Here is a 114111-nt window from a genome sequence, read left to right on the forward strand (position 1 = left end):
CTTGGCTAGCTCAAGCGCGTCCCCTCTACCAAGCCAAACTCTGGAATGGTCAATACTACCGCCTCGACAGTGAAAGTGGCTCGGATGTAGTGATGGCCGACCAACTCTGTGGTCAGTTCTACGCGCGGTTGCTCAGCTTGCCAGATGTCGTCCCTCTAGACTGCGCCCAGTCAGCCTTAAACACCGTCTACGAAGCCTGCTTCTTGAAGTTCTTTGAGGGGAAATTTGGAGCGGCCAATGGAGTCAAACCCGATGGCTCACCAGAAAATCCTCAAGCCACCCATCCGTTAGAAGTTTGGACTGGAATTAACTTCGGACTCGCTGCTTTTTTGCTACAGATGGAGAGGAAGGCTGAAGCATTCCAACTGACCGAGGCAGTAGTCCAGCAAATCTATACTCACGGTTTGCAATTCCGCACACCCGAAGCCATCACTGCTAATGGTACCTTCCGAGCTAGCCATTATTTGCGGGCAATGGCGATTTGGGCGATCTATGGCGTGCTGACTGGATTCGATACAGAGTCCTAGTTGCGACAATCCGTAGATTGTTTAAATTTGCGCTATTTCCCCCGTTATTTGGGGATAGCTTTAGTATGAATGCTTCATTTAATGGTGCAGGAGTTTTCCCTACCCTCCCGCACCGTTTACCTTTTCGTCATTGGCAGTAGGGGCGTAGTGGGTGAAATGAAAAAGTTTTCGTTCTATATCGCTTTTCTCTGTGGCCTATTTCTATTTGTAGGAGTAGGTCTAGTCCAGGCTTACGAACCCAATGTCAGCACTCATGCAGCGATCGCGCCCAACCCCACACTCGTAACAAGCGCTCCAGCCACTATCCAACCCCTGGTCGAGCCAACCATAGATCAGGCTTTGGATCAGGCAGGGGGAAATGCTGAAACCTTGGTTAACTCCAAACCCTTCGCGATCGCCGCAGCGGACGATTCCTCCGAAGACGCAGACGAGGCATCAGACTTACTTGATCTGCAATCCTTCGATAAAGTCATTAAGAAAACTCAAAAAATCAGCGGGCTGTTTACCCTCTACCGCAACAAAGAGACAGGTAAACTCTACGCTGAAATCAAGCCAGGACAGTTGAACCAAAACTTCTTGGCCACAATGACTTTAGAATCTGGAATCGGGGAAAGCGGGCTCTACAGTGGCTTGCCCACCGGAGACTTTCTCTTTCAGTTTCGCCGAGTCAATCAGAACATTCATTTCGTGGTGCCCAACACCTATTTCCGCACCCGCGCTGGTGATCCACTCCAACGATCCCTTGACCGATCCTTTAGTGATTCTGTCCTCGCGTCCCTACCGATCAAAAGTATCCATCCCAAACGCAAGACTGTCTTGGTCGATTTAGGTCCCCTCCTACTCAATGACTTTGCCAGCCTCTCTCCAGTCGTAAGCTGGATGCTAGAAAGCCCCTACAGCATCGATTCCAATAAGTCTTACTTCGGTCCAGCCAAGGCGTTTCCGTTCAATGTGGAAATTGAGTCAGTGTATGGCTTTTCTGGCGGAGGCGGAGAGGGTGCTCCCTCCTATATCAATGCGTTACCTGACAGCCGCGCCTTAACCTTACGAGTTCATTACAGCTTCTCAGAGCTGCCCAAAAACAATCCCTATCGACCTCGGATTGCAGACGATCGCGTGGGTTACTTCATCACGGCCTATCAAGATTTTTCCGATGACAACCGCCGAGAACCGTTCGTCCGCTACATCAACCGTTGGGACTTGCAGAAACAAGATCCCGATGCAGCGCTGTCACCTCCCAAGCAACCGATTGTCTTCTGGATTGAGAACACAGTGCCGCTGGAGTACCGCGAGGCAGTCCAAGAAGGCGTACTGATGTGGAATCGGGCCTTTGAGAAAATTGGCTTCCTGAATGCGATCGAAGTCAAGCAGATGCCTGACAACGCCACTTGGGATCCTGCTGACATTCGCTATAACACGATTCGCTGGTTCAACTCCTTCGACAGCGCCTTTGCGATGGGGCCTTCTCGCGTCAATCCGCTCACAGGCGAAATTCTCGACGCTGACATTATTGTCGATGGCAACTTCATTCGTTATCTCAAGCAAGGTTTTCAGGCCTTGGTGTCCCAAAGCCAACCTTCTGGTCAGCCCTCTGGTCAGCCTTCTGGCCCAGCCACTGCCAAAAACTTATGTGCACTAGGCGGAGTTCAGCCTCGTTACTTGCGGGCCATGCAATCTGACTCTGCGATCGCTCAGCCTGCCATTCCCCCTGCGGTGGCTCGGATCGTGCAGCAAACCCACGAGCAAGATGCTTGTTATGGCATGGAGCTAGCCCACCAGTTTGCGGCTGGGCACCTCTCCCTCTCCTTGTTGCAGAATGCTATGCCCAGTGGGGCGGAAATGCAGAAATATATCCATCAGTTCATGCGAGAGCTGATTGCTCATGAAGTCGGGCATACATTGGGGTTGCGGCATAATTTCCACGGCAGCACAATGATTCAGCCCCAAGACCTCAACAATACTAAACTCACCCAATCTCAGGGCCTAGTTGCCTCGGTGATGGACTACAACGCTGCTAACCTAGCTCCTCAAGGCGGCAAGCAGGGAGACTATTTTACTGAGGTGGTCGGTCCTTACGATGAGTGGGCGATCGAGTACGGGTACAAGCCCATTATCGCAACGGTGCCGCAGGCAGAAATTCGGGGGTTACAAGCGATCGCCCAACGCGCTCCGCAAGCTCACCTAGCCTATGCCACCGACGAAGACGTCATCGCAGGTCTCGATCCAGAGGTAAACGCCTTTGATTTGAGTGGCGATGTTTTGCTCTACTCACAATGGCAGATGGACAACGCTCGTGAAATGTGGAAACGGCTCGATAAGCGTTATCCCGTAGCAGGAGAAAGCTATAGCGAAGTTCGGGACGTCTTCGACACCATCTTTTTCTACTACTTGGGCTACGCCCTCAATGCCAACAACTTCATTGGTGGTCAATCCTTAAGTCGTTACCACGGGGGAGATGCAGCTGGGCGTTTACCGCTAGAACCGATTCCGGTGGAAAAACAGCGGCAAGCCTTAGCCCTGGTCCAGAAATATGTGTTCAATGAAGAGTCCTTCCAGTTCTCGCCCCGACTCCTCAACAAGTTAGCTCCTTCACGCTGGAACCATTGGGGCACCAACGTTCCAGTGTTCAATCTGGATTATCCCATTCACGATCGCGTCTTGTTTCTCCAAAGCATTGTGCTGCGAGATCTCCTCTCTGCCGATCGCCTCAGCCGACTGCAAGACACAGAGCTCAAAACTGAACCTGGAAAAGCTTTAACGCTGCCAGAACTATTTGATACCCTCCAAACCAGCATTTGGCAAGGAGTGGTACGACCTAGTGACCAGCCGATGAAATTCTCCAGCCTCAATCGCGCCCTACAACGCGAGCATCTCAATCTCTTAACTGCGATGGTGCTGCGGAAGCGGGAAGCTCCAGAAGATGCCCGAACCCTAGCATGGTATGAGCTACGACAATTACATGGCTCGCTGAGCGATACCTTACGCAAACAAGGCCGCAAGCTAGACACGTATACCAAAGCTCACTTAGAGGAAACCCGCGATCGCATTGCTAAAACCCTAGAAGCTCAATTGCAAACTAACTGAGTGCTTGTCCTCCGTAAGCATGACAGCTCCCCTCAATTTATACTGAACCTGAGAAGGGGAGCACGTTAGCCTTTCGAGACAGGATTTGTCCGGAGTCTTGGCGCATCTTTAGAAATATCTATTGGCTCAAGTTCGTGTCACGACACTTCATGGGCTGACATGGAATGACGAATTCAAGAGAAGACCATGTTTGCAGACTCCAAGCCAACTGCACTTCTAGACAAAAACAAATTTCCTGAGCAAGACTCCCCACTCGATATTGCGGGTGCCTTTGATCCATTTCTCAGCTTTGGAGCCATTGATGGCGATGCTGAAAGCTGGACAGAGCTACTTGCTTACTCTTGGGGCGTTGATTGGAATACTTCAGATTCTTCTGTTAACGATGAATCAGTTGGTGTGTAAGTACACTCAATCGCAGCAACGCCAGAAACCATCACTCAGGCTTTAAGGCAGCCTCAACCAAGATTCACCCACAATTGCAAATTAAATACTTTCTAGCGATCGCCCTTTGTCATCCCCCTAGACAAAGCGGCGATTATTTTTTACTGCGAGGTTGGGCATACTGAATCTTGGACTCTGAGCCTTTATCTGTGGGCCAAGCCTTCCAGACGAGAGCAATTTCTGCAATTTTTTACTCCTCAGGAACAGTATAAATTTATACTTCGTCTATTCCTGTATAAGAGAGATTTCCCTTCCCTTCGTTCAGGTCTCAGGCTTCGTTCCCGCTGCAATTCGCGATCGCTAGAACATCAACCATTTCTAAGCTTCTCCAGACAACCATGAAGAAATTACTGTATTCGGGCATGATCATTGTCTGCCTTGCCGCCGTGACAATGCCTGCAATGGCTAAGGGCAAACCACAAAAGCAGCAAAAGCCGCAAAAAACGGAGAAGATTTCTGAGCAGCCTAGCTCAACCGCTCCTAATCCTCTGCCATGTCAACAACAGAATGCTCTAAACGCTGCGGCTAAGGATTCTAACCTGCGCTCCAACAAAGGCGGGAAACTGCGCGGTCAAGAGCGGGCTCAATATGTCCATCAACTCAACCAAGCCAAAAAGAGCCAGCGCTTAGCAGGACAAGTGCCTAGTGCCTGCACAGGGTTGCCGCAACTACCACCACAGCTTGCTCCTACTCCATCCCCTTCCTCCAGTCCTACTCTTTAATCAGACCGCTTAAACCCAGGCCCAATAAATATCTGAAAGAATGTAAAAAGCTGATAAAGAGAGCCAGAATAGATGGGTTCCAATCGAAAAACTGTGTTAAATGAGGAGAAACAAACAGGAGTAAGCTACCTCTCAGCTACTCCATCATCTGACGCTCTCCTCATCCATGACTAACAAGCTGCCACCTGTCTACTTCTATCTCCCTCAAGCTGACTGGACAGATGACATGACAGATAACGCTGACACTTATTGGGTAGGTTTTAGGCGAGGAGTCTACTGCTGGACATTGCAGACGTACTTGCGTTTGAATGCAAGTGGCTTCCCATGCCAACTGATTAGCACCTTACCTGATGAAGGCATTATCCTGGCTCATTGGGACTCTTTACCGCCTGACCTACAACCTGGCCCTAAGCAGATGATTGTTTGCTTTCAGGCAGATCGCGCAAGGCACCCTTACGCTCAGATTCACGTTGTCCAAAATCCGCTAGCCCTCTCTCTCAAAACCATGACGCTAGGCGATCGCTTCCTATTACCTGGCGATCGCTACTTTTTGCCCCTTTGGCCTCAACCTGGCTTGATTCCTCGCGACCCAAGCCGAGGCGATCGCTTTGAAAATATTGCCTTTTTCGGCCTTGAGGAGAATATAGTTCCTGAACTAAGAACCGCATCCTGGAGAGAACAACTTGCTAATTTAGGATTGAATTGGCGTGTAGTCAGCGACTTTGACCTTTGGAACAATTACAGCGAGATTGATGCCATTCTGGCGATACGTAGCTTTGGCCGTCAGGAGTATTCTTGGAAACCCGCATCTAAGCTGTACAACGCTTGGCACGCAGGTGTGCCCGCCATTCTGGGATACGACTCAGCCTTCCGCCACGAGCGTAAAAGTGAGCTGGATTACTTAGAAGTTTTGTCCTTAGCAGACACACTTCAAGCTCTGGCAAAGCTCCAAGGCAACTCAGAATTACGCCGAAATATCATTCAGAATGGAAGATGCCGAGCTGTAGAAACCTTTCCAACTGAGTTAACAAAACGGTGGCAAACCTTCCTGGAAGCTGTTGCTATTCCTGCCTATCACCGCTGGTGTACTTCTCCAAATCTAGTCAAAAAGAGCTTTTTGCTACGTCGTCGTTTAGCAATCCAAACTAAAGACTCTCGAAAAAACTTACAAAAGCTACGGAACAGGTTCGGAATTCGTAGTCGACTAAAAAGCTTAATCCCAAAAGCCTAACTCAGCCACAACCTTTGGCGGTAGGAATAGCTGTTGACGATGCCGCATGCCTTATTGAATATGGAGTTCGCTTTGGGTCTTGTTGCTACTTGGGGTATGGATTAACGTTTCAATATCCGCCATTCAAGAAATTTGTTGTTAGACTCGTGCTAGCAGCTGGTAGCTACACAACTGATTTAGTAAGCACATTGACTAATCTCTTACCCTCCAAGTATCCAACTGACTGCCATTTCTTTACAGCAGATAAACCTCTTCTCAACACGCTGCGAAAGCTGAAAATTTTCTAGAACTGCTGGCTCCATGTCTGTTTCTACGCATTGAGCGTCTATGAATTGAGCAGAATCAGACACTTGAGGCACTTGGGGTATTTGAGTCAGCCAAGGCGAGCTAGATGAGCTACCTCATTTGTGTTCAACGGGAGGTTGGATATGGGGCTCGCAACGATTAACCCAGCCACGGGAGAGACGCTCAAGACATTTGAACCCCTTACAGACGCAGAACTAGAAGCTAAACTTCAGCAAGCAGACCAAGCCTTTCAGCAGTATCGAAAAACTGCGATCGCGCAACGGGCGGAGTGGATGCAAGCCGCGGCGCAAATTCTGGAGTCGAACAAAGAGCATTTTGGCAAAATCATGACCCTGGAAATGGGCAAAACTCTTAAGTCAGCGATCGCTGAAGTAGAGAAATGCGCCTGGGTCTGTCGCTACTACGCGGAAAATGCCGCAGAATTTTTGGCGGATGTACCCGCTCAAACTGATGCCAGTCAGAGCTTTGTGCGCTATCAACCCATTGGGGCAGTGCTCGCGGTGATGCCGTGGAATTTTCCCTTTTGGCAAGTTTTCCGCTTTGCCGCACCCGCTCTGATGGTAGGAAATGTTGGCTTGCTTAAACATGCCTCAAACGTGCCCCAGTGCGCCTTAGCCATCCAAGACGTTTTTGATAAAGCTGGTTTTCCGCCTGGAGTATTCCAAACGCTGCTGATCGGCTCGGATCGCGTGGCGGCTCTAGTTGCTGACGATCGCGTCAAAGCAGCCGCCCTGACTGGAAGCGAACATGCGGGTGCTAGTCTCGCCTCTGCTTGTGGCAAGCAAATCAAAAAAACTGTGCTGGAACTGGGTGGCAGTGACCCATTTATTGTCTTAGAGAGTGCGGATCTAGAAGCAGCAGTGACCACCGCTGTAACTGCGCGTCTCATGAACAACGGCCAATCTTGCATTGCTGGCAAGCGCTTTATTATTGCTGATGCGATCGCCGATCAGTTTGAGCGCCGCTTAGTCGAGCAGTATCAGGCGCTGAAAGTGGGCGACCCGATGAATCTCGACACTGATATTGGTCCCCTAGCTACCCCTGACATCCTGCAAGATTTAGACCATCAGGTGCAGGCTTGCCTAGAAAAAGGTGCAAGAGCGCCAGTGGGTGGGCATCCTATAAAAGAGCGCCCTGGCAATTTCTACGCTCCTACAATTCTCACCGACTTTCCCCCTGGTACCCCTGCCGACCAAGAAGAATTTTTTGGTCCGGTGGCACTGCTATTTCGGGTGAAAGATATCGATGAAGCGATTCGCCTCGCTAACAGCACTTCTTTTGGCTTGGGAGCCAGTGCTTGGACCCAAGTCGCAGACGAAGCCAGCCGCCTGATCGAAGAACTAGACGCGGGTGCTGTATTTATTAACGGGCTTGTCAAATCCGATCCGCGCTTGCCTTTTGGTGGCATTAAGCGATCGGGATATGGGCGAGAGTTAGGCATTCAGGGCATTCATGAATTCGTCAATATCAAAACCGTTTGGGTGAAATGACATGGGTGAAACGACAGGTCAAATCAACACTGCTGAACTGTTGGTTAAGTGCCTAGAAAATGAGGGAGTTCGCTACGTTTTCGGCTTACCCGGTGAGGAAAACCTCCACATGCTGGAAGCCTTAAGCCATTCCTCAATTCAGTTCATCACCACTCGTCACGAGCAAGGCGCTGCTTTTATGGCAGATGTCTATGGTCGTTTGACGGGGAAAGCGGGAGTTTGCCTCTCCACCCTCGGCCCTGGTGCCACCAACTTGATGACTGGTGTGGCAGATGCCAATTTAGACCGCGCCCCGCTCATTGCTATCACTGGGCAAGTTGGCACTGATCGCATGCACATTGAGTCACACCAATACCTCGACTTGGTGGCCATGTTTGCGCCTGTAACCAAGTGGAACGCCCAAATTGTTCGCCCTAGCAATACTCCAGAAATCGTCCGCAAAGCGTTCAAGATCGCTGAAAGCGAGAAACCAGGTGCCGTTCACATCGATTTCCCAGAAAATATTGCCGCCATGACGGCTCCAGGGCAACCCCTGTCCAAGTGCTCGATGGAGAAAGTCTACGCTTCATTCCACAGCATTGAGCAAGCGGCATTGGCGATCGCTAATGCTAAAAATCCGATCATTCTGGTAGGTAACGGAGCAATTCGGGCGCATGCTAGCGAAACCTTGACTAAGTTCGCCACAGAACTCAATATTCCTGTGGCGAATACCTTTATGGGCAAAGGGGTGATTCCTTACACCCATCCTTTAGCTTTGTGGTCAGTGGGTTTACAGCTGCGCGACTACATCAGTTGTGGCTTTGATCGCGCTGACTTAGTAATTGCGATTGGTTACGACTTAATCGAATATTCACCCAAGAAGTGGAACCCCAACGGTACGATTCCGATTGTGCATATTGGCGAAACCACCGCAGAAGTTGATAGCAGCTATATGCCGATCGCCGATGTCGTGGGAGATATTTCTGATTCCCTGGAAGAAATCTTGAAGCGCTCTAACCGCCAAGGTCAGCCAGAGCCTTATGCCATTAGCTTACGGGCAGACATTCAAGCTGACTACGAGCAGTATGCCAAGGATGATGGTTTTCCCATTAAACCCCAAAAGCTAGTCTACGACCTACGGCAAGTCATGGGGCCAGAGGACGTGGTGATTTCCGATGTGGGTGCACACAAAATGTGGATGGCGCGGCACTACCACTGCGATCGCCCTAACACCTGCATTATCTCCAATGGGTTTGCGGCGATGGGCATTGCCATTCCAGGCGCGATCGCGGCTAAGCTGGTGCACCCAGACCGTAAGGTAGTCGCGGTAACTGGAGATGGTGGTTTTATGATGAACTGCCAAGAGCTAGAAACCGCGCTACGAGTCGGCACCGCCTTTGTCACGATCATTTTTAATGACGGTGGCTATGGCTTAATCGAATGGAAGCAACAGAACTACTATGGCCATTCTGCCTTTGTCAAATTCACCAATCCTGACTTTGTGAAGCTGGCTGAAAGCATGGGCTTGAAAGGCTACCGAGTTGAATCTGCAACCGATTTGATTCCCACCTTGAAAACCGCTTTAGCTCAGGATGTCCCAGCCGTGATCGATTGCCCAGTGGACTACAGCGAAAATCTGCGCTTTACCCAAAAAGCTGGAGATCTAAGCTGTGCGATGTAGTTGGTGACTTGGACGGGTTCTGACGGCGTTGCTTGAGCTTCTGCCAGAGCATCACCACCAGTTCTTTTTCTCGGGGGGCGAGGTCTGTCATCTCGCGCCCCCAAAACTTAGTCACCTCATCCTGGTTAATATTGTCTCGTTTGGGAGCGCCACTTGTAGCCATAAGTTATGCTCCGTGAAAAGCTACAACAACGGACTGAGTTAATCTCTTTGATATTTAATAAAGATTTAATTAATTTTGCTGTGAGACACATCACAATCAGAAGAATTTTGTACTTTTCTATCTAAAGGAAATATAGCAATCCTAAATGATTGATCAATTTGATGGGTTGTGGGAGGTGCACCCCATCTAGGATTGCTCTACCTAAACAAGAAAATAATCCGCTGCTTTTATTGCGTTGCAAAAAAACAATATCAAGATTGTCAGCCGAATTTTGATAAGCAAATTTACTCATTAGAAAACACAAAGTTAGGCAGAAGATCAGACTTGTAAATCCTAGCTATTTCATAAATCTGGCGAAACAGAATAGGGAATTGCCCCCACTACAGCTGAGGTAAGTGATAGCAAGTCATTAAAAGCTGGGACGATGTACGAAATCACCTTCGCCTGGACTGAGTCAGGTCTGACCAAAACTCAAACGCTGCATCCCTTTCAACCTACCAAGAATGCGGGCGGTTTCCGGGTTGGGCGTGATCCAGAACGCTGTGATTGGATACTATCGCACCCTACTGTCTCTGGTTTGCATGTTGAGATTTTCTGGCAACCGCGCCAGCAGCACTATTATTTGCGCAATCTGCGAGATCAAAATCCTCCTGTAATTGATGGTTTGCCTTTGATGCAGGGCGAGGCAGCGCTCAAGGTAGGTAGCCAGATTAGGTTAGGTCAAGTAGATCTCACCGTTACTGCGATCGCGCCAATTATGGCCACGCTGCTTTTAACACCCCAGTTTTTTGCCACTCCTATGACTCCTGCTCTCACTCCTGTTCACACTTCTGCTTCCAGTCCACTGCCCGCTGTGGTTCCGGTAGCTAGTTCTGTCTACGGCCTCAAGTGCCCCAAATGCCACCAAGTTTTAGCCTATGAGCATGTAGCGGCAGGGTGTCATTGGTGTGGGGCTTCCTTAGCAGCGGCAGTCAGTGTCATACTGGCGCCAACGTAGCCATCAGGTGATAGGAGTTGCCCATGATGGGGGCTGCACCATTCCAAATTCAATTGAGCTGGGAAGAACCTGTTACAGGAGAGCGGCGATCGCCAGTTTTGATGGTGCCGATCGCTCTGGGACGAGAATTTGCTCACATGCCCGCTCTGGTCGGCGAACAACGAGTTTGCCGAGTTGTTCTAGCCAGTGACGATATTTCTCGCTTCCATGCATTGATCACTTTCGAGCCAGATGGCTTAGTCGTGACCGATCAAAGCAGCATTAATGGCACGCTAGTCAACGGAGTGCTGCATCATCGCAGTTTCTTAGCCAACGGCGACACGATCCAGATTGGCCCCTATGCGATCGCCATTTCCTTCGCCGTCACTCCTCCGGCACCTGCCACATCTCCTTCAACTCCACCTTCTCTGGCGGCAACTCAGTTACCTGATCCTCGTTTTGCCGTCACAGAGTTGCCGAGTCCCGACGAGGTCAATCTAACTGATGCATCTTTTCCACCCGCTCTGTTTCAAAATCAGCAAGTCTCAGTACAAGATTTGTTTGCCACAGGGTTACCCGTTCAAGAAACTGACTACGCTGCGATCGGAGCAGGGTTAGGTAGCCTTTGCTGGGTTGATTTGTTGCGGATTTGTGGAGTCCACACAGCCCAAATTATTGCTTTAGGCATGGAGCCTCAGCCCTATGCTCGCTATCAACGTCTCTGCCTCAACTCTCAGATTCCCTCGCATGAACGGCTGCGCTCCAACTCTGATTCTTGCCCGGACAATATTTGGGGCTGGCCCAGCTATGCGTTGCGGGAAGCTTGGCACGACTTGAGCAAAGGCAGACTTCTTGCAGCACTGAAATATCTGTGGCAGGTATTTGCCGAGCCAACCTTTGCTGAAACCTATACCCCACGGGCTAGCAATGTCTTTGCATCTCTCGATCGCGAAGCTAAACGGATCGGTTGGGAACAAATGTTTCTCTACGGGCGGGTGCGGGGAATTCGCAAAACCAATGATGGACGGTACGCGATCGCCTATTCTCGCTCAACCTCGCAGCAACGCGATCATGCCTTCCTGGTGGCCCGCTATGTGCAACTCGCCACCGGATACCCTGCAATTCAGTTTTTGCCTGACTTGCAAGCCTATCGCGAGCAAACGAAAGACTTTAAATCGGTGGTGAATGCTTACGAAAATCATGACCATGTGTATGAACACTTGGAACGGCAGGGGGGCACTGTATTAATTCGAGGGCGGGGCATTGTAGCCTCGCGGATTGTGCAACGGCTCTACGAAGCGCGGCAAAAAAATCCTCACATTGCGGTTTTGCATTTGATGCGATCGCCCAAACCGCAAGGCAACAAGTTCGGCTTCGCCCAACGCCACGTCGAGAATCATTACGAGTTTCAACCATTTAATTGGCCGAAAGCTTGCTGGAGCGGGGAGTTGCGAACCATGCTAGAGCAAGCCGATCCGCAACAGCGTCAGAGTCTTTTAGCAGTTTGGGGCGGCACGACTACAGCCGATCGCGGAGATTGGCGACGCATGGTAGAAGAGGGGCTGAGTCAAGGTTGGTACCAAATTACTTTTGGGGAAGTCGAGCGGGTAGAACAGGATGCTCGCGATCGCCCTGTGACTTACATTCAAGAACAAAACTTGAAGGGGCAGATGCGCCTGGAAGCAGATTTTGTCATTGATGCCACAGGTTTAGAAGCAAAGATCAAAACAAACCCGCTTCTAGATGATTTGGTGACGCAGTACAGTTTGCCGCTCAACCCGTTAGGTCGCTTGAGTGTAGCTAATGATTTTGAGCTGGTAGAAATGCGGAATGGTCGAGGGCGCATGTATGCAGCGGGAGCTATGACGCTAGGTGGCCCCTACGCGGCGGTCGATAGTTTTTTGGGCTTACAATATGCGGCTCTTTGCGCAGTGGCAGACTTAGCAAAAATGCGCGCTCCTAGTTTACAACGCTTACACCCTGTGCGATCGCTGAGTCAGTGGTTCAAGTGGGTGATTGGGCAACCTCCCTCCTAGCAGCCACCTAGTTGAATAGCTCCGGAAGCGAATCTTTGAGGAGGGCGATCGTCCCTTCGGCAATGAACTGTACTGCGATCGCCAAAATGAAAAATCCTAAAACGCGGTTGAAAGCGCCCACGCCACTCTTACCTAAACGAGCCATGACGCGATCGCCTACGGAAAGGCAAAAGTAGATCATGCCACCTAGTAGCAGAATTCCGATCAGAGCGCCTAACTGGTCCAGCAAATGGCTTGATCTCGCTGACAAACCCATCACTACACCAATCGCACCCGGACCGCTCAACATGGGCACAGCCATTGGCGTGAAGGAAATATCTTCTTTTTCTGCAACTTCCTCTCGTTCTGGGGGAGTGAGCCTGGGTCGTACAGTCACCATTTCCCAAGCCGTGTGTGCGATTAGCAAGCCCCCCGCAATTCGTAAGACTCCTAAGGAAAGATCAAAAAATTCTAAAATCAGCCTGCCCGCTAGAAAAAAGATAATCAAGACGCAAATCACATTCAGTGAGGTTTTCCGAGCCTGCGCCTGACGATAAGCTTTGGAATCTAAAGCGGTTAAGCTATAGAACAAAGGTACCGCCCCAACGGGGTTGGCAATGGGGAGTAGAGCCAGAAAAGTAGCGGTGACTTCAGCTAGAAGTTGCTGCATGAAACTCGATATGCTCAGCCATAGCAGATTAGATTTAACAGTTCTGTAATATCCTTTACCTACTGGTTTTTCATCAATCTAGTGGCTGAGGTCCTCAAATTGAGGGTAAAAGCATGACACCTACCTTATTTGGACGCTGGCAAACTCGGTTATTTCTTTTCGCCACAGTCGGTGTCCTGGTGACTCTGCCGTTTGCGCTCGGCTACATTGGCCCCGGTGCGAGTGCCCAGTTTTTCTGGGTGCTGCTCTATGCAGCGCTGTTTGGGCTAGGGTGGGATGCCTTATACACCTACTTGCAAAAGTTGCGTTGGGACCGCGACTGGCCGGGAGCCTTGCAACTGTTAGCGGGGCTATGGGAAGCGGTGTTTATTGTGTTGTTACTAAAAACAGTGGGTTTATTTGGCATTGATCGCAACTTATCCATGTCCGGTTTTTTGTGGCACTACAGCTCAATTTGGCTCGCGATTTATCTAGCGGCTCACAGTTTGATGCGAATTCTGTTTCCGCGATCGCGCTTCCGGGGCGGGCAGTGGCTTTTCTGAACGCTGCTCTCAGCAGATCCGGGCAACATGCGCCAGAATAGGATTCTTTGTCAGTGACACGACTATGCGTACGCGCGATCGCCATCGTTCCGGGTCTCGTCCTCAACCCCTAAGGCCCTGTAGCTGGCCCATTGAACAACTGCCAGGTCTAAGCCAAGAAGACCAAACTCGCTTACAAGGCCACGGCATTCACACTACTCAACAGCTATTGCAGCAAGCTGCTACACCCGCTCAGAAACAGCACCTAGCGGCTCAACTGCAAATCCATATTCAGCATGTCAACAAATGGGTGGCTTTAGCTGACCTAGCGAAAATTCCCAATGTGGGCTGTCAATATTGCGGGCTGTTGCTGCATGCAGGCATTGCCTCTTGCACTCAACTCGCTCAAACGCCTTTGCATCGGCTGCATCCCCAAATTATGCGGCTGCAGGTTGCCATGATGCAGCGACCTGATTTGTGTCCTCCTGTGGAAGCAGTGGCGATTTGGATGCAACAGGCGCGATCGCTCACAGCTAGCTCTATTCTGACAACAGGATCTAAATAGCTAGCAGGGCATGAAGTTAATAACAGGCACAACTAAACTTTTGGGTGTGATTGGAGACCCGATCAAGCATTCGCTCTCACCCGTGATGCACAATGCGGCGATCGCTGCACTAGGTTTGGATTACGTTTACGTAGCTCTGCCTGTAGCGCCATCAGATCTAGCCACCGCGATCGCTGGATTTGCTGCCATTGACCTACGCGGGTTTAGTATCACAATTCCGCACAAACAAGCCATCATTCCCCTGTTGAATCAGGTGTCGGATGTGGCTCAAGCGATTGGGGCCGTGAACACGGTTTGGTGCACAGAGCAAGGCTGGAGCGGCACGAATACAGATGTGATTGGTTTTCTGGCTCCCCTCAAAACCTACGATCGCGATTGGAGCCAAACAACGGCGGTGATTTTAGGCAATGGTGGTGCGGCGCGGGCTGTGGTGGCGGGCTGTGCTCAGTTGGGTTGCGCGGCGGTGAAAGTGGTAGGGCGCGATCGCCAGAAGTTAGCGGCGTTTCAACAAAGCTGGGTTAATTCTCCGATTCCGGTTGAGCTTTCTATTCACACCTGGGAGGAGTTGCCGAGTCTCCTACCTGATGCGGGTTTATTGGTGAATAGTACGCCGATTGGTATGCATCCCCATGATCAAGCGTCGCCATTAGAAGACGCGATCGCAACTCAGATTGCTCAAGGTGCGATCGCTTATGACTTGATCTATACGCCGAGTCCCACGCGGTTTTTGCGGCAAGCTCAACAGCAAGGGGCGATCGCGATCGATGGGTTGGAGATGCTGGTACAGCAGGGAGCAGCGGCCCTGGAACTTTGGGTGGGGCAGTCGGCTCCGGTGGAGGTAATGCGGCAAGCGTTACGGGATTATTTGGGCTTGTAGGTTAACTAAAACCAAGCCATTGGGGGCGCTTGCCCCTAAACCCCCGCTGAAGGACGGTTGCGTCCCTCAGACCCCCTGCAAAAAGTTAACTTATGTATTAGGCCAGCGCCAGTTGTAGCGGTTCCAGCGGTAGATGCCTTGGATTTCGTATTCCATGCCGCTGTCGAAGCGGATCAGGCAACTGGTGTAGGCTTGGCCGTTGTCGTCTTTTTCAGCGATGCCAATGACGGTGCAAGGAAACCATTCCGGGGCGCAGGGGCCTGATTCTTGGACCCATTCCCAGAGGCTATTGCAAACTTCAATGCGATCGCCCACTTTGACCTTTAAGGTTTCGCGATTGTCTAGCTCGGCGTAGGCAGCCACATGCTTAGGTTGAACTCGATTGAGCCACTGAGGACCGTACAACTCTCGAATAAATTGCATTGAGGCGGAGTTGCGATTGTGTAGCCAATCGTTGAGCAGCTTAATTTTCCAGGGATGGTTTTGTTGCTCTTGCTCTCTGACAAATTCTAGGAGAAGCCTTCGTTGCTCAGCGGTCAATTCATCCAGCGGATTCGCTTCACTGTGATCACCGCCATTGTTGCTTTGGCGCTGTAAGCGCTCTAATTCCACTACCAGGCCCAGCAGAATTTGCTTTTGTTGCTCATTGAGCGGGTAGTTGACGGCATCACATCGGCTAAATGCTGCTTGTAGGACCGCTTCAATCTCAGCTTTGGTCATGGCAGATGGTAGCTAAAGTGGATGAACCAACCTCAAAACCAATGTCTACTCCTACATCACTCCGTGCTGATCAATCAGCTTTACTATCAAAGCGCCAAAATTTTGAGAGTCATCTTTGGAGTTTTTAATGAGCTTTTAGGAGTTGAACTTCGCACCAATCATTAATAAAAATATTAACTTTTTACAGCGAAGATTAAATTTCTATTATTACAGAAGGACTGAGCGAAGCAGGATCAGTGAACTGAAAAGGTTTAGAGCCAATTCACGCTAAGCTGAGTTTAGGCTGCTTTACAATCAGCTCACCTAGTCGTTATTGAGTCATTACAGTGAAGTTTATGCGCTTTCGGGCCTTTGCTGTCCTTGTGATTGCTTGCCTATTCTCGGTAGGCAGTTGGCTGGTGAGTCCTGCTGCGATCGCACTCACCCAAATTAAGTTGTTTGACATTTCTTATCATGAATGTCCGGCGGAGTTAGCCGAGGGAACTGTCACGAGTGGCGGTGCAGCCATGCCCGCCAACTGCTTTCTGGTGACTGGCAAAGCTCAAAACGATTCCGGCAAGCCTGTGATTAATGCAGATATCTTTGGCCGCATTTACGATGCCAATAATGATCTAGTCATGCAAAATCGTACCCGATTGGGCTCTATTGATGAGTTGCCACCGGGTGTCAGCGATTTTCAATTGAGGATTACTGTTCCAGCCAGCCAACCTACTCCTTTAAAGCTAAAGCAGTTCAAGGCGGCAGGTTTTACTGGCAAGGTCCGTCGTTAGTTGAGCGATTGAGTCAACTTGCTTTAACGACAGGCAGCTCTAATTCCACGTTTAGATCCCGTAGGAACCCTGCTGCAAGCTGCTGAAAATTTGAGCCAAAAATTGCAGCAGGAAAATAGCCAAAATTGGGGAGAAATCCATGCCACCCAAGGGAGGGATAAAAGAGCGGAATAAGTTGAGGTAAGGATCAGTTAACTGGCTCACAATGGAGAACGGTGGATCAGACCAGCTAATGTTAGGAAACCAGCTTAAAAGAATCCGGAAAATCAACAGAACCACATAGATATTCAAGAAAGTAGCAAAGGTATCAGTCAGCAACGCTACTGAGGAATTCATAAATAATCTGGCTTCCTTCTAGAAGAGATACAAGCAATCTAGGCTTGAATTTACTTTAACGAATATCAGTGCCTTCGAGATTGGTCAAGCAGAAGTTACACCTTGGGAAGTATTACAGCTTGTTGCTTGAGTTGGCAGGACAACTATTTGAAACTTTTGGTTTGACACGCTTCGGTTAGCGATCGCGCTGGGCCTGCTCTTCCCAACCCACCACTTCGCGTTCTTCTGGTCTGCCGTTTACAGTGCTGAGTTGCTCGCGCACATCATCAATGGCTTCGTTAAGCTGGGCAATTTTGTCTTCTAAGCCACGACGGGACGCTTCAATGCTCTGCTCGGTGGGAGGCTTGAGATTGCGTTTTTTACCTTTACCGCTCAAAGCGTCATCACCGGGAAGCGACTCTTGCAAGCGATTGGAAGTCAGGAGGGTGCCTAGAATGCCACCCACAATGCCGCCAAAGAGGGCTCCTGCGATAAAGCCGCCTGTGAAACCGTCTCGATTGCTCATCTTGTACTGTCCTGCTTTAGTGTTCAGCTTAGCGTAACTACTACGAATTCATGGAGTAGGGAAGCCCTAAGTGCCAAAGGTGCGATCGCCCGCATCTCCTAGCCCTGGCACAATAAAGCCGTGGCTATTCGTCCCTTCATCAATGGCAGCTGCGTAGATCGTCAAGCTGGGATAGGCCGTGCTCAGCTTTTGTAAAGCTGGAGGAGCCGTTACTACAGAAATAATGCGGGTGAAAGCTGGATCAATCCCTCGACGGGTCAATTCTGCCATTGTTGACATAATGGTGCCACCCGTTGCCAACATCGGTTCACTAATTAAGACATGGGTTTCGGGTGGGAATACTTCTGGCAACTTGTTGAGATAGCAACTGGCTTCTAGGGTAGTTTCATCTCGCACAAAACCCAAATGATAAATTGAGGCCAAGGGCAACAGAGCTTGCGCTCCATCTAATAGTGCTAAACCTGCTCGCAGAATCGGCACTACCACAACCGGTACTTCTGGGTTTACAAACGTGGCAGCACAAGGACTGAGGGGAGTTTCCACCGTGGTTTCTACGGTAGGCAACCAGTCCCGGATGGCTTCGTAGGTTAGCCAGCGCCCTAACTCGGTCATGGCACTGCGAAAGAGGGCGGGGGGAGTCGAAATGTCACGGGCTACAGCGAGCCAGTGCTTAATTAAAGGATGGGGCGGAACATAAACTCGCAGTTGCAAAGCCATAGCCAGAAGTTAAAGAGGTAGAAATTGCCAGGTCTCAAGCGTTCACTATGATACTCCTTTCCCCTCTGCATAGATGCGAACCACTAAGGGCACTTCATCGGATTCTGATGCAATCGCCACCGAAAATTCATCATACTTGTTGCAATTCATTTTCATTAGTGATTGACAATCATTTTCAATAAGATTATATTAACTTCAAGTGTTCTCCTCTCTAAGGATCGGCAGGTGGGATCGGTTAGCGGCAGCAGACTGGTCCCCTCTTTTTTGGTTATATTTTCGTTGTCAATTTAGCGATCGCCCCGATTGATCACTGCTGATCACGGCCATGATTGCCGTTATGGTGATCGCCGTTATAGATATACAGACTCAGATACACTGAACAGAGGAGCGGGTGGACTGGCAAAGGTGAGTTGCGATCGCCAACTCGTTGTTTTAGTCCTGATTACCTGCTTCCTGCACTGTTCTGCAATCTCCTTGGGTCATGCCTGCTTTCAATACATCTCCCGTTGCTTCTGGTCAAAGTGCCTTTGCTGAGTCCACAGAATTTGATGCTATCGTCATTGGCTCTGGGATTGGCGGTTTAGTAACAGCGACTCAACTCGCGGCTAAAGGAGCCCAAGTATTAGTCTTAGAGCGTTACTTGATTCCTGGGGGGAGCGCTGGCTATTTCGAGCGGGCTGGGTATCGGTTTGATGTGGGAGCCTCGATGATTTTTGGCTTTGGTCAGCAAGGCACTACAAATTTGCTGACGCGAGCCTTGCAGGCGGTGGATATGAGTCTGGAAACGATTCCAGACCCAGTGCAAATTCACTACCACCTACCCGACGGGTTAGATCTAAAAGTTCACCGAGACTATGAGAAGTTCTTGCAAGAACTAATTGCCAAGTTTCCCCACGAGCGCGAGGGCATTCGGCAGTTTTACGATGAATGCTGGAAAGTCTTTAACTGTCTCAATGCGATGGATTTGCTGTCGTTGGAAGAACCTCGCTATTTGACGCGCGTGTTTTTTCAGCATCCCTTGGCTTGTTTGGGATTGGTCCAGTATTTGCCCCAAAATGTCGGAGATATTGCCCGCCGCTACATCAAAGATCCGGCACTGTTGAAATTTATCGACATGGAGTGCTACTGCTGGTCTGTAGTTCCAGCTGATAAAACTCCGATGATCAATGCGGGAATGGTGTTTAGCGATCGCCATTATGGCGGCATCAACTACCCTAAAGGCGGTGTCGGTCAAATTGCCCAAAAATTGGTCGAAGGCTTAGAGAAAGCGGGAAGTCAGATTCAGTACAAAGCCAGAGTCAAGCAGATCTTGATGGAGAATGGCCGAGCAGTCGGAGTAGAACTCGCTTCTGGCAAGGTTTATCGAGCTAAGCGAATCGTTTCTAATGCCACCCGCTGGGATACCTTCGAGCATCTGCTACCAACCGACAAAATGCCCATTGCTGAGAAGAAGTGGCAACAACGTTATCAAAAATCTCCTAGTTTTCTCAGCTTGCATTTAGGGGTGAAAGCCGAAGCCTTGCCGACTGACACGGAATGCCATCACATTCTATTGGAAGACTGGCAGCGGATGGAGCAATCTCAAAGTACGATTTTCGTCTCGATCCCTACTTTGCTCGACCCTGACTTAGCACCTCCAGATCATCACATCATCCATACCTTTACTCCCAGTTACCTGGAGGAATGGCAAGGATTATCTCCCAGTGACTACGAAGAAAAAAAAGAAGCAGCCGCAGCAGCTCTAGTACAACGATTAGAGAAGATTTTTCCTGGGTTAGAGCAAGCACTGGACTACCAAGAAGTGGGCACCCCTCGGACTCACCGCCGCTTCCTAGGGCGGCAAGACGGCACCTATGGCCCTATCCCTAAGCGCAAATTGTTGGGACTGTTGGGTATGCCCTTCAATCGTACTGCAGTGCCAGGGCTGTACTGTGTGGGCGACAGCACTTTTCCGGGGCAAGGACTTAATGCGGTCGCTTTCTCTGGCTTTGCCTGTGCCCATCGAATTGCCGTCGACTTAAAGCTTTAACGCCCTGAATAAAGCTTTGAAATAGGCTAAATGATTAGGATTCCGGGTTTGCTCTAGCTCTCACCGGACTTTTGATATAAAATCCTATCGTAAATTGCTGTCTCTACCAGTGCTGTCATGCAGCATTGGATAGAAGCGATCGCCGATTGAATTGGGCTTGCTACCCGCGATCGCTCCACCAGCCATTCGGAGAGGATTGAACACATGGCCTTTGAACTTCCCCCTTTACCTTACGACTACAACGCGCTAGAACCTTATATCTCAGCGCGCACCCTAGAGTTCCACCACGACAAGCACCACGCAGGTTACGTCGCTAACCTGAACAAGTTCACCCAAGACACTGAGTTGGCGGATAAATCGCTGGAAGAAGTGATCCAGGCCACCTTCAAAAACCCAGACAAAGTCGGTGTATTCAACAACGCGGCTCAAGTCTGGAACCACACCTTTTTTTGGCACAGCCTGAAGCCCAGCGGTGGTGGTTCTCCCAGCGGCGCTCTATCAGACAAAATCAATGCTGACTTTGGCAGCTTCGATAAGTTCGTTGAAGAGTTCAAGAACGCAGCCACAACTCAGTTTGGTAGCGGTTGGGCTTGGTTGGCGCTTGATAACGGCACCCTCAAGGTCACGAAGACCCCCAATGCTGAAAACCCGCTCGCTCACGGCCAAACTCCCCTCTTAACCTTGGATGTTTGGGAACATGCCTACTACCTCGACTACCAAAACCGTCGTCCTGACTTCATTCAAGCCTTCTTAGAGAACGTCGTGAACTGGGACTTCGTTTCTCAAAACTTGGCAGCAGCGGCTTAAACGACTGGCTCTCAATCGCAGCAGTTGACAGTTTTCTCAGTCATGAGCTGAGCCAAATCAACTGCAACCACACTCAAACAGTCACGTTTTATTTCGTGGCTGTTTTCTGTTTGGCCGTGTTTCAGCAGCATCAATCCTTACAATGAAATAGCTTAAGAAAATTAGTTATAAATTTAGCAATGAATAGCAACGAGATCGCTCAGTATATTGAGGCCACCAATGGTATGGCCAAGCCCTGGCTACTGTTGCAATTACGCTTGCAAAAACTGCAAGAGCGGCGAGACAGCATACCCGCCGATGAATATGCTAATGAGCTAGCTGACATCCACCAATCTCTAATGAATTTAGGAGAATGGTGGATAGGGATGGAAGACCAAGTGTTTTAAGCGAGCTGGCTTGTGACGCTGCTACTCCTGCTGTCCAGATAACGCTGCCGTGATTGCCTCAGAACCATGCCGAAAACTAAAAAGATCATTGCTGAGCCCAGCCTCACTGACTCCCAGTATTATTTCAGCCGCGAGATGAGTTGGCTGGAGTTTAATAACCGGGTCTTGCATGAAGCCTTTGACCCTCGCACCCCGCTAATAGAGCGCTGCAAGTTTATGGCTATTTTTAGCTCAAACTTGGATGAGTATTTTATGGTGCGGGTGGCAGCACTAAAACAGCAAGTAGAAGCGAAGGTCAGCCAGCTCACCTCAGAGGGGCGCAATCCTCAAGAGCAACTGGATGCCATCTGCGATCGCCTCCGTCCTATGGTGATCAAGCAGCATCGGCATTTTGAGCAAGCCTTACGGCCCCAACTCGCCAACCAAGGCATTTATCTGCTCGACTACATGGACTTAAACCAAGAGCAGCGGGTTTATTTGCAGCGCTACTTTGAAGAGCAAATTTTTCCAGTGCTCACACCTTTGGCTGTTGATCCGAGCCATCCCTTCCCCTACATTTCCAATCTCAGCCTCAACTTAGCGGTGGTGATTCAAGATCCAGAGACGGAGGAAGAATTTTTCGCCCGCGTCAAAGTTCCTAAAGTGCTACCCCGCTTCTTGCAGTTACCAGAAAACTTACAGCTACAGCCCAAGGGCCAAGGCGGAGCTTGGACAGGAGTGCCACTGGAGCAAGTAGTCGCTCATAACCTGGAGTCTTTGTTTCCAGGCATGAACATCCAAGAGTACTATCCCTTCCGGATTACCCGCAATGCCGACCTCGAATTGGAAGAAGATGAAGCCGATGATTTGATGCTCGCGATCGAGCAGGAATTACGGAAGCGGCGGTTTGGCGGTTCCGTGGTGCGTTTGGAGATTCAATCTTCCACTCCCCCAGCAGTACGAGAAATGTTGATTCAGGAGATGTCGCTCGAGGAAAGCGATGTCTACGAAGTGGAAGGCATGCTGGGACTGAGCGATCTGATGTCTTTTTTGGCCTTGCCACGGCCAGATCTTAAAGATGCTCCTTGGTCTCCCGTTGTCCCAGCTCGTTTGCGGCGCTTGAGTCAACCTACAAGCGATCGCAATGGCTCAGAAGGAGAAGATGGCGAAGATTTCTTCAGCTTGATTCGGAAGCAAGACTTGATGGTACATCACCCGTACCAATCGTTTTCGGGGACGGTGCAGCGCTTCATTACCCATGCCGCCCATGATCCAGACGTGCTGGCGATCAAAATGACGCTCTACCGCACCTCTGGAGACTCGCCCATTCTCAACGCCCTGATTGCTGCTGCTGAAAATGGCAAGCAAGTAGCTGTTTTAGTAGAACTCAAAGCTCGCTTTGACGAAGAAAACAATATCAACTGGGCCCGCAAGCTGGAAAAAGTCGGCGTGCACGTTGTTTATGGCCTAGTAGGACTGAAAACCCATACCAAAATTGCCTTGGTAGTGCGCCGGGAAGAGAACCGCATTCGTCGCTATGTCCACATTGGTACCGGAAATTACAACCCCAAAACAGCACGCATCTACACCGATATTGGTTTGTTGAGCTGTCGCGATGAGTTAGGAGCTGATTTAACCGATCTGTTCAATTATCTAACGGGCTATTCCCGCCAACAGTCCTATCGCAAGTTGTTAGTCGCTCCAGTTAACTTGCGCGATCGCATGTTGAGCTTGATCTACCGAGAAATTGAAAACTGCAAAAACGGGTTGCCTAGTCGCATTGTCGCCAAAATGAACGCTTTGGTAGACAAGCGAATTATGGTGGCTTTATACGAAGCTTCTCAAGCAGGGGTCCAAATTGACCTGATCATTCGTGGCATCTGTTGCCTCAGACCTGGCATCAAAGGTGTCAGCGACAACATCCGTGTTGTTAGTATCGTAGGCCGTTTCCTAGAGCACTCCCGTATCTTTTACTTCCACAACGGAGGGGAAGATGAAGTCTTTATTGGCAGTGCCGACTGGATGCCACGCAACCTAGACCGCCGTGTAGAAGCAGTCGTATCCATTGAAGACCCAGACCTGAAAAAAGACTTACAAGAAATCTTGGGAACCATGCTCTCCGACAACCGCCATGCCTGGGAACTACAACCAAATGGCCGCTACATTCAACGTCGCCCCGCCGCGGACTGTCCAGAACTCAGCTCGCAAAAAATTCTCATGGAGATGGCAGCCAGCTCAACAACTTAAGCAACTTAAGAAGCGGCTTAGGAACGCCACCTTGCCTGTATAACTCAATGCTTAAGCTGCTAAACATGAGATAACTATCAAGACCATCAAAAATAGTTTTTAAGGTATAAAATCCCACCTAAACCACCGTGATTTTGGCAGTCACCCGCTAGCCGGAAATTCCTTCTTGCGATTCGCCCCAACGGTAGAGGGATTTCAGTAGTGCCTACTACTAGACTAAAATTGTCTAAATCTGAAATGTCTCTTACTTGACTGAGTAGTCATGTTATCCTGTATGCGCTCTGCCCTCCGTGTCCTTGTTGTCGATGATCATGAGTTGACTCGACTCAGCCTCAAGCTGGCTTTACAGAACCAATCCAACATTGAACTGGTTGGTCTAGCGAGTAATGGTCAAGAAGCAGTTGAGCTGGTTAAGCATCAGCACCCTGATGTAATTATTATTGATTTACAAATGCCAGTTTTGGATGGTTTAAGCGCATCCACCCAGATTAAAAGCTTTGCTCCCAATATTCGCATCATCGCTTACTCATCAGTAGACGATCCTCAAACAGAGGTGATGATTCAAACAGCCAAAATTGACGCTTTCTGCAAGAAAGACGTTGCGACTCATGAACTTGTAGCTTTGGTGAAAGAACTAGGGCAAGCAGCTAAGAATGCGAGTGCCTAAGCATCCACAACCTTTACTGCCTGGAAGATAAATCGTTCCAGGCAAGGGGTTAAGGCGATGGAGGTTTAGAGATTTCCTGCTTCTGGGAAGGTTCGTTGAAATTCGTCAATCAAATCATCCATCTCTTCTAAGGCCTGATTCACATCAATTCTCAGAGTTCCTAAATCAGGCTGTTCTAGTAATCTTAGTAAAGTTTCCCGCTTGCTCTTAATCAGCGTAATCCGCTCTTTAATGGTTTCGGCGTTCATTTTTGTATCTTTATATTTACTTCTATTAAGTAAGATAAACCATCTTCGGCCCTAGTCACGGACTCAACTCTATTCTTATGACCTAGCCCAGGTTAAGAGCTGCAAGTCACTGGGATTCAGCCTGTGATTTACCTTGAATTGGTAACACTAATTAATATAGAAATGCCTCAGTCTCAGGATAGACGAGCGCAGAAATAGTGAAGGACTAGTGCAGAAAAGGTGGTCGCTTGCTATCACCTGTCTTAGTCCGCATTACTTCAGTGATAAAGCGCTTGAGTGCCTTCTCGCGATTTTTCATAAAAGCGGCCCAAAATCCTGGCTGGAACTCATCCATAGTTTTAGCCAGTGCCCAAACATCCACGGCCAAGATGTTGTAGAGCGTTTCGTCTTCTCGCTTGAGAGAATCAATCTGCTCTAATAATTTGCCTTTGGTTGCGGATGGCTGCTTTTCGTCTTTGATCATGGCTCGGACCTACTGAAGACCGTAAAGAGGGACTGAATCACATTCGCTGAGAGTGGCACTCATACTATCTAGATGAACCTAGATGAACCATAAAGATGAGTTAGATGGCCAAGCCTCCCCAGAATACCTCCCGCTGAAGTGGGCGATCGCGCCTCGGCACCTCCAGCATATCTCGCTATTCATGAACGCTCACTTTGCTAACCACAATCTTCTAGCTCTGATTTCTGGCCTCTAGCTCTGCTTTTTGGCAAGAAACTTTAGGCTTCAGAGAAAAATTGTCGGAGCTTAGGTCCACCAAACTTCCTGTAAAGGTAATGATATAAAGGTTAACTTTGCACACCGCTTAATTCATCTCATTAACAAATATGTTACGTCAAACTTCTCTAGGAACGCTGGGATTAGGAGTAGGTGGGGCTCTAACCTTAATCGGTTTTGTAGCTTACTTTTCTAGTAACGCCACCTTAAATCTTGTGGGATTCTTCTATGGCATTCCGCTACTTCTAGGAGGGTTGGCGCTGATAGCTTCAGAACTCAAGCCAGTTCCTTATACACAACCCACACCACCAGCGATCGCTGAGCTACGGGATCAGCAAGCCACCACAACCCAGAATCAGATTCGTAAAGATGTGACTCGCTATCGGTACGGCCAATCTGCTCATTTAGACTCTTCGCTGAGCCACCTAGGGTTAAGCCCTACCAATGAGGAGCGTCCTGAGCTGATTGGCATTCGGGAAACGCAAATTGATGCCGCTTATGCCTTGGTTTTGGAGTTCAATTCTCCGCTCATTTCCTTGGAAACTTGGCAGCAGAGGCAAGCAAAAATAGAAGGTTTTTTTGGTCCTGGCATTCGAGTCCAACTAACCCAACCAGTAGAGCGTCAGATTGAAGTGGCTCTGATTACTGCACCCCCAGCCCAGCCTCAAGCCACTGACTGAGCAATTGCAACCCCCACGTTCCTTACTTTTCCAGTCTGACTACATACCACTGCAAAAAATCCCCAGGCCCCATATCGAGTTCGCAAGAAGTGTCTAGCAGATATTGGGCCTGGTCTGGGATAGAGCTAAGCTTCTGCAAATCTTGAGGCAGGCTGTCTTGGCGTTGGGCTAAAATCGCCTCCAGCTTGCTGAGCAGTTCAGCAGCCGTGAGAAATTGTTCTGGCTGATTAGCTGCCAAAACCACAAAATGGTCCTGCCTGTACATTAATGGGTCGGGCATAAGCTTTATAAATTGGGAGTTTCAGCTTTTTGGGCGATCGCGCTCATACAGATATCCTAACAACGCCTCCCGAGAAGGATGGCGTTTAGCTTTCAAGTTCTAAGACTTGAAATAGAGACGTTTGCAACCTTTCATCTACAGCCCCCGTCTGCATCCCTATGATCCGCTCAGCTTGCCTCATTTTCAATCCCATTGCTGGCCAAAGCGATCCAGCCCAAGATTTAGCTAAAATTCGGGCTTTGCTGGAGCCAGAGATGGAGCTAGAGATTCTATCGACGACCAAGACAGTCGATGCGGATCAGCTCGCCTATAACGCGGTGCAGCGAGGCGTGGAAGCTTTAATCGCCTCTGGCGGGGATGGTACTTTATCCGCGACCGCAGCCGCTCTGGTAGGTACCGATATTCCTCTGGGGGTGATTTCACGAGGCACCGCTAACGCCTTTGCCAATGCACTCGGCATTCCTGACAGCATTGAAGCTGCTTGCGCCACCATCTTGGCCGGAGAAACTAAAAAGGTAGATGCGGCTTACTGTAATGGCAAACCCATGCTCCTGCTAGCTGGGATTGGCTTTGAAGCTGAAACGGTTGAACAAGCAGACCGCACTTCTAAAAATCGCTTGGGTATGCTGGCTTACATCCTAGCCGGAGTCAAGCAACTGGGGCAGCTACCTGCCTTTGACGCAGAAATTGAAACAGATGACCAAATCATTCAAGTTTCCGCTTCAGCGATTACCGTGGCCAATGCAGCCCCACCCACTTCAATTCTGGCGCAGGGACCCGCTGGGGTGATTTTCGATGATGGTTTGCTTGACCTAACGGTAGTGGCTCCCCGCAATGTGGCAGGGGCGATCGCAGCTTCCTATCATCTGCTGCAATCTGCCCTGACTGGCAACGCCACCGAGCGGGATGACATTGGCTATTTGAGAGCAAAACGTCTGAAAGTTTCAACTCAGCCTCCCCAGAAGGTAGTTTTGGATGGGGAACTAATTGGTACAACTCCCATCGAACTAGAGTGTGTCCCGCAAGGATTAACTATTTTTGCACCGTCCGCGCCTGAAACCGTTATCGAAGAAAAGTTAGATGGGCTGCCTAACTTAGTCGTGGTCTCTAAGGCGCAATTAGAGTCAGAGGACGACGAAAAATCTTCTGAGGTTCGGTAATCTCACCAGACTTTCATTTATTTTCTCAATCTAATTAATCTATTTTCAATAAATATCCGGAGGCCAATTTCTTGGTTTGGATATTATGTATTCTTCATCAGAAAACCTAGTGCTCGGAGTAGCTTCTTGCTAGTGGCATCTATTAATTTGACTTGATGCTATCTGTGCCAGTTGAGAAAGCGACTGTGTCAACCAACTCAAACTAATCCGACACGCTAGATTAGACATATCGGATCACATCCAGCAAACCTTTATCTAGAAAACATAGATAATGGTTTTTTTGCTTTGAAGGTGAAAATTCTGAGCTGGCCAGTCTTTTTAGAGAGTCAAAAATCCCAGATCTGCTACCTCTAGAAATCTGAAATTAAGTCAATTTATCCTGGAACTTTCCAAGCAGGTTCTTCGACTATAAATTCAGGAACGCAAACATTAACTTCACCCTTTGAGGGAACCAAAATGACACTCTCTCTGAAATCTATTGCTGCTTTTTCTGCTTTGTCTGTTATTGCGATCGCACCTCTACTTTCTGCTGGTTCTGCTTCTGCTCAACCTAGAAAAGGATTCAGTGATAGCTATGTTGGTGCAGGTGTAGCGGCAGGTGTCACCAACGGTGGCCAAAACAACGATGCTGCAACCTTTGGCGGCACGATTGATGGTCGCTTCGGCCTCCGCAAAGCTCCCGTTTCTCTGCGCGGTTCTGTTATTTACAGCGATGACACTAGCGCTATCATTCCGATGATCACCTATGACAAAGGGATCACTAAAAATACCCAAGTTTATGGCGGTGTTGGCTATTCCTTTGTGGAAGCAAACGGCCAGCCAACCCCAGTAGGTAACGATGATGCAGTTATATTGACTGCTGGTGTTGAATCCAAAGTCACCAAAGATGTAGTGGTTTACGGTAACACCAAGTGGGGCATTAACGCTTACCAAAATGGCCCTGCCGATTCTCTAAGCTTCCAAGCTGGTGCAGGTCTACGCTTCTAAACTCACTGAAGCTACTTAGGCTTAATATTGTCTCGAAGACCGCTATGACAACAGGCTAAGTTGTAGGCATTCATCTGCTAGTTTTTAACCGTTAGTTCTGATGCAGCCTTTCAGCAACTCTACATCAGCTCAGCAAGACTGAATAGTAATTCAACTCAGCTTTAGTCAGCTCCTAACATCAAAGTTAGGAGCTTTTTTAATTACTAAAAGTTAGCTCAATAAATAATATTTTTGAGTTTGATGGCTTGATTTTCAACAACAAACCTAGCCATCACCTTGAACTTAAGGATTTTGCTTACAGTAGTTGTATAACAGCGAAATATTTGTTTTGAGCAAGTTACTCCAAAAGACAAGGAGTGCTTGTCAATGTAATGCTGAGTTCGCTGGTTGTGGCTCTGCTCTCTCGCTTTGCTTCACACGAGTTTACAGAGAAATTCTGAAGCGATATCATCAACTTACTGGGTTACAACTTGAATGGGTAAAGTTGGCTAGCGTTAGACTTGAATCTGCTTGGTTTAGAACTTCCTTTTCCCGTAAGTTAGGGTGGACTTTCATGCAAAATTCCTGACAAGCAGGTTGACCCAGCAAATGCAATGATAAAATAGATACATTGACCGTAATTCCGGGCGGATTACCGGAAATCAAAAAGCTTAGAACTACTGAGGCTCTGAACTAACTAAAGGCTTTATGGTTCAGACCTGACTTTAACTGCAACGTTTGGTTGTATTCCACACCTCTGACTATTTTCAATTCGTACCGCAACTCCGATGGTTAAAACTCCGACTCCGACTCCCGTGGCTCGCAAACCTTCTAAGGTAGAAGGTCTTAAGGAACGTAGCCAATTTTTACGTGAACCTGTTGCCAGTGAATTGCTACTCGATACTAATTGTTTTACAGAAGATGCGATTCAAATCCTGAAGTTTCACGGTTCCTATCAGCAGGACAATCGGGACAACCGGGTTAAAGGGCAGGAGAAAGACTACCAGTTTATGCTGCGGACTCGGAGTCCAGGTGGCTTTATTCCCCCCCAGCTCTACCTGACTTTGGACCAATTGTCAGACGACTATGGCAATGGCACCTTGCGCGCTACGACCCGCCAGGGATTTCAACTCCACGGCATCCTAAAGAAAAATCTGCGAGCCGCGATCGCCTCGATTGTCAAGAGTATGGGTTCCACACTAGGAGCTTGTGGCGACCTGAATCGCAACGTCATGGCACCACCCGCGCCCTACAAAAATCGGCCTGAGTATATCTACGCTCATGAGTACGCCAACAGCATTGCCGACTTACTCACCCCCCAAACAGGCGCTTATTACGAAATTTGGTTGGATGGCGAAAAGTTTGTCAGTGCTGAGGAGCGTCCAGAGGTTAAGGCAGCTCGGCAACAAAACGGTAATGGCACCATTTTTCATGACAGTGAGGAGCCGATCTACGGCACCTACTACATGCCTCGCAAATTCAAAATTGCGGTCACGATTCCCGGAGATAACTCCATCGACCTGTACTCGCAAGACTTGAGCTTGGTGGTGATTACCAATGAGCAAGGCGAGTTAGAAGGGTTCAATATTCTGGCAGGTGGCGGTTTGGGCCGTACCCACGGCAAAGAAGACACTTTTCCTCGCATTGCCGATCCGCTAGGTTATGTCGATAAAGCCGACATTTACGAGGCAGTCAAAGCGATTGTGGCGACGCAGCGAGACAATGGCAACCGCAGCGATCGCCGTCACTCCCGCCTAAAATACCTGATGGAAGAGTGGGGGGTTGACAAGTTCCGCAGCGAAGTGGAGCAGTACTTTGGCAAGCCATTGCAACCCTTCAAGCCGTTACCCGAATTTAAGTATCTAGATTTTCTCGGCTGGCAAGAACAGGGAGATGGCAAGCTATTTCTCGGCATCTCTGTGGAGAATGGCCGCATCAAAGATGAAGGGACCTTCCAACTGAGAACTGCGTTGCGAGAAGTGGTGAAGCAGTATAATCTGCCCATCTTGCTGACGGGTAGCCAAGATGTGCTCCTGTATGACATTGCTCCTAGCGATCGCGCCGCCATTCAAGCAATATTCGATCGCTGTGGCGTACAAGTTGATCCCGATCAGATCGACTCTCTGGTTCGCTATTCGATGGCTTGCCCTGCTTTGCCGACTTGTGGTTTGGCTGTCACTGAATCTGAGCGAATTATGCCAGAAATTCTGGAGCGGATTCGCACCCTGCTAGACAAAGTGGGTCTGGAGCAAGAGCACTTTATTATTCGGATGACAGGTTGCCCTAACGGCTGCGCCCGTCCTTACCTGGCAGAACTCGGTTTTGTGGGCAGTGCTCCGGAGCATTACCAAGTTTGGCTGGGGGCTTCTCCGAACCAAACCCGCTTATCTCAGCCTTATGTGGAAAAGCTCCACATCAATGACTTAGAAATTGGGCTAGAACCAATTTTTGTCTACTTCAAGCAATCTCGCACACCCGAAGAGAGCTTTGGCGATTTCTGCAATCGCGTTGGGTTAGAGGCAATTCGGCAGTTTGCTGTAGCTTACCAATCTGAACCGCCTGAGCTTGTGAGTAGCTACGCCGCTACCATCAGCACTGCTAACGATGAAGCGATCGCTACTGTGAGCGAGACTGATGGGCTTGGCAAAATCCGCCGCCGCATTACGGTTCGAGAAGACCTTTATGCCAGTCTGCAAGCGATGGCCACTCAGCAAGGTAAAAAGGTGTCTCAACTGGCTACCGAAGCGATCGCAGCTTATGTGCAAGCCAACCAAAAGCCGTAGTTCTTAAGATCTACATTAAGATCTACGAAATCCGAACCTTGGGGGCACTCGCCCCCAACCCCCCGCTGAGGGACGGTTGCGTCCCCCAAATCCCCTGCAAACGAACGTAATTGTAAGTGTTTCGAGATTTTTCTTTTCTCGCTTCTTGACTCCTAACTTCTTTCCGCCTTCATCTCATACCAAACGAGAGATGCCACACTAGGCTCATCCAGTTTGTAATAGAGGATACGAGAACCTATCTCTCCTATGGGGTGGAATTATGACTTGGCTAGAACGGCACTTTGGGCAGGAGTGCAGTAAAAAATTCCAGTCGGAGACTCAGAAGCACCCAGACGAAGCGGGGATGACTCCTGGGCTTACAGGTGAGTATGACTTAGAACTCCGAGAGAAAGCGGGTATGCATCAACCTCCGCCTGCTCCAGAGCATATGGGTCTTGAAGGTGAATATGACCCAGCGGGTTTGGCGAAGCGAGTTGCGATCGCCTTCGATCGTGATCCCCAGATTAGTGAAATTGACAGCTTAGAAATTGACCAGAACGGGGGCACGATTATCCTCAAAGGCTCTGTGCCTAACTCAGAGATTCTGGAACACATCACAGGTATGGCAGCCAAAGTGGACGGCACCCAGGCAGTAGACACCTCACAAGTCAGCGTAGCTTAAGCCCATCCTGAGCCTTAGCTTTCTGGATTGGTCACTAAATTCAAGGGTGGTAGCTGCATCGTAAAAACTGTCCACCCGTGGCTGCTCTCGACTTGAATGTTACCTTGTAGCTGCTCTACGAGCCGCTTGACTAAGGCTAGGCCTAAACCAGTACCTCCTTGCTTCCACGGGTCAGCATGGGGAACCCGATAAAACTTATCAAAAATTCGCAGGAGTTCTGTTGGGGGAATTTCGGCTTGATTTTGAATAATTAGGCAAGTGAGAGGAACTGACTCAAAAGGTGGTGAAGTACTAGTCACCTGCTCTGCCTTCAGAATAATTTGGCCACCCGCCGGGGTGTACTTGCAAGCATTATTCAATAATTCGACTAACATGCGCTCTAAGCTGGCGCGATCGGTAATTAAGGGCGGAAAGTTTTCTGGCAGGTCAATCTTGATCACCTGTTGATGTTCTTGCAGGCGGGAACGGAAAGGCTCAATTAAGCTAGAGAACCAATCCTGTAAATTGAGCGCCTCTACGAGAAACGTGGGATAAGATGCTGCTTCTAAACGCTGTAAATCCAGTAGGTCGTTGATTAGGTCAATTTCACGAGCACATTCTGCTTTTAAGATTTCCAAATACCGCTGTTGGCGTTCAGCGTTGGTAGCGATCGTCAACATTTGCAGCGCCATTTTCATGTTTGACATCGGTGTCCGTAGCTCATGGGACACCGTGCTCAAAAAGTCATCTTTGAGTTGATTCAGTTTTTGTAATTCTGCTACGAGCCGAGCTTGTTCAGCCTGCTGGCGGATTGCTGCCTTGGCTTTGAGTTGCTCTGTGCGATCGCGGAACACTAAAATAGCGCCCATTACTAAGTGTTGGTCGTTCTGTAGCGGCGTAATACTGTACTCAATGGGAATATCTTGGCCGTCACTGCATCTGAGGCTGGTTTCTACAGCAGTTTTCATGCCCAGGCTGGCGTCAAAGAAGCTGCTGATGGGCTGCTGGAGGATGCTCTGAGTGGCTTCATCCTCGGTTTGAAAAACAGCGATCGCGGGCTTCCCAAGAGCTTGGGCTTGCTGCCAGCCAGTCAAACTTTCAGCCACGGGGTTCATGAACGTAATCAACCCTGTCGTGTCAATCGTAATCACAGCATCAGCGATGCTTCTCAAAACAGTTGACAGCCACTGCTCTCGCTCTTGCAACTGCCTCTCTAACCGATGCCTGGCTAAAGTAATTTCGATCGTTGTATTTAGTTCTCGTTCTTTAAAGGGTTTCAATATGTAGCCGTACGGCTGAGTTTGTTTAGCACGAGCTAAGGTGTCGTCATCAGCGTAGGCCGTCAAGTAAATAATTGGTAGTTGAAAGCGGTGGTGAATTTGTCTAGCTGCTTCGATTCCATCGATCGCACCTTTGAGGCGAATATCCATTAAGACCAAATCCAAGTGACTCTCAGACGCTCTCAAAATAGCTTCTTCACCAGAAGCAGCAACCACAGGCACTGCATAGCCAAATTTCTTCAATCTGTTTTGCAGATCTTTGGCGACAATGCTTTCATCCTCAACCACCATTATGTTTATACTTGTCATTTTCCTAGGTGAGTTTTAGTTAGAAAACACAATCTCAAATTTGACGCCATTACTCTGATTAATTTCAATAACCCCCTCAAGCTGCTGAGTTAGTGCGTTCACTAACTGCAAACCTAAAGAATCGGTGTTTTGATAATCTAAATCTTTTGGAAGACCAACTCCAGTATCACTGACCACAAGCATCAGGTGATGAGCATCTCTAAGACCAAAAGAAATACAAATTTCTCCAGTGTGCCCCTTGGGAAATGCGTGCTTGAGTGCATTTAATACCAATTCGTTAATAATTAGGCCGCAGGGGATCGCAGTATCCAGACCCAACCAAATTTCATCTATATTAATTCTTAAGGCGATCGCCTCAGAATTAATTTCATAGGTGTAAAACAAATTAGTCACAAGATCATAAATATACTCAGAAGCATTAATTCGAGCCATATCTTTTGACTGATATAACTTCTCGTGAATTAGTGCCATTGACTCAATTCGGTTTTGGCTTTCCCTAAAAATAGCCAGCGCCGCACTATCGTTCAGATACTGAGCTTGCAAATTCAACAAACTGGAAATAATTTGCAAGTTATTTTTAACCCGATGATGAATTTCCTTCAGTAAAACTTCTTTTTCTCGGAGCGACGTTCTCATATCTTCTTCGATTTGCTTACGGTTAGTAATATCAAAACGAATCGAAAGATACTGAAACGGCTGACTCTGTTCATTAAGGAAAGGCACGATGGTCGTATCAACCCAGTAGTAACTACCATCCTTAGCACGGTTCTTAATTTCCCCTTTCCAAACTTTGCCCTTGGAGATCGTGGCCCAAAAGTTTTGAAAGAAACCTAAGTCATGATAACTAGAGTTAATCAGGCGATGGTTTTTCCCAATCAGTTCCTCTCTGCTGTATTGGGATAGTTCACAGAACGTGTCATTAACATAATTAATCGTACCTTTTTGGTCAGTGGCAGCCACGATCGCTGCTTGGTCTAAAGCAAACTTAATATCTGATAATTCTTTCAAAGACTTTTGTAGTTTTGCCTCAGCCTGCCGCCGCTCAGAAATATCTTCAATCACAGAAATGAAATATTTGGGCTGAGTCGCTTCCCGCATCAGTGAAACAGTTAAATTAACCCAATTTGTAGAGCCATCTTTGCAGATGTACCGCTTCTCCATCGAGAAAGTCGAAATTGTCCCAGCTAAAATTTGGTGAACATGTCCCAAATCGGCGGCTAAGTCATCAGGGTGAGTAATGTCTTGAAAGGTTAGATTGAGTAGCTCTGAGCGGCTATAACCAACAATGTCACAGAGCTTTTGATTAACCCGCAACCATTGCCCATCCAAACCAACATGGCCGATCCCGACCGCAGCTTGTTCAAAAGTTGCCCGAAACCGTTGCTCACTCTCTCTCAGCGTGGCTTCCATGTGTTGCCGCTCAGCAATTTCTAACCTCAGTTCCTTGTTGACCTGAGCGAGCGCTGCAGTGCGTTCTGTCACCCGAATCTCTAGTTGGCTATGAGCGCCTTGGAGTGCTAATTCCGCTTGTTGACGTTCTAGAATCTGTTTCTCTAATTCCCGATTAGTTTTTTCTAACTGGGCAGAACTCGGTAAAGCTAGGAGTTTTGGCATTAGTGGGCCTAGTTCCAGAGCGGTGAAGAGAGACACTATGGCGGTGAAAGCCTTGATTGTGCCAGACACCCAATAAATTGGATGCCAGAGGGTCCAAACCTCTAAGATATGGGTGGTTCCACAAGCAATAATGAAAGCGCCAAAGAGCAGAAAAATCCACGGAAAAGGAATGTCGCGGCGCTTGTGGATAAAGTAAAGCAACAAAACAGGAATTGAGTAATAAGCTAGGGCGATCGCTAAATCTGAGACCACATGCAGCCAAAGTAAGTGGGGTTGCCATAGATAGCAGTGCCCATGTGGAATAAACTGATCCGAAGATAAAAAGTTGCTAAAAACTTCCCATATAAAATCTATTATTTTATTTTCATGAGTTCAGCTTTTGAATCATCAGTTAGTTTGCTTCATGATGAGCATTGCCAGGATTGACTTTATCTAAAAGCAAAGAGATCTTTAGTAGTTTTCCTGAACCAAGAAATCTAAATTATAAAGTTTGAATTCTAGGGATTAGAGAGAGGTGGTTCTATCTCAAACTTTGTTCTATCAACCGTCCCAGTACAGCCGTAATCGTACGGAAGTCATTGAGTAATCAACCATTTCATTCTTTTTTATGTTTTGGATTCACTTCCCTGCTCTGGCAAAAAGCTTATGTAGATTCACGCGAATGTAAAGCGGGCTTAAGCACTGGTCAAAACCTACCTCAGTTCCAGAAACCTTTTGAACCTTAAAATAGGCCGAAAAATAGATAAATCAGAACACTAAGTGGCAGGATAGAAAAGTTGGCTTAGGAGTATCGCTTGGCTGAGTTGCAACGATTGGCGATCGCGCCCACTCAACTGCATCAAGAACAAATTTGCTTAACCGCAGAGCAACAGCATTACTTGAGTCGAGTCTTGCGGCTCCGCTCTGGCGATCGCTTTATTGCCATGAACGGACAAGGTCAGTGGTGGCTAGCAGAGCTATTGGCGAGCCCAGATCAATCACTAGAAGCACAGATTATTCAAACTTTGACGGTTGATACTGAGTTGCCTATTGCAATCATGCTAGTTGTGGCTTTACCGAAAGGCAGTGGATTTGATGAGGTGGTACGACAAGCCACCGAACTAGGCATTAGCTGCATCGCGCCTGTGATTAGCGATCGCACCTTGCTGCATCCCAGTCCCCAAAAACTAGAACGTTGGCGGCGCATTGCTCAAGAAGCAGCGGAGCAGTCCGAGCGACAAGTGGTGCCTACGATTCTGGAACCCGTCCCACTAGCGCCTCAACTTCAGCAATTGCTAGCGACAACTCCGGGCACACCTAAGGCTGTTGGGTACTTGTGCATCACTCGCTACGATGCCCCCCATCTGTTGAACTGCTTACAGAGAGATTTAGGGTTTGGGAATCAGCAACCGTCGCTGTCTGCGCTATCCTCAATGGTAATTGTGACTGGGCCAGAGGGTGGCTGGACAGAGGCGGAAGTTGAGCAAGCGATCGCGCTAGGATATCAACCTGTGTCCTTGGGGCAGCGCATTCTCAAAGCTGTCACCGCTCCCTTAGTAGCCCTCTCTCTAGTCGCTGCAGTGGCTGAGGCCACTCCGAGTCCCATCTCCACCACATTGACAGGGTGAGCTGAAGAAATATATGACTGAGCTGGAACAAGTAGCGGCTGCCTTTGACAGCAAGGACTATCGCACTGCCGCCCAATTGCTGAAAACCTTGCTACAGCGCATGCCTGAGAATCCTTGGGTGCAGTTGTATCTAGGGCGCATGCATGAAGTATCAGGGAAGCTAGAAGCGGCTGAGACAGTTTATCGGCAGCTCCTCCGCAACTCACTGCATCCCAAAGTGGCGACGCAAGCTCGACAAGGGATACAACGAGTGGAAGCGATTGTAAAAGCGCAACGACAACAAGCGATCGCTGAAGCAACGGCTGACCCTGCCAACACAGAACTCGGATTTTTGATGCTGGCCCCAGTGACGGGGGAAGCCAGAAACGTCGCCGCCCAGAATTTTGCTCGCATCATGAAGCTGGATGCCTATACCGCCCGGATGCAACTACCCAGTCGCAGTTGGCAACTGTACCGCACTGGGCCAGTTGGGGAACTGCAAGTCTATGGCCAAGAGCTACGTAACGCTCAGATTCCTGTGCATTGGGCGGGTTTAGCTGAAATTGAAAAGTTGCGCGTCTTTCGCGTCCTACATTTTCAATCAGTTGCTCCCCAAATTACTGTCGTTTGCCACAACGAATTTGATCAAGTCGGGTCACTCACCTTTGAGTGGTCAGAGGTGACGCGGCGGGTTGAAGGACTCCTGCCTATTTTTGGCGATGTGATCGATCAAGGAGCTTGGGGCAAGCTGCAATGGAAAGAGCAAACCCAAGACTACGCGCATGTTTGGGACTTGCATATTCCGGGCCGTCAGTCCATCCTACGGTTCTGCGACAGTAACTATCTGTTTCAAGAAGATGCTGCGATCGCTGACCAGGTAACGTCCCAGACCACCACTCGAATTAACTGGAACCACCTGATCGCGTTTCTGAATCAAAAATTGCCCAATCTAGAGACTTGGTCAGATTTCACAGGCTTTGCTGAAACTACAGCAGACCATATTCCCCCCTTAAGCCGCATCAAACCGCAAATTGACATAGAAAGAAAAGCAGAGACCCATTGGGACCCTGCTTTTCAGCTCTATAGCGCTTTGGTATTTTTGCAGTCAAGTTGAAAAAGACTTAAAAGAGGCAAATTAGGAGAGGAGAGCCTCAAAACCTAGCAACTAGGTAGGAACTTTAACTTGGCGAGCCATATCCAAGAAGGAACTCATGTTAGGGCCAGGACGACGGCGATCGCCAAAGCTAGAAAATGCGATCGCAGGTTCAGACTGCTTTTGACCGTTCTGGTTGTTAGTAGCGACAGGAGCGGGCTGAGCAGGAGCGGGTGGCGTTGCTTCAGTTTTCGCAGCCTCAGCCTTGGCAGCCTTTCTGGCTTCAGCCTTCCCAGGTTGAGCAGCGGGCTCTGGCGCTTTGGGAGCTTCAACCTTGGCAGGTTGGGTTTTCACGGGTTCAGCTTTCGCAGCTTCAATCTTGGCAGGTTGCCCATTCGCTGAGGAGTCATCAAATTCCATGAAATAGCCTGACTTCCGCTTAGGCTGTGGCACAGCACTGGGCGCATCTGCGGATGACTTCTTGTTCAAGAAGCTAGTTACAAAGGCCAAAATTCCATTAATTAGTTTCTTAATAAAACCGAACATGATACCCGCTCCTACCGTTGGTCCTGATGAGTTGAATGAAAACCTGAAAGATTGAAGCTAGCTGAGACTTAGAGCTGCTTAATCTGATTGATTTAATTATGAAAATTATGAAATTTTCTGATTCAAAAGCACAAGATTACTCAACATTAATTTACAAAAGTTTATTGACAGCATAAGGAGTACAAATACTTATCTCCCAAGAGCTAGATTAAGCCAAACTGCTTTTCAGACTTTTAGGTTGCTGCTCAGAATCAACTATTTGCCCTTAGCTTTTACCCTTAGCTTTTGTCTTTAGCCAGTCCGTTAGCTGTCCTAACTCAAGCTCAAAATTGCGATCGCTACTGTCTAAGCTAGAAGTGTAAGCAGAACACATTAAGGAGTTGCATGGGTTTTCGCCATCCAGTGTTGCTAATTCACGGCATTAACGACACCGAAGCTGTTTTTCACTCCATGTCTCGTCACTTAACTCAATTAGGTTACTCAGTCCACAGTCTTAGCTTAACGCCTAACAACGGTCATTTAGGCTTGGAACATCTAGCAGCTCAAGTTTCTAATTATGTAGCTAGAACTTTTGCACCGGAGCAACACTTTGACTTAGTTGGCTTCAGTATGGGTGGCATCGTTAGCCGTTATTACGTGCAGCGCTTAGGTGGCATCGCTCAAGTCAAGCGCTTCGTCACCATTGCTTCACCCCATCAAGGTACCTGGCTCGCCTATGGCTCCGAGCGACCTGGTTGTGTCCAAATGCGGCCTGGAAGTGCTTTTTTACAAGACTTGAATCAAGATGCTGAGATCTTGAAACAGCTCAACTTCACCTCCATTTGGACCCCTCTAGACTTGATGATTGTGCCTGCGAATAGTTCACTGATGCCTGTGGGTCAAAGTGTGCCAGTTTGGGTGCCGAGCCATGCTTGGATGGTGTCTCATCCCCAAAGTTTGCAGGCAGTTGCTTCCTGTCTCCAAACGCCACTCCAGGGTTCTGGCTCTAGCGATCGCCCACTTGAGCAAAGTCGCGATCGCCAAAAATTGCCGCTGGATGGCAGTAGAACTTAAATTCCAGCAGATTGTGAAAGGGATCTTCAAGAAAGAAGGTACGGTGCTCTAGAGGTAAACCTGTGAAGCGGCGTTTTGGTTCTTGATAAAAGCGCAGTTGCCGTTGTTGCGATCGCTCTAGCAGTTCTTCCCAATCGGATTCTGAGGTAAACACCAGCCCAAAATGCCTGGGATAAATGCCCCGTTGCGGTGTGAGTGGTTCAGAAGTCGTGTGAGCTACCAGTTGATGCCCGTATAAGTTGAGGATCACAGAGGTAGCATTTTCGCGCCCCACCGTACATCCCAATCCTTCCGCATAAAAGGCTTTGGTTTGAGCAATGTTAGTTACTGGAAAAGCCAAGTGAAACAAGACAGGATTCATAAACTTTAATTTCAGCAAACTACCCTTCTTAAAGATAGTTTGCGATCCAGATATTCTTTAGAATTTAGAGTTTGAATCAGGCCTGGAACGGTGCCAGAAAATATTAATTCGTTAAGTGAGACACAAAAAAATTAATTAGGAATACATATTCAAACCATTGTTTCAGATACTACATCAAACTCCACAGAAGTATTAAGAACTGCGTGCAATCTCTCCCAAGCCATCCTAGATTATGGTCTGATTTTTTACAGGTAGACTGCTCAATTCTGCTTAACCTAACCACATGATTGCAGACAGTGCTACCGCTAAAAAACAGTCACTCAAAGTTGGCCTATGACTAGAATTTACTTTGCTACTAACCGCCGTCCTAATCGAGCCGTAGACCCTGATGACTTTGGTAGTAACTTTAGCGACGATGGTTTAGCAAATTTACGCTTTGGTCGAGCCGAGGTGTCAGGCAGCAACTTTGATCAAATTCAGATTCGAGTCGCTTCTGAGGACTTATTGGCAGACCCACCTGTGTTGGGTAGCCAAGCCATCTTTGAGCAGGTGCGTCAACAGATGGCTCAGACAGGTGAAGATACCATTATCTTTATTCATGGCTTCAATACTTCCTTTCGCGGAGCTTTAAGTCAGGCAGCTCGGCTACACCAAGTTTTGACAGCTAACGACCCCATTGAGCCGACACGTCCCCTGCGGCTGAATATGTGTGTCTTTTCCTGGCCGTCGGATGGTTCCTTGCTGTTGACCAATCCGCGATCGCGCCATGCTGTCGCTTACAAAAACGATCGCCTAGATGCTGCGGCCTCTGGGGTCGCCTTTGCACGCGCCTTCTTAAAAATGGCTGATTTTATTAATGATATTAATCAGAACTCTCAGCCCCGCTGCAACCAACGATTGCACCTGATCGCTCATAGCATGGGGGCTTATGTGTTACGAGCTGCCTTGCAAGAAGTCAAAAAGCAAGTCGTTCAGTTACCTAGAATCTTTGATCAAGTGTTGCTAACGGCAGCCGATGAAGATGATGATGCCTTCGATTTTGACTACAAGCTATTTTCCTTGCCTCGCATTACTCGCCGCACTAGCGTCTACTTCAACCGCAACGACTTAGCTTTGTGGGCTAGCGACACCCTAAAAGGGAACTCTCCCCGCTTGGGCACCGATGGCCCTATGCAACCACAACAACTGCCTCGCAACGTCTACCCGATCGACTGCACCGATATCATCTCCCGCATTACCGATCCCACCGAGCATGGCTATTTTACGACTGTGCCGCGAGTCGTGACTGACATGCGACAGGTGATTCGTAATCAAATCCCAGATGAAATCCGGGGGCGACGCTATATCCCTGAAACCAATCGCTATCGGTTGCTCATGGGACTCGACCCCCAAAATCGCTAAGACCAATCTCCCCCAATCCACTCTCCCAAGCCAAAAAAACTATAAATCTGTCTCCCCTTCCCTAGTAGGGAAGGGGTTGGGGGTTAGGTCTCAAGTTGCCTGACTAGGAAGAAACTTTAGTGAAACTCCATTCATACAGTAGCGCTGCCCTGTAGGCCGAGGACCGTCGTCAAACACGTGACCGAGATGCCCCCCGCAACGGCGGCAATGTACCTCCACTCGTGTCATGAACCAAGACTTATCAGTAGTAGTCGCGATCGCATCCTCAATCGGAGCGTAGAAGCTAGGCCAACCCGTACGGCTATCGAATTTAGTTTCAGAAGTAAATAGTGGCAACTCACAGCCCGCACAGATATACGTGCCTTTGCCATATTGCTTATCGAGTGGGCTAGTGCCAGCCCGTTCTGTTCCATGCTGACGCAGCACTTGAAACTGTTCCGGCGTCAAAATCTGCCGCCACTCTGCTTCTGTTTTAGTAATTTCAAAGTTTTCGTTGGTAGTTGTCATAGCGCTTGAGTTCCCACGTAAATAAGATAAGCCCCAGGCCGAGCCAACAATTGCCGCACCCGCCCAGATAAAGTTTCGTCTCTGCATTCCTCCATTATGAAGTCTATGAAGCGGCTGATCAGCCAGCTAAATTCAGCTAGCAACTTTTTGGAGGGGGTTTGGAGGACGCAACCGTCCCTCAGCGGGAATTTGGGGGCAAGCGCCCTCAAGATCTTAGCTCTAGTCTAATGAACAAGACATCTCGCCTGTACGCTAGGGTGAAGTTGTAGTCAGCTCAAGTTCTACCAAGCCCTTTGTGAGGTCACAGCATGGATCCGCTAGAAAGCGTCAAGATGGCAGTCACCACCCTTACTGCCAACAAACTGCGAAGTAGCCTGACCATGCTCGGCATCATTATTGGCAACGCTTCCGTGATTGCGATGGTAGGAATTGGGCAAGGAGCCCAGAAGTACGCTGCCGAGCAGTTTGAATCCTTAGGGCCGAACGTGTTGTTCATTGTGCCTGGTTCTAGAGAAGCCCAGCGCTCCACCTTCGAAGTTCCCAAAACGCTGGTCCTGGCTGATGCTCAGGCGATCGCGACTCAAGTTCCATCTGTCAGTGCCGTTGCTCCCCAAATCAACAGTCAGCAACTAATCACCTATCGCAATAAGAACAGCAACTCCATCATCATTGGCACCACACCAGAATTTCTCACCGCCCGTGACTTTGAAGTCGGCCAAGGCCGCTTTATCAGCCAACTGGATTTAGAACGCAATAACCAAGTCGTTGCACTTGGCGCTGAAATTGCCGAAAAGCTGTTTGGCAGTGAAGAACCTGTCGGTAAACAGATTCGGATTAAAGATGTCAGCTTTCAAGTCGTTGGGGTGATGGAGGCGAAAGGAGCATTTCTGGGCAACAACCAAGACGACACGCTCTATATCCCACTCACCACCATGTCCAGCCGCATTGTGGGGCGCACCTCTCCCTATGGCATCGACTTAACCTTCATTGTCGCCTCGGCCAAAAACGAGAAAAGTGTGGAAGCTGCCCAGTTTCAAATCACCAATTTGCTGAGACTGCGACATAAAATCGCTGGAGATGATGACTTCACGGTGCGATCGCAAAAAGATGCCTTGGAGGTAGTGGACAACGTCACTGGAGCGCTGACCATTATGCTAGCGGCGATCGCAGGTATCTCCCTTTTTGTTGGTGGCGTGGGCATCATGAACATCATGCTGGTATCCGTGCGAGAACGCACCCATGAAATTGGCCTCCGCAAAGCTATTGGCGCAACCCAGCAAGACATCCTGATTCAGTTCATGATTGAGTCAGTGATTTTAGCTGCGTTAGGAGGCGCGATCGGTACCTTTATCGGAGTTGGTGGCATTGGGTTAGTGGGTGCAGTTACTCCCTTAAAAGCAGGCGTTTCCCCGATCGCAATTCTGGTTGCAGTGGGCGTTTCGGGTGGCATTGGCTTGTTCTTCGGAGTTGTGCCTGCCCGTCAAGCCGCGAAACTAGACCCCATCGTCGCATTGAGAAGTGCATAAAGCGCATAAAAAAATGCATCGGAAAATTGCTTAAGGAGCTGTAGGAGCGATCGCCATGCCAAACTCTGTGATTATCCGACTAGAAGATATTGCGAAAACCTACGGCTCCGGTGAAACCGAAGTCCGAGCGCTCGCAGATGTAGACTTGGTGATTGAAAAAGGAGAATATTGCTCCATCATGGGCGCTTCCGGTTCCGGGAAATCCACCATGATGAACATGATTGGCTGCTTAGATCGCCCCACATCTGGCAGCTACTACCTAGATGGTGTTGATGTTGCTCGCCTTGGAGATGCCGAGCTCGCCCATATCCGCAATCGCAAGATTGGGTTTGTCTTCCAACAATTCCATTTATTGCAGCAACTCAGCGCTTTAGAGAATGTGATGCTGCCGATGGTTTACGCCAACGTCCCCAACGACGAACGCCGCGATCGCGCCGTAGAAGCCCTGAAACGGGTGGGCTTAGGGAACCGCATGAACAATAGACCCAACCAACTCTCTGGTGGACAACAACAACGAGTCGCCATTGCCCGTGCGATCGTCAATCGCCCCGTCTTGCTCTTGGCCGATGAACCTACAGGCGCACTCGACACCCGCACTACCAAAGAAGTGATGGACATCTTCACCGAACTCAACGCCAGTGACATCACCATCGTCATCGTCACCCACGAACCCGATGTTGCCCGACTCACCAAGCGCATCGTTTGGTTCCGCGATGGTCAAGTACTGCACTCCCACCTGCAACCCGAAGAACTCGGTCAAGTTGCAGCCGCATAACCCTAATTCGCAATTGAGTTGATAGCAGACTCAGCAATTTAAATAATTATTACGCCGCTCTTAATGAGACGGATGGCCTGAAGTTGAAGGGAAAACTGAAATTGAGGATGCGCGTTCCCTTTAGGTAAGTTCCACCATGTTTCGCAAACTGCCAATCCCATTCATTTTGCTGGTCGCCATTTTATTCGTAGCGCTAGGCGACAGCTTTTTACCCCAGCCCTTAAGTGGAGCCAGCCTCAGCACCCGTACTGCTTTGAACTCCGCGATCGCAGGTATCTTTCCTTCCTGGCGACCCAAAACCAAACCCTACGAACGCACTGAAAAAGCCTTAGAACAAGAACAAAGCGCTCCCTAAGCTCTAAAACCTATCCATAGAAAAACTGAAAGAAAACCAAACCCTTTCGGAGGGGGGCTGGGGACGCAACCGTCCCCAGCGGGGGCCTCAATGGGGATTTAGGGGCAGGTGCCCCCAAGTCCTCCTACACTTAGGCTTCCTTCAACCAGCTAAACATCGCCCGCAGATCCTTACCCACGTCCTCAATGGGATGTTCTGCTTCCTGACGACGCATCGCTGTAAACCCAGCCTTACCCGACTGGTTTTCTAGCACAAACTCACGGGCAAACTGACCCGACTGAATTTCACTCAGCACCTTCTTCATCTCAGCACGAGTGCTGTCCGTGACAATGCGAGGACCACGAGTCAAGTCACCATACTCGGCTGTGTTGGAGATGCTATCGCGCATCTTCGCCAAGCCACCTTCCACAATCAGATCCACAATTAGCTTCACTTCGTGCAAGCACTCAAAGTAAGCCAATTCTGGTTGATAGCCAGCGTTCACCAACGTCTCGAACCCAGCCTTGATCAGCGCACTCAAACCACCGCACAGAACCACCTGCTCACCAAATAAGTCAGTTTCAGTTTCTTCACGGAAAGTAGTTTCTAGAATGCCACCACGAGTGCCACCAATGCCTTTGGCATAAGCCATCGCGAGATCGCGAGCTTGACCAGACGCATCTTGATACACCGCAAATAGAGCAGGCACCCCTTGGCCTTGCTCATAAGTCCGACGCACCAAGTGACCAGGGCCTTTGGGCGCAGCCATCACCACGTCTACATCACTAGGAGGCACAATCTGGCCGTAGTGAATGTTGAAGCCGTGAGCAAAAGCGAGAACTTTGCCTGCCTTCAGGTTGGGTTCAATCTCTTCTTTGTAAACGGTCTTTTGCACTTCATCAGGTAACAAGATCATGATGAAGTCAGCCGCAGCCGCAGCATCAGCTACGCTTTTAACCGTCAAGCCTGATTCTTGGGCCTTTGCAGCAGATTTGCTCCCTGGATACAGCCCGACGATGACGTTCATGCCACTATCTTTGAGATTGAGAGCGTGGGCATGACCTTGAGAGCCATAGCCAATGATTGCAATGGTTTTTCCAGCTAATAAGTCTAAATTGGCATCAGCGTCGTAATACATTCGAGCCATATCGGGTGTCTCCTGACCGCATGCGCGTGATTCTCTGCAAACTCTTAATCTTATCAGACTTCTGTCTCAGGGTCGTTGCGAGCAAGTAAGGTTAAATTCTAATCAAATCGCAAAACAAGGCACTCCCTGTCGCCCGTCAAAACCAGCTCCAGAGTTAGTTGTTATTTGAGCTTGAAATACATTGCTAGAGCAAAATGGACCATCCAGACCATGATCCTTTAACTGGCTTACCTACTCTGAAGTTAATGCAGGAGCACTTTGCCCATTTGGTGGGTGAGCAGGATCAGTTTGGAATGCTTTTGTTAGACATTGATGGATTTATCCTCTTTAACGATCGCTATGGTCATCAAGCAGGGGATAACAAGCTCAGACAGCTTGCCCATCTGATCTGCCAGGTAACGCCAAAAGATGCAAGCGTTTTTCGTTCTGGTGGAGATGAGTTTGTAGTTTTTCTAGGTAGAAGACAGATGGCAGAAGTTGCCTCAATCGGAATGAAAGTTTGTGGCATGGTCAGACAGCACTTTTCATTCGTACCCCCAGCGGAACGCTCCTACTGTTTTCCCGACAGAAGTTATCTCAAGATTCAAGCTGCTTTCACAGTTTCATGCGGAATTGCTTTTTATCCAGCACATGGCAAAAATTTTGTTGCTCTACACGAAGCAGCATCAACAGCGATGTGGCAAGGCGGCAAGCGGTTGCATGGAGGAGTCCTGGTTGTAGCAGAGTTTAAAGATGACTGCTGCTAATTAATCTAGCCAATCAGTCGCAAGTAGATAGCTTTTCTAATTTTGTACTAAGGCTGAAGCAGAGAATCAGGCACCACCTCAAGCCCTGGAACTTTGGTTCGCTCAAACTCTCAGAGATGCGTTTGCATTCTCACATGCAGGTGGGTACTGCCCACTCAAACAAGTGATGGAAGTAGAACTGCTAGAACGCTGAAGCTACTGGGGGTTGAGACAAATGCAGATCAACACGCTTAGGCGATCGCCGTTTTCTCTCAACTAAAACTACAACCAGATGCCCTGGAGGCTTACCAGAGACTAACTCAGGTGGGTTGGCAGCTATTTGCTTTAACCTGTAGAAAAGCTAAAAACGCAAAAAACCCCCTGAGTAGGGGGATGAGAGCAAGAAGTTCGTCACAATGATTAAGTTTAAGCAGTTAATTAGACTACTTGTTGTAGGGCTTCCTCTTGGAGAGCATTGAAATCTGCACCACGAGGCAGACGCTTTTTAGCTTCTTCGTCCAGCTTTTTCCGAACGGTTAAATTAGCAATTCCAGTTGCTGGCAAGCTATAGGTTTGTTGGAAGGTCTTCATGGCTCGCAGAGTCAGAGGACCGTAAAATTCGCTTACAGGTAGCTTAGCATTGACGGTTAGATTCAAGCTGTACTGGAGATTTTTCACGATTTGTCCAGCTTTAATTTCTGTTGCGGCATCTAATCTGCCTGTGATTGGCAAGCTGTATTGGGCTTGAAATTCGCGTAATGCCGCCTGAGTGTAGATATCTAAGGTAGCGTCGTAGTTGCCGTTAATGCCGTTGGGGCCTAGATTATATCCCAATCCATCCAAAACTTCTTTGATTTGAGTTAGAGAGTAAGCCATGATGCAATTCCTGCTGCTTGAGTAAGGGCTTGATTGATCTCAAGTTAGCTTTGGCAGCACTGCTGTCACCTCCTACGGTGTGGTCATCCAACCGCATGAGCTTGCTTTACTCCTATTGGATTGAGGAAATGTCGCGGATGAGAGTGAAGTTGTTTAGTTGCTAAAGTTATTTTTCGGTGATGTGAACGTATATAAAAGCACTAAGCGATCGCGGATTTAACTGAAAATTCCTAAGGAGCAAAATAAGCCGTAAAAACAGGCTTGATTGGAATCCCAGGATCGCGTAAGAATACTAAATCCAAGTTCGCGACTTCACACACAGTAAGAATGAATACACAGCCAGATGACCAGCCTCATTCTGGGAGTACCGATACCGCGATCGCTCAGCAGTTTAGTCAGGCCGCTGCTCGGTATCAACGTTTTTCTAGTTCTTTCAGTCGTACGCTCAACCCGCTCTTTAGTTTTTGCGATTGGCAACTGGTACCGCTAGAGCGAGGGGTGGAGCTAATTATTACTTGTACGAGTAGCAATGTGCGATCGCAGGTGATCAACAGTTTGCTACCCATTTCAACCAGGCTACAAAGCTTGTTTGGGTGTTCTAAAATCCAGGTTTTGGGTGGGTCTTATCCGTTTGAGACGAGTACGGATGAGGTGATCCGTCATCACCGTTATTGGAAGCGGTACGACAATCGTTAAGTATTTGCTAAGAACCAAGCCATTGAGGGCGTTTGCCCCCCAACCCCCGCTGAGGGACGCAACCGTCCCTCAGACTCCCTCCAAAACAAATTAACTTCCGTTGTTTACTAAATTAGTGCGTCTTCGCTTCGGGGAAGGAATTAGGGATTAAGTCACTTCCTGCTTGGGTTTCTGGGTTACGGGTGTACCAGTAGGCCCAGGCAATCAGTACAGCTTGGAGAGGAAGCCTAGCCCAGTACAGAGCTTGGTTTTGGGGGATCCCGTCAATCTTGATGTTGTGCAATGTCATGTAGATATTGGCAGGGAACACCGCAATAAACAGGGAAATTAAGCCCCAAGCTGCTGCCACACTAACGAAGGGAATCATTAAGCCAATGCCTCCCAGAATCTCAAAAACGCCACTGATGTAGACGGAGGCGAAGGGGGGAAACGGTGGCGGTACGATGCGGGCGTATTGTTCTGGTCTGACGAAGTGGCTGATGCCAACAATAATCAGACAAACCGCAAAGATACCCCGAAGGATTTCTTTGCGGCGATAACGGGATTGAGAGGCAGAGGGCATAGAAACTCTAGGAAACGCTAGCCCAAAGATAGCGATCGCTTCTCCGTTCTGCGTCTACCAAGAGTTAGCTTTTAGCGTCGCCCGGAAACTGTAGGAGGGGGTACTTCCACAGGAATGGGTTGAGGAGCCAAGCGCCGTTTGCGTCCGAAGCCACCATGCCAATCATGGAGCAAGGTGTAGAAGCAGGGAATGATAAATAGAGTGAGCACTGTAGCAAGGGACATCCCAAAGAAAACCACGATCCCTAGAGGCTGCAAAAATTCTGACCCTTCTCCAATTCCCAGCGCGAGGGGAAACAAGCCTAGAACGGTGGTGACAGTGGTCATCATAATCGGACGTAAACGTTGAGGAGCGGCGGTGAGAATGGCGGTGCGGCGATCGCAATCCTCTTCTTCCCGGATCTGATTGGCTAGTTCCACCATGATGATGGCGTTGTTGACCACAATCCCCACGAGCAAAACGGCTCCAACTACGACTGTGGCACCGATCGCGGTTTTGGTGACGTACAGACCTAAAATGCCACCTGCTAGCGCTAAAGGCACAGTCAGCATGATCACCAACGGATCAATCAGGGAGTTGTACTGCACCGCCATGACCACAAAGACCAGAAACGCAGCCAGCCCACCCAGGGTCTTCAGAGAATCTTGCAACTGACGACTCGACTCCGCCGCAGAGCTAGGCAACACTGATACTCCTTCGGGTAGCTCAATTCCAGCTAGGACTGCATTGACTTCCTCCAGGGCTGCGCCCAAACTAGCTCCCTCATTCAAGCTGCCTGCAATGATAAATACTTGCCGCTGGTTGATGCGCTGAATTTCACCAGGTGCTTGACCTTCTTCAATCCGAGCCACATCACCAAGTCGAATCCGGCGGCTATCTTCGACAAACAAGGGAAGTTGAGCCAATTCAGAGGCTTGCTGGATTGCTGTCTGATTGAGTTCTACTCGCACATCCACTAAGCGATTGCCTCGCTGGAGTTGCGTGGGTACTGAGCCTTCTAGGGCAGTTTGAATGGTGTCACCAATATCTTGAGTCGTTAAACCGACAGTAGCCAGACGTTCCCAATCTGGACGAATCTGTACTTCGGGTTGGCGTTCATCTGCATCGGGTCGGAAGCTGGCGAGAGCAACGCGATCATCTAAAGCTTGCAACGCTTGGCGTCCAGCTTGGCTCAGTTGTTGAGCATTCGGGCCTTGGAGAATTACATCAATTTCTGCCCCTCGCACCGGAGAGTTATTTAGCACAATGCCTCGCACTTGGCCAGGATTCAACCGCAGTCGGATACCAGCCAAATTTAGTTTGTCAAACTCTTTGCTGACTCGAGCTACATAAGCTTCAACATCACTCCCAGGCTTGAGCGTCACCGTGCTGGTAGCTCGAAGTGGGTTGGCACTGGTATTGCTGCCAAACAAAGACCCCCCCACCGTCGTGAAGGCGTAATCTGTTTCAGGCTGTTCCAGCAGAATTTGATCGACTCTGGTCATCACCTTCTGACTGGTTTCTAGCGGGGTGCCTGGGGGAAACTGAGCCGATAAGTTGGCTTGACCTGTGCTGATGCGTGGCAAAATTTCTTGAGAAATTTGACCTGCCATCCATAAGCTGCCGCCGCCTAAAACGACAATGACGATCGCAACCACGACCAATCGGTGACGCACCACTTTGGCTAAAGTATTAGCGTAGCTACGAGTGGCTGAGTCGAAGCGTTCGTTAAATTTCCGCAATACCCAAAAGCGATCGACATGACTCGACCAAGGCAGCATCAGCAGTCGCGCCGAGAGCATCGGCACCACTGTGACGGCAACAACGAGAGAAGCAACCACCGCAAAGCAAATGGTGAGAATTAATTCGTTGAAGAGTAAGGAGACAAAACCGCCAATCAGGACAAATGGCAGGACCGACACTAAGTTGGCTCCAGTCGCTGCCACCAAGGAAGACTCAACTTCTCGGCTACTCTCCTCAACGATTTCATTCGCGGCTTGGGTCGAATACTCAGTTGCAGTTCCCTCGCCTGCACTTTGCCTTGATTCTGCGACTCGCTTATTAATGTTCTCCAAAATGACCACAGAGGTATCCACCGCTTGGCCAATACTAATGGCGAGCCCCCCTAGACTAAAGACGTTGAGGGAGAAACCAGACAGCTTCATCACGATCGCCGCTGCCAAGGCACACAAAGGAATCGTGAGGGAGATAATGAATGTCTGTCGTAATGAACCTAAAAACACCAGAACTGAGAGAGCTGCTAAACCTGCGCCTGCTATCCCGGAACCTGTCACATCGGAGATGGAGTTACGAATAAAGCGCGACTCATCCAAGGTTGGACGGATCTCTAAGTCTTCTGGAATCAAACCAGACTGCTTGAGGGCTTCCAGCCTTTTTTTGACACCATCTACCACTGCAACTGTGTTGGCATCGGGCTGCTTTTGCACGCTGACTTTAACGGCAGGCTGGCCATTCAGCGCCACAAATACACGCTGGTCTTCATTACCGTCAATAATCTCAGCAAAGTCTCGCAAGTAAACCCGACTAGTCAGAGGAGAACTTGCAGAGGAAGTACTGTTCCCCCCTTGTGTGGTTCCGCTACTAGGTGCTTGGTTCGTAGCGGAGCTGCTGCCTCTCGTTTCAAATGACAAATTAGCAATTTCGTTGGCGTTTTGAAATCGGCCCACGGTGCGGGTCAGCGGTTCTACACTAGAGCCTAGAATGCGACCTCCAGCCACATCGACGTTGCGATCGCGCAGGGTATTCAACACATCTGTCAGCCCCACACCAGACGCTTGCAGACGGTTGAGATCGATGTTGACTCGGACTTCTTCGGCCACACCACCGGAGACATCGACAGAAGCAACCCCAGGGACAACGCCTAACTCACGGGCTAGCTCTTCATCAGCAAACACGCGCAAGTCCACACTTTCACGGGAAGGCGAAGTTAAAGCAAACTCATAAACAGGTAATTGCGACGGATCAACCTTAAACAGGCGCGGCTCTTCTACCGTCTCTGGCAAACGCCCCCTAGCTCGGTTGAAGGCAGCCGTGGCTTCATTCAGAGCTTGGTCAATATCACCGCCTGGTTGAAAGAATAGGTCTAAGCTCACCTGTCCTTCGCGCGTTTGGGAATAGACTTGCACCACTCCCTCGGTTGCAGAGAGCGCTTCTTCCAGGGGCTTGGTGACTTCATCAACGGCCACTTCTGGGGAAACTCCCGGCGCATCGACTCGCACCCCAATCCGGGGATAGGTAATGGAGGGCAGCAGATCAACTTGCAGCGTCGTGAGAAAGAAAATTCCCACCACAATCACGGCCAGAGTCAGCATCAGGGTACCGATATGCTGACGAATCGCGATCGCACTGACGCTAAAGCCTTTGGGTTGAGGAGCTTGCATTACCGCTGTTTCCCTTGGTTTGGATTAGGTTGAGTCGTTCGGGTAGGCTGGGTGGTTTGAGTGGGTTGAGTTGGTTTTTGAGTTCGGCCAGGTTGAGTTTCTGAGAGAATGCTCAGACGCACTGGAGCACCATCTTTCAGCGGTCGGCCACTGCGAGCCACAAACTCTTCCCCTGCTCGCAAGCCAGACAAGATTTCCACTTTGCCGTTGGCTTGCTGGCCTAAGGTGACAGAGCGGGCCACGGCTTTGGGTTCTTGGGTATTGCCATCCACGACAAATAAAGTGGCATTACTAGTGGCGTTATTGCGCTGTTGCTGACCTTGCTGGTCTCGCTGACCTCGCTCTGACTGAATGGCCGATTCTGGCACTACGACCCGTTGCGATCGCCCCTGCACAAAACTCACTCGCGCAAATAGCCCACTACCCACACGACCATTCTCGTTGGGAATCGTAACTTCAATCGGGACGTAAAGAGCATTTGCCACAGGCGTAATCCGAGTTACTTCCCCGCTAAAGACTTGATTGGGAAACGCATCTAAGCTCACCCGCACGTCTTGACCTTGGCGAATGGTGCCGAGTTGCTTATCCGCGACGTTGACGATGACTTTAGCGCTGCTCAAATCACCCAAGCGCAGAATCTCGGTGCCTGGTTGCACCAAAGTGCCTGGGTCCATTTCTCGCTTCAGCACGACACCTGTCACCGGGGAACTCAGCGTTGCATAAGATTGCCGCTCGTTCGCTTGAGCCACCACAGCCCGCTGAGCGGCCACCCGCCCTTGAGCCGCCACCACTGCCTGCTGCCTGGTGCGAACTTGCTCTTGAGCCGAGCGTAGAGCTTGAGCCGCAGTACGAGCTTCAGTCTGGGCTTGTTCAGCAAGCTGAGCGGCGATCGCTCCTTCACGCAACAACTGTTGGAGCCGCGCCGCATCGGATTGGGCTTGTTGCAGTTGGAGCCGCGCTTCTTCCACCTGCGTCCTGGCATCATTCACTTCTGCCTCAGCTTGAGCCACTTCCGACTGACGGGTAGCCAATTCCGCTTGGGCTTCTGTGACTGAAGTAGCCAACAGCGAAGCATCTAACTGGGCGACTGTCTGGCCTCTACCCACCGTATCCCCCGCATCAACGAGGAGATCGAGCAATTGGCCTTCCACTTGAGCCCGCAGAGACACTTCCCGCAAGGGCTGAGTTGTTCCAGTAAATTCCAAATTTTCTTGCAAGGAGCCAGTTTCAGCGATCGCCACATCCACTGGAGTTGGGCCACCGCGTGCCCCTCCGTTCTGCTGCCGAGGTGCTTCTGCATCTGCTTTGGTGAAAATTCCGCAGCCTGATACAGTTACCAGCAGCATCAGCAGCAACGCTCGACTGGCCAGCAGTAGCGGAAATCGTTCTGAGGTTTGAGGCTTTACGTCAGCAGACTGTGGCATAACTTGAACGAACCACTCGAACGTCGTTTCTGAAATTTTAACTTTGCTTTACAAATTTCGGTACACTTACTAGGTATATCAATTTGTTATAAGCAAATTCTTTGAATTAGCCCATGCTTGAACTAGCCGCTCTCGGACTTCTGCAACAGCAACCGTTGCATGGATATCGCCTCAAACAGCAGCTAGAGCAGTTTATGAGTGGTTGTATTAGCGTCAACTATGGGGCGATTTATCCCTTGCTGAAACGCTTAGAGGACCGGGGTGACATCATGACTCAAACTGAGGAAGCGAGTCAGGGAGGCCCCAGCCGGAAGATCTACCAAATTACATCTCAAGGACGCGATCGCTGGAAGCAAGAAATGATGGCTCACCCCCACGAAAGTTGGGTAAATGCGCGATCGCGGTTTTGCATCAAGGTTTTCTTCTTTAGCCACATAGAGCCGGCCGAGCGGCTGAAGTTAATTAAGCACCGCTTAATGACTTGTCGGTTGCGCTTAGAAAGTCAGCAAGCCGAGCCAACGCCGAGTGATCCGTACCAAGCGGCGATCGGGCAACGATTTGAGATGGTGTTGCAGGATGAAATTCAGTGGTTAGTCCTGCAACTACAACAGGAAAGGCTGGACAGTTTGGACAGTCCACCTCAGCCTGCATCCATGAGCCTAGATAGATTTACGGCTTATAGCGAATTCTCTTAAGGCCAACGCTAAAACCCAATTTGCTGCCACGATAGACTGATTCATGATTTAGTGATTTAGTAGAAATTGGCACAGAGGACACACTTAGAGTCTGTCAAGCAACCAACTCTGCTTTTTTGATTTTGCTCAATTCATTCATGAGAGGGAAAGGGTAATGACCCTTCTAGTTGTGCTATGAATCCAAACCTCAAAGGGCTAAACATCCCAGCAGAAGTTTTTGAAGCTCTGGAGTTGCGATCGGCCATAACTGGCGTAGATAAAGCCGATTTAGTGGTAGAAGCCCTGCGGCAAAACTTGGATCTGGCTTTCACCATCGAGCATTTGATTGCTGAGATTGCCAGCTTGAAAGCAAATGATCAGAAGTTAGAAGTTGATGTTTTGGATCTCAGGCAGAAGGTGGATGGTCTAGAAGGACGATTTGCTGGCCTCAAGGCTGCGCTGGAGCGAAATACCGAAATTGCTTTAGGAGCTAGGATGCGATGCACCAGAGCAGTAGCCCAATCTAGAAGCTTAGTGGCTCAAGCTCGTAGCACCCGTCAAGCCGTTGCGGAAAGTCGGCAGCGATCGTGGATCTAGGTTGAGTGAGGGGTGCTACGTCCTGCTAAGTGGGCAACTGTCGCAATCAGGTCGGATGGGCTCACAGGCTTAGGGACATGCAGTTGAAAACCAGCTAGGAGTGCGCGGTTTCGGTCGTCTTCTCTAGCATATGCAGTCAAGGCCGCCGCTGGAATGTGCCCTCCCTGCTCGACGGGTAGCGATCGCACTTGATGAATCAGGGTATAGCCATCAATCTCTGGCATGCCAATGTCACTCACCAATACATCTGGGCGTTGCTGCTGTATGGCCGCCAAAGCTTCTGTGGCAGAAGCAGCCGCAATCACACTCGCACCGCATTGTTCTAAAGCAGTCGCGACAAATTCGCGGGCATCGGGTTCATCATCCACCACCAGCACTCGTAAACCTTGCAGATCGATAGAGGGTTCTGAGACACCTAGATTGCTGCTAGTCGTAGAAGCTGGCTCAGGGCTGGTCGATTCTAAGCGAGCCGTAATCAAGGGCAATCTAACCCTAAAAGTAGCTCCCTGGCCTTCGCCTAGACTTTCTGCTTGCACTACTCCGCCATGCAGTTCTACCAGGTGCCGCACGATCGCCAGTCCCAATCCTAAGCCGCCATAGGAGCGAGTGGTAGAACTGTCTGCTTGGCGGAAGCGCTCCCAGATATAAGGCAAAAATTCTGGGCTGATGCCTCGCCCTGTATCACTGATGATAACTTCCGCCTGAGCCTGGCTTCGCGCTAGCTGAATTTGCACTCGGCCACCGGACGGGGTGAACTTAATGGCATTGGAGAGAAGATTCCAGACAATTTGCTGAAGGCGATCGCTATCTCCGGAGATCGGGCTGGCTGATGAGTCCAGCACAGATTGCAAAAGAATCTGCTTAGCATCGGCAGCAGGACGCACTGTCTCGATCGCAGCTTCAATCACTGCCACCAAATCCACCGGACGCACTTTCAGCCGCAACTTACCCGTAATGATCCGGGAAACATCCAAAATATCTTCGATCAAAGTTGCCAGTGAGCGGGTATTCCGTTCCACTGTTTCTAAAGCTCGCGCCACCATCGCTTCGTCAAACTGTCTCGATCGCAACAATTGCGTCCAACCCAGCATGGCATTCAAGGGAGTTCGCAACTCGTGGGACAGGGTGGCTAAGAATTCGTCTTTGGTGCGGTTGGCATTTTCGGCTTGGGTGCGTTCTTGTTGAGCGATCGCATAGAGGCGAGCATTATCCACCGCGATCGCCACGCGACGAGCCAAGTCTTCTGCCAAGGCCAAGTCAGCTTTACCATAACGTCGACCTGACTCAGCGGCAACAAAGATGATAGCTCCTAGAATCTGCTCACGTGCTACCAGCGGCACGATCATTAAAGATTTGAAGCCAATTTCCCGCATCAGCTCCAAATGCTGAGGATCCCGGGCTCCCTGCACCAGCATGTCATCGGTAACTTCTGGGTAAAGTTCAGAATGGCCAGTCCGTAACACTTGGGCTAGACCTGTGGAAGCATTCGGATCGAGTGGATATTGCTGGCGGAGTTTATGGCCTAGCTTGACTTTGGCTGGATCAACATGGGCAACCACCAGTTGCTGCACCGTACCATCGGGCTGAATGATATCCACCCCACACCAATCCGCTAAAGTGGGCACCACCAGTTGAGCGACGCTCGTGAGGGTAGTTTCGTATTCCAGAGAGGAAGCAAGAACCGTACTAGCTTGTGCGAGGAATCGTAGCGCCTCTTCTGCTCGCTTGCGCTCGGTTAAATCTAAGGCAAAGGTAATCCCTACATTTGGATCTTCTTCCAGTCGGGCACCACCCACCAAAACCGGAATCCGACTGCCATCTTTGCGAATGAATTCCTTTTCGTAAGCAGAGCAAACGCCACCTCTCTGATCTTCTAGAATGGCCTGCTCATCTAGATAGCGATATTCAGCAGGAGTCAAGGCATCCCAACGCAGCCGACCTGCTGACAAGTCTTCGGGTGTGTAACCGACCATTTGCAGAAAGGCGTGGTTGGCTTCCAAGATGTTGCCAGTGCGCCCCGCAAAAAACAAACCGATAATATCTGCTTCAAATAAACGCCGGAAGCGCCCTTCGCTATTTCTGAGAGCAGTTTCTATTTGTTTTTGTTCAGTAATATCCTCATGCATGAGTACTACCTCACGCGGGCGGCCCTGCTTATCTTTCACGGGGTAGATAAAGGCTCTCACCCAACACTGAGAGTCTGAGCGCGAAGCCACACCGGGTAGCGTAGCTTCTAAGTCATACAAGACCGCTGGGATAGCGGTGGCAACTCCGGCAAATCCTCGTTGAAGATAGGGCATGAGGCCTTTCTCGACCAATTGCTGATCGGCCAAAACGTTGTAGTCACCCAACTGCTCTAGCGTGATGCCCCACAGTTCTTCCCAAGCCTGGTTCACCTGAATCGTGCGACCATCGGGTGCGAAAATTTGGGTGCTCCAAGGTGATTGCTCAATTAGCGTCCGGAAGCGTTCTTCACTCTGGCGCAGCGCTTGTTCTGACTGGTATAACTCCGCCAGCGATCGCTCAGCGACAGACCGAGCCTGTACTTGCGATCGCGTCACCCAAAACAGCGCCAAACTCAACCCAATTCCACTCAAGGCAATGTATGGTACGAAGCTCTTGCTAGAAGCTAGTTCAAACTCTGGGCTAGAGGTGAAAGTGATGTGCCAAGCTCGACCCGCAATGGCGATCGCCCTGGATGTAGTGAACCGAGGACGGTAAGGCAAGCGTTGGTGAACCCGCAATCGATCCGAGCGGTGCAGCAAGTTTTGTGGATTTCGATCAGATCCGTCATAAATTTGGAACTCAACCGCTGGATATTGTTCATTGCCGAAGATACCTGCCATCAGGTCATCGGCTCGGAAAGGACTGTAGACGAAGCCTTGCAAAGCTGACCGCCGCCCGGCGACCGTACCAGGAGTATCCCCCGTACGATACAGCGGTACATAGATCAAAAAACCTGCTTGCTTATTCTGCTCAATCTCTTGTAAGAGAGTCACTCGACCCGAAGCTGCCGCAGCTCCAGTATCGCGAGCCTGCTCCATCGCTGCCCGGCGCACGGGTTCTGTAAACATATCGAACCCGAGGGCTGCTCGATTGCGCTGGTCGAAGGGTTCTAAGTAAATAATGGCGTGGTACTCGGCTCGCGGAAAGTCTGGTTGAATGGCAAAGTTGGTAAAGCCCTGCTGTCGCATCTCGCCAATAAAAGCATCCTTGTCGTCTGCTCTCAGTCGTACCGAGAAACCAATCCCTTGAGTGCCTGGATAACGCCGCCCCAGTTCTACCCGTTTTACATAAGTGCGAAATTGGGCTGAGGTAAGGCGCTGATTGACAGCAAACAATCCACTACTGGAGCGTAGTAGGGCGATGTAAGTTTCTAAACGATTTTGAATTGCATCTTCAGTCCGCTGAACTGCATTCTCGAATCGTATTTGGTCTTTGGCTCGCGCCACAGTCGCCACGTAAGCAGTCGCAACGGTGGTTAGTAGCAATGCTCCCCCTAAAACGAGATGGGGGGTCCAAGTACGACGGGGCCGAACAGGTGGCCAAGGCAATCTCACTTTCATGTTGACGCTGACTCAAAGAGCGAAGCGAGGACGGCGATCGCTCCAAGGCTGTAAGGCTTCAATCTGAGCCGCCAAAGCAATCAAGGTAGACTCCGCCGCAGGTCGCCCCACAACTTGCACCCCCACAGGCAACCCCCGCGTGTCAAATCCTGTCGGAAGGGCGATCGCAGGTTGACCACTGGCATTAAATGGCGGCGAAGGAGCGACCCAATTGGTAATTTTCTGCAAAGTTTCGGCAGGGCCTAAGTCAGCCCATTCTCCCACCCGAATCGTGGGGTGCAGAAAGACGGGTAGCACCAGCGCATCATAGGTATTGAAGAAAGCCACAATGCGACGGGCGATCGTCTGCATCATCGCGACCGCTTGTAAATATTCTCCACAAGAGCCAGACTGCTCTAGCATCCAGCGATTCATCGGTTGCAGATACTCGCCTGGAATCCCGGATGCTGCCACCCCCGCTCGCCAAACCACTGTAAACGGCTCTACCAGATCCGCAAAGTCAGGACAACCCGGTTCAACTTGATGCCCCATCTTTTCTAACAACTTCACTGTATCTAAAACCGCTTGCTGACAGACGGGGTCAGCTTCTCCAATCGGTTGCACCGCAGTCGAGAACGCAATTCGGAGCGGTGGTACAGGTTGCCCAGCCGTAGCTTTGGCTTGCTCTGCCACCTTGAGAAAAGAAGGATTCGCGTCTGGGAGCCAATAAGGATCACCTGTGGTGTAACCGGACATCACATCTAGCAGGGCTGCCGCGTCTGTGACGGTGCGGGCCAAAGGGCCATTGGTGGCGAGCCCATTCAAGCGATCGCCTACGGGTGCATAGCTAATTCGGCCTCTAGAAGGCTTAATGCCCACCAACCCACAACAAGCCGCTGGTCCTCGAATCGAACCGCCGCCATCAGAGCCTTGGGCGATCGCACAAAACCCTGCCGCCACTGCTGCTGCTGCCCCACCGCTAGACCCACCGGGCGTGTAGTCCAAATCCCAAGGGTTTCGAGCGGGAGGAAATCCTAGAGGTTCCGTGTAAGGAAAAGAACCCAGCTCAGACGTTGCGGTTTTGCCTAGGATCACAAAGCCTGCCTGCTTGATCCGCGTCACCACGCCATCTTCATAGTTGGCGATATTGTCTTTCATTACCGGAGTGCCGTAGGTACAACGCACCCCTAGCACCGCACTCAAATCTTTAATTGAAATCGGCACCCCAAAAAACGGTGGCAGTTCATCAACGTTGTTCTGAGCAAGAATCTCTGTTTTGGCTTTGGCATCTGCGATCGCCTGCTCTGCCGTAACTGTGAAATAGCTGCCTAACTGATCATCCAGCCGTTGAATCCGCTCCAGATACAGCTCGACTAGTTCTAACGGCGACACCGTTTTAGCACGAATTAGTTGCGCTTGCTCAACAGCGGGGGTAAAGGCTAACTCAGTTCGATCCATAGTTTTCTTCCAGCGATCGCGATACTTTACCAAAACAGGTGATCCAGAGATTTGCGGAACAGCTTCACCCCGTTAGGTTCCTGATAATCTGGGGGCAGCAGTTGCAGCAAGGCCGCTTGCAATGCGTCTATGGCGGCTTGGGCTTCATGAGACTTAGGGCGATGGGAGGCAGGAAAATGCAGCGGTTCACCAAACCTAACCGTTAAAGTTTTACGAAAATAGAGGTCTTTGGTGCCGATTAACGCGACTGGCACAATGGGCACTCCTGCTCGCAGCGCATAAATGACCGTCCCCCGTTTTAAGGGTAAACGCAATTGTCCTTCTATCGTGCCCAATCCCCCCTCCGGAAACAGGATAATGCCATCACCGTGAGCAAAAATCGCTTGCACTGCCCGATCGATTTGCCGCAAAGCCGCGATCGCATTCCCTGCCGGAACATCTTGCTCCAAAGCCGCTGCTAGCTCAGCCAAATCGGGGCGATCGCATTTGGCCGCCTCTATCACCGCAGTTTCCTCCCGCCAGCGCCGCTCGACCGGAATCACCCCCCGCGCCTGCTGTAACACCTGCCGCTTCCACCACTTGTTATAGAGCGTCCGGGCATCTGCCAAGATGTGATAGTACGGCAAACCGGGAACTTCCGAGAGCAGCAAGAACGGGTCAATGTGATTAAGATGGTTGGCTGCAAGCAAAGCTGGGCCTTGGGGAATGCGCTCCGGATACTCCACCCGCACCCGAAACAAACTGTGAATCAGCGATCGCAACACAGTTTGCCGAAACTCACCTGATACGGGTCGCTCAAACTGACCTCTCGCGATCGCCTCTGTCTCATCCAGTGCTGATTGGATACTGGCTCGAACTGCGCGATCGCGAGCCGCAGCAAGCCCCTCCTCTACGCGCTGCACCACCGCTGGCGTTAACTCAGGTAGCGCTTGAATCGCTCCTAGCTCATCCGATTGCGATTTACTCACCACCTCAAAAGTTGGCTGCTCAGAAGGGGGACTGCTCATGCTCCCAATCTCACCTGAGAATGTCTAGCCAGTATAGGGCGAAAATTTTACCCTGACCGAATCACTCCACAATGCTTTAATTTCGTCACTATTTAGAGGCGATCGCTCTCACCCAAATCTAATCCTTCACCTCACGAATGACGCGGCAAGGATTGCCTACTGCAAGCACTCCCTCTGGAATGTCCTTCGTAACTACACTGCCTGCGCCGATGACCGAACCAGCGCCAATCCTTACGCCGGGAAGGATCAAGACACCACCCCCTACCCAGACATCTGAGCCGATCTCTATTGGCTTAGCCAGTTCTAGACCTGTACGGCGATCGCTGGCACTGATGGGATGAGTCGCTGTGTAGATTTGCACCGCAGGCCCAAACATGACGTTGCTACCTATCAGAACTTCGGCAACGTCTAAAACAACGCAGTTGAAATTGAAAAAGACTTTATTGCCCAGCGTGATGTTAGTGCCATAGTCGCAGAAGAACGGTGGCTCAATCCAAACCTCTTCATCTGTGATTTTGAACAACTCTTGAATAATGCGGCGACGCTCCTCCAGTTGGTCATCGCGGGAATCATTGAGCGTCTTGATTAACAGGCGAGCCCGACGGCGTTCAGCGCAAAGTTGAGGGTCGAGTGGGTCATAAAGCTCACTACTCAGCATCTTGTCCTTTTCGCTTTTCATCTGCCCCTCCTAGCCCAACCGCCAAAACTCACTTGCCGTTGAGTTCACTGCTAACCTAGCATCTGGCTTCAGCGATCGCAGCTATTAACTCTTTCCCAAAGGCGATCGCCTTTGTCCTGATTTGCTTATCAGCAAGGTGGATGAAGCGAGAACAGGAGACTGCAATTGGGCAGACTACAAGCATCTCCTCAGCCACCTCCACAGGGCAAACTACCGATGAATAGACGCTTTCAGACTAGAGGGCTTTTTCAGACTAGAACACGTAGTTCCCAAGGATTTACCATCTTTGACCTAGCAGCCTATCTCTTCTTAGTTGGCTTGCTCGTCCTGGCCTTACCTATTTTTCTACAGCCCTCTGCTGCTAGTGGTAGCACCAATTACCGGAGTCGGGCCGTTTTACCGCTGCGCTTAGAAATCGGGCGCTGATTCTGGGGAGTAGCAGCGTTATAGATTTTCTCATTTGCTTCAGCAGACTTGAATAGATCCACTACTGGACGCGGATAATCCACACCAATTCTGACGTTGAAGCGCTGTTGTTCGACAGGTTGCAGTTTCCACGGTTCATGTACTTTCGCAGCAGGAACATTGGCTAGCTCTGGTAGCCAGTGCTTCACATATTCACCTTGTGGGTCGTAATCTTTCGACTGCTTGAGAATATTGAAAAAGCGGAAGCCACGGGCATCATTGCCCACACCAGCCGTATAGTTCCAGTTGCTCCAATTGCTGCACACATCGTAGTCAATCAGCATCGACTCGAAATACTCCGCGCCGATCCGCCAATCAATCCCCAAATTCTTTGTCAAGAAGCTCGCCACATTTTGACGACCGCGATTCGACATAAATCCAGTTGCCGCTAGCTCTCGCATATTGGCATCCACCAGCGGAAAACCCGTTTTCCCTTGCTGCCACAGTTCAAAGCGCTCCGGGTCATCTTTCCAAGCGATCGCCAGCCCTTGCAAGCCAGAACGATAGAACACGCGATCGCCATGCTTGGCACAGACAAACCGGAAATAATCCCGCCACAACAGCTCAAAAACCAGCCAGTAAGTTGAATCATTCTTAATCCGCTGCGACTCATACTCCTGCACCTGCTCATAGATGTAGCGCGGTGACAAACACCCCAACGACAGCCAAGGCGAAAACTTCGAGGAATAATCTGCCCCCAACATACCATTGCGCGTTTCTTTATAGATTTTGAGGCGATCGCGCTGCCAAAAATATTCATGCAGCCTTGCCAGCCCTGCCGTCTCCCCACCTTTGAACTGCACCACCGCACGTTCATCCACAACAGGCAGCTCCAAACCCAAATCTGCCAGTTGCGGCAACTCACCTACCTCTACATCGGGCAAAGAAGGCAACTTCTGAGGCTTCGGCAACGTGGGATCGACATTGGCATATTTTTCTACCTGCTTACGGAAATTAGTGAATAGCTCCGGTAGCTCAGAGATCTCAAAGGACAAATTATCGAGATGATAAAGCGTCTGTCCCCAAAAGGTTTCTAGCGTTATACCCAGAGGTTGTAGCGCAGTTTTTAATGCCGTTTCGATCGCCCTCTCCTCAGACGTAACCTCACCATGACAGTAAACCGCCGAGATCTTCAGTTGATTAACTAGTTCCGGAATGATGGCCTCAGGCAAACCCCGCCGCACCACCAAATCACTGCCCAGCGATCGCAAGCTTTCCCGTAAATCTGCGATCGCCTCCAACAAAAACTGCGCCCGAAACGCCCCCGTCTTCGGAAAACCAAACGAGGTTTGATCAAACTGCCGAGAATCAAAACAATAAAAAGGAATCACCTCAGCCCCAGCCTGCAACGCTTCATGCAGAGGCTCATGGTCATGGAGCCGCAAATCATTGCGATACCAAATCAAAATTCGTTTTTCAGCCACAATTAATCTTTCAGTTCAATCTAGCTTGAGAAGCAAGTGTTACTTCTGGAGAGGGTCTGGGGGACGCAGCCGTCCCTCAGCGGGGGTTTGGGGGCAGGTGCCCCCAAGGCTCGGATTTACCCCCAACAACTAAAAATCAGCACTCAAAGGCGTACGCGGGAACGGAATCACATCTCGAATATTCGTCATCCCCGTCATAAACTGCACCAACCGCTCAAACCCCAAACCAAAGCCTGCGTGTGGCACCGTTCCATAGCGACGCAAATCCAGATACCACCAATAAATCTCTGGGTCTAATCCTTGGGCTTTAATCCGCCGCTCCAGCACATCTAGGCGCTCCTCCCGTTGTGAACCGCCGATAATCTCCCCAATCTTAGGGGCCAGAATATCCATCGCCCGCACCGTTTTCTCGTCATCACTGAGGCGCATGTAGAACGCCTTAATTTGCGTCGGGTAGTCGGTCAAAATTACAGGCTTTTTGAATACTTCTTCCGCCAAGTAGCGCTCATGCTCCGACTGCAAATCTAGACCCCACTCCACAGGGTACTCAAACTTACGATCGCATTTCTCCAACAGGGCGATCGCGTCGGTATAGGTCAGCCGCTCAAACTGGTTATTGATGATGTTATCCGCCGTCGCCAGCACTGTATCATCAATCCGCTGATTGAAAAATTCCATATCCTCCGGACAGCGCTCCAACACCGTCTTGAAGATGTGTTTCAGGAACGCCTCCGCCAAATCCATATCACCGTCTAGGTCACAGAAAGCCATCTCTGGCTCCACCATCCAGAACTCTGCCAAGTGGCGGGAAGTGTTAGAGTTCTCAGCCCGAAACGTCGGTCCAAACGTATAGACATTACTGAATGCCATTGCCATGATTTCGGCTTCGAGCTGCCCACTCACCGTCAAGTAGGCAGGTCTGCCGAAAAAGTCTTGGCTGTAATCAATTTCTTTCGTGTCCGTTAGCGGCACCTGCTTCAGGTTTAGATTCGTGACCGCAAACATTTCCCCTGCCCCTTCACAGTCACTAGCCGTGATCACAGGGGTATGAACCCACAAAAAGCCCCGCTCTTGGAAAAATTCGTGGATCGCAGCAGCACAAGCATTTCGTACCCGAAACACAGCCCCTAAAGTGTTTGTGCGAGGACGCAGGTGACCAATGGTACGCAGAAACTCAAACGAATGCCGCTTTTTCTGTAGAGGAAAGCTTTCTGGATCGGCTCCTCCGTAAACCGTTACCGATTGGGCTTGCAGCTCAATTCGCTGTCCCTTGCCCTGAGAGGGAACTAAAACTCCAGAAATCTCTATCGAGGCACCCGTGTTAGCCTGCCTCAGCACTTCCGCATAGTTGGGCAAATCTTGGTTCAGCACCGCTTGTAAGCTGGCTAAAGCAGAGCCATCATTGACTTCCACAAAGGCAAAGCCCTTCAACTCTCGCTTAGTCCGAACCCAACCCTGAACGGCGATCGCTTCATTGGGTTCACCGCTGCGCAATACTTCTGCAATCCGTCGTGTCGCTATCATCGTTAAACACTAAAATCGGGGGCTAATTGGCACAGGACTTCAAAATCCAGCCTACAACAACGCCCAAACCACCAAAACGCACCGCTTGCCAGAAAACATCCTTCAAGCTGTTCCAGGAGAGTAGCTGGCTTTCTAGGGCGACCTCCAAAGCATCTAACTGCTGCCGAATTTGCTTAAGTTCTGCTTGGAGTTCTTGGCGTACTTCCTGCGATCGCGTCTGTCGCAAGTCACGTTGCACTTGGTCCAAACGCTGTTGCAGATTGTTCTGACGGGATTGGTCGTCCTGAATTTGAGTGTAACGTTCTTTGAGAGATTGCAACGATCGCTCTAGTTCCTGTACCGCCTCCGCAAACTCTTGGTCGAAAGTCCCTGAAGATTCATCAGCATGAGTCAGTTCGGCATCCGGTTCAGGCGGTGAAGGCGATGATGATTCGGGCGGTAGCTTCATGACAACAATAGTAAAGTAGGGTTAGATGCCAACCCAGCTCACACGCCTTTAGGACTTGCTTATGCCGGATGCAACTTCCAAGCCAGCAGCGATCGCTCAAGGTCTCACTGCCCCTCAGACCGCACATCTGCAAGAATTGAGCACTCTCGAACTTGCCCAAGCCCTAGCAGCCCGCTTGACCTTAACAGACATGGACTGGCATCGGCTAAAGTCTAACCGGAAAGTGCGTGCTAGCGAACAAGCCGCCGCCGCTTTAGTTTTTCTGCTCAAAGATCAGCCGGAAGAAGCTTTACCGCGTCTTCACCAAGCCGCTGGATGGCTCGACCGTTCTGTGTCTGCGCCTCCGTGTCCGACGCATGGCCACCGTCAAGCCAGCCCATCACCCAGCCCTACTCCCGAAGTTTGAGCTTCTGAAGGCTGAAGCACCTGAGCAAGCTTTAACGAGAATGTTTTAACTCTGATCAGCTTCCGCGTCCTGACTGGGATCAAGCTTTCGCTCTGGCAACGTCAATTGAATTGCACTTGATCCCCGTGATTGCGTTTCCACAATAGCTGTAGTCGCTACCGAAGTCGTGCCTTTCACGATCGCTCCAGAGCTAGAAAACGCTTCGCCGACTGGCTGGTAAATCAGGGTCAAGAGGCAGGAGCAACCAGCCAATAAGAATAAATCGAGATTCTTCGAGCGAGATAACCAGTTGTGCGATCGCTTCACAGTTTTAACCATATTGTTCAACGAGAATCCTGACACCAGTGACTGAGTTTTAGGAGCACGAGTGCCTGATCACTCAAAAATAGTAGCCTACATTACTGAAGATGCTGCTTGAGTGAGTGGCATCTCACCTAGAATGCCCTAAATGAGGACATTGGATATAAAAGCCAAAATTATTAGCGAACCAGAGGCAACTTGAAACGATTGCTCACCTCTTTGCACAGTCTTAACTCAGTCCCAGAGGCGTTCCATTGCACTCGGTCAAACACTTGGTAAAGAATGTACAGACCCCGACCGCATTCTTTCTCGTTATGAGGTAGGTGTTCTGAACAACCAGAGCTACAAGAGGTAGGAGGCGCGAACCCTGATCCCTGATCTGAAATCACCCACCAGTACTGGTTTTCCACTACAGAGAAGCGAACTAGAACTGTCTTGCTAGGGTCTAGTTTGTTCCCATGCTTCGCCGCGTTCACTAGTGCTTCTTGTAGCCCTAGCCTAAGCTCTGCTTGCCACTGAGCTGGAACCTCTGCAAGCAGTAAATCTAGAACTGGATAGAGATAAAGGGTAGAAGCAAAGCTAACTGTGCCCCAATTGCGCCCTACAGGCCGAAGTGAAACCGAAATCACTTAAAAAACCCCGTAGTTTTCAGGTGGATAAACAAACATTGGTTTGTTAAGCAATCACCCTGAGAATAACCTAGTAACCTTCTTTCACTCAAGCCTGAGTCGGTTAGTGTCATGCCTTTAAACACTAGAAGGAAGTCGCCAGCCTAACACTACGGTAATTACTGAAACTCATTACAGAAGTTACTCACTAGATCAAGACTGGAACAAGTTGACTTTCTATAGCTCAATCTACGTTGCATGAAGGACAACGCTTCTCAGGCTTTTTAAGTTTTTAGAATTATTAATCTACTATTACCATTGTACCGAAACCTCACTCAAAAATATAGTCAGGAGCCTAATTTGAGCTCGTGCCAGTTCATTCGGGAGAGGCATCGCGAGCTGCAAGTCTAGATTTGCGGTAGTTGCAAGGACTGTAATGATTGAGATAAGATGCGGCGAAATTGGGCAAACTCAAAATTCTCAATGGTTTTTCGACGGAGAATTTCTGGCTGACCCAGCAAAGAATTAGGGTGAGTTCCCTGGAGGATCTGTGTGAGATTTTTCGCGATCGCCTCTACATCATCGGGATCGACCAAGCAGCCTATTTCCCCATTGAGGAGGGGATCAACGGCTCCGTCTTGGTTTCCGGCCAGAACTGGTTTGCCGCAAGCTAAAGCCTCTAAATAAACAATGCCAAACCCTTCTCCACGGCTTGGTAAGGCAAACACATCACAAAGATTGTAGTGATCGCAAAGTTCTGACTCGGGCACAAATCCGGTTAGGGTCACACAAGCTTGAAGATTGAGCTGGTGCACTAATGTTTCTATGTAAGGCACATTGTTCCCCTTACCAGCTAGTACGTAGTGGGCATTTGGGATGTGACGCCGAATTTCTACCAATGCTTGAATAATTTGGTTGTACCCCTTGTAGCCAGTATTTTGATCAAGGCGAGAGACAGTCAAAATCACGGGTTGATCAGGAGTTAAACCGTAACGCTCTAGTAAATAGTTTGGTTTAGGCGCAATTTTAAAGTGGCTAGCATCAAAGGCGTTGGGCAACACAGTTACATGATCTGACGGCAGAGACTGTTCGCGTAACAAGCGATCGCGCGTGTAGTGGCTGACTGCCATCACTTGGTCAGCTCGCTGGAGCACAGCCTTGAGCGCTGCGTTCTCAACATTCCAAGCTTCCAAGCCATGTAAAACCACGCCGTACGGTACCCCCGTCAGACGCTTAAACCAATCAAAGACCACGCTGTAAAAATCTAAGTGGGTTGTCAAAATCAGGGTCGGGCGCTGCCACAGTCCTAAGCCAACCATTTTGGCTGCTGCTAGGCTCGCCATCCCATACCGTCGCCACAGATTGCGATCGCCATGAGATTGCCCAAAGTAGTGAAACCGAGTCTGAGGCAAAAACTCCAAGTCTTGAAGGTTAACTTTGTCAGAGCGGTCATATTTTAGAAACACATCATATTCAGCTTCTGGATATAACTCCTGCAACGCCCGAAGTAGCACTGCAGAGTAAACTTGAATGCCACCCATGTAGCCAAAAATGTTGGGAAAGAGCAAATAGAAGTGAGGCTGCTTCACAGTGTCGTCCAAGGTCGCATGATTCAACTTACGGCGTAACCCATGTAGATCCCTGAAGTTTGGGTTAACAATCATAGTTGGTAATTGCTAAGTCCTGGCTACTAATTGCAATTGCAGCGATTTTTATGTAAACCATAGTAAAAAAGGTGAACAGTTTTTCGAGCTGCTCACCTTTTTCTCGGGTCGTTAATTTCGGCTTATCTACGCTTTTTCAGCTGCGCCCGCTTTGCGACGACGGCCCATGAAACCAAGCGCACCAACTCCTAGCAATGCACCAATGGTGCCTGGTTCAGGTACAGATTCCGCAGTCACGATAAAGTCGTTGTAGTCTCTGTCTCCTTTCCAAGAATCATTTACAGCAATCAAGGTCGTTCCGGGTGCAGCGGTAAGAGTCTGCTTGGATCGTTGACTTAAGTTAGAGCCATTACCCTTGAAGTTTGTGTAGTAAGCAAAGGTTTCACTACCGCTGACGAAATTGAAGGAGGTTTCAGCAGAATCTGTATAGACAGTTTTGTCTCCCTTGGCAGTCAAGCCGAGGAAGTAGCTGATACCTTTATTGAATGTAAAGGTAGTTTGGCAAGGCTTTACAGTTAAAGGACAGGTTCCTTTCGAATCGTTCTTGTTGCTGCTACCTGGGTCTTTGCCCTGAAGCTCTGTGAATAAGGTTGTTACGAACTTTTTGCTCGAGTCATAGACATTGAAATCAGATTGATATGCACCATGGGATGCAAAGAAGTCAAACTGAACACTAGTCGTGTTGGCGAAGGAGAAACTCCCGTCTGCATTAGAGGTAGCACCCACGAAGCTAAAAGCTTGTGCAGGAGCACAAACACTCATTAGGGTAGAAATAGCAGCTACAGCTACTAAAGATTTGCAAGGATTCATGTTGTGTCTCCGTAAGTAATGCGTGACGTAGGCAAAAGCCTTTCCAGGGTGGTACTAATTACCTTTGAAATTTTTGAGCTCCCAGCTGGAACAAGCTGGAGTCCTGAAGTCAGACTGATAAGGACCACACGATACGTGCATCGGATGGGGCGGTAGATGCTAAGGGCCGAACGGCCTAGAGCCTGGCTTGAGAACTGAGTCGGAAGACTGGATGTAGGAATTCATCCTTTTCCAGCCAGGTTACTGTAGCGATCGCGTAATTCAGACCAGGAACTACACTAAGTTTCAACAGTTTTAGCGACTAGAAGCTAAGTGTTAAAACGACTACCTACCTGAATGGAACTGTCTTTTGCTTGACCCTGCCGTAACTACTCTATACACGGCTAGTGGGAAGTACCATCGTGGCAGGGCAATCTTCACTCATTCTTTAAGTTAGAGGGTACTCAGCTGTAGAGAATTTAATGAGTACCTCCATGATTGGGTTAATTCCAATCAATTTAAGCTCGAACTATTGTGGTGATAACACGCAGGCAAGAAGCATGTTTTTTGACAAAATAAAACCCGCCCTATGACTAGGGTGGGCTTAGCTTAATGCCATATTTCTAAAATTTAGTCTGGGCTCAGCGATGGGTAATTCGCCTTGCCCAATATTATGGACTTAGCTGGACGACAAATTGTTCCTACTAGCTGAACTTTAAGGAAAGCCCATGTCTGCTTCGCAGTCGCTTGATACAGTTTCTTTAGACAGATTGCAAGGTTTCTTGGGCTTCCTGAGCTACTTGCGGCACTTGGTCTTGAGCTAACGTTGTCAACGCTGACTGCGCTTCGGCTCCACCGAGTCGTCCTAAAGCTTGCACCAACCGATGGCGGACTTGCCAGTCAGGATGAGAGGCATAGGACACCAACAAAGGAATAGCGCGGCGATCGCCTAATTCCCCAAGCGAACCGATCGCCGCCATTTCAACCAATTCATTCTCAGAAGTCAGGGCCGTTTCTAACAACTCAAAACCACGGGGATCACCAAGTTCTCCCAAGGCCGCAATGATACTGAACTGCACCAACCACTCTGGGGTTTGTTGATAAAGTTGCTGTAGATCTTCCAGCGCATCCTGTAGTTTCAAGGCTCCCAAGGAATCAGCAGCGGCAGCTTGCACGTCAGGCTCTGAGTCATTGTGTAAGCGATCGCGCAAAATCGTTGCGGTTTGAGCTAGATCGTGGTGGCCTAGGGAGGAAAGCTGGCTGACCGCCGCGTAGCGAACTCTAGCACTACTATCTGCTACTGCAGTTTGAATCAGTTCAAAGGCCGTAGCAGGCTCCAGCTGGCGGAGTTGATTCACCCCTCGCAGGCGATCGCCAAAGTCTTCTGAGTGCAGTAAAGCTTGCACAGATTCGGGCGTAATACTCATGTTGATTAATCTCGCTTTTGGTATGGAAATGGCGATCGTGGCATTAGGTGCCTGATCTATCAATGTTTTCAAGCAATTGGTTTTGTTAATCTTGGTGGGCAGCCATCGCTCGGACAATGTCACCCCGGGTTAAAATCCCAATGACCTGACCTGTGGCATCTAAAACAGGCAGGCGATGAATACTACGCTCGTGCATTAAACGAGCGGCCTCCTGCAGTGGTTGATCGGGATTTGTCGTCACCGGGTCGTGACTCATCACTTCCCCCACAGTTTGACCCAGGGCTTTATGTAAGTCCCGCTCGTAACGGGATGGATTTTCTAAATAGATCACACTATCTAAAATCATGATGTAGGCGGGGGGTGTAGCTCCAGTTTCCTGCCACATCAAATCTGTCTCAGAAACAACACCGATTAACTTGTCGGACTGATCAACGACTGGTAGGCCACTGATTCGTCGCTCTGCCAAAATCTGAACCACTTCCTGAAGCGGGGTTTCAGGCTTAACGGTGATGGGATTGCGGCTCATGACTTCCGCAACAGTTTTGGGCATAGCAAATGCCTCTCCTAATAGGGCTCTGGCCTCATTTTAGGCAATTCTGGGGATCAACCGAAGAAGTTTTAAGGAGATTTATTTTCCTGAGATTTATAGAAGGTGCTATAGCTGTCCTAAATAATTATCCAGTTGGGGTTTGTGAGAGGCGTGCCCTCAGGGGGTGCGGCTCTCACAAACCCTTTAGGATTGCTTAGGCTTAAAACAATGAGCCATCCTTAAGGACCATCTGGGCGAGGCGACGCAGTCACCCCTGACGGACTTTGCAATAACTCCAGCGCCGACAACCCTTCTCCCTGAGAGCCAAAGTACCAAAGGGTAGCAGCGGCTTCTGCCCGCGTCACTGATTTTTTGGGTTGAAAGAGCGTGGTATATCCCAAAGCTCGACGAATATTGGCCAAATCCCCATTTTGAAAATCAGCCAAGACCGCTCGCAGCGCTTTCGGATCAATTTTCCCAGCATCTTGAAAGCCCCAAGTTTCTTTCACTGCATCCAAAGAAGCAGCGGGCAGAGCTTGGCGGGTATCGAGCGGCAACTTCCACAACAACATGACTTCGCGCGTCAATGGAGCATCGGGCCGAAAGCTGACCACAGTCGCCTCACCGGACAAGGGACTCGGAATAATACCTGCTTCGGCTAGCCCTTGAATCACTTCAAAATCTGGGTTAGTTTTCGGCACATCTTGAAATACAGGCTTGGTACCACTAGAACCCAAACGAACTTGTTGCCCAGAGCGATCGCTATAAATGCGGTTGTTGGCTGTAACTAGCCAGCGGGCATATTCACGGCGAGTAATGATTTTGTTTGGCTCAAACAGGGTTGAGCGATTGGCAGCGGTGCTTTTGGTGTCGCTAGAGCGGAGGGGTAAAACTCCTAACTGTGCCAGATCTTTGAGGTAAGACCGCAGTTCTTTCGGGGCTTTATCGAGGTCGGTGAACCCTTGAGGATTCGCTGTAACAGGTGTGGATGTGGCTGGGCTGGTCGTACCTGATGCGGTGGCTCCCTCTAAAACGGGACCGACAAACTCCGAATCACCGGGTTGGGGAGCCTCAGAATTGGGGTTAACCGCTTGAGACGAAACACTGCCGCTTTCGTAGGCGTAATCAATCGTGAATACAGTGCTGGTGGATGAACTACTAGGGATGGGGGTTGAGCTAGGGGCAGGGCTAGCATTATCAGGGCGATCGCTGGGAGTAGGCAAGGCAAAAGTTGCCGTAGCTCCAATCGCCACTGTGATTTGTAAGTCATTCCGCCGTGCCACCAAGGTAGCAGGCAAATCTTGAGTCGCCTGACTTACCAATTGCCAACCATTGGTTTGCAACTGCTGTAGATAAAAGCTTTGTACAAAGTTACTCGGATCCCCACTAGTCCATTGGGCTTGCCCAGTCGTCTTCTCCGTTGGGTTGGCAGTGGCATTCGTTGCAGCGTCTGTCGGGGTAGGACTGGCAGGAGTTGGACTAGCGACTGGAACAATGTCCTGCAATTGCGACTCTGGATAAATCGGAATTTCCGCCGGAAAGTCAGCGGGTCGGTTGGCATTCGTTGCAGTTTGCCCATCACCCCCTGGTTGCCCCACATTGCCAGTACTCTCTCGCAACTTAGAATCAGCCGCTAGAGAGTCTTTGAAAACATTACCTGTGGAGCTGTTGGCACAAGCCGTTAAGACAACGAGCAGCGAGGCAGCCAAGCCAGCCCGTACAGTGGGGCGTCGATTGGGTAGCACAGCAAACTAAACAGTGAACATCAATCCTACGCTAGCGCAGATTGGTCCTAACCAGAAATTGGTCCGTTAATCTAGATTGACGTACTTATCTAGATCCTGAATCTGTGGGTCTGGAAACTGCTGCAAGACTCGCCACAAGACAGTGTAGGTGCCATCGGAGTGACGAATCACAGGCCGAAACGCTAGGAGGTGGTCACTACTAGGGGTTTCTAGCAACAAATCTAGATAGCGGCGATCGCGACGAGACACAGGTTCTCTACTCATCACAATCTCTGGCATCTGGAATTGCAGCGATCGCATTAAATAAGTTTGGTTCAAGCTAATAGGGGCTTGGCTCATTAATGGCTGATTCAGCGCTAGGTTATTGACTTTTCCACTCAAGAAGCGGCGGCGATCGGTTTGAATCGCGTCGAGTTGATTGGGTGGCGCATAAGTGAGAAAAAATTGCCGCAGATCAGGAGCCAACTCCACTTGCTGAGCCGAGAGTGTAGCTTGCAAAGACTCTATCGGCACATCTCCCATCGGAGCCAAAAAACCGTAATTTAAGCCAGACTGCACGAGTTGAAAGCGGCCATTCTCAATCTCCAGCAGAAATCGAGGGGTGAATTTTGCCTCAGACTGCACCAAAGGGACAAATGGAAAGCGCTCAGCGACCGTGGGTTCTAAACGATTCTGTAAAGCGCTGGGTTGAGGGCGGTAAGCCTCAGACAACAGGACACGAGCAATACCAGTGTTGGGCTGCTCTAGAAACTTGGCATAAAGCTGACGTTCTTTGGGATAAAGCCCGTAGGCGTATTGATCTAGAGCTTCTACTTGCTGAGTGGGAGCGGAAAAGCTGGCTGCATTGGGGAAAGCGCTTTGGGTACGAGTCAACAGTTGCTTGATCGATTGCAGAACCGGAGCGGCTTCTGGAGGCGGGGCGATCGCGGGTGACATGGGTGGCATATAATCCGCGATCGCTGTTTTCGCAGCTTCACCAATTACAAGTGGCTTCTCAGTCGGCAAAGTGGGAGCGGTGCCATAGCGGTAGGTGGCTGGTTTACCTAAGTTAGGGCTTTGAGTGGGGGTGCCTGGGAGCGAGAGAGCTTGTCGTTCTCCCACGACTCGCAGTGGCTTCACTTCCGCGATCGATGCCAGCATAAACAGGCGGCGATCGAGTAAATCACCTAGGGACGCTAATCTTTGAGTTGATTGGTATAGATTGCAGTAAACGGCACCCTGCGACTGACTAAGGCCAGAGCCAACCGTGAACGGTTCTTCTGTATTGCCAACTCGGATTCTGGTAGGCGCACAGAGTAAGTTAGGCAGGGGATACTGGCTCTTAAGAAACCGATCTACAGCCGCAGTCTGTAAAGTTAGTTGCCCTCGTGCCGCCCGCACTTGATTCGGATCAGGCTCGGCCACCGCCCGTTCTATGCGATCGACTAACAAAATTTGGGCTTGCAGCAGTTGCTGCGCTTGGGGCCAGAACCCTTGGGCTCGAATCACCTCAGTTGGCACGACATCAGTTTCTGCCACAACCGCTGGGGGCTGCATTAGCAAGCTCAGCACTGAAGACCCCAACAGCAATACGAAAAGACAGCGCATGGCAACTAACCCGGATATCTAGACGAGGACAGATCCTTTCTGAGTTCAGGGTGCCCGATTTAGTAAAAAAACTTAAACCTCAGTTGGCGATCGCGCTACAAAATCTCTCTCTAGACAGAAATTAACACTGCCTCAACAAATTCAGGTAACTCAACCACGATCAATTAGTATCAGCTAGTTCAGCAGTTATCAGTTGGATGCGACTTTACGGCCAATTGGATAGGATGACAAGCGATCGCTCAATTTTTGAAGCGCAATCCTTGCGGCCTAGTCCTTGCAGCCCCAGCCTTAGACTTTAGGGTGCGATTTTTTGACGCTCCAACCGACCACTGTCAGACCAGCAGTCTTAGCTCTGGCTAAAGCTTCTTGCGAAGTTTCCCCCTCCAAAAGCTCACATTCAATAAAGTCGGGAGCCTCGAAAAACTGGTAGCCCAAGGGCAAGTGTGGTGGCAGGTCAGCACAAGTGAAAATTATTTTTTGATTCATAAATAGTCATAAGTTTTTGTAGATAGAGGTTCTAGATTAAAAATTCTGTCAGGTTAAAAAAACCGCCAAAGCGCTTATCTTCATGCACACTTTCAAGAAAACAGCAATACCTACCGAGAGATGTCTTAGCTCCAACATACCTTTCAGTGACTTTGAGACTTTGGTTTATGGATTCAGGCGACTCAGGTAGTAACCTGGCTTAAAGCAGCAGCCAATTGTTGCAAGTGCGCTGAAGTGTGAGTAGCCATCACCGTAATCCGAACTCGGCTAGTCGGCACCGTGGGGGGTCGAATCGCCGAGGCAAAAATTCCAGCTTGTTTGAGTTGTTGCCCTATCTGGAGCACCGTTGCCGCATCTGGCACTTGAAAACAAAGAATCGGTGACGCAGAGGGGAGAGGCTTTAGTTCAAAAGCAATCGGAGCCTGGCTCCAACTTTCCGCAATTAATTGTTGGAGATGAGCCACATTCTGCCAAAGTTGAGCCCGTCGCTGCGGTTCTTGTTGCACGATCGCGATCGCGGCTAAGGCTGCGGCAGTATCCGCCGGAGAAAGACCTGTGGTGTAAATCCAAGTGGGGGCGCGGTTGCGTAAGAAATCAATCAAAGCAGCAGAGCCAGCCACATAACCGCCCAAACTACCGAGCGCTTTGCTCAGAGTGCCAATTTGAATTAAGGGGTGCCCAGTACAACCGAAATGCTCAACGCAACCTGCTCCCGTCGCTCCCATCACCCCTGTGGCATGGGCTTCATCCACCAGCAGCATCGCCTCAAAATCATTGGCGATCGCCAGCAACTTTAGTAAGGGGCAGAGATCACCGTCCATACTAAAAACACTATCGGTCAGAATCAAGCAGCGACGGTAGCGATCGCGCTGTTGGGTTAGCTTGGTGCTCAAGTCAGCCACATCACAGTGGGCATAGTCCACTACTGTAGCTCCGCTGAGAATGGCTCCATTCTTCAAGCTGGAATGGTTGTACTGATCCGACAAGATCAAATCGCGCTTACCGACCAAAGCCGCGATCGCGCCCAAATTAGCCAAATACCCAGAGCTAAACACCAACGCATCTTCAGTTTGCTTTAGAGCCGCGATCGCTAGTTCCAACTGCCGATGGAGTTCTCGATGCCCCGTAATCAGCCGTGACCCCGTACTCCCCGTACCAAGCTCTTGGGTAGCCGCGATCGCCGCTTGAATCAAGCGAGCGTCACTGGTTAGCCCTAAGTAATCGTTGCTCGCAAAGTTGAGCACTTCTCGCCCTGCTAAGCGCACCACAGGCCCAGCTTGGCTTTCAATTGTTTGCACCGAACGATACCAATCTGCTCGGTGAATGGTTTCTAGAGATTGTTTCAACCAGGCATAGGGATTCGTAGCCATCCTCAAGTACGGCTCCTAAAGATTAGCGCCGCCAAACTTCCATCCCATTGCGGACATCGCGATCGCCCAACCAAGCGCTAGGGTCGCCTTGGACATAAACGCCATCTGTCTTAGAAAACACCACTCGCAGCGTACCTGTGCGGCCAACATTCAGATAACCCGCCGACCAAACATCGTACTTGGTAATACCAGTCAGGACAACCCGATAGCTACCAGGAGCCAGATTCAACACCTGCCGACGATTATAAAGTTTGGGGCGGTAGACTTCTTCGCCATTGATCCACACACTCCCCCAATCCTTGCCTAACGCATCAAACTCTACCAGAACAGGCGGCTGAATCTGCTGCGGCTGAACAATGATGATATTGCCGCCATGAGGATAGCCAGAATAGCCCCAAGGGTATTGATTCACTGGGACAGAAACATGAACTTGGCCAGACAGCACCAAAGACGAGAGTAGTGCAGGAAACATATACCTTGCCCCATAGGAGGGAAAACCTGAATCCCCTCGGTATCTATAGAGACAAGTCTAATGCCTACAATTGTTCCGCCAAGTACTTGTTCTACCAAGGAATTATCCTGCCAAGCACTTGTTCCACTAATTATTGGCACTACGTAAATAACTAAGTAACCAGTTCGCCATTGTAGCTCGGCGCGTCAGTCGAGGCACCAGTTCACCTACCTTGTAGCCAGTAAACCCCAACTGCTCCTTCAGCAACTGCTTATTTTCTGCTGGAATCGATCGCGTCAGCTTCACCGTTGCGGGGCGACTCTCAATAAAATCTGGAGGTTCAGGATACGCCTCTCGCCAATCTGGAGCCACATCCGTTGCATCCCAGCGCCCATTCACATCATCGTAGCGATATCCCAAACAATGCCAAACCAAACCATTGGCGATCGCATCATCAATTTTGTCGTTAAGGATATCCCAGACAGTATCAGGATTGAGAGGAGGTAGATCAGACATAAACGAACCACAGAATTCGCAAAAACTTTTAGCCCGATCTAAAAAATTACCCCAAATCCAACCCAAAAATTTTTTCTCCTTAAAGTCTCCTTCTCCTATTCATCAGGTATACTCAACACCCCAATGCACTTCTGGAGGGGGTCTGGGGGACGCAGCCGTCCCTCAGCGGGGGTTTGGGGGCAGGTGCCCCCAAGCTCTTTTCTTAATACAAATAGGTCAAACAACCACAAAAATCTTTTACAGACGATTCAGTTCACCCAATACCTTAGGTGAAAACAGCGCCTTCTTTGGGCTCAGGACCAATGCAGGAAACCACATTCCGCATAAACGTAATTTGGTCATTAAACTCTAGCCCCTTAATCGCATTAAAGAACTCTTGAGCATCACCAGACATTTGATAGTCAGAAGGCACATTAACGATCTGACCGTTCTCCATGCCTTGAGCTAACAGATACCAAAAAGCCAATCTGTTGCTGGAGTTGAAGTCTCCATAAGAAGTACCAAACTCCGAGGGTTGGCCAGCTACGACATCCCGTTGAGCTTGAAGCTGTTGATCTTGAGGCAGTTGTTGAATGCGATCGACAACCCCTTGAGCGATCGCGAAACCAGAGGTGTCAGGGCCACCTTTGGGGGTGAGAGAACCCTTCAGTTCCTCATAAATAAACCACAAAAAAGCAAGTTGAGTATCTGCATCAAAGGATTGGAAACTTTGGATCGCTTGCTTTTGATTATTGGCAATGTCAGTGTATGTCATAGGAGCTTGAAATTAACAACCCCTGAAATTTAACAAGCGGTACAGTGGGCTTAACCCTGCTCAAGACATAAGCTTCTAACTAAAATCATCGCCTTTAACCCAACTATGGACAGAGGTTAGTTTCTGGCGGTGCCACAAATGGAGAACAACATCCATAAGACTAAGAATCAAGCTCAAGCCTCGATTATGAGTGCTGAGTTCCGCATTATGAGTTCGCATTAGAGGGCAGCTAAATGGCAAACGTTAACCACCCAAGAGCACATGTTTGGATTTCTGGGCGAGTCCAAGGTGTTGGTTATCGCATGTCAACTTGTCAGGCCGCAGAAACCCTAGGAGTCAATGGTTGGGTCAAGAACTTACCCGACGGACGAGTAGAAGCAGTATTTGAGGGTCCACCAGAATTGCTGGAAGAGATGATTCGGTGGTGTCACAAAGGGCCACAGATGGCGATCGTTCAAGAAGTCAAAGTGGAGTACGAAGAACCAGAAGAAATTCAAGGATTTCATACGAGTCGCTGAACGAGCCCAAAATTAGCAGCTCATTACAACACCACTACGACGGCGATCGCCCGCACCCGTAATGGTTCCGTCTGCATCTCGTATCACAGTATGCACGCCACCAAAAAACATATTTTCCTGCTGCCACAACACCCGTTCATCGTCCGGTGGAAGATGCAGTTTGCTCAGCTCAGCCTCACTAAATCCTGGCTCAACATTAAATACAGAGTTTTCCCAATGAATTCGTGGACTCTCCACTGCGGCTGCCACAGGCATTTGGAAATCTAAAATATTAGAAATTACTTGCAGAATTGCGGTTCTAATTCGATTGGAACCTCCAGAACCTAAAACAATCTCTGGCTGCTGATCTTTCAGCACAATCGTAGGAGCCATCATAGACGCGATGCGTGTATTCTCCTGCCATTGATGAAAGCCATTTGGGTTCAAATCTTCTTCGCCCAACATGTTATTCATCATGATGCCAGTGCCAGGAACTATGTAACCGCAACCTTCGCCATTAGAAGTAGTTACACTCGCAGCATTGCCTTCATCATCAATCACGCTCAGATGCGTTGTACTGCCCCACTTATTCACGGTATTCGATAACTGCGCTTGATACACTTCCACTTGAGCACCGTCCAGAAATGCTTGAGAATCCTGCTGGAAGAGTTGGTAAGATTGCTCCCGACGCGCTACATTCGTCAATCGCATCGTCGTAGCCAAAAGATCTAAATGTTGAGCACTGCCAAACTCAAAAGCTGTTAGATCGATCGCAGACAAAAGCTCCAAAGCAAAAGCAATTAAAGTGCCGCCAGAGCTAGGAGTAGGGTTGGTCAGTAGAATATTATCGCGATAATTAATCGTCAAAGGCCGACGTTCAATCACCTGATACTGCTGTAAATCTTCCAGGGTTAAATAACCACCAAAGTTTTCACAGTCTTGAGCAATTTGATGGGCAATATCACCTTGATAAAATCCCTTCGGTCCAGTTTTAGCTAAATAAGCTAATGTCTCTGCTAAGTCTGGCATCACCAAATTAGTTCCAAGTGCGACCAAAGGACCGTCAGGAGCAAAAATTTGGCGTGATTCTGCTGAAGCAGTCAGAATTGGGCTGAGAATTTGAAAACAAAAATACTGGAAATCAGAAATTTCTACACCGTTTTTGGCATAGTGAACTGCAGGTTCTGCGATCGCCTGAAAAGGCAACCTACCTAATCTTTGGTGCACGTGAAAAATGCCAGCCACATTTCCTGGTACTCCCATCGATCCCAAGCCAATGTGAAATTCTTGAATCGCCCCACCAAAGTTGACATCAACCGGGTAAAAATCCAGAGCAGATTGGGCCTTTTTCGAGCCAGGTGTTTGAGTAAAAAAATCAAATAAAATATCTTCTTGCTGAGACGTATGCGCTAAAAGAAACCCTCCTCCTGCTGGAGAAGTCAGCGTCGGCTCCACGACAAAAGCCGCCATTACCGCTGCGATCGCCGCATCAAAGGCATTACCCCCTAAGCGCAACATTTCCAGCCCTGCTTCGGCTGTTTTCGCATGTCCCGCAGCAATCACACCGTGAGTTGAATTTGGCATAATCTATGTTTTCTGATCGAGGCGAATCGCTTGTTCTAGAGCCGCTTTAGTTTTGGCTCGCTGCACGTAGGCTTGCAACTGAGTGATATCCCAACCAATTAGCATACTTAGGTCTTCTAAACTCAGCCCGCGCATCAGCATTTCCACACACCAAGTTGGTTGGGCTTGCTCAATCCGGGGTGGGTGCCCCTCCGGGGTCAACAAATTCTCTATCATCTGCTGCCATTGAGATCGCACTTCCACCTCTGAAATCGGTTCGCCCGTAGCCGAAAGAAACAAAGCAGACTGGGCATCTTTACGACTTTTGAGCCAGTGAGTCAGGGGATTGCGAGTATAGGAGCCATAGCGTTGCCCCAAAATCCACTGGTTGACTGGTACTTGTCTCACCCCATTGCGGAGCACTTGCAACCAATGTTGCTGAGTGGCACTAAACTGTTGCGATCGCTGCAAAGCACTTATTTCAGACACACTCAAACCCGCTGCAAACAGCACGTAGGCGATCGCATATTCTTGCAACCCCCGTTTTTTCGCTTGTTGCAAAATAGCATGAACTAAAGGAGCGGGAAGATCAGCTATAGATTCCGAGCCCAAAGGAGCGATCGCCTCCCAAGGATAAGCCGTCATCGCTTCTAGCTGCGCCTCTGACTGAAACACAGCTCCATGCAAAAACAGCTCCACCAAATTATCTAAAAAGTCATCTCGGCTTTCCCAGAGTTCGTGAAACTCACTAGTAAACTCGATCACGGCATACCCCAACAACATGCCGTTTAGTAAACTAGCCAACTTTTCTGCCGGAAGGAGAGTTCGCAAATGTCCCTGATGAATTACTGTGGCTAAATACTCGGCAACATAACGATTCGCCTCTGTGATGCCTTGCCCCAAAGCTTGGCGGTTCTCGGCAGGATACTGGCCCGCTTCCCCAACCACAGAGCGAACAAAGTCTGGCACACGCTCCAGCGCCTGGAGACAAGCGTTAGCATAGTCTTTAAGGGTTTGAGCAATATTGCTAGTTTGGTTGGCTTGCTGAATCAGGGACTCGCCGAGCTGGGTAAACATCCCAGAGTCTTCCAGCACCGCCAGCAGCAGGCCATGCTTGTTACCAAAATGCCGAAATAGCGTGACTTCATTGACCTCTGCTAGTTCAGCGATTTGTCTTGTTGTGGTTTCGGTGACCCCCTGAGCCGTAAACAGCTCAATGGCCGCGTTAATGAGGCGCTGTCGCGTCAGACTTCGTTGAGCAGACATAGATAAAATGCAAGTACCACTTGCAATTGCTGGATGGGATTGCTAAGCTATGTAAGTATGGCTTGCATCCTCCTACTGTAGCGGTCTTTTTTGACTTCGATCAAAACCAAGGCACAACCAGTGAACAGCGAGGGCGAGTTCACCAGTCCTGAAACTCCCCAGCACTGGTTAAATACGGCATTCAAATAGGAAATTTATGACCTCTAATTCCATTGCGCCTGCTGCTACAGGTAGGCCATCCCTGTCGCTGAGTTGGTCTAATGTGCTCTTTTTCGGGAGCTTTCACGCCATCGCTTTGCTGGCACCTTGGTTTTTTTCGTGGTCGGCTCTAGGCGTTACCCTGTTTCTCCATTGGCTGTTTGGCAGCATTGGCATCTGCTTGGGCTATCACCGACTCGTCAGCCACCGCAGTTTTCAAGTACCCAAATGGTTGGAGTACATCATCATTACCATCGGAGCCTTAGCGCTACAGGGCGGGCCAATTTTTTGGATTGGAGGTCATCGCCAACACCACGCTTTTGCTGAGGATGTAGACAAAGATCCCTACTCTTCCAAGCGCGGTTTCTGGTGGAGCCACATGCTCTGGGTTCTGTACCCGCGTGACGAGTTCTTTAATCCCGAAAAGTACTACAGATACGCCCCCGATCTCGCTCGCGATGCTTACTATCGCTTTCTCGATCGCTATCATGTATTGCTACAAATCCCGATGGGCCTAGGGCTATACGCGATCGGTGGTTGGTCGTATGTGGTCTGGGGTCTGTTTTTACGCGCAGTACTGTTGTGGCATAGCACTTGGTTCATCAACTCTGTCTCTCACTTGCGCGGCTATCGTACTTATGAAGTGGAAGATAACTCCCGTAATCTTTGGTGGGCAGCTCTGATCACTTACGGCGAAGGCTGGCACAACAATCACCACGCTCAACCGAATGTGGCACCCGCAGGCCGCCATTGGTGGGAAATTGATGTCACCTGGTGGGCAATTAAAGCGCTCAAAGCAGTTGGTTTAGCTAAGAAAGTGGTGATGCCACCTACAGTAAAAACAGCCAATTAGTTAATACTTACTCGCTTCATCAACAGGTATTAACTCACCTGTAAACCTCAAGCCTTTAGATCGCAGTTCAAGTAACTCTTGTCTCGGTTTAGAGGCTTTTTTGATGCAACTTAACTTATGGAGAAATGGAGAAGAGGTTGAGCGATCGCCCCTGTCTTCGAGAGCCAATTCCTGAAATTGTAGATGCCGCACGTTATTTGGATGCAGCAGTATCAGCCCACCTTATCGGACGATTTGATTTGGCTGAAGCTTTGATCCGTCTTGCCGATATTCCCGCAGTTCGAGAGTGGACAGAATCTCTCTGGGGTGCTACCAGCCCCTACACGCAGTACCGAGTTATAGAGAACGCATCTCCGCACTTACCGAAGGATCAACGGGTTCCGAATCGGATGCCAACAGCAGCCCAAACACATTTTCTGCATCAACGGGACGGCTACCACTGTAGATTTTGCGGTATCCCAGTCATCCGAAGTGAAGTCCGCGATCGCCTCAGAAAGTTTTATCCAGATGCCCTACCGTGGGGAAAAACGAATCCAGAACAACATTCCGCCTTCCAAGCTCTATGGTTGCAATACGATCATCTGCTGCCTCACGCCAGAGGTGGCAACAATGATTTAGAGAATGTCGTGATTACTTGCGCACCCTGTAATTTTGGTCGCGGCAGTTACACATTGGAAGAGGTTGGTTTAGCTGATCCCAGACTACGAGAACCTGTTCGCTCGACATGGGATGGACTAGAGCGATTTTGTTAAGCAGTGCGATCGCCAATCTTGACGTGTAATGCAAAGTAAGAGACTGGTAAGCGCATTTCAAATCTTAGTAAACCAATCACTATCAACCTCTACAGACTCGATCATCGTTATTTTGACACCCAATCTCAGCTCTTTTAGGCGCTGAACCAACTGTTCGCCATCTATCAAATCAATCGGTGGTGCCCCATCTCGTGTGGCTTCTTTGAGCGCATCTCTTGTAAAGGTTCCAGTTGTAATAAACAAGCCCTTATCAGTACGTCCCTGCATCGCTCCACGAAAATCTCTAATTTGACTAGCTGAGACTGCACCTTGATAGCGTTTGCACTGGAATAAAACATGGAAGCTCAAAAAACCACTGATTCGAGCAATACCAACACCATCAATACCCCCATCCCCAGCCTTACCTGTCACCTGCACTTGAATAAAACCTGATTCGCGCAGTAGACGTTGTGCTAAACGTTCAAACGCACTGGGTTCTAGCGAGAGTAGGGTTTTATGAAGTTGTTGATGCCAAGCTAGCTCTTCTAAAGTTTCAATCACTCCAACGGCTTCGTCTGGAGCATCTGACGGGGCAGCTTTGTTCTTGTCACCATCTCGAACAGCCTTAACAATTTCCTTGGCATCCAGTTTGTCAAGATTGATGGATGTTGACAATCAAGACCAAACCCCGCGGGCTGAGTTCTGCAATAAGCCGTACTTTTTTAGATAGGTACGACTCCACGCAAGCCGATACTCAACCTCGCTCTATGAGGTACTGCCATGCGAAATTTCAAGCACCTTATCAGGCAGGTTGAGAAGTTGAACTACTTTGTCATAAATCTCTTCAGTTGTGCCGGAACCACCCAAAATTTGTAGAGCTTGAATTGTAGGCAAAAACATTGAGTCAAATGTAGGAACTGAAGAGGCGGAGCGCTTCATGGAAAAACTACTAGTCGATTTATAGAAGCAGATTTACAGAGATAGAGCTTTGTCAACTATAAATCGATGGTCATGATGTAAGACTATTTCGCGATCGCCCCTCCAACTCCTTACTTCAGAAACGCGATCGCACGAATTCTGCTAAACGCTCCATACCTGTTTCGATCGTAGCCATGTCAGTGGCGTAGGAGAGACGGATGTGGTCATCTGCACCAAAGGCAACACCTGGAATTACCGCGACCTGTTGAGTTTCGAGCAACTTATCGCAGAACTCTAAGGACTTGAGGCCAGTCTTGCTGATATTGGGGAATAGGTAGAAGGCTCCGTCTGGTGGCGGGCAGCTTAGACCAGGAATCGCGTTGAGGTGGTCTAGCATCACTTGACGACGCTGGGCAAAGGCTTGCCGCATTTCTTCCACGCAGTCTTGAGAGCCTGTATAAGCTGCGATCGCTCCATATTGAGCAAAGGTGCAGACATTAGAAGTGCTGTGGCTTTGCAGCGTACTCACAGCCTTAATTAAATCTGTTGGGCCTGCCAAGTAGCCAATTCGCCAGCCAGTCATCGAGTAGGCTTTGGCAAAACCGTTACTGATAATCGTCCGCTCAAACACTTCTGGACTCACCGCACCAATGCTGAGATGCTCAGCGTCGCCGTAGATCATCTTTTCGTAGATTTCGTCAGAAACCACTAGGATGTCTTGCTCGACGATGACTTGGGCGATCGCACGAATTTCATCGGGGGTGTAGACAACGCCTGTAGGGTTGGAGGGCGAGTTGAGAATAAACAACCGCGTTCTGGGCGTGATGGCTTGGCGCAGTTGGTCGGGGGTGACTTTGAAGTCACTGGCAGCATCTGTTTCGAGGATCACAGGCACTCCTGCGGCGAGCTTCACCATTTCTGGGTAGCTAAGCCAGTAGGGGGCAGGAATAATCACCTCATCGCCGGGATTCAACAGGGCCAGCATAAGATTGAACAGAGAATGCTTGCCACCATTGGTGACGACAATCTGTTCCGCTCGGTAGGACAGGTGATTCTGGCTTTGCAGTTTCTGGGCGATCGCTTCTCGCAGCTTCGGTTCCCCTGCCGCTGGCCCGTATTTGGTTTTGCCCTGATCCAGCGCTTGCTTGGCAGCTTCTTTAATATGCGTGGGGGTATCAAAGTCGGGTTCCCCAGCGCTGAAACTACACACATCAATGCCGTCGGCCTTCAGAGCTTTCGCTTTTGCGGCGATCGCCAATGTCAAAGAAGGTGATACCTGCCCCACTCGTGCTGCCAGCTTCATTACGCTTTCAGGTTTGTTAGATGTCAGATTCCTAGATTAATCCAAAATCTCAAATCGCAAAGCGTCAATCACAAAGAAATCATCAGGCGATCGTCACATCGGGTGACAAGTAAACGTCTTGAATGGCGTGAAAGAGTTGCACTCCTTCCTCAAACGGACGCTGGAAGGTCTTACGGCCTGAGATTAAGCCAGAACCCCCGGCGCGTTTGTTCACCACAGCAGTCCGGATGGCTTCGGCAAAATCATTTTTACCAGAAGCACCGCCAGAGTTGATTAGACCCGCTCGTCCGGCGTAGCAGTTGAGCAACTGATAGCGGGTGAGGTCGATGGGATGGTCGGTGGTGAGTTCAGAGTAAACTTTCTCATGGGTTTTGCCGTAGCTTTTGCCTGTGGCTTGGGCAACTGCTTTATAGCCATTGTTCAGTTCAGGCAATTTTTGCTTGATGATGTCGGCTTGGATGGTGACGCCAAGGTGGTTTGCCTGGGCGGTGAGGTCGCCCGCTAGGTGATAGTCTTTGTCTTGCTTGAAAGCGTCATTGCGTAAGTAGCACCAGAGAATCGTCGCCATGCCGTATTCGTGAGCGAGGGCAAAGGCTTGGCTGACTTCCTGGATTTGGCGATCGGACTCTTCGGAACCGAAATAAATGGTGGCTCCCACGGCCACGGCTCCCAGGTTCCAAGCTTGCTCGACTGAGGCAAACATGATCTGGTCGAATTTGTTGGGGTAAGTGAGGAGTTCGTTGTGGTTGAGTTTAAGGATGAACGGGATTTTGTGGGCGTATTTGCGAGAAACGCTGCCTAAGACTCCTAAGGTGGTGGCAACGGCGTTGCAGCCTGCGGCGATCGCGAGTTTAATGATGTTCTCGCTGTCGAAGTAGATGGGGTTGGGGGCAAAGGAGGCACCCGCAGAGTGTTCAATGCCTTGGTCTACGGGCAGAATCGACAAGTAACCTGTGTTGGCTAGGCGGCCATAGGAGTAGAGCTGTTGGAGGCTCCGCAAAACTTGGGGGGAGCGATCGCTCTGGGCAAAGATGCGCTCGATCCAATCGGGGCCAGGCAAATGTATAAGGTCTTTGGAAATTTTAGCTTTGTGGGTTAGGAGGTCTTGGGCTTCTTCTCCAAGCCAAGATTCGATGGACTGCGGCACAGATAATGTAGCGGTCATAGTGCTTGTCCTCTGCTTCAGAACGGTGATCGTCTGTTGTTCTCTCTATGGTAGTTAGCTTGTCTAGGAAGTGGTGTACGTGTCTGTATCTACAGAATCATTTGGGAATCCGAGCCTTGGGGGCACTCGCCCCCAAACCCCCGCTGAAGGACGGCTGCGTCCTCCAGACCTCCTCCAGACGAGTTTAGGTGTTAGTGTTTCGACTTCTTAAATTCTTTTAACTCCTGCCTTACCCTCCAACCCTCACCCCTCACTCCTCCCTGTACTATGGGAAAGGGTTATTTGACCTGATCCGTTTTTGCAAATAGGTGTCTTCAGCATGACCGCAGTCACTCCGAATCCTATGTCCGCTGTTCCTGCTTTCTGTGAGGGCATTCAGTATTTTGGTGATACGGTGCCTGGGTTTGATGCCTATGGCCAAGCTCCGGCGATCGCGGCAGATCAAAAGGCGATCGCGAGTTCGACGGATCAGGCGGCGGTTTATCAGACGATGCTAGCGGCGGATGCGTTGCGCTATCTGATTTTGCAGGTGACGGCGAGTAAGGCTTCGGGGCATCCGGGTGGGTTTGCTAGCCAAGCGGAGGCTTATGCGGCGCTGGTGATGTTGGGTCACAAGAACATCATTACGGAAGTGGGGCACCACGCGCCTGGGTTCTACAGTGGGATGTTTCTGGATCGCTCGTTGGAAGCAATGGGCATCAAGACGGTGCAACAACTGCGCGATCGCTTCCGGGAAAAGCACGGGCTATTAGGGCACTTGTCGGGCTACATTCCCGGTATTTTGGCTCCAGCGGGACCGTTGGGGCAGGGGCAACACTTTGCGATGGCGGCGGCGCTACTGCACCGGAACACGCTATTTCCTTACACGGTGGGCGATGGGGGCTTGGGTGAGCCTTACATTATGAGTTCGATGGCCCATTTCCACACGGCTTACCCGGAAGCAACCAATTTCCTACCCGTGTTGGTTTGGAATGGCTTCAGCCAAGAACATCACAGTATGGTGTCGCTGAAGTCTAATGAGGAAATGCTGGCTTTCTGGCGCGGTAATGGGTTTGAGGAAGTGATTTTGGTGGATGCCAAAGCTTTCGATGACCAAAACCAACCTGGGGATTACGTGGATAGCACTGCTTTTTCGTTTGAGCAGCGGTTGGCGTTTACCGAAGCGGTCTTAGCGGGTGTGGACCAAGCCGCAAAGTCAGCGTTGAGCGGCAAGTTGACGGTGTTCATTATTAAGCAGCTCAAGGGGGCTGGGGTACATGCTCGTGGTGCAAAATCCCACAACCTCTACGCCCACCACACGCTCGACAACCCCGATATTGTGACAGCGCTACAAGCTCGCGCTTTATCAGGTAAAGCTTGGGAACTAGTGCGGACCAATTTTGAGCGATCGAATGGGGGGCCATCCGCTAAGACTGCGGTGACTGAGTCGGAACTCCCCTTGCCTGACTTGGGCAAACTACCGCTAGAAGAGTACTCGGTGGGGGGCGACCCGAAAGTGTCCACTACGTCGATGGGGCGCTTGGTGGCTGCGGTAGGACAGCGCGATCGCAACTACATCGTGACCAATGCGGACGGCAACGAAGCTTCGGGGATTGCCAACATCAACCAAGCCCTCAAAATCATTCATCCCACCACCGACGATCTCTACAACCAAAGCCCCACGGGTCAGGTTTACGAGCCTTTGAGTGAAGATGCTTGTGCAGGACTGGCCGCAGGTTTGGCGTTAATGGGGAGCCGTACGCTCTGGTGCTCCTACGAATCATTTGCCATCAACGGCTTACCGATTTGGCAAACGGTGACGCAGGCCATGTCTGAGCTGCGCCGCCCCACCCCTTCGACCGTGACGCTGTTTACGGCTGGAGCCTTGGAGCAGGGCCGCAACGGTTGGACTCACCAACGCCCTGAAGTGGAAGCCTACTTTGCCGCCATGATGCGGAATGGCAACGTTTTCCCGCTGTTTCCACCCGATGCCAACAGCATCCAAGTCTGCTACGACTGGGCCTTAACGACCAAAAACAAAGGCATTGTGATCACAGCCAGCAAATCACCTCTGCCGATTCGCACCACGTTTGCCCAAGCTCAGCAAGGGTTAGAGCAAGGAGCCGTCACGCTCCAAGAAATCGCAGGGACAGAAGGCGGCAAGCTCGTAGTCTTGGCCGTGATTGGCGACATGACCCTCATTCCAGCATTAGAAGCCGCTACCTTCTTGGAGACAGAAGGACTCGCGGTGCGGGTCGTCTCCATCGTCAACCCCCGTCGCCTCTACCGTGCCTCTGATGTGGCTTGGGAGACCTGCTCTGAAGCTGACGGCACTTTCTTGGATGATGCTGGCTTTGCAGCCCTATTTGGCGGCGATGCCCTGCTCGGCATTACAGGCGGTGCCAGCGGCATGCTAGAGCCGATCATGCTCCGCAGCACCAGTAAGCGAGACACCTTCGCTTGGAAACGCGGTGAAACCACAGCCAGCGCCGGAGAACTGATGGCTTTCAATGGCTTGACTGCGGAAGCGATCGCCAAACGGGCGATCGAACTCGTTCACTAGAGCCAAGCTTTACACCCTGCCCCTATTCACTCATCGCTGGGTAGGGGCTAGTTAGACTATGTAGTAAGTCAGCAACAACCAGCGCAAATATTTTCGGAGTGGGTAATGCTCAAAAAACTCATCCTAGAAAACTGGAAAAGTTTTCGCTACGCCGAGTTACCCATCGACCCACTCACGATTTTGATTGGCACAAACGCCAGTGGAAAATCGAACGCTCTCGAAGCTTTAGATTTCCTGAGCCGCATAGCTTCAGGACAAGAGATTAAATCAGCTTTAACAGGCGATCGCTCAATCCCTCCAATTCGGGGTGGAGTTCAAGGGATTGCCTTTAAGCCCGAAATACCTTTTAGATTAACTATACAAGTCCAGGGTAGAGATGAATATACGGATTACCTCTACTGCATTGACGTAGAAACGAAACCAAAAACTCAGCTCCATGCTGAAGCGTTAAAGCAAACTAGAAAACCTTCCAAAAAACACCAAGAGTTTTTGGAAAGAACTTTATTTGAGGCTAAAGTTCCATCATCCCAATCGTTAGGAATTACTTTAGAAGTTCACGATACACCGGGTAGTCAGAGAGAATTAGAGTTTCAAAGAGTTAGCTCCGTTTTGAGTCAAATCAAGGGATTCTCTATGGATCTTGTTGAAAGTACTCATATTGCTTCTCAAGCCCTCCAAAGGATTTTTGTTTTAGATCCAATTCCTTCAATGATGAGGGATTACTCACCACTTTCCGAGGCTCTTCAGAGAGACGCCGCTAATATTGCAGGCGTAATAGCAGCTCTACCAGAACAAGATAAATCTCACATCGAAGCAACTTTAGCTGCCTATGTTAGGCATTTACCAGAACGAGACATTCACAAAGTTTGGGCTGAGCCTGTTGGACGGTTACACACGGATGCCATGCTTTACTGCGAGGAGTCTTGGGTTCCTGGGGGAGAGCCAACTGTGATAGATGCCAGAGGAATGTCGGATGGAACTTTGCGGTTTTTGGCAATTTTGACAGCACTTTTAACTCGTCCTGAAGGCAGTCAATTAGTCATTGAGGAAGTCGATAATGGGCTGCATCCTTCCCGAGCAGATTTACTTCTAAAGATGCTCAGAGAAATTGGTGAGCAAAGGCAGATTGATGTTTTAGTTACGACGCATAATCCCGCTTTACTCAATGCTCTAGAGCCAGAAATGATTCCTTTTGTGATAGTGACTCATCGAGATTCACAAACTGGTGAAAGCAAGTTAACTCCACTAGAAGATTTGAAGAATTTACCTAAGCTCATGGCTTCTGGACCGCTTGGTAAGCTGGCCGAACAAGGCTCAATTGAGCGTAGCCTATCAAGTGCTAACTAGCCTGACTCATGCGAAAAGTTTTGATCATCGATACGTCAATCCTTTGCGTTTGGTTAGCAGTTCCTGGTAAAACAACTTGTGGTTCAGCTAGTAATCATTGGAATAAAGCACGAGTTGATAAAGTTTTAGAAGAAGAAATTCAGGCTGCTACAACCCTGGTTCTTCCATTAGCAACTATTTTGGAAACAGGCAACCATATTGCTCAAGCTGGTTCATGTCGCTACGAAACAGCTCAAGCATTAGCAAAGTTGATGGCAGAAGCAGCAGATGAAAAAACGCCTTGGGCTGCTTTTACTGATCAGTCCGTCCTGTGGGAAGCAGAGGAGCTGAAAAAGCTAGCCATTGAGTGGCCTAACCTAGCAGCGCGAAAGATTTCAATTGGAGACGCTACCATCAAAACAGTTGCTGAACACTACGCTAGGAGCGGGCATCAAGTTGAAATCTTCACAGGAGATGAAGGATTAAAAGCTTATGAACCCTCTGTTCCAGTGAAACCTCCGAGGCGGCGCAGAAGTCAAACTTAAGATTGTGAGCAGTAGCAACTAAACCGTAGCCTGCGGCATCTAGTTAGGGGGCATCGACTGGTGCGATCGGATTTACAGAGCTTGGAGATTACTAAAGGCGAGCTACGGCGGCTAAGTGGGATGCGTCGCGGTGACTTGCTGATTCCTCCTACCAGAAGGCAAGTGAGCTGGGAAATTCTCAGGACTCTGCTCGCGATCGCCCTCCTCGGTCTCAGCTATTGGGTTTTAGCCCTAAACTTTGCCAACCACACTTTTCTGCTAATCGCGCTGCATCTCAGTGCGGTGATAGGGCTGATTGTAGATGATGTGCAAACGATTCTCTTTAGTCAGAAAAATCGTCATCTCATTAATCTAGTGATGGATGTCGATCGCTACAACGCGGTGATCAAAGCGATCGACATTAATGATCAAATTGAAGCGGCAGGCAACTCAGAAGTAGCTCTGAATAATCGTGAGCAGGTAATTGAGGCTTTGGGACTGACCAGAGCTGATTTAGTTCGGGCGCTGAAAACAGAAAGGATTTTGCGAACAAATCAACGCTTCATTGCTCGTCATTCGGATTTATTTGACAATAACTTGACAGCTCTAGCAACTTTACAAGTTAATGATCAAGCCAGCGAGCATGGACGATTGCTGAATCAGGCATTGGACATCGCAGTCGATGTGCAAGCAGAAATGAAAAAGTTGCAAAATCAGCGATTCAGTTAAGCATGACTACCAAGCCCAAAATTATTGTTCTAGATGACGACCCCACGGGTTCGCAGACTGTGCATAGCTGTTTGCTCCTGACTCGCTGGGATGTAGAGACGCTGCGGGTCGGCTTAGCTGATGAGTCTCCCATCTTTTTTGTTCTGACTAATACTCGTGCCTTGTCACCCGAAGAAGCCACAATCGTGACGCGGGAAGCTTGCCAGAACTTAAAGCAGGCGATCGCCCTCGAATCCATCCAAGATTTTCTAATTGTTAGTCGCTCTGACTCCACGCTACGCGGCCATTATCCTGTCGAAACCGATGCGATCGCGGAGGAACTTGGCCCTTTTGACGCTCACTTTCTCGTTCCTGCTTTCTTTGAGGGCGGTAGATTTACGCGAGACAGCATCCATTACCTGGTGGTGGATGGCGTGCCCACTCCAGTGCATGAAACCGAATTTGCCCGTGACTCTGTGTTTGCTTACCACCACAGCTACCTGCCTGATTATGTGGAGGAGAAAACTCAAGGGCGTGTTACTGCTGATCAAGTTGAGCGCTTCCTCACCGCTGACATTCAAGCTGGGGTGCGCGATCGCTTGCTGCAACTCACCAACAACCAATGTGGCGTGGTGGATGCGGAAAACCAAGCCGACTTAAATCACTTTGCAGCTGATATTTTGGCAGTAGCAGCCGAAGGAAAGCGGTTCTTGTTTCGTAGTGCGGCCAGTTTACTCACCGCGCTAGCTGCTTTACCTCCCCAACCCACTGCGCCAGAAGATATGGCCCAGTACGCCAGAGATGGCAAGCCAGGTGCTGTCATCGTGGGTTCTCATGTCAAGAAAACCACGGAACAGTTAGAGCTACTCCTGCAAGAACCAGACATTGTGGGGGTTGAGGTGGCAGTCGCTCGGTTAAGAGATAGTGATGCGGATAGTCGTGCCGCTCTCTTAGACGAAACGTTGCAAGCAGTCCGTGAGGCTCATGATGCTGGGAAAACGCCCGTGGTTTACACCAGTCGCCAAGAACTCACCTTTGAAGATGTGCAGGTACGCCTAGACTTTGGTACAGCCGTTTCAGCGTTGCTGATGGATGTTGTGCGCGGATTACCTCGTGAGATTGGTTTTCTCATTAGTAAAGGAGGCATTACCTCCAACGATGTGCTGAGTACAGGCTTAAACTTGCCCACCGCTCGGCTCTTAGGCCAAGTTCTGGCAGGCTGCTCAATGGTTTGCACTCCCGCCAACCATCCTCTCTTCCCTAACTTGCCTGTGGTGCTGTTTCCTGGCAATGTGGGGGATGCCGATGGGTTAGCTACGGTTTATCGTCGGCTCAACAAACCTAGTTAAAATACAGTCCTACCCTCTCCATGAGGGGAAATGAATCTGCAAAATCCCCCAGAATCGTTTCAGGTTCTAACCGCTTAGGCACGTTTCGCATGACCTCTGATTCCTCCAACAATCCTATTGCTGCTCCATCTGCTGCCCCCACTCAAAGCAACGCAGTTGTAACTCCTAACCCTGCATCTGCCGGAGCCACAACTACAAGTACAGCAACACCTCTCAATCCAACGGCACCTGCCGAGTCTGCTGCGGAAAGTTCTGTTACGGCTGGTGACGCAGTTCCTGATGCCACTCCCGATACAGCTACTCAGCCTACAGAGTCAGCTTCTCCAGAACAACCTCTGATCAAAGACCTCCAGGTGCGGTTTAAGAGTGAAGAGGGTCAATTACTTTTGATGTTGCCTCCCGAAACGGAAACGACAGATCCGCCTTCCCCGACTGCGCTAACTTGGGCTGACTTGTGGCAACAACTCAAGCAACGCTTATCGGGAGGCGATCGCTTTTGGCAACCCGGAACCGTTGTGCATCTGATGGCACGAGACCGCTTGCTGGATGGGCGACAACTCCAGGCGATCGCGGATGCCCTCTTGGAAGTACAACTGCAACTCAAGCGGGTCTCCACAAGCCGTCGTCAAACTGCCGTCGCCGCAGCCACCGCAGGCTACTCAGTCGAGCAACAAGCCCCTGTGGCTCACCTCAGCCAACCGACTGCTACCCCACAGCCCGCTTTAGCTGATCCGCTCTACATTCAGACCACGGTGCGTTCTGGGGTCGAGATTCGCCATCCTGGGACAATTGTGGTACTCGGAGACATCAACCCTGGGAGTTCTCTGATTGCAGACGGCGATATTTTGGTTTGGGGTCGGTTGCGGGGTGTGGCGCATGCGGGCGCGAGTGGGAATACGCAGTGTCGAATTATGGCGCTGCAAATGGAGCCAACCCAACTGCGAATTGCGGAGTCTTTAGCTCGCGCTCCCGAAAAGCCACCTGCGCAGTACTACCCAGAAGTGGCTTATGTTACCAGCGAGGGAATACGGATCGCCCGCTCTGCCGATTTCGCTAAAACTCAACTGCTGATCTCTGTCCAGTCCGGGCAAACCTCCTGACATTTTGGCGGGAGAATGGTTGAATGAAGAATTCTAGGTTCTGCGTCAGTTTCACCGATATTGGTTCTGGTGCATTAGAAGCGGCGATCGCAGACGATTAATAAGTCTCGCTGAATTAATTTCGGTGAAAATGCGGTTTAAGTTAAAGTTAATTGAAAGTTGAAGTAAAGTTCATTCGTCTAACCACCTCATGAGTCGCGTTATTGTTGTTACATCTGGAAAAGGAGGGGTGGGCAAAACCACCACCACAGCCAACTTGGGCATGGCCCTGGCTCAACGAGGTCGCAAAGTTGTGGTTGTGGACGCAGATTTCGGCCTGAGAAATTTGGATTTGCTGTTGGGCCTAGAAAATCGCATCGTTTATACAGCCGTGGAAGTGTTGGCGGGTGAATGTCGGCTAGAGCAAGCGCTGGTGAAAGATAAGCGGCAAAGCCGTCTCGCCTTGTTGCCTGCTGCCCAAAACCGCACCAAGGACGCGGTGAGTCCCGACCAGATGAAGCAGGTGGTCAGTGCCTTAGCTAAAGCTTACGATTACGTTCTAGTAGATAGCCCTGCTGGGATTGAGATGGGCTTCCAGAATGCGATCGCCGCTGCTCAAGAAGCGCTCATCGTCACCACCCCAGAGATCGCCGCAGTCCGAGACGCAGATCGAGTCGTGGGTTTGCTAGAAGCCAATAACGTCAAGAAAATTCGTCTGATCGTCAATCGCCTCAAGCCTGCGATGGTGCAGGTCAATGACATGATGTCAGTGCAAGACGTGCAAGAAATTCTGGCCATTCCTCTCATCGGTATTATTCCTGACGACGAACGGGTGATCGTTTCCACCAACCGAGGGGAACCCTTAGTTTTATCAGAAACTCCTTCGACCGCAGGCACTGCTTTCAGTAATATTGCCCGCCGTTTAGAAGGCGAAACCGTAGAGTTTTTAGACCTCACCCCCAACAACGGCAGCGTTTTCTCCCGCATTCGTAGATTTTTTTCCACCAAGATTCTCTAAACCGCTTTCGCTAGGTCAAGGCTTTTACTCAGATTGCATTTACCGCATCGCTAGCCTTTAGCCTCTCTTTCTATTCCATGCTTTTGCCAGACTCTTGACCCTCCCCAAGCTCCATGATCAATGAACTGTTAGAACGCTTATTTCCCCGTCCAGGTAACGAAAGTAGCCGCCAAGAAGTAAAGCGCCGTCTGCAATTTGTTTTGGCTCACGATCGCGCTGACCTTAGCCCTGAGTCGATGGATCAAATGCGGCGAGAAATTCTAGACGTGGTTTCTCGTTACGTTGAGATTGACGCTGAGGGTCTGGAATTTTCTCTGGCTAACAATGAACGAGTTACGGCTCTGATTGCGAACTTGCCTATCCGTCGCGTCCGGCAAGAGCCTGAGGAGTCATGAGTGCTAGCGCTTCTTCTGATTGCAACTCTCTTGCCAGTTGCGCTCAAGCCCTAAAGCTCGACCAAATCCAGCGGCATGTCTTTATTTGTGCCGACCAGACGGTGCCCAAGTGCTGCGACAAGCAATTGAGCTTAGCATCCTGGGACTATCTCAAGCGGCGCTTGAAGGAATTGAAGCTCGATACCCCTCCTGCTGCGACTGGAGCGATTTCTAAGGAGGCGATCGCGGATTCAACCTCGACTGCATCTCCTTACGTCTTTCGGACTAAAGCCAACTGCCTGCGCGTTTGTCAGCAAGGCCCCATCTTAGTCGTTTATCCAGATGGAGTTTGGTATCACAGCGCGACCCCAGAAGTGATTGAACGCATTATTCAAGAACACTTGATCAGCAATCAAATTGTGTCAGAATTTGCCTTTTTGACCCATCCGTTGCCGAATTCGTCCGAGACCACCGCTACAATCGACCTAAAAGTTGGCGATGCAGCCGCTGAAACCCTAGCAGTAGGGCATGATTGAGCGATCGCAGCTCTAACTTTGTGTAGAGGAAAAACCGCCAGCATCATGGCTTAACGATTAAGCGAACCTAAGGTTATTTCTCGCTTCAAAGCACCGATGGCTACTCTTGTTAAAAAATACTAATCAACTCGAATTAAGCCTATTTTGCCAACGATACTTTGATAATGAAAAAACTTGTTAAGTGTGCTGCCAAAATCACCTGCCATTCTTAAAGTAGGTAAATAATTGATGAAGTCAGCAACCTACTAGACTAACTGTCAATTCCTGATCAGGCACTATATTAATGAAGGGATACGTAGCAGACAGTGACAGGTCTAGTAGAATGTGACAACAATACAAAAAGTTCTATCTACAAACTTTAATTAATCCAGGCATGGCGAGTGACAAAGCATGAAGGAAGCGAGCGTGGGAGATCATAAACGGCTACTGCTAATTGATGACGACCCTAATTTAATTCTGTTAGTTAAGGATTACCTGGAATTCCGCGGGTATGAAGTAGTAACAGCAGAAAATGGCCGTGAAGCGCTAGAAATTCTGGAGCAAGATATTCCAGACATGATTATTTGCGATGTGATGATGCCAGAGATGGACGGCTATTCACTCGTAAAGCATGTGAGGGAAGACTCTCGCACTAGCTGGATTCCAGTTCTATTCTTATCGGCCAAGGGACAAAGCCAAGACCGCGTCAAAGGGTTAAACACCGGAGCCGATGTCTACATGGTCAAACCCTTTGAGCCTGAGGAATTGGTGGCTCAGGTGGAGTCCTCGCTGAAGCAAGCATCCCGGATGATGCAGCATCAAACCAAGGGCGTGGATAATGGCCCCAAAATCCAGGTACCCTTTGATGTCGAGCTGACTCCAACCGAGTTAAAGGTAGTGCAGTTTGTGGCCCGTGGGATGGCCAATCGGGAAATCGCTGACGAATTAAACGTTAGTCAACGCACGATTGAAAGTCACGTCAGCAACATGCTAGGCAAAACAGGTTTACACAACCGCACAGAGTTAGCACGCTGGGCGATCGAGAACAATATGGCCTAGTGGTGGTTCTCAACCACGACGAAGAGAAAAAGCAAAAAAGCAGGGTAGAACTGAAATCAATTCGTTCTACCCTGCTTTTTTGTCTCCTGTCTCCTAGTTCCTATCCCTCACAACCAACCGTCTCCATCTGGATTGGGTTTACCCCAAATTGTGATGCTCAGGGATTGCAGATAGGCTAACGCTTGCTGAAGTTGCTGAGGAGTCCCCCGCAGTTCTAGGTCGAACCAGCCATCTTCTTGAGGGTTGGGGCTGAGTCGAGCCGCAGTAATGTTAACGCTGAGGCCATGCTGCGCTGTCAGGTGAGAAATAATTGGTTCTTGACGACGTTGGGCTGGAATCCGCAATTTGATGCGAACCTGGGTTGCGCTTTCAGTGCATCGAGGCAGACGCGATCGCCTAGCACCGACCACTGTCTGGGGTTTCTCAATCCCGCTAGACCGCTCTTGCTCCAGCATGGGTGCCCGCATCACCAACCATCCTCTTGAGCACTCGAATCATGCCAAATTTCCAGGTCTAGCTCATTTAAGTAGAGCAAGGCACTATCAATTTGGGCAGCGGTGCCTTGAAGTTCTAGGTCAAACCAGCCATCATCTCGCGCGTTCGCCCCCAGCAGAGCCGCTGTAATGTTGACCGTGAGGCCATGCTGAGAGATTAAGCGAGAAATCACAGGTTCTTGATGGTAGTTCTTGGGGATACGAATTCTAATGCGGGTTTGAGTGTATCTATGATCCGCAGCAGAGTCCTGCCCCGATGGCTGGGATGCGTCAAGAGCCGTTGCTTCTTGGTTTTCGCGATTTAGGGGAGCATAGCGATCGCTGTCATCCGTCAACATGATCTGCCTCCTATTCAATATCTTTGATTTTGGTTTTACGTTCCAAAATTTCCTTCAATATCAAAGTCACAACCGCCAGAAAAGCGAGCAAAACTGCCGCAGAAAAGGCCGATTGCGTAGCGTATTGCTTATACGCTTCTTCCACAAACAGGGGCAGGGTTTGAGTTTGGCCAGCAATGTTGCCCGACACCACAGAAACCGCCCCAAACTCGCCCATGACTCTGGCATTGGTCAAAATCACGCCGTAGAGCAAGCCCCAGCGAATATTAGGAATCGTAACTCGCCAGAAAATCTGCCAATCATTAGCGCCTAAAGTTCTGCCTGCTTCCTCCTGATCACTGCCTGCCTCTTCCAGAACTGGAATTACTTCACGAGCGACAAAAGGCAGGGTAATAAAGGCACTGGCTAGCACCATCGCAGGCATGGCGAAAATAATTTTGATATTGCCCGATTCTAGCCAAGAGCCAAACCAGCCATTGCGGCCGTAGAGCAACACAATCATCAAGCCCGCTACGACTGGAGAAACCGCAAAGGGCACATCCAGCAAGCTAATGAGAAAAGTGCGTCCTCGAAACTGGTTGCGGGCAATCACCCAAGCCGCACAAAGCCCGAATACCGTGTTGATGGGTACGACAATCAGCGCAATCAAAAGCGTGAGCTTGGCAGCATGGAGGAAATTGCGCTCCGTCAAGTTGCCTAAAAACGGCCCTACTCCATCCTTAAACGCTTGCACAAAGACGTTGAAAGCGGGAATAAACAAGACTAACGCTAAGTAAAAGAGCGCGACGCCAATCAAAACTCCCTTGACCCAAGTTCTTTGCTGAGTCGGAGTCGGAGCTTTCGGCTGGGAGATTTCAGGATTAAAGGATTTACCTGCCAAACTAGAGCTCATACCGCCGTCCCCAAGCTTGCAATAGATTAATTGCCAAAAGAATTAGAAGCGAAATGCCCAACAGAACTGTGCCAATCACAGTGGCACCCGAATAGTCGTATTGCTCCAGGCGTTGAATAATCAGCACGGAGGCAATCAAGTCTTTGAACGGGACGTTAGAAGCCACAATGACCACAGACCCATACTCACCGACCGCTCGGGAGAAGCCCAACGCCACACCAGTCAAAATTGCTGGCATCAAGGGGGGCAATACCACCCGTCGGAAGGTTTGGAACTGAGAAGCGCCTAAAGACCAAGAAGCTTCTTCTACTTCCTTCTCCATGTCGTGCAATACAGGCTGGAGAGTCCGCACCACAAACGGTAGGGAGATAAAGATCATCGCCACCGCTACCCCCAATCGAGTAAAGGCGACCTTAATGCCAAAAGGCGCTAGCAAAGAACCGATCCAGCCGTTGTCGCTATAAACTGTGGCTAGAGTCAGACCTGCTACTGAGGTAGGCAGGGCAAAGGGAAGGTCGATCGCGGCATCAATGATGCGTTTGAAGGGAAAGTCGTAGCGAACCAAAACCCAGGCAATTAAAACCCCAAAAACGGCATTGATCAGGGCTGCAATCAAAGCTGTGACAAAGGTGACGTTATAGGTAGCCAAGGCGACAGGGCTAGTCGCAATTCGCCAGAAGTCAGCAGGTTTTTCGGTACTTGCCTTAGCAATCAGCGCTGCCACAGGCAACAACAGCATAATTGTGAGATACCCCAGCGTGATCCGCCAAGGCCAAGACAACCCTAAGAGCCGTTGAACAGGATTTTTAGGTTGGGGGGAAGCAGATGGAGAAATAGTTGAGACAGCCATAAAGCAATTTAAAGACAGCAGCCTAGGTCAAGCTAGGAGATCAAAAATAAATCGGGGCAGATGCTTTTAGCCGTTGATCTTGAACTCATCAAGTATCCCAAAAGCCTGCCCCGATCGCCCGCACAGAGAGGAGAGTCAGCGAGTGACTACTACCTATTTGCCTTGAATCTGGTCGAAGATAGCACCATCATCAAAGAATTTCTTCTGGACTTCACTCCAGCCGCCGTAATCTTTTACAGTGGCCAAATCTTTCACTTGGGGATACTTGCTTTCCAGAGATTTCGCTTGGGCACCATTGAGGTCGCTCAGACGGAAACCTGTATTGGCAAATTCTTGCTGGGCTTCTGGAGAGAAGAGATACTGCACAAAGGCTTCTGCAACTTCGCGAGTCCCGTGCTTGTCTACGTTCTTGTCGACTACTGCCACTGGGTTGTCAATCGAGACGTTGACTGCGGGGATGACGAAGGGGAGTTTTTCGCCGTTTTCAGCGGCTAAGAGAATTTCGTTCTCATAGTTGATCAAGGCATCTCCTTGGCCCTGCTTGAAAAAGATGTCGCTGGCTTCCCGCGCATCTCTGGGCAAAACAGGCACATTTTTATAGGCTTTAGCCACAAATTCTTGGGCTTTGGCATCATCCGCACCTGACTTCACAGCAGCATTCCACAGCGCCAAGAAGTTCCAACGGGCACCACCGGAAGTTTTGGGGTCAGCGGTGACGAAGCTTATGCCATCCTTACCGAGATCTGTCCAATCCTTAATGCCTTTGGGATTGCCTTCGCGAGTGACGATCGCGGCGACAGAACGGCTAGCGACAGCATCGTTAGGGGCTTCTTTGTCCCAACCCGCCTCGATTAGTCCAGCCTTTTCAATCTTTTGCACATCAAAGCCGAGGGCTAGATGCACCACATCTGCTGGTAAGCCATCGATCACAGCGCGGGTTTGGGAACCAGAGCCACCGTAGCTGGGCTTGAAAACCACAGTTTGGTTGTGTTCTTTCTGCCACTTCTCCACAAACTTAGGAATAATTTTGTCGTGGGCGGCTTTGGTGACGGCAAAAGAAACTAGAGTCAGTTCAACTTCTTTTTTGGCAGCACTCCCACCTGTAGCACCTGGAGAGCTAGCAGTAGTAGTGTTGCCACCATCGCCAGAGCAAGCGGCGATCGTTACACTCAAAGTCATGCCGACTAGGAACAGTGAGACAAAGCCTCTCAGGGAGCTGAATTTCAACCCATTGAACATTTGCGGGCCGCAGCAACGCAGTATGTTGGTCCAGAACTTGAGCGCATTACTAATTACCCGTTGAGCTGGCTCTTCTCGTCGTTTCGAGCCACGTTGCCACAGACCCATAACCTTTAATCTCCTTTCAAACCCCAGTTAGTCGGTCGGGATACCGGATTTCCATCTGAACATAGATAGTACCGAGAGATTTGCAAAAACGCAAATAAATTGTCAGGAGATGAAGCGATCGCTGATTTTCAATTCAATTAAATTTGGGGTGAGGAGTGTTGCAGAATTTGATATACTGACTTTTAGCCAATGTGCTGGTGTAGCTCAGTTGGTAGAGCAGCTGATTTGTAATCAGCCGGTCGCAAGTTCGAGTCTTGTCACCAGCTTTTAAATTAAAAATATTTTTAGCGTGCTATTGCTCAACCGCGATCGCCTGCATCAAGCAATCCTGATTAAGTAACGTTTCAGGATTTAGCCGCTAATTCCCGAAGAGTGAGTACTGCGGCAATTTTTCTACTCTGCTCATCATAAATGGGTCGAGCATTCCCTTCTACCAGCACCTCCGTCCCATCTAGTCGCCGGATGCGCCAGCGAGCTTCAGTCACGATCTCGTCTCGCAGTGCAGCGCGGCTCAGGGGGAGTTCTGCTGGAGGGTAGGCTTTACCATCCACTGTATAAAGATGATACGTGTCGGTATAGCCTTCAGGCAGTACATCTAACTTGGCAACTCCGTGGAGCCGAGAAGCTGCCTCGTTGACAAAAGTGATACGTCCCTCGGCATCTGTGACAATGACTCCCTCAATCAGTTGTTGCAGAATGGCATCTCGCTCTGTGGCAATCCGGGCAACACGCTGCCGTTCCAGCACTTCTTTGGTCACCTCAATATTCAGGCTTAAAATCCCGCAGACTTGCCCAGTGGTATCTAAGAGGGGTTGGTAAATGACATTGAAATAACCCTCATACATTTCCCCGGTACCATGGCGATCGTAGCGGACTAGCAATTCCTTGCCCTCGTAGGTCTCGCCGGTGGCATATACCTGATCTAGCAGCTCAAAGAAGCCCTGTGCTTCCAGTTCCCGAAAGGCATTTCGCATCGTTAGACCTTCAAAGTTGCGATCGCCAATTAGCTCCTGGAAGCTACGGTTATGGATCTCAATTCGATGCTCTTGCCCTCGCATAATACAGATAGGTACGGGGGCATATTCAAGCATATTCCTAATTTCTGCCCGTACTGCTTCTTCTCGGAGCACACGAATGCGATCTGAGATGTCGCGGCTGAATAGAATTAACCCCTGTTCAGTCGGGACAGCCCGAACTTCGTGCCACGCATACAACCCTGGAAGAAACAACTCAAATTTGACAGCAATAGAACCTGTGATGGCGCGTCTTAGCTCTGCTTCTGCTGGTGTATTGAGCAGTTCGGGAAAAACCTCCCATAGAGAGCGACCCAACAACTCGGCTCGTTTACGTCGCAGCAGAAGTTCCGCACTATAGTTAACGCAGGTATAGTTCCAGTCTTTATCTAGTTCGGTAACTGCATCAGACGTATATTCCAATACTGTCTCAAGATCCAAATTATTCCTCCGTTCCAGGCCAGTCGTATATCAGTAGCATTTGTTAGAAGATGCCCTTCATACATCTAGCAATAGCCTGATCTAAAGTCGCCCGGCTTTTCAGAGATAGTTCTGGAGGCTGAAGTTCGGGTAGTTGAAGTGAGACTCTTAGGTATCAGTCAAAATAAATCCGCTTTGAATATCCCAGCTCAGTCACTTTGGATATTCAAAGCAGATTTAATGTTTGCTGTCAGTTGTTTGCTCCTATTTAGGCCCTGGAGCGTGGGGTACGACTCTGCGGGTTATTTAATTCGATTCACCTTGATCAGATCTTTCATGATCACTCCATGAATTCCCTTGACGATATCCACAACTTGAGTGACCTCAAAATCTACTGCGGCACTGCTCAGTTGTAAAGCTTCTTGCCCATTCAGGGGTGTAACTTCTGTGATAAAAGTTAGGCTTTTACGCACTGCATCCTTCATCGCTTCATCCAAATCTTGATTCAGCCCAATCGGAACAAAGGCGATCGGAGTTTCTAGGAAAGGTGCGGTAAATGTTTTCTTAGCAGCAAGATCTTTGCGTAGAGTAATCCGAAATGTTGGCGTTAGAGAACACTCGATCGCGGTTAAAGCAACCTCTCCATCTCCTTGAGCACAGTGAGGATCGCCAGTATACATCAGGGCACCAGGAACTTGCACAGGGAGATATAGCGTAGTTCCCGCCGTGATTAAATTCAGGTCAATATTGCCACCATAACGGCCTGGAGGCACAGAGTTGACGGTTTCAGCATCATTTTCAGGAGCAACACCAATCAGTCCCATGAATGGTTTTAAGGGAATCTCATAGGAAGGCGAACCAGGCGTGTCAGGTTTCAGGATTCCTAATCCAGTAATTCCTTCTCGCTTGAAGTTGGCGTACTGGAGCGGAGAAGCACTCTGTCCTTTGCGCGTTCTCAGAATCGCCTGAACGGCTTGAGGATCAGTCACGATTTTGATGTATTTGCTATCAGCGACCTTGTCCCCGACAGGATATTCTCCGGGTAGTGCACCTTTACCCTTACGGCTACTCACAAATCCATAAGAAGCACGATGCTCAATCTTGAGAGTTTCAATCTGCAAGACATCTCCGGGCATGGCTCCTTCGACATAGATTGGCCCAGTCACGACATGAGGCCCTTTGCCATCATGAGGGACGTTCGCTCGGATAGTTAGTTGATCTTGCAGAATCTCTTTTTCGGGTACTCCTTTTTGAGTCAAAAACTCAATGGCTCCAGCAGCAGTGCCATCCCGTGACTGGTCTTCTAAAATGCCTTCATGGGAGACGGTCTCAATCGTTACAGTGTCTCCGGATCGAATACGTAGAGCAGGCTTAGCCGTCTTGCCATACAAACGTCCCCAAATTACAGTTTCCGGGGTGGATTTAAGCAGATACTCTTTTGCCCAAGCGGGAGAGTTGGAACTCCAAATGCCTAGAACCAATCCAGCCAATAACCAGGTGTGGTTTTGCCTCACCATCCCGCTCACGCCTCACTTGACGACTTCAGCCGTACCATAGCTTCACTCATCCGTATTATTTGTACCCTTCACTACATTCCCTTGTTGAGAAATCAGCGAAATTGTCCTTGAATCAGGCAATTTTTAGCAAAAATTACTGCATTGTTAGTTCTAGTCGCTACAAGTACAGCGCATAGAGACTGGCACGAAATTGCTTTGATTTTTTAGCGCGTCGTTCATCAGCAGTTGTTTAGCATCAAGGGTTAGGAGAATCAGCAATGCCACTTCATCATCAAGGCTGGATGCTGCTATCAGTCCTCGCGACTGGGGTGGGACTAGCGATGCCCTCTAAAGCCGAAAACTTGGCTTACGTGAACTATTGGCTACTGGATGCTAAACCAACCGTAAAGACGTTGCACTTAAACCAGCAACCGATTCATGCCTCTTACTCTCCAGAGCAAATCATTCCATCCCAACGTATTCCTGCGGGAAAGTACGCCCTCTCCCTCAATTCCGTCTCGTCTCAGCCAGAGTCTCAGCCAATACAGAGCTTTAATTTAGAAGCTGAGCAGTTTTATACCGTAGCTCTATTTCAGAAAGGCCAGGTACTCCAAGGGCTAGTGCTGAATGACAAGCTGAGTCGTCCTGAACCTACAGTGAGACTGGTGAATCTCATGCCTGAGCCTGTCCAAGTGACGATCAATCAAGCTCAGCCGAAAGGATTGGAGCTGCAATCGGGCGAGCAAAAGGATGTAGCGATCGCGATCAATAGCCCCTCGAAAGTTGGTTTAGTGACAGTGCAAACAACTGCTAAATCTAATCCGAGTCACTCTGCAACCAAAACCTTCGGCGTTGGGCCTGACTATGCTTCTGTGGTCGTGATTAGCCCCCAAGCAAACTCACTCAGACTAACTCGTTGGCAGTATGATCGCTGTGCTGTCCGCATTGAAACCTACCAATACGAAGATGCCTGTGGCCATTCAGACTAGGCAACCAGAATAGCCAACAGCTAGCGGGGGCGACCGAGGGTGGTGATATAGAGAACGGCTTCATCTACCGGAATGCCTAACACTTCATTCACCTGATTATCAAAGAAGCCACCAATGCCACTGACGCCCAAACCCAGATGGATGCCAGCCAGGTTAAGCTTTTGTCCCAAGTGGCCCGCATCCATGTGGAGGTAGCGGTAGACGCGATCGCCATATTGAGCCACCGCAGTCTTCAGGTCTGCCGTATGAAACACCACTGCTGCGGCATCACGACCCAAATCTTGCCCCAAGCATAAGTAGTGCAGTTCTCGCCGGAAGTTTTTGAAGCGGATTTGTCGTAATTCCTGAGAGTGGGGGGCGTAGTAGTAGCAGCCTTCTTCTAAGCCAATCACACCAGAAACTGCGATAAAGGTCTGAATCGAGTTCAAAACAAAATAGTCCGGGTACCCATCCAATTCCTGTTCAATATAGTGCTCAGGCTGGTAAGTAAAGTCCAGTAACGCTTTCAGTTCTGCTAGGGTAATTGACTCTCCGCTGTAGGCGCGGGTAGAACGACGGCGGAGCATAGTCTCTTGCATAGCCCCTAAGTTCTCTCCCCAAACAATCGGCTGGGACAGCGTAGAAACTTTTAGGCAAAACGGAAAATTGTATTGATCCGATTGAGCCTTCTCTCGATTGGCTCGTGGTGGTATTTTGGGGATCTTTTTGAAGGCTGCGTTTGGCTGAATCTGAGTAGCTTGATGGAAATAGCTCAGCAACTCTCCATCAGGAATACTGGGATACTCGGTCTGAGTCGCCGAAGGTAAGGCTGTTACCGAAAGCGGCAGATTTTCTTGCACTTCTAGCAAATCGGCCACTGGAATCACTGCGATCGCCCCTTCTTGGTCCGGATCGAGGTAGAGCAACTGATTAAGCGCCTCGTCAGCAAATCCACCAATCAAATGCGGTCGATAGTCATTGAGAGCGCAGGCTAACTCAATGTTGCCCAGCAAGTGCCCAGCATCTAAAAAAATGCGTCGGTAGGCGCGGTCTTGATAGCGCCATGCCGAGCGAGCAAACACCGCAGTCGTGACCAAAGCCATCTGCGTGTCATCTAAAATAGGGTGCCAAAAGCAAGCCGATTGCAATTTCTGCCAAACATTGCTGTCCCAGAAATGCCACAGCGAGTGATTTTTAGACTGATAGTTATACAACCCAGCGGGTAGGAATGGGGTCCCACGGGAAACTAAATACACTTCTGCCGGATACAGACCCCCCGCTGAAGGCGCAGCCCGTAAATAAACTGGACTTCCAGTTGTGGGAATCATGCCTGTTAAGCCGTAGCTGCAAAATAGCAGGCGCGACAACCGTTGCCACCAAGCAGTCTCTGCATCTTCAGCCAAGACTTCTTGTGGGTCAGTTAAATAAGGCTTGAGATCGAAGGTAGTACCGATCTTGTATTCCTTAAACGGAACAGGCTGACTCTCCCAATCCAAGTGATGGCTTTTACTGGCAAGGGTTTGCGGATCATATTTGGTCCGCTCGTGGTAGTGCTGAGCGATCGAGACTCGAAGTTCTGGCATAGAGATTTCTGGGCAGTGCAGTTACGTCTCTATTTAGATCTTGACATCTCTCAGGGTTAAAGTGTCTGTTTGTGCAGAAACGCAGCCTGGCATCTGACTTGACCCCATGTTCCCACCCTATTCATAGTCTGTTCATGACTACAGCGAGAGTATCCCCAAGGCGACAGATGTGGCTAAAGTTTTAATCTGGCACAGTTGGAGGATAAAACAATGGCAGCAAGCTTGGAGGTTCGATGTAAATAGGTTAAGTAGATAGGTTAATAAGTGCGATCGCAATCAGGGATTCTTAAAAAAGCGTTAAAGCAACGGTATTTTTTGTCACACTATTTTACATTTTAATTACAAGTTAAGTATAAATGCTTAGTACGTATCTCGCGTCAATCCTGAAAAGAGTTTGACGAAGATACTGTCGGGAATGGTTACCATGCAGAGGGTCAGCGCCAAAGAAATACTATCTTGCTATGCCGAAGGGCAACGAGATTTTAGTAACATTGATGCCGGGGAAGTTTTTCTATTTGAAGCTGAGCTACCTAACATCAATTTACAAGGAAGCAACCTAGCCACCGCTCATCTTCCCTACGCCAATCTCACTTATGCCAACTTACAGGCAGCCCAGTTACCAGCAGCGGAAATGAGCAATATTCAGCTTTATCAAGCCGATTTAGCTGGAGCCAATCTACAAAAGGCAAATCTATCGCGAGCGAATCTGCGCCATGCCAACTTGCAAGGGGCAAATCTCGCTGGAGCCGATCTATCTGGGGCAGATTTGTATAATGCCGATCTGAGTCAGGCAAATTTATCCTCTGCAAATCTTAGCCGCACCAACCTAGAAAAGGCCAAACTTCAAGCAGCCCAGCTCGCTGGTTGTAATCTCTATCGCGCTCAGCTCGTGAATTTAGAAACAGCCTATATCGATCGCACTACTATTCTGCCCGATGGTCATCGCGACAGTCATTCTCTATGAAGATCCAACAACAGCATGCTTGGCCCGCCACCGCTGAAGAAGCCACTATAATTCAGCAGCAACTGCGTGGTGACATCATCAAGGAAGACCAACTAGGAACGGTGCAGCGCGTCGCTGGAGTGGATGTGGGCTTTGAGGCAGATGGAACTATTACTCGTGCCGCGATCGCCGTCTTAAGTTTTCCGGAGTTGCAACTGGTGGAACACGCGATCGCCCGTCGCCCCACCACCTTCCCTTACATTCCAGGCTTTTTGTCTTTCCGAGAAATTCCTGCTGTCCTAGATGCGCTAGAACAAATCGCCACTCCCCCTGACTTGTTGCTCTGTGATGGTCATGGCATCGCTCACCCTCGACGGATGGGGATTGCTGCTCATTTGGGGCTACTAGTGAATTTGCCTGCGGTTGGGGTTGGTAAGTCTTTACTAGTCGGAAAACATGATGAGGTGCCAGAAGAGCGAGGCGCTTGGCAACCGCTTCAGCATCGGGGTGAAACGGTTGGAGCCGTGCTGCGAACCCGTGTTGGCACTAAACCTCTCTACATTTCGTTAGGGCATCGCATTAGTCTGCTGACTGCGATCGATTATGTGATGCGCTGCACCACCAAGTGGCGGCTGCCCGAAACCACGCGCCATGCCCACAAACTGGCGTCGGGTTAAGAGTTAGTCCTTCTAGCCAATCCTTCGGCTCTACCTAACTTCGTGTTGTTGGGCGATCGCGATGGTTTGGTCAATCAGAATTCGTACAATCTCTAAAGCTTGATTCAAACTTTCCCGAGGACGAATTTGATAGGTGTAGCGTAGACCTCCCTGTCCTTGATCGGCGGGATGCTGCCACTGCAACACAGGATATTTTTGGCCAAAGCCCGTTTGGCGTTTGATCCGCACATGGACTAGCCAAATCGGCCAGTCCCGATAGGTAGCAATAAAGTGAGTTTTGTTTTTGTCAAAGTCACTCCGCTGAGGGGCCAAACTAGACATACTAGAACCAGCCCCAGACAAGGGATAGCTTGCCTGTACAGTCCTATGAGTAGATGGAACACTTGCTCTAGAAGGAGATAAGGATTGTGGAAATGACCTCGATCCGGTAGTCATGTTCAATTGGCCCCCTGTTGCTTACAATCCCAGTTCTCTTCAGTAGTCTCTACTCAATGCAGGTCAGTGATGAGAGCGACTATCTAGATTACCATCAGGTATGAAAATGCCGCTCCCGCTGCGCAACACTCAAACTGTGAGTGAAAAATACTGATTCTTGGGATACCAGAGCATCCTCCTTTAGAGTTATCTCTGAAGCTAGAATCATTAGACTTGGCTTAAGCGGTAAATGTTCCTGAGGTGACGTTAATACCAAACTGGATGTACCCGTAACTTTAGTTACAACTACGTAGTGTAGTTTTAGTTACTAGTGGAATCGATGAATATTGAGTGAACTTTTCATGACGATTCCAGCAATTACCCAGAAACTACTAGCTGCGAAGCAAATGCAAGGATTGAGTTTTACAGATTTAGAAAAAATTCTGGGACGCGATGAAGTCTGGATTGCCGCCTTGTTTTATCGCCAAGCGAGTGCTTCTGAGGATGAAGCTAGTAAATTAGTGGAGGCTTTAGGATTAGGGCCAGACGTAGTATCTGAGCTGACCGAATATCCCCTCAAAGGTCTAGGGCCAGTAGTACCAACCGATCCGCTAATTTATCGCTTCTACGAAATTATGCAGGTCTATGGCATGCCGTTGAAAGAAGTGATTCAGGAGAAATTTGGAGACGGCATCATGAGTGCGATCGACTTCACGATGGATGTAGAGAAGGAAACAGACCCGAAGGGCGATCGCGTCAAACTCACGATGTCTGGGAAATTCTTGCCTTACAAAAAGTGGTAGATCGGCAGTTTTCGGGAAAATTGTGATTATATGGGGAGCTTGCATCAGAGAAATTGCATCTACTCTAGAGTAGATCGCTTTAAGGCTCCCTGTTTCCTCAATTAATGCTCCACCATCATCACTCCTCCCATTGCGACCACTCCATCCCCACTGCCTCTCTAGACCCAGGCAGCACCCCGGTTCAGAAGCTCCGTTTATTGTGGATAGCACTCATTCTGACGGGTTGTTTTTCGCTAGCGGAGTTAATCGTGAGTCACCGCAGCCATAGTTTGGCGCTGCTGGCTGATTCAGGACATTTGTTCTCCGACACGCTATCACTCGCTTTAGCGCTGTTAGCCACCTGGATCGCCCGTCTACCTGCTTCTGAGCAAGCTCCTTTTGGCTACCGTCGGGTAGAGATTTTAGCGGCTTTAGCCAATGGGTTGAGCTTGGTCGCGATCGCCTGTTGGGTCGGATGGGAAGCGATCGCCCGTCTGCAATCTCCCCCGACTGAAATTCTCAGCTTGCCCATGCTGATCACGGCTGTGGTGGGCTTAGGGGTCAATAGCTTAAACGCCTGGTTCTTGCATGGCGACAGTCACCACGACTTGAATCTGCGGGGAGCCTTTTTGCACATGGTGGCTGATGCCATTAGTTCTGTGGGCGTAATTTTGGCAGCGATCGCGGTCGGCAAGCTGCACTGGCTCTGGGCCGATGGTGCGATTAGCTTACTTGTGGCTGGATTTATTGCCACTGGAGCCATTCCGCTGATTCAGCAGAGCTTGAATATTCTGCTAGAACGCACCCCTCAGCAGATTAATGTCCCAGCCCTCGCAGCAACTTTCATGCAACACGAAGCGGTGGTTAGCATTGACGCTCTGAAGCTTTGGACGGTCGCTCTGGGACAAGAAGTGCTGTGTGTGCAATTACAGGTGAATTTAAGGGATGGGTTAGCCCGCGATCGCTTGTTGCAACAAATCCAAACGCAAATGCAGCAAGAATTCGGGATTCAGGAGGTCATAGTGCAAATGACTCTAGCTCCTGGTCAGCAGGCGATCGCGACGCAACTGTCACCGACGCTGAGCAACCAAATTGTACTTCCCAGTCAGTAAACCCGCCCCCTGGACCGTGGCAATTCCTTTCAGGGTGTTGCCCTCTACCCGTCCTGCAAACTGAATCGTTGCCGCTTGACCTTGCACTTTTTTGTTAGTGGTGAAGCTAATTTGATTGCCTGTCAATTTGGCATTCCTAATGGCCAACGTGGCATTTCCGGCTGTCGCTGCACCAGTTACTTGCTGAAATTGCTGGCGCAATAGCAAATTGACTGGCTGTCTTCCCAGCGGAGTAGCTAGCGTTCCTTGCCAATTGCCCGCTACCTGCGCTGGCACTACCCAATAGTAAACCGCATGAATGCGGCCCGTTTTAGGCACTTTCACCGTTAAGGTTTTATCGGGTTTCCAGTCACCCAGATCAAAGGCATGAGAAACCACTCGCGACCCCGGTTTCAGTTCATTCAAGAGCTTAGGCTGCAATTTGAGGTTAACGGCGGGCAACAAATAAAGAGTGACCACGGTGGCATCGCGGAGGTTGGTTTGAAACAAATCCTGCTGCAAAAACTTGACGCGATCGCCCAAACCCGCCTTTTGAGCGCTGGCATTACTCTCTTGAATTAGCTTCGGGTCGAGTTCTACCCCAACCCCACGAGTGCCGTACTTCTGAGCTGCGGTCAATACAATCCGCCCGTCACCGGAGCCTAAGTCATAGAGCTGATCTCGATCTGTAACTCTCGCCACCTTGAGCATCTCAGCCACGACTTCATTCGGCGTCACCACATAAGGCACCTCCTTCTCCACGACTGGGGCACCAGGAGATACGCTAGGAGCTGGGGTAACGGCAGGAGCTTCCGCCACTGGAACAGACGCAAACAAAACCGCCGGACTAGAAGCTGAGACGGGGGAGTTTGAGACGAAAGACTGAGTACAACTGGCCAAGAGCGCGATCGCGATACCTAAACCGATGCCCTTAACTGCCACAGCCATCCGGCGTTGAATTTCCATTTACTCGCCTCCTAACTCACAAGGGTCACAGCCATTATTAACGCGCCATACCACCCTACTCTGCATTCTCCATAACGAGAGGGAACCAAAGTTTAAGATTCTCCCCTAGTATCTCTGGTCAAACTGATCTCGCATTTCACCAAGCCGAACTAGTCAAAGCATCTAGCCCGTGGCATACTCCCCCAGGGAGACTGAAACACCCTAAAATTAAAGACCCGATCGCTGAGCCTGCATGAAGATTGCTACCTGGAACGTCAACTCCATTCGCACCCGCCTAGAGCATGTCCTCAACTGGTTGCAAGCCAATCCGGTTGATGTATTGTGTGTGCAAGAAACCAAAGTCATAGACGCTGACTTTCCGCGATCGCCCTTCACCGATTTAGGCTATCACCTCTACATTTCTGGGCAAAAGTCTTACAACGGCGTAGCCCTGATCAGCCGTGCCCCCCTAGAGGACGTAACCGCTGGATTCACTCCTATTTTGGGTGAAGCCTTAGTAGATGAACTCGATGCTCAGAAGCGAGTAATTACAGGGGTTTTAGATGGCATTCGCATCGTCAACCTCTACGTCCCCAACGGCTCCGAAGTGGGCAGCGAAAAGTACGTTTACAAGCTGCGCTGGCTCCAGGTGCTGCGCGAGTATCTTGAAGCTTTATGCCTCAAAGACAGCAGCCAACCCAAAATTTTAGTTTGTGGCGACTTCAACATTGCCCTAGAAGACCGAGACATCCATAACCCCAAGGGCCGTGAAAAACACATTATGGCCTCGGATCACGAGCGCGCCGCTTTGCAAACAGTTCTGGATCTGGGCTTTGCAGATGCCTTTCGCAAATTTACTGCTGATGGCGGTCACTTTAGCTGGTGGGATTACCGCTCTGGCTCGTTTCAACGCAACAGCGGTTGGCGGATTGATCATCACTACTTAACTCCCGCCTTGTATGAACGGGCGATCGCTTGCACCATCGACGTTGCCCCCCGCCAACTAGAGAAGCCCAGCGACCATACGCCTGTAATTGTTGAACTGGAGGTCGCCCTTTAGATAGTTGCAAACTCTTCAACTGAACTTGCTACACTGCATCAGATAGTTCACCTTCCAGTTGAGTACCCCTATGTTTTTAGTCACTGGAGCCACCGGAGGGCTAGGTCGCAAAATTGTCCACACTCTGTGTGAGCAAGAAAAAGCGGTGCGGGCTTTTGTGCGGTTAACCTCCCGCTATGCCGAACTAGAGCATCGTGGCGCAGAGATCTTTATTGGCGATTTGCGACAAGAACGCGATATCCAAAAAGCGTGCCAAGGTGTGCAATATGTCATCGGCACTCACGGTGCGACTGGCTCTAGTGATGGTGATGCCCAAACCCTAGACTACCGCGCCAATATTGACTTAATTGATGCCGCTAAAGCGAATGGCGTGCAGCACTTCGTCTTTATTTCGGTGCTAGGAGTCGATCGCGGTTACGAAGACTCTCCCACCTTCAAAGCCAAGTTTGCGGTGGAGCGCTACCTACAAAACAGCGGCCTCAGCTACACCATCCTGCGGCCCTCTGGGTTTTCGTCTAACCTGCTGCCTCTCGCCGAGCAGTTTAGCAACACTGGCATCTATCTCTTGATTGGCGATCCTCACAACCGTTCCTCTATCGTCAGCACCGACGACCTCGCCAGAATTAGTGTTGATGCTGTTTCTAACGAAGCTGCTCACAATCAAATCTTTGCTGTGGGTGGACCCGAAATATTAAAGCGATCGGATATCCCTGCCATCTTTGGCCGCATCTTTGATCGCGACCCCATCGTGATTAATCCTCCCTTATTCCTATTCGACGGTGTGAGAACCGCAGTGGGGCTGGTCAACGCCAGAACCCAAAAGGCTTTCGGCACTCTTCGAACTCTCCTTGCTAATGAGTTTTTCTGCACTTCCAAGGAGATCGAGCGTTTAGAATCCACCTTCCACATCAAAATGGAATCCCTCGAAACCTTTCTGCGGCGTTATTTGAGTGTTTAACTACCTATAAAAAGAGAGTGAGTTTATTCGCCCACTCTCTTTTAAGTTTTTTCAGGTCAGGTCAATGAGGGCGATCGCTAAGAAGACGCTTTTACAAAGCCCACAGCTCTCTACCATTAATGCCATCCTTCGCTGAAAAGTAGAGCGTACCATTAACATTGCTAAGGAGAGTAGGAAAAGAGCCAGCTCCTCCCTCATAGATATCTTGTACAAGAACTGTACCAGCGGTGCTTCCATCACTTTTCCATAGCTCAAGCCCATAAGTGCTGTTGATGGCGGTGAAGTATAAGATTTCATCAACATTAACGAAATTGCCAGCAGCAGAACTGGATATGCCTGGATTGATATCTTTCACTAGCGCAGTTCCGCCAGTGGTTCCATCACTCTTCCACAACTCTGTGCCATTAAGCCCATCATCGGCTGAAAAGTAAAGCGTGCCATTGACGTTCGTAAGATTGCTAGGTGTAGAACTGCCAGCACCGGGGTTGATGTCTTTCACTAGAGCTGTACCAGCAGCAGTGCCATCGCTCTTCCACAACTCGGTACCACTTGCGCCATCGCTCACTGTAAAGTAGAGCGTGCCATTGACGCTCGTAAGATTGCTCTTGATATTGGTGGAACTGCTGGCTACAGAATCGCCATCACCGGGATTGATATCCTTAACCAAGGTTGTGCCAGCAGCAGTGCCATCACTCTTCCACAACTCGGTACCTGTATTAGGTGTGTCGGCTGTGAAGTAAAGTATGCCATTGACATTCACAAAGTTAGCTGGAGAAGAATGGTCTGTTCCAGGATTGATATCCTTAACCAAGGTTGTACCAGCAGCAGTGCCATCACTCTTCCACAACTCTAAGCCACTAGCAGAGTCAAATGCACTGAAATAGAGTATTTCATTGATATTGGTGAGAAAACCTGATAAAGAAGCATTGGCTCCTACCTGAATATCCTTCACTGAGGCTGTACCAGCGGCAGTACCATCACTCTTCCATAGCTTCCTACCAGGAGTGCCGTCATCTGCTATGAAGTAAAGTTGACCATTGACGTTTGTGAAATTAGAGGGCTCTGCACTCATAGAGCCTGGGTAAATATCCTTAACAAGCACTGTCCCTGCGTCTGTGCCATCGCTCTTCCACAATTCATTACCAAAGGTACTGTCAGACTTAATGAAGTAGAGTATCCCATTAACGTTAGTGAGACTATAGCCAACTGAGGTATACCCTTCATCTAGAAACGATTGGACGAGCGTAGTTCCAGCAGCAGTGCCATCACTCTTCCACAGGCCAGCAGGTCCCCAGCTTGTAACAAAATAGAGCGTACC

Annotated in this window: 113 protein-coding genes, 1 tRNA gene and 1 pseudogene (2 of these 115 cut by a window edge); 58 read left to right on the forward strand and 57 right to left on the reverse strand. The window is 49.6% G+C overall.

Going from position 1 to position 114111, the window contains the following annotated elements; translation table 11 throughout:
• The 7 genes from H6F68_RS03670 to H6F68_RS03700 form a co-directional block, all read left to right on the forward strand.
• Nucleotides 1-527, forward strand: partial view of a GH116 family glycosyl hydrolase gene (locus tag H6F68_RS03670; RefSeq protein ID WP_190556517.1) — the 3' end only. 1903 nt of this gene lie to the left of the window's left edge; 527 of the gene's 2430 nt are visible here — the last part of the coding sequence; the start codon falls outside the window, past its left edge; its stop codon occupies nt 525-527.
• A 69-nt stretch (nt 528-596) separates the two neighbouring features.
• A complete protein-coding gene (locus H6F68_RS03675; RefSeq protein WP_242065315.1) occupies nt 597-3611 on the forward strand; it encodes a zinc-dependent metalloprotease in 3015 nt (1004 codons plus the stop codon).
• Nucleotides 3612-3797: 186 nt separating this feature from the next.
• On the forward strand, nt 3798-4013 hold the full coding sequence (locus tag H6F68_RS03680; protein ID WP_190556519.1) for a hypothetical protein: 216 nt from the start codon (nt 3798-3800) through the stop codon (nt 4011-4013).
• A gap of 377 nt (nt 4014-4390) precedes the next feature.
• A complete protein-coding gene (locus H6F68_RS03685; protein ID WP_190556521.1) occupies nt 4391-4774 on the forward strand; it encodes a hypothetical protein in 384 nt (127 codons plus the stop codon).
• Between the two features lie 166 nt (nt 4775-4940).
• A complete protein-coding gene (locus H6F68_RS03690; protein ID WP_190556523.1) occupies nt 4941-6005 on the forward strand; it encodes a hypothetical protein in 1065 nt (354 codons plus the stop codon).
• A gap of 428 nt (nt 6006-6433) precedes the next feature.
• Nucleotides 6434-7801: an NAD-dependent succinate-semialdehyde dehydrogenase gene (locus tag H6F68_RS03695; protein ID WP_190556525.1), complete on the forward strand. Its 1368-nt coding sequence runs from the start codon at nt 6434-6436 to the stop codon at nt 7799-7801.
• A gap of 22 nt (nt 7802-7823) precedes the next feature.
• Complete coding sequence (locus tag H6F68_RS03700) at nt 7824-9461, forward strand: acetolactate synthase large subunit (RefSeq protein ID WP_313930017.1); 1638 nt, start codon at nt 7824-7826, stop codon at nt 9459-9461.
• On the opposite strand, the gene H6F68_RS03705 is transcribed toward H6F68_RS03700, so the two are convergent.
• The gene (locus H6F68_RS03705; RefSeq protein ID WP_190556527.1) at nt 9424-9624 is read right to left on the reverse strand and encodes a hypothetical protein; all 201 of its coding nucleotides are present in this window, start codon (nt 9622-9624) and stop codon (nt 9424-9426) included. The two genes, H6F68_RS03700 and H6F68_RS03705, sit on opposite strands and share 38 nt — an antisense overlap.
• Before the next feature lie 424 nt (nt 9625-10048).
• Between H6F68_RS03705 and H6F68_RS03710 the strand changes: the two genes are divergently transcribed.
• Both H6F68_RS03710 and H6F68_RS03715 read left to right on the forward strand, forming a co-directional pair.
• Nucleotides 10049-10621, forward strand: a complete 573-nt coding sequence (locus H6F68_RS03710; RefSeq protein ID WP_190556529.1) for an FHA domain-containing protein — start codon at nt 10049-10051, stop codon at nt 10619-10621.
• 23 nt (nt 10622-10644) lie between these two features.
• Complete coding sequence (locus H6F68_RS03715) at nt 10645-12636, forward strand: FHA domain-containing protein (protein ID WP_242065316.1); 1992 nt, start codon at nt 10645-10647, stop codon at nt 12634-12636.
• Nucleotides 12637-12643: 7 nt separating this feature from the next.
• Here H6F68_RS03715 and H6F68_RS03720 read toward each other — a convergent pair whose 3' ends face one another.
• Nucleotides 12644-13285: a MarC family protein gene (locus H6F68_RS03720; RefSeq protein ID WP_190556531.1), complete on the reverse strand. Its 642-nt coding sequence runs from the start codon at nt 13283-13285 to the stop codon at nt 12644-12646.
• Nucleotides 13286-13398: 113 nt separating this feature from the next.
• Here H6F68_RS03720 and H6F68_RS03725 point away from each other — a divergent pair, with 113 nt between their 5' ends.
• From H6F68_RS03725 to H6F68_RS03735, 3 genes are all read left to right on the forward strand, one after another.
• Nucleotides 13399-13827, forward strand: coding sequence for a hypothetical protein (locus tag H6F68_RS03725; protein WP_190556533.1), 429 nt, complete (start codon nt 13399-13401; stop codon nt 13825-13827).
• 64 nt (nt 13828-13891) lie between these two features.
• Nucleotides 13892-14371 (forward strand): DUF4332 domain-containing protein, encoded by a 480-nt coding sequence (locus H6F68_RS03730; protein WP_190556535.1) that lies wholly within the window; start codon nt 13892-13894, stop codon nt 14369-14371.
• Between the two features lie 10 nt (nt 14372-14381).
• The gene (locus H6F68_RS03735; RefSeq protein ID WP_190556538.1) at nt 14382-15248 is read left to right on the forward strand and encodes a shikimate dehydrogenase; all 867 of its coding nucleotides are present in this window, start codon (nt 14382-14384) and stop codon (nt 15246-15248) included.
• A 90-nt stretch (nt 15249-15338) separates the two neighbouring features.
• Here the strand turns inward: H6F68_RS03735 and H6F68_RS03740 are convergent, their stop codons facing one another.
• Nucleotides 15339-15968 carry a hypothetical protein gene (locus H6F68_RS03740; protein ID WP_190556540.1) on the reverse strand — a complete coding sequence of 210 codons (630 nt, stop codon included), beginning with the start codon at nt 15966-15968 and terminating at the stop codon, nt 15339-15341.
• A 335-nt stretch (nt 15969-16303) separates the two neighbouring features.
• Between H6F68_RS03740 and H6F68_RS03745 the strand changes: the two genes are divergently transcribed.
• Entirely contained in the window at nt 16304-16738 is a 435-nt protein-coding gene (locus tag H6F68_RS03745; RefSeq protein WP_190554430.1) for a hypothetical protein, read from the forward strand.
• Nucleotides 16739-16789: 51 nt separating this feature from the next.
• On the opposite strand, the gene H6F68_RS03750 is transcribed toward H6F68_RS03745, so the two are convergent.
• The 3 genes from H6F68_RS03750 to upp form a co-directional block, all read right to left on the reverse strand.
• On the reverse strand, nt 16790-17074 hold the full coding sequence (locus H6F68_RS03750; RefSeq protein ID WP_190431172.1) for a YggT family protein: 285 nt from the start codon (nt 17072-17074) through the stop codon (nt 16790-16792).
• A 175-nt stretch (nt 17075-17249) separates the two neighbouring features.
• Complete coding sequence (locus tag H6F68_RS03755) at nt 17250-17579, reverse strand: hypothetical protein (protein ID WP_190431171.1); 330 nt, start codon at nt 17577-17579, stop codon at nt 17250-17252.
• Between the two features lie 66 nt (nt 17580-17645).
• Complete coding sequence (gene upp / locus H6F68_RS03760) at nt 17646-18296, reverse strand: uracil phosphoribosyltransferase (RefSeq protein ID WP_190431170.1); 651 nt, start codon at nt 18294-18296, stop codon at nt 17646-17648.
• A 481-nt stretch (nt 18297-18777) separates the two neighbouring features.
• On the opposite strand from upp, the gene crtH reads away from it, so the two are divergent.
• From crtH to H6F68_RS03785, 5 genes are all read left to right on the forward strand, one after another.
• The gene (gene crtH, locus H6F68_RS03765) at nt 18778-20325 is read left to right on the forward strand and encodes a carotenoid isomerase (protein ID WP_190556542.1); all 1548 of its coding nucleotides are present in this window, start codon (nt 18778-18780) and stop codon (nt 20323-20325) included.
• 204 nt (nt 20326-20529) lie between these two features.
• Nucleotides 20530-21132, forward strand: a complete 603-nt coding sequence (locus H6F68_RS03770) for a superoxide dismutase (protein WP_190431166.1) — start codon at nt 20530-20532, stop codon at nt 21130-21132.
• A 179-nt stretch (nt 21133-21311) separates the two neighbouring features.
• Nucleotides 21312-21518, forward strand: a complete 207-nt coding sequence (locus tag H6F68_RS03775; protein WP_190431165.1) for a hypothetical protein — start codon at nt 21312-21314, stop codon at nt 21516-21518.
• 66 nt (nt 21519-21584) lie between these two features.
• Nucleotides 21585-23744, forward strand: coding sequence for a polyphosphate kinase 1 (gene ppk1 / locus H6F68_RS03780; protein WP_190556545.1), 2160 nt, complete (start codon nt 21585-21587; stop codon nt 23742-23744).
• Nucleotides 23745-24006: 262 nt separating this feature from the next.
• Nucleotides 24007-24411 (forward strand): response regulator transcription factor, encoded by a 405-nt coding sequence (locus H6F68_RS03785; protein ID WP_190431163.1) that lies wholly within the window; start codon nt 24007-24009, stop codon nt 24409-24411.
• A 65-nt stretch (nt 24412-24476) separates the two neighbouring features.
• Here H6F68_RS03785 and H6F68_RS03790 read toward each other — a convergent pair whose 3' ends face one another.
• Together H6F68_RS03790 and H6F68_RS03795 are read right to left on the reverse strand one after the other, a co-directional pair.
• The gene (locus H6F68_RS03790) at nt 24477-24659 is read right to left on the reverse strand and encodes a hypothetical protein (protein WP_190431162.1); all 183 of its coding nucleotides are present in this window, start codon (nt 24657-24659) and stop codon (nt 24477-24479) included.
• A 205-nt stretch (nt 24660-24864) separates the two neighbouring features.
• Nucleotides 24865-25122, reverse strand: a complete 258-nt coding sequence (locus H6F68_RS03795; RefSeq protein ID WP_190554345.1) for a hypothetical protein — start codon at nt 25120-25122, stop codon at nt 24865-24867.
• 82 nt (nt 25123-25204) lie between these two features.
• Between H6F68_RS03795 and H6F68_RS03800 the strand changes: the two genes are divergently transcribed.
• Nucleotides 25205-25357 (forward strand): hypothetical protein, encoded by a 153-nt coding sequence (locus H6F68_RS03800; protein WP_190431160.1) that lies wholly within the window; start codon nt 25205-25207, stop codon nt 25355-25357.
• Nucleotides 25358-25487: 130 nt separating this feature from the next.
• A complete protein-coding gene (locus tag H6F68_RS03805) occupies nt 25488-26057 on the forward strand; it encodes a DUF2854 domain-containing protein (RefSeq protein WP_190554344.1) in 570 nt (189 codons plus the stop codon).
• Nucleotides 26058-26079: 22 nt separating this feature from the next.
• Here the strand turns inward: H6F68_RS03805 and H6F68_RS03810 are convergent, their stop codons facing one another.
• Nucleotides 26080-26337, reverse strand: coding sequence for a chlororespiratory reduction protein 7 (locus tag H6F68_RS03810; protein ID WP_190431158.1), 258 nt, complete (start codon nt 26335-26337; stop codon nt 26080-26082).
• A gap of 158 nt (nt 26338-26495) precedes the next feature.
• On the opposite strand from H6F68_RS03810, the gene H6F68_RS03815 reads away from it, so the two are divergent.
• The 4 genes from H6F68_RS03815 (at nt 26496) to H6F68_RS03830 (ending at nt 31907) form a co-directional block, all read left to right on the forward strand.
• On the forward strand, nt 26496-27497 hold the full coding sequence (locus H6F68_RS03815; RefSeq protein WP_190431157.1) for a YegS/Rv2252/BmrU family lipid kinase: 1002 nt from the start codon (nt 26496-26498) through the stop codon (nt 27495-27497).
• A 456-nt stretch (nt 27498-27953) separates the two neighbouring features.
• The gene (locus H6F68_RS03820) at nt 27954-28484 is read left to right on the forward strand and encodes a hypothetical protein (RefSeq protein ID WP_190431156.1); all 531 of its coding nucleotides are present in this window, start codon (nt 27954-27956) and stop codon (nt 28482-28484) included.
• A gap of 767 nt (nt 28485-29251) precedes the next feature.
• Nucleotides 29252-31246, forward strand: a complete 1995-nt coding sequence (sir, locus tag H6F68_RS03825) for a sulfite reductase, ferredoxin dependent (protein WP_190556547.1) — start codon at nt 29252-29254, stop codon at nt 31244-31246.
• A 259-nt stretch (nt 31247-31505) separates the two neighbouring features.
• Nucleotides 31506-31907: a BON domain-containing protein gene (locus H6F68_RS03830; protein WP_190556549.1), complete on the forward strand. Its 402-nt coding sequence runs from the start codon at nt 31506-31508 to the stop codon at nt 31905-31907.
• A gap of 14 nt (nt 31908-31921) precedes the next feature.
• On the opposite strand, the gene H6F68_RS03835 is transcribed toward H6F68_RS03830, so the two are convergent.
• Both H6F68_RS03835 and H6F68_RS03840 read right to left on the reverse strand, forming a co-directional pair.
• Nucleotides 31922-33457 carry a response regulator gene (locus tag H6F68_RS03835; protein ID WP_242065317.1) on the reverse strand — a complete coding sequence of 512 codons (1536 nt, stop codon included), beginning with the start codon at nt 33455-33457 and terminating at the stop codon, nt 31922-31924.
• Nucleotides 33458-33490: 33 nt separating this feature from the next.
• Complete coding sequence (locus H6F68_RS03840; RefSeq protein ID WP_190556553.1) at nt 33491-35341, reverse strand: sensor histidine kinase; 1851 nt, start codon at nt 35339-35341, stop codon at nt 33491-33493.
• Between the two features lie 542 nt (nt 35342-35883).
• Here H6F68_RS03840 and H6F68_RS03845 point away from each other — a divergent pair.
• Nucleotides 35884-36696: a 16S rRNA (uracil(1498)-N(3))-methyltransferase gene (locus H6F68_RS03845; protein ID WP_190556555.1), complete on the forward strand. Its 813-nt coding sequence runs from the start codon at nt 35884-35886 to the stop codon at nt 36694-36696.
• Nucleotides 36697-36709: 13 nt separating this feature from the next.
• On the forward strand, nt 36710-37789 hold the full coding sequence (locus H6F68_RS03850; protein ID WP_190556557.1) for a tetratricopeptide repeat protein: 1080 nt from the start codon (nt 36710-36712) through the stop codon (nt 37787-37789).
• 51 nt (nt 37790-37840) lie between these two features.
• Here the strand turns inward: H6F68_RS03850 and H6F68_RS03855 are convergent, their stop codons facing one another.
• Nucleotides 37841-38314, reverse strand: a complete 474-nt coding sequence (locus H6F68_RS03855) for a hypothetical protein (RefSeq protein ID WP_190556559.1) — start codon at nt 38312-38314, stop codon at nt 37841-37843.
• Between the two features lie 384 nt (nt 38315-38698).
• Here H6F68_RS03855 and H6F68_RS03860 point away from each other — a divergent pair, with 384 nt between their 5' ends.
• Nucleotides 38699-39367, forward strand: a complete 669-nt coding sequence (locus H6F68_RS03860; protein WP_190556561.1) for a triacylglycerol lipase — start codon at nt 38699-38701, stop codon at nt 39365-39367.
• Here the strand turns inward: H6F68_RS03860 and H6F68_RS03865 are convergent.
• The gene (locus H6F68_RS03865) at nt 39300-39728 is read right to left on the reverse strand and encodes a VOC family protein (RefSeq protein ID WP_190556563.1); all 429 of its coding nucleotides are present in this window, start codon (nt 39726-39728) and stop codon (nt 39300-39302) included. The genes H6F68_RS03860 and H6F68_RS03865 overlap by 68 nt on opposite strands.
• 333 nt (nt 39729-40061) lie before the next feature.
• Here H6F68_RS03865 and H6F68_RS03870 point away from each other — a divergent pair, with 333 nt between their 5' ends.
• Nucleotides 40062-41129 carry an alpha/beta fold hydrolase gene (locus tag H6F68_RS03870; protein WP_190556565.1) on the forward strand — a complete coding sequence of 356 codons (1068 nt, stop codon included), beginning with the start codon at nt 40062-40064 and terminating at the stop codon, nt 41127-41129.
• 90 nt (nt 41130-41219) lie between these two features.
• Here H6F68_RS03870 and msrB read toward each other — a convergent pair whose 3' ends face one another.
• Nucleotides 41220-41636 carry a peptide-methionine (R)-S-oxide reductase MsrB gene (gene msrB, locus H6F68_RS03875; protein ID WP_399312741.1) on the reverse strand — a complete coding sequence of 139 codons (417 nt, stop codon included), beginning with the start codon at nt 41634-41636 and terminating at the stop codon, nt 41220-41222.
• 308 nt (nt 41637-41944) lie between these two features.
• On the opposite strand from msrB, the gene H6F68_RS03880 reads away from it, so the two are divergent.
• The 3 genes from H6F68_RS03880 to H6F68_RS03890 all read left to right on the forward strand — a co-directional run bounded on the left by H6F68_RS03880 (nt 41945) and on the right by H6F68_RS03890 (nt 44292).
• Complete coding sequence (locus tag H6F68_RS03880) at nt 41945-43162, forward strand: ABC transporter permease (protein ID WP_190556569.1); 1218 nt, start codon at nt 41945-41947, stop codon at nt 43160-43162.
• Nucleotides 43163-43217: 55 nt separating this feature from the next.
• Nucleotides 43218-43937: an ABC transporter ATP-binding protein gene (locus tag H6F68_RS03885; RefSeq protein ID WP_199299865.1), complete on the forward strand. Its 720-nt coding sequence runs from the start codon at nt 43218-43220 to the stop codon at nt 43935-43937.
• Between the two features lie 136 nt (nt 43938-44073).
• A complete protein-coding gene (locus tag H6F68_RS03890) occupies nt 44074-44292 on the forward strand; it encodes a hypothetical protein (RefSeq protein ID WP_190556571.1) in 219 nt (72 codons plus the stop codon).
• Nucleotides 44293-44422: 130 nt separating this feature from the next.
• Here H6F68_RS03890 and ilvC read toward each other — a convergent pair whose 3' ends face one another.
• On the reverse strand, nt 44423-45418 hold the full coding sequence (ilvC, locus tag H6F68_RS03895; protein ID WP_190431142.1) for a ketol-acid reductoisomerase: 996 nt from the start codon (nt 45416-45418) through the stop codon (nt 44423-44425).
• 194 nt (nt 45419-45612) lie between these two features.
• Here ilvC and H6F68_RS03900 point away from each other — a divergent pair, with 194 nt between their 5' ends.
• Nucleotides 45613-46164, forward strand: coding sequence for a GGDEF domain-containing protein (locus H6F68_RS03900; protein ID WP_190556573.1), 552 nt, complete (start codon nt 45613-45615; stop codon nt 46162-46164).
• A gap of 417 nt (nt 46165-46581) precedes the next feature.
• Here the strand turns inward: H6F68_RS03900 and H6F68_RS03905 are convergent, their stop codons facing one another.
• A complete protein-coding gene (locus H6F68_RS03905; RefSeq protein ID WP_190431140.1) occupies nt 46582-47019 on the reverse strand; it encodes a peptidoglycan-binding domain-containing protein in 438 nt (145 codons plus the stop codon).
• Nucleotides 47020-47346: 327 nt separating this feature from the next.
• Here H6F68_RS03905 and H6F68_RS03910 point away from each other — a divergent pair, with 327 nt between their 5' ends.
• The gene (locus H6F68_RS03910; protein ID WP_190556575.1) at nt 47347-47715 is read left to right on the forward strand and encodes a hypothetical protein; all 369 of its coding nucleotides are present in this window, start codon (nt 47347-47349) and stop codon (nt 47713-47715) included.
• Between the two features lie 112 nt (nt 47716-47827).
• Here the strand turns inward: H6F68_RS03910 and H6F68_RS03915 are convergent, their stop codons facing one another.
• The 3 genes from H6F68_RS03915 to H6F68_RS03925 all read right to left on the reverse strand — a co-directional run bounded on the left by H6F68_RS03915 (nt 47828) and on the right by H6F68_RS03925 (nt 53081).
• Nucleotides 47828-48277, reverse strand: coding sequence for a DoxX family protein (locus H6F68_RS03915; protein ID WP_190556577.1), 450 nt, complete (start codon nt 48275-48277; stop codon nt 47828-47830).
• 71 nt (nt 48278-48348) lie between these two features.
• A complete protein-coding gene (locus tag H6F68_RS03920) occupies nt 48349-51657 on the reverse strand; it encodes an efflux RND transporter permease subunit (protein ID WP_190556579.1) in 3309 nt (1102 codons plus the stop codon).
• Complete coding sequence (locus H6F68_RS03925; protein WP_190556581.1) at nt 51657-53081, reverse strand: efflux RND transporter periplasmic adaptor subunit; 1425 nt, start codon at nt 53079-53081, stop codon at nt 51657-51659. The genes H6F68_RS03920 and H6F68_RS03925 overlap by 1 nt, the downstream gene beginning before the upstream one ends.
• Before the next feature lie 113 nt (nt 53082-53194).
• Between H6F68_RS03925 and H6F68_RS03930 the strand changes: the two genes are divergently transcribed.
• The gene (locus H6F68_RS03930; RefSeq protein ID WP_190556583.1) at nt 53195-53776 is read left to right on the forward strand and encodes a PadR family transcriptional regulator; all 582 of its coding nucleotides are present in this window, start codon (nt 53195-53197) and stop codon (nt 53774-53776) included.
• 174 nt (nt 53777-53950) lie between these two features.
• Nucleotides 53951-54352 carry a hypothetical protein gene (locus H6F68_RS03935; protein ID WP_190556585.1) on the forward strand — a complete coding sequence of 134 codons (402 nt, stop codon included), beginning with the start codon at nt 53951-53953 and terminating at the stop codon, nt 54350-54352.
• On the opposite strand, the gene H6F68_RS03940 is transcribed toward H6F68_RS03935, so the two are convergent.
• The 7 genes from H6F68_RS03940 to H6F68_RS03970 all read right to left on the reverse strand — a co-directional run bounded on the left by H6F68_RS03940 (nt 54349) and on the right by H6F68_RS03970 (nt 64902).
• The gene (locus H6F68_RS03940) at nt 54349-57918 is read right to left on the reverse strand and encodes a CHASE domain-containing protein (RefSeq protein WP_190556587.1); all 3570 of its coding nucleotides are present in this window, start codon (nt 57916-57918) and stop codon (nt 54349-54351) included. The genes H6F68_RS03935 and H6F68_RS03940 overlap by 4 nt on opposite strands.
• 12 nt (nt 57919-57930) lie before the next feature.
• Complete coding sequence (locus tag H6F68_RS03945) at nt 57931-59355, reverse strand: amidase (RefSeq protein WP_190556589.1); 1425 nt, start codon at nt 59353-59355, stop codon at nt 57931-57933.
• A gap of 26 nt (nt 59356-59381) precedes the next feature.
• Nucleotides 59382-60362 (reverse strand): 1-acyl-sn-glycerol-3-phosphate acyltransferase, encoded by a 981-nt coding sequence (locus H6F68_RS03950; RefSeq protein WP_190556591.1) that lies wholly within the window; start codon nt 60360-60362, stop codon nt 59382-59384.
• Nucleotides 60363-60480: 118 nt separating this feature from the next.
• Nucleotides 60481-61041, reverse strand: coding sequence for a sugar O-acetyltransferase (locus tag H6F68_RS03955; RefSeq protein WP_190556593.1), 561 nt, complete (start codon nt 61039-61041; stop codon nt 60481-60483).
• A 377-nt stretch (nt 61042-61418) separates the two neighbouring features.
• A complete protein-coding gene (locus H6F68_RS03960) occupies nt 61419-62930 on the reverse strand; it encodes a DASH family cryptochrome (protein ID WP_190556594.1) in 1512 nt (503 codons plus the stop codon).
• Nucleotides 62931-63059: 129 nt separating this feature from the next.
• The gene (asnS, locus tag H6F68_RS03965) at nt 63060-64454 is read right to left on the reverse strand and encodes an asparagine--tRNA ligase (RefSeq protein WP_199299866.1); all 1395 of its coding nucleotides are present in this window, start codon (nt 64452-64454) and stop codon (nt 63060-63062) included.
• Between the two features lie 22 nt (nt 64455-64476).
• On the reverse strand, nt 64477-64902 hold the full coding sequence (locus H6F68_RS03970; protein WP_190556596.1) for a TRAFs-binding domain-containing protein: 426 nt from the start codon (nt 64900-64902) through the stop codon (nt 64477-64479).
• A 61-nt stretch (nt 64903-64963) separates the two neighbouring features.
• Between H6F68_RS03970 and H6F68_RS03975 the strand changes: the two genes are divergently transcribed.
• Nucleotides 64964-65308, forward strand: coding sequence for a DUF6439 family protein (locus H6F68_RS03975; RefSeq protein WP_190556598.1), 345 nt, complete (start codon nt 64964-64966; stop codon nt 65306-65308).
• A 45-nt stretch (nt 65309-65353) separates the two neighbouring features.
• Here H6F68_RS03975 and H6F68_RS03980 read toward each other — a convergent pair whose 3' ends face one another.
• From H6F68_RS03980 to H6F68_RS04040, 13 genes are all read right to left on the reverse strand, one after another.
• Nucleotides 65354-65626 (reverse strand): hypothetical protein, encoded by a 273-nt coding sequence (locus H6F68_RS03980; protein WP_190550979.1) that lies wholly within the window; start codon nt 65624-65626, stop codon nt 65354-65356.
• Between the two features lie 161 nt (nt 65627-65787).
• Nucleotides 65788-66237: an ATP-binding protein gene (locus tag H6F68_RS03985; protein ID WP_190431125.1), complete on the reverse strand. Its 450-nt coding sequence runs from the start codon at nt 66235-66237 to the stop codon at nt 65788-65790.
• 386 nt (nt 66238-66623) lie between these two features.
• Nucleotides 66624-67880 carry a glycosyltransferase gene (locus tag H6F68_RS03990; RefSeq protein WP_190556600.1) on the reverse strand — a complete coding sequence of 419 codons (1257 nt, stop codon included), beginning with the start codon at nt 67878-67880 and terminating at the stop codon, nt 66624-66626.
• A 126-nt stretch (nt 67881-68006) separates the two neighbouring features.
• Nucleotides 68007-68606 carry a PEP-CTERM sorting domain-containing protein gene (locus tag H6F68_RS03995; protein WP_190556603.1) on the reverse strand — a complete coding sequence of 200 codons (600 nt, stop codon included), beginning with the start codon at nt 68604-68606 and terminating at the stop codon, nt 68007-68009.
• Between the two features lie 824 nt (nt 68607-69430).
• Complete coding sequence (nblB, locus tag H6F68_RS04000) at nt 69431-70096, reverse strand: phycobilisome degradation protein NblB (RefSeq protein ID WP_190431122.1); 666 nt, start codon at nt 70094-70096, stop codon at nt 69431-69433.
• An 85-nt stretch (nt 70097-70181) separates the two neighbouring features.
• Nucleotides 70182-70646 carry a CBS domain-containing protein gene (locus tag H6F68_RS04005; RefSeq protein WP_190556605.1) on the reverse strand — a complete coding sequence of 155 codons (465 nt, stop codon included), beginning with the start codon at nt 70644-70646 and terminating at the stop codon, nt 70182-70184.
• A gap of 218 nt (nt 70647-70864) precedes the next feature.
• A complete protein-coding gene (locus H6F68_RS04010) occupies nt 70865-72370 on the reverse strand; it encodes an S-layer homology domain-containing protein (protein WP_190556607.1) in 1506 nt (501 codons plus the stop codon).
• A gap of 66 nt (nt 72371-72436) precedes the next feature.
• Complete coding sequence (locus H6F68_RS04015; RefSeq protein WP_190556609.1) at nt 72437-73957, reverse strand: hypothetical protein; 1521 nt, start codon at nt 73955-73957, stop codon at nt 72437-72439.
• A gap of 288 nt (nt 73958-74245) precedes the next feature.
• Nucleotides 74246-74443 carry a hypothetical protein gene (locus H6F68_RS04020; RefSeq protein WP_190556611.1) on the reverse strand — a complete coding sequence of 66 codons (198 nt, stop codon included), beginning with the start codon at nt 74441-74443 and terminating at the stop codon, nt 74246-74248.
• A 182-nt stretch (nt 74444-74625) separates the two neighbouring features.
• A complete protein-coding gene (gene bioF, locus H6F68_RS04025; protein WP_190556613.1) occupies nt 74626-75813 on the reverse strand; it encodes an 8-amino-7-oxononanoate synthase in 1188 nt (395 codons plus the stop codon).
• Nucleotides 75814-75835: 22 nt separating this feature from the next.
• Nucleotides 75836-76285, reverse strand: a complete 450-nt coding sequence (locus H6F68_RS04030; protein WP_190556615.1) for a hypothetical protein — start codon at nt 76283-76285, stop codon at nt 75836-75838.
• A gap of 126 nt (nt 76286-76411) precedes the next feature.
• Complete coding sequence (locus H6F68_RS04035) at nt 76412-76780, reverse strand: DUF1823 family protein (protein ID WP_190556617.1); 369 nt, start codon at nt 76778-76780, stop codon at nt 76412-76414.
• Between the two features lie 265 nt (nt 76781-77045).
• Complete coding sequence (locus tag H6F68_RS04040) at nt 77046-77534, reverse strand: orange carotenoid protein N-terminal domain-containing protein (RefSeq protein ID WP_190431115.1); 489 nt, start codon at nt 77532-77534, stop codon at nt 77046-77048.
• Nucleotides 77535-77767: 233 nt separating this feature from the next.
• Between H6F68_RS04040 and H6F68_RS04045 the strand changes: the two genes are divergently transcribed.
• Nucleotides 77768-78052, forward strand: a complete 285-nt coding sequence (locus H6F68_RS04045) for an acylphosphatase (protein WP_190550960.1) — start codon at nt 77768-77770, stop codon at nt 78050-78052.
• A gap of 12 nt (nt 78053-78064) precedes the next feature.
• On the opposite strand, the gene ggt is transcribed toward H6F68_RS04045, so the two are convergent.
• On the reverse strand, nt 78065-79615 hold the full coding sequence (gene ggt / locus H6F68_RS04050; RefSeq protein ID WP_190556619.1) for a gamma-glutamyltransferase: 1551 nt from the start codon (nt 79613-79615) through the stop codon (nt 78065-78067).
• 3 nt (nt 79616-79618) lie between these two features.
• Entirely contained in the window at nt 79619-80860 is a 1242-nt protein-coding gene (locus tag H6F68_RS04055) for a TetR family transcriptional regulator (protein ID WP_190550956.1), read from the reverse strand.
• Between the two features lie 196 nt (nt 80861-81056).
• Here H6F68_RS04055 and H6F68_RS04060 point away from each other — a divergent pair, with 196 nt between their 5' ends.
• Nucleotides 81057-81911: a fatty acid desaturase gene (locus H6F68_RS04060; protein WP_190556621.1), complete on the forward strand. Its 855-nt coding sequence runs from the start codon at nt 81057-81059 to the stop codon at nt 81909-81911.
• Nucleotides 81912-82036: 125 nt separating this feature from the next.
• On the forward strand, nt 82037-82663 hold the full coding sequence (locus H6F68_RS04065) for an HNH endonuclease (protein ID WP_190556623.1): 627 nt from the start codon (nt 82037-82039) through the stop codon (nt 82661-82663).
• Between the two features lie 57 nt (nt 82664-82720).
• On the opposite strand, the gene H6F68_RS04070 is transcribed toward H6F68_RS04065, so the two are convergent.
• From H6F68_RS04070 to H6F68_RS04080, 5 genes and pseudogenes are all read right to left on the reverse strand, one after another.
• On the reverse strand, nt 82721-83317 hold the full coding sequence (locus H6F68_RS04070; RefSeq protein ID WP_242065319.1) for a restriction endonuclease: 597 nt from the start codon (nt 83315-83317) through the stop codon (nt 82721-82723).
• Nucleotides 83318-83392: pseudogene (locus H6F68_RS29275) on the reverse strand (hypothetical protein); the annotation flags it as partial. It lies immediately after the preceding gene.
• A gap of 15 nt (nt 83393-83407) precedes the next feature.
• Nucleotides 83408-83542 (reverse strand): hypothetical protein, encoded by a 135-nt coding sequence (locus H6F68_RS29280; protein ID WP_277876003.1) that lies wholly within the window; start codon nt 83540-83542, stop codon nt 83408-83410.
• A 154-nt stretch (nt 83543-83696) separates the two neighbouring features.
• Nucleotides 83697-84863 carry a pyridoxal phosphate-dependent aminotransferase gene (locus H6F68_RS04075; protein ID WP_190556625.1) on the reverse strand — a complete coding sequence of 389 codons (1167 nt, stop codon included), beginning with the start codon at nt 84861-84863 and terminating at the stop codon, nt 83697-83699.
• A gap of 82 nt (nt 84864-84945) precedes the next feature.
• Entirely contained in the window at nt 84946-86028 is a 1083-nt protein-coding gene (locus tag H6F68_RS04080) for a class I fructose-bisphosphate aldolase (RefSeq protein WP_190550946.1), read from the reverse strand.
• Nucleotides 86029-86107: 79 nt separating this feature from the next.
• Here H6F68_RS04080 and H6F68_RS29285 point away from each other — a divergent pair, with 79 nt between their 5' ends.
• From H6F68_RS29285 to H6F68_RS04130, 11 genes are all read left to right on the forward strand, one after another.
• On the forward strand, nt 86108-86239 hold the full coding sequence (locus H6F68_RS29285) for a hypothetical protein (RefSeq protein WP_277876004.1): 132 nt from the start codon (nt 86108-86110) through the stop codon (nt 86237-86239).
• Between the two features lie 108 nt (nt 86240-86347).
• Nucleotides 86348-88570, forward strand: coding sequence for a phosphoketolase (locus H6F68_RS04085; protein ID WP_190556627.1), 2223 nt, complete (start codon nt 86348-86350; stop codon nt 88568-88570).
• Nucleotides 88571-88675: 105 nt separating this feature from the next.
• Nucleotides 88676-89917 carry an AAA family ATPase gene (locus tag H6F68_RS04090; protein WP_190556629.1) on the forward strand — a complete coding sequence of 414 codons (1242 nt, stop codon included), beginning with the start codon at nt 88676-88678 and terminating at the stop codon, nt 89915-89917.
• Between the two features lie 8 nt (nt 89918-89925).
• Nucleotides 89926-90441 carry a hypothetical protein gene (locus tag H6F68_RS04095; RefSeq protein WP_190556631.1) on the forward strand — a complete coding sequence of 172 codons (516 nt, stop codon included), beginning with the start codon at nt 89926-89928 and terminating at the stop codon, nt 90439-90441.
• A 60-nt stretch (nt 90442-90501) separates the two neighbouring features.
• Nucleotides 90502-91149: a hypothetical protein gene (locus tag H6F68_RS04100; protein WP_190550943.1), complete on the forward strand. Its 648-nt coding sequence runs from the start codon at nt 90502-90504 to the stop codon at nt 91147-91149.
• 2 nt (nt 91150-91151) lie between these two features.
• Nucleotides 91152-92477 (forward strand): four-carbon acid sugar kinase family protein, encoded by a 1326-nt coding sequence (locus tag H6F68_RS04105; RefSeq protein WP_190556633.1) that lies wholly within the window; start codon nt 91152-91154, stop codon nt 92475-92477.
• 89 nt (nt 92478-92566) lie between these two features.
• A complete protein-coding gene (gene minC / locus H6F68_RS04110) occupies nt 92567-93577 on the forward strand; it encodes a septum site-determining protein MinC (protein ID WP_190556635.1) in 1011 nt (336 codons plus the stop codon).
• Between the two features lie 190 nt (nt 93578-93767).
• Complete coding sequence (gene minD, locus H6F68_RS04115) at nt 93768-94574, forward strand: septum site-determining protein MinD (RefSeq protein WP_190431103.1); 807 nt, start codon at nt 93768-93770, stop codon at nt 94572-94574.
• A gap of 113 nt (nt 94575-94687) precedes the next feature.
• Entirely contained in the window at nt 94688-94969 is a 282-nt protein-coding gene (gene minE, locus H6F68_RS04120) for a cell division topological specificity factor MinE (protein WP_190431102.1), read from the forward strand.
• The gene (locus H6F68_RS04125; RefSeq protein WP_242065320.1) at nt 94966-95484 is read left to right on the forward strand and encodes a ferredoxin; all 519 of its coding nucleotides are present in this window, start codon (nt 94966-94968) and stop codon (nt 95482-95484) included. The genes minE and H6F68_RS04125 overlap by 4 nt, the downstream gene beginning before the upstream one ends.
• A gap of 390 nt (nt 95485-95874) precedes the next feature.
• Entirely contained in the window at nt 95875-96522 is a 648-nt protein-coding gene (locus H6F68_RS04130) for a response regulator transcription factor (RefSeq protein ID WP_190431100.1), read from the forward strand.
• Nucleotides 96523-96629: 107 nt separating this feature from the next.
• Here the strand turns inward: H6F68_RS04130 and H6F68_RS04135 are convergent, their stop codons facing one another.
• The 5 genes from H6F68_RS04135 to H6F68_RS04155 form a co-directional block, all read right to left on the reverse strand.
• Nucleotides 96630-96989: an NIL domain-containing protein gene (locus H6F68_RS04135; protein ID WP_242065321.1), complete on the reverse strand. Its 360-nt coding sequence runs from the start codon at nt 96987-96989 to the stop codon at nt 96630-96632.
• Nucleotides 96989-97354 (reverse strand): NIL domain-containing protein, encoded by a 366-nt coding sequence (locus tag H6F68_RS04140; protein WP_190431099.1) that lies wholly within the window; start codon nt 97352-97354, stop codon nt 96989-96991. Before H6F68_RS04140 ends, H6F68_RS04135 begins: the two co-directional genes overlap by 1 nt.
• Nucleotides 97355-97364: 10 nt before the next feature.
• Nucleotides 97365-98246, reverse strand: a complete 882-nt coding sequence (cysW, locus tag H6F68_RS04145) for a sulfate ABC transporter permease subunit CysW (RefSeq protein WP_190556637.1) — start codon at nt 98244-98246, stop codon at nt 97365-97367.
• Nucleotides 98236-99096 (reverse strand): sulfate ABC transporter permease subunit CysT, encoded by an 861-nt coding sequence (cysT, locus tag H6F68_RS04150; protein WP_190556639.1) that lies wholly within the window; start codon nt 99094-99096, stop codon nt 98236-98238. Before cysT ends, cysW begins: the two co-directional genes overlap by 11 nt.
• A gap of 153 nt (nt 99097-99249) precedes the next feature.
• Entirely contained in the window at nt 99250-100443 is a 1194-nt protein-coding gene (locus tag H6F68_RS04155; RefSeq protein WP_190550931.1) for a sulfate ABC transporter substrate-binding protein, read from the reverse strand.
• A gap of 193 nt (nt 100444-100636) precedes the next feature.
• Between H6F68_RS04155 and H6F68_RS04160 the strand changes: the two genes are divergently transcribed.
• Nucleotides 100637-100709 (forward strand) — tRNA-Thr (locus tag H6F68_RS04160).
• Between the two features lie 78 nt (nt 100710-100787).
• On the opposite strand, the gene H6F68_RS04165 is transcribed toward H6F68_RS04160, so the two are convergent.
• Both H6F68_RS04165 and H6F68_RS04170 read right to left on the reverse strand, forming a co-directional pair.
• Entirely contained in the window at nt 100788-101897 is a 1110-nt protein-coding gene (locus H6F68_RS04165) for a PAS domain-containing protein (RefSeq protein WP_190556641.1), read from the reverse strand.
• A 281-nt stretch (nt 101898-102178) separates the two neighbouring features.
• Complete coding sequence (locus H6F68_RS04170) at nt 102179-103393, reverse strand: acetamidase/formamidase family protein (protein WP_190556643.1); 1215 nt, start codon at nt 103391-103393, stop codon at nt 102179-102181.
• A 257-nt stretch (nt 103394-103650) separates the two neighbouring features.
• Here H6F68_RS04170 and H6F68_RS04175 point away from each other — a divergent pair, with 257 nt between their 5' ends.
• Complete coding sequence (locus H6F68_RS04175; RefSeq protein ID WP_190556645.1) at nt 103651-104361, forward strand: DUF4397 domain-containing protein; 711 nt, start codon at nt 103651-103653, stop codon at nt 104359-104361.
• Between the two features lie 20 nt (nt 104362-104381).
• Here the strand turns inward: H6F68_RS04175 and H6F68_RS04180 are convergent, their stop codons facing one another.
• A complete protein-coding gene (locus H6F68_RS04180) occupies nt 104382-105923 on the reverse strand; it encodes a SagB/ThcOx family dehydrogenase (RefSeq protein ID WP_190556647.1) in 1542 nt (513 codons plus the stop codon).
• Nucleotides 105924-106347: 424 nt separating this feature from the next.
• Here H6F68_RS04180 and H6F68_RS04185 point away from each other — a divergent pair, with 424 nt between their 5' ends.
• Both H6F68_RS04185 and nfi read left to right on the forward strand, forming a co-directional pair.
• Nucleotides 106348-106887 (forward strand): pentapeptide repeat-containing protein, encoded by a 540-nt coding sequence (locus tag H6F68_RS04185; RefSeq protein WP_190550921.1) that lies wholly within the window; start codon nt 106348-106350, stop codon nt 106885-106887.
• A complete protein-coding gene (gene nfi, locus H6F68_RS04190) occupies nt 106884-107543 on the forward strand; it encodes a deoxyribonuclease V (RefSeq protein ID WP_190550919.1) in 660 nt (219 codons plus the stop codon). The genes H6F68_RS04185 and nfi overlap by 4 nt, the downstream gene beginning before the upstream one ends.
• 30 nt (nt 107544-107573) lie before the next feature.
• On the opposite strand, the gene H6F68_RS04195 is transcribed toward nfi, so the two are convergent.
• Nucleotides 107574-107864 (reverse strand): hypothetical protein, encoded by a 291-nt coding sequence (locus H6F68_RS04195; RefSeq protein ID WP_190550917.1) that lies wholly within the window; start codon nt 107862-107864, stop codon nt 107574-107576.
• A 455-nt stretch (nt 107865-108319) separates the two neighbouring features.
• On the opposite strand from H6F68_RS04195, the gene cynS reads away from it, so the two are divergent.
• Nucleotides 108320-108760, forward strand: a complete 441-nt coding sequence (gene cynS / locus H6F68_RS04200) for a cyanase (protein WP_190556649.1) — start codon at nt 108320-108322, stop codon at nt 108758-108760.
• A gap of 104 nt (nt 108761-108864) precedes the next feature.
• Nucleotides 108865-109851, forward strand: coding sequence for a cation diffusion facilitator family transporter (locus H6F68_RS04205; protein WP_190556651.1), 987 nt, complete (start codon nt 108865-108867; stop codon nt 109849-109851).
• On the opposite strand, the gene H6F68_RS04210 is transcribed toward H6F68_RS04205, so the two are convergent.
• On the reverse strand, nt 109810-110796 hold the full coding sequence (locus H6F68_RS04210) for a cyclopropane-fatty-acyl-phospholipid synthase family protein (RefSeq protein ID WP_190556653.1): 987 nt from the start codon (nt 110794-110796) through the stop codon (nt 109810-109812). The genes H6F68_RS04205 and H6F68_RS04210 overlap by 42 nt on opposite strands.
• Before the next feature lie 232 nt (nt 110797-111028).
• Between H6F68_RS04210 and xth the strand changes: the two genes are divergently transcribed.
• Both xth and H6F68_RS04220 read left to right on the forward strand, forming a co-directional pair.
• Complete coding sequence (xth, locus tag H6F68_RS04215; RefSeq protein ID WP_190556655.1) at nt 111029-111835, forward strand: exodeoxyribonuclease III; 807 nt, start codon at nt 111029-111031, stop codon at nt 111833-111835.
• A 70-nt stretch (nt 111836-111905) separates the two neighbouring features.
• A complete protein-coding gene (locus H6F68_RS04220; protein ID WP_190556657.1) occupies nt 111906-112793 on the forward strand; it encodes an SDR family oxidoreductase in 888 nt (295 codons plus the stop codon).
• A 91-nt stretch (nt 112794-112884) separates the two neighbouring features.
• On the opposite strand, the gene H6F68_RS04225 is transcribed toward H6F68_RS04220, so the two are convergent.
• Nucleotides 112885-114111: the end of an ELWxxDGT repeat protein gene (locus tag H6F68_RS04225; RefSeq protein ID WP_190556659.1), read on the reverse strand. It continues 3384 nt past the right edge of the window; 1227 of the gene's 4611 nt are visible here — the last part of the coding sequence; its start codon lies off the right edge, out of view; it ends in the stop codon at nt 112885-112887.

Origin of the sequence: Trichocoleus sp. FACHB-262 (assembly GCF_014696035.1) — a bacterium.
Taxonomy (GTDB): Bacteria; Cyanobacteriota; Cyanobacteriia; order FACHB-46; family FACHB-46; genus Trichocoleus.

Coding starts and splice junctions, on each gene's coding strand:
- H6F68_RS03835 (WP_242065317.1), bottom strand. CDS start 33,457: ATGGTGGTTGAGGATGAAAGCATTGTCGCCAAAGATCTGCAAAACAGA.
- H6F68_RS03890 (WP_190556571.1), top strand. CDS start 44,074: ATGTTTCGCAAACTGCCAATCCCATTCATTTTGCTGGTCGCCATTTTA.
- H6F68_RS03850 (WP_190556557.1), top strand. CDS start 36,710: ATGACTGAGCTGGAACAAGTAGCGGCTGCCTTTGACAGCAAGGACTAT.
- H6F68_RS04060 (WP_190556621.1), top strand. CDS start 81,057: ATGACCTCTAATTCCATTGCGCCTGCTGCTACAGGTAGGCCATCCCTG.
- H6F68_RS04180 (WP_190556647.1), bottom strand. CDS start 105,923: ATGCCAGAACTTCGAGTCTCGATCGCTCAGCACTACCACGAGCGGACC.
- H6F68_RS03925 (WP_190556581.1), bottom strand. CDS start 53,081: ATGCCACAGTCTGCTGACGTAAAGCCTCAAACCTCAGAACGATTTCCG.
- H6F68_RS03860 (WP_190556561.1), top strand. CDS start 38,699: ATGGGTTTTCGCCATCCAGTGTTGCTAATTCACGGCATTAACGACACC.
- msrB (WP_399312741.1), bottom strand. CDS start 41,636: ATGACAACTACCAACGAAAACTTTGAAATTACTAAAACAGAAGCAGAG.
- H6F68_RS03730 (WP_190556535.1), top strand. CDS start 13,892: ATGCGTACGCGCGATCGCCATCGTTCCGGGTCTCGTCCTCAACCCCTA.
- H6F68_RS03885 (WP_199299865.1), top strand. CDS start 43,218: ATGCCAAACTCTGTGATTATCCGACTAGAAGATATTGCGAAAACCTAC.
- H6F68_RS03675 (WP_242065315.1), top strand. CDS start 597: ATGCTTCATTTAATGGTGCAGGAGTTTTCCCTACCCTCCCGCACCGTT.
- H6F68_RS03855 (WP_190556559.1), bottom strand. CDS start 38,314: ATGTTCGGTTTTATTAAGAAACTAATTAATGGAATTTTGGCCTTTGTA.
- H6F68_RS03975 (WP_190556598.1), top strand. CDS start 64,964: ATGCCGGATGCAACTTCCAAGCCAGCAGCGATCGCTCAAGGTCTCACT.
- H6F68_RS03680 (WP_190556519.1), top strand. CDS start 3,798: ATGTTTGCAGACTCCAAGCCAACTGCACTTCTAGACAAAAACAAATTT.
- H6F68_RS03880 (WP_190556569.1), top strand. CDS start 41,945: ATGGATCCGCTAGAAAGCGTCAAGATGGCAGTCACCACCCTTACTGCC.
- H6F68_RS04140 (WP_190431099.1), bottom strand. CDS start 97,354: ATGTTGACGGATGACAGCGATCGCTATGCTCCCCTAAATCGCGAAAAC.
- H6F68_RS03815 (WP_190431157.1), top strand. CDS start 26,496: ATGATCCGCTCAGCTTGCCTCATTTTCAATCCCATTGCTGGCCAAAGC.
- H6F68_RS04210 (WP_190556653.1), bottom strand. CDS start 110,796: ATGGAAATTCAACGCCGGATGGCTGTGGCAGTTAAGGGCATCGGTTTA.
- H6F68_RS03715 (WP_242065316.1), top strand. CDS start 10,645: ATGATGGGGGCTGCACCATTCCAAATTCAATTGAGCTGGGAAGAACCT.
- H6F68_RS03930 (WP_190556583.1), top strand. CDS start 53,195: ATGCTTGAACTAGCCGCTCTCGGACTTCTGCAACAGCAACCGTTGCAT.
- H6F68_RS04005 (WP_190556605.1), bottom strand. CDS start 70,646: ATGCCCAAAACTGTTGCGGAAGTCATGAGCCGCAATCCCATCACCGTT.
- H6F68_RS03980 (WP_190550979.1), bottom strand. CDS start 65,626: ATGGTTAAAACTGTGAAGCGATCGCACAACTGGTTATCTCGCTCGAAG.
- H6F68_RS03935 (WP_190556585.1), top strand. CDS start 53,951: ATGAATCCAAACCTCAAAGGGCTAAACATCCCAGCAGAAGTTTTTGAA.
- H6F68_RS04015 (WP_190556609.1), bottom strand. CDS start 73,957: ATGCGCTGTCTTTTCGTATTGCTGTTGGGGTCTTCAGTGCTGAGCTTG.
- H6F68_RS03810 (WP_190431158.1), bottom strand. CDS start 26,337: ATGCCCGACCCATTAATGTACAGGCAGGACCATTTTGTGGTTTTGGCA.
- H6F68_RS04035 (WP_190556617.1), bottom strand. CDS start 76,780: ATGTCTGATCTACCTCCTCTCAATCCTGATACTGTCTGGGATATCCTT.
- H6F68_RS03910 (WP_190556575.1), top strand. CDS start 47,347: ATGAATACACAGCCAGATGACCAGCCTCATTCTGGGAGTACCGATACC.
- H6F68_RS04135 (WP_242065321.1), bottom strand. CDS start 96,989: ATGCGGGCACCCATGCTGGAGCAAGAGCGGTCTAGCGGGATTGAGAAA.
- H6F68_RS04105 (WP_190556633.1), top strand. CDS start 91,152: ATGACTACCAAGCCCAAAATTATTGTTCTAGATGACGACCCCACGGGT.
- H6F68_RS03750 (WP_190431172.1), bottom strand. CDS start 17,074: ATGAATTCCTCAGTAGCGTTGCTGACTGATACCTTTGCTACTTTCTTG.
- H6F68_RS03920 (WP_190556579.1), bottom strand. CDS start 51,657: ATGCAAGCTCCTCAACCCAAAGGCTTTAGCGTCAGTGCGATCGCGATT.
- minC (WP_190556635.1), top strand. CDS start 92,567: ATGACCTCTGATTCCTCCAACAATCCTATTGCTGCTCCATCTGCTGCC.
- H6F68_RS04065 (WP_190556623.1), top strand. CDS start 82,037: ATGGAGAAGAGGTTGAGCGATCGCCCCTGTCTTCGAGAGCCAATTCCT.
- xth (WP_190556655.1), top strand. CDS start 111,029: ATGAAGATTGCTACCTGGAACGTCAACTCCATTCGCACCCGCCTAGAG.
- H6F68_RS03795 (WP_190554345.1), bottom strand. CDS start 25,122: ATGATCAAAGACGAAAAGCAGCCATCCGCAACCAAAGGCAAATTATTA.
- H6F68_RS03725 (WP_190556533.1), top strand. CDS start 13,399: ATGACACCTACCTTATTTGGACGCTGGCAAACTCGGTTATTTCTTTTC.
- H6F68_RS04205 (WP_190556651.1), top strand. CDS start 108,865: ATGCTCCACCATCATCACTCCTCCCATTGCGACCACTCCATCCCCACT.
- H6F68_RS03955 (WP_190556593.1), bottom strand. CDS start 61,041: ATGAAAAGCGAAAAGGACAAGATGCTGAGTAGTGAGCTTTATGACCCA.
- H6F68_RS04130 (WP_190431100.1), top strand. CDS start 95,875: ATGAAGGAAGCGAGCGTGGGAGATCATAAACGGCTACTGCTAATTGAT.
- H6F68_RS03830 (WP_190556549.1), top strand. CDS start 31,506: ATGACTTGGCTAGAACGGCACTTTGGGCAGGAGTGCAGTAAAAAATTC.
- H6F68_RS04170 (WP_190556643.1), bottom strand. CDS start 103,393: ATGGTGAGGCAAAACCACACCTGGTTATTGGCTGGATTGGTTCTAGGC.
- ggt (WP_190556619.1), bottom strand. CDS start 79,615: ATGCCAAATTCAACTCACGGTGTGATTGCTGCGGGACATGCGAAAACA.
- cysT (WP_190556639.1), bottom strand. CDS start 99,096: ATGGCTGTCTCAACTATTTCTCCATCTGCTTCCCCCCAACCTAAAAAT.
- H6F68_RS03710 (WP_190556529.1), top strand. CDS start 10,049: ATGTACGAAATCACCTTCGCCTGGACTGAGTCAGGTCTGACCAAAACT.
- H6F68_RS04090 (WP_190556629.1), top strand. CDS start 88,676: ATGCTCAAAAAACTCATCCTAGAAAACTGGAAAAGTTTTCGCTACGCC.
- ppk1 (WP_190556545.1), top strand. CDS start 21,585: ATGCCGAAAACTAAAAAGATCATTGCTGAGCCCAGCCTCACTGACTCC.
- upp (WP_190431170.1), bottom strand. CDS start 18,296: ATGGCTTTGCAACTGCGAGTTTATGTTCCGCCCCATCCTTTAATTAAG.
- H6F68_RS03940 (WP_190556587.1), bottom strand. CDS start 57,918: ATGAAAGTGAGATTGCCTTGGCCACCTGTTCGGCCCCGTCGTACTTGG.
- H6F68_RS03745 (WP_190554430.1), top strand. CDS start 16,304: ATGCGCTTTCGGGCCTTTGCTGTCCTTGTGATTGCTTGCCTATTCTCG.
- H6F68_RS03775 (WP_190431165.1), top strand. CDS start 21,312: ATGAATAGCAACGAGATCGCTCAGTATATTGAGGCCACCAATGGTATG.
- nblB (WP_190431122.1), bottom strand. CDS start 70,096: ATGAGTATTACGCCCGAATCTGTGCAAGCTTTACTGCACTCAGAAGAC.
- H6F68_RS04195 (WP_190550917.1), bottom strand. CDS start 107,864: ATGTCTAGTTTGGCCCCTCAGCGGAGTGACTTTGACAAAAACAAAACT.
- H6F68_RS03970 (WP_190556596.1), bottom strand. CDS start 64,902: ATGAAGCTACCGCCCGAATCATCATCGCCTTCACCGCCTGAACCGGAT.
- H6F68_RS03690 (WP_190556523.1), top strand. CDS start 4,941: ATGACTAACAAGCTGCCACCTGTCTACTTCTATCTCCCTCAAGCTGAC.
- H6F68_RS03720 (WP_190556531.1), bottom strand. CDS start 13,285: ATGCAGCAACTTCTAGCTGAAGTCACCGCTACTTTTCTGGCTCTACTC.
- H6F68_RS03950 (WP_190556591.1), bottom strand. CDS start 60,362: ATGAGCAGTCCCCCTTCTGAGCAGCCAACTTTTGAGGTGGTGAGTAAA.
- H6F68_RS03900 (WP_190556573.1), top strand. CDS start 45,613: ATGGACCATCCAGACCATGATCCTTTAACTGGCTTACCTACTCTGAAG.
- H6F68_RS04020 (WP_190556611.1), bottom strand. CDS start 74,443: ATGAATCAAAAAATAATTTTCACTTGTGCTGACCTGCCACCACACTTG.
- sir (WP_190556547.1), top strand. CDS start 29,252: ATGGTTAAAACTCCGACTCCGACTCCCGTGGCTCGCAAACCTTCTAAG.
- H6F68_RS04095 (WP_190556631.1), top strand. CDS start 89,926: ATGCGAAAAGTTTTGATCATCGATACGTCAATCCTTTGCGTTTGGTTA.
- H6F68_RS03990 (WP_190556600.1), bottom strand. CDS start 67,880: ATGATTGTTAACCCAAACTTCAGGGATCTACATGGGTTACGCCGTAAG.
- minE (WP_190431102.1), top strand. CDS start 94,688: ATGATCAATGAACTGTTAGAACGCTTATTTCCCCGTCCAGGTAACGAA.
- H6F68_RS03695 (WP_190556525.1), top strand. CDS start 6,434: ATGGGGCTCGCAACGATTAACCCAGCCACGGGAGAGACGCTCAAGACA.
- H6F68_RS04045 (WP_190550960.1), top strand. CDS start 77,768: ATGGCAAACGTTAACCACCCAAGAGCACATGTTTGGATTTCTGGGCGA.
- crtH (WP_190556542.1), top strand. CDS start 18,778: ATGCCTGCTTTCAATACATCTCCCGTTGCTTCTGGTCAAAGTGCCTTT.
- cysW (WP_190556637.1), bottom strand. CDS start 98,246: ATGAGCTCTAGTTTGGCAGGTAAATCCTTTAATCCTGAAATCTCCCAG.
- H6F68_RS03820 (WP_190431156.1), top strand. CDS start 27,954: ATGACACTCTCTCTGAAATCTATTGCTGCTTTTTCTGCTTTGTCTGTT.
- H6F68_RS03785 (WP_190431163.1), top strand. CDS start 24,007: ATGTTATCCTGTATGCGCTCTGCCCTCCGTGTCCTTGTTGTCGATGAT.
- H6F68_RS04030 (WP_190556615.1), bottom strand. CDS start 76,285: ATGTTTCCTGCACTACTCTCGTCTTTGGTGCTGTCTGGCCAAGTTCAT.
- H6F68_RS03735 (WP_190556538.1), top strand. CDS start 14,382: ATGAAGTTAATAACAGGCACAACTAAACTTTTGGGTGTGATTGGAGAC.
- H6F68_RS04155 (WP_190550931.1), bottom strand. CDS start 100,443: ATGGGTCTGTGGCAACGTGGCTCGAAACGACGAGAAGAGCCAGCTCAA.
- H6F68_RS03945 (WP_190556589.1), bottom strand. CDS start 59,355: ATGGATCGAACTGAGTTAGCCTTTACCCCCGCTGTTGAGCAAGCGCAA.
- H6F68_RS03805 (WP_190554344.1), top strand. CDS start 25,488: ATGTTACGTCAAACTTCTCTAGGAACGCTGGGATTAGGAGTAGGTGGG.
- H6F68_RS04185 (WP_190550921.1), top strand. CDS start 106,348: ATGCAGAGGGTCAGCGCCAAAGAAATACTATCTTGCTATGCCGAAGGG.
- H6F68_RS03770 (WP_190431166.1), top strand. CDS start 20,530: ATGGCCTTTGAACTTCCCCCTTTACCTTACGACTACAACGCGCTAGAA.
- H6F68_RS03905 (WP_190431140.1), bottom strand. CDS start 47,019: ATGGCTTACTCTCTAACTCAAATCAAAGAAGTTTTGGATGGATTGGGA.
- H6F68_RS03705 (WP_190556527.1), bottom strand. CDS start 9,624: ATGGCTACAAGTGGCGCTCCCAAACGAGACAATATTAACCAGGATGAG.
- H6F68_RS03800 (WP_190431160.1), top strand. CDS start 25,205: ATGAACCATAAAGATGAGTTAGATGGCCAAGCCTCCCCAGAATACCTC.
- H6F68_RS03740 (WP_190556540.1), bottom strand. CDS start 15,968: ATGACCAAAGCTGAGATTGAAGCGGTCCTACAAGCAGCATTTAGCCGA.
- H6F68_RS04080 (WP_190550946.1), bottom strand. CDS start 86,028: ATGACCGCTACATTATCTGTGCCGCAGTCCATCGAATCTTGGCTTGGA.
- H6F68_RS04075 (WP_190556625.1), bottom strand. CDS start 84,863: ATGAAGCTGGCAGCACGAGTGGGGCAGGTATCACCTTCTTTGACATTG.
- H6F68_RS03755 (WP_190431171.1), bottom strand. CDS start 17,579: ATGAGCAATCGAGACGGTTTCACAGGCGGCTTTATCGCAGGAGCCCTC.
- H6F68_RS04175 (WP_190556645.1), top strand. CDS start 103,651: ATGCCACTTCATCATCAAGGCTGGATGCTGCTATCAGTCCTCGCGACT.
- H6F68_RS03865 (WP_190556563.1), bottom strand. CDS start 39,728: ATGAATCCTGTCTTGTTTCACTTGGCTTTTCCAGTAACTAACATTGCT.
- H6F68_RS04220 (WP_190556657.1), top strand. CDS start 111,906: ATGTTTTTAGTCACTGGAGCCACCGGAGGGCTAGGTCGCAAAATTGTC.
- cynS (WP_190556649.1), top strand. CDS start 108,320: ATGACGATTCCAGCAATTACCCAGAAACTACTAGCTGCGAAGCAAATG.
- nfi (WP_190550919.1), top strand. CDS start 106,884: ATGAAGATCCAACAACAGCATGCTTGGCCCGCCACCGCTGAAGAAGCC.
- H6F68_RS04040 (WP_190431115.1), bottom strand. CDS start 77,534: ATGACATACACTGACATTGCCAATAATCAAAAGCAAGCGATCCAAAGT.
- H6F68_RS03915 (WP_190556577.1), bottom strand. CDS start 48,277: ATGCCCTCTGCCTCTCAATCCCGTTATCGCCGCAAAGAAATCCTTCGG.
- H6F68_RS03870 (WP_190556565.1), top strand. CDS start 40,062: ATGACTAGAATTTACTTTGCTACTAACCGCCGTCCTAATCGAGCCGTA.
- H6F68_RS03685 (WP_190556521.1), top strand. CDS start 4,391: ATGAAGAAATTACTGTATTCGGGCATGATCATTGTCTGCCTTGCCGCC.
- H6F68_RS04055 (WP_190550956.1), bottom strand. CDS start 80,860: ATGTCTGCTCAACGAAGTCTGACGCGACAGCGCCTCATTAACGCGGCC.
- asnS (WP_199299866.1), bottom strand. CDS start 64,454: ATGATAGCGACACGACGGATTGCAGAAGTATTGCGCAGCGGTGAACCC.
- ilvC (WP_190431142.1), bottom strand. CDS start 45,418: ATGGCTCGAATGTATTACGACGCTGATGCCAATTTAGACTTATTAGCT.
- minD (WP_190431103.1), top strand. CDS start 93,768: ATGAGTCGCGTTATTGTTGTTACATCTGGAAAAGGAGGGGTGGGCAAA.
- H6F68_RS03790 (WP_190431162.1), bottom strand. CDS start 24,659: ATGAACGCCGAAACCATTAAAGAGCGGATTACGCTGATTAAGAGCAAG.
- H6F68_RS04125 (WP_242065320.1), top strand. CDS start 94,966: ATGAGTGCTAGCGCTTCTTCTGATTGCAACTCTCTTGCCAGTTGCGCT.
- H6F68_RS04085 (WP_190556627.1), top strand. CDS start 86,348: ATGACCGCAGTCACTCCGAATCCTATGTCCGCTGTTCCTGCTTTCTGT.
- bioF (WP_190556613.1), bottom strand. CDS start 75,813: ATGGCTACGAATCCCTATGCCTGGTTGAAACAATCTCTAGAAACCATT.
- H6F68_RS29280 (WP_277876003.1), bottom strand. CDS start 83,542: ATGTTTTTGCCTACAATTCAAGCTCTACAAATTTTGGGTGGTTCCGGC.